Source organism: Halomonas ventosae, assembly GCF_004361885.1.
GTDB lineage: Bacteria > Pseudomonadota > Gammaproteobacteria > Pseudomonadales > Halomonadaceae > Halomonas > Halomonas ventosae_C.
Map to the genome: position 1 here is coordinate 112,289 of NZ_SNWH01000006.1, position 82,385 is coordinate 194,673.

Genomic DNA, 82,385 nt, shown 5'->3' on the forward strand with positions numbered 1-82,385 from the left:
AGAACGCGGGGCAGGTCGAGGGGGCCTATATCGCCAATGATCGCGCTGCGGCAGAGGATGCCTCCGCCGCCTCGGAACTGGATAACGGCGATGCTCGCTGGTACCTTGACTATCGCCATGCGGGCCGTTTCGACGCCCGTACCCGCTACCAGTTGCGCTACGGGGCCGCCAGCGACGGGCGCTACTTCGACGACTTCGGACGCACCATCGGCGAGGGCGACATCGGCAGCTTGCCGAGGCTGGCCCAGCTCGACCACCGCGGTGACCGCTGGCAACTGCAGGCTAAGGCCCAGGGTTATCAGAAGCTCGACGACCCGCTGCTCGAGCGCGACAAGCCCTTCTACCGCCTGCCGAGCCTGACCGCCAACGCCAACTGGGCAGAGGACAGTGGCCTCTACCAGCAGTGGCGCTCCAATGTTACCTACTTCTGGCGTGACGTGACGGCCAACGAGCAAGGCATCTATGAGGTCGGGGGGCGGCGCCAGCAGATCCCCATTGCCGAGGCGGCTAACGGCACTCGACTGCATCTCGCCCCGGCTATGGGTTGGCGTTTCGACGCGAGCTGGGGCCACTTCGAGCCCCGCCTCGAATGGCTCGCCACCGCCTACCAGCTTGACTACGGCGATCGCCAGACCGCGCGCGACGAGTCTCTCACCCGCAGCGTGCCAGTGGGCAGCCTCGATGCCGGCCTGGAATTCGAGCGCGAACTCGAGCTGGATGGCCACGGCTACCGCCAGACCCTGGAGCCGCGGGTCAACTACGCCTATGTTCCGGCCCGCGACCAGAGTGAGTTTCCCGACTTCGATACCGCCGAGCAGGCCTTTTCCTGGAACCAACTCTGGTCGCCCCACCGTTTCAGCGGCAGCGACCGAGTGGGCGATCTCAATCGCGTCTCCGTCGGGCTCGAATCACGATTGCTGGCCGATGCCACCGGCCGCGAGCGGCTCTCGCTGGGGCTGGGGCAGGCCTACTACCTGGAGGATCGCACCATCGACATGGCGGGCGACCCGGATACCCTGCCGGATCCCGAGACCCGCGACATGGACTACTATCGGGCGACGCGCGATCGCTCGCCGCTGGTCACCCGGGCCGACTGGCAGATCACCGACCACTGGCAAACGCGCTGGCAATGGCTCTACGACGACCGTCGTGAGCGGACCGAGAACACCTCGCTGGCCCTGCAGTATCGCGCCCCTGCCGGTCACGTGTTGAACCTCGGCTACCGCTGGCAACTCGAAGGCTTCGATCCGTCCCTGGAGGACGAGGACGCCATCAACTACAACCGTGAGGAGATCGACGTCTCGTTTGCCTGGAAGGCCAGCCGCCGCCTGGACCTGATCGGACGGTTGCTCTACGACAATACCAACAGCCGTGCCCTGGATCAGTTGGCGGGTATCCAGTGGAACGACTGCTGTTATGGTCTGCAGCTGGTCTGGCGCGAATGGATCGACGACAACGACACCGCCAACACCATTCAGGACGACCTCACCGACCGCGGGGTATTCCTGCGCTTCGTGCTCAAGGGGTTGGGCGGCGTCGGCGGCAAGGCCGACAGCTACTTCTCTGAGGCGGTGCCGGGCTATCGTCCCGCCGCTCTCGGCCTGCCCTGAACATTCGATAATGACGAGAGGAAAGACAGACATGCGCAGTCGACGTATCGCCACCCTGGCGCTGGCCCTGTGTCTGGCCACCCTGCCGCTGGCGGGACAGGCCCAGGACGCCGGCGCCTCGGACTCCCGGCAGGTAGAGCGCCAGCCGCTGGAGCGCCAGCCGCTGGATCGCATCGTCGCGGTGGTCAATGACAGTGCCATCATGCACAGCGAGCTCGAGGAGCGGGTCGACCAGACACGCGCCCAGATCGCTCGCCAGTCGCAGCAGGGCGTGCCCCCTGAAGACGTGCTGCGCCAGCAGGTGCTGGATCGCATGATCGTCGAGGAGATCCAACTGCAGCTGGCCCGTGATGCCAACCTGAGCGTTGACGACACCGAGCTCAATCGCCAGGTACGGGCTATCGCCGAGAGCAACGGCATGACACTGGATCAGTTCGCCGATGCCCTCGAGGCCGACGGCCTCTCGCTGGCCGTGGTCCGCGACCAAGTACGCCGTGAACTGCTGATGCGCCAGCTCCAGCAGCGCCAGGTTGCCAGCCGCGTCAGCATCTCCGAGCGAGAGGTGGATCGCTTCATGGCCCAGCAGGGCGTCAGCCGCGAGCAGGCTCGCCAGGCGCTTTTTCAGCGCAAGGTCAATGCCGAGATGGAAGCGTGGATCCAGGAGATTCGCAGCCGCGCTTTCATCGACAATCGCCTCGCGGAGCGCTGATGGCGACGGCTAACATTCCGCTGCTGGCCCTGACCTGTGGCGAACCGGCGGGCATCGGGCCGGAGCTCGCAGTGATGCTGGTCGCCGACGAAGTGCCGTCGGCACGGCTGGTGGCGGTGGGCGACCCGGCGCTGCTGGCCGAGCGTGCTGCGCTGCTCGGCCGCCGGGTGGAGGTCCGCGTGCTGACGCCCGACGAGCCTGTACCGGCACCGCGGCGCGGCGTGCTGCCGGTATGGCCGGTGGCGCTGCGGGCCCCCTCACAGCCTGGCCGGCTCGAGCCGGCCAATGCCGGCCATGTGCTCGAAACTCTGGACGTGGCGATCGCTGCGTGTCTCTCCGGTCACGCCGCCGGCATGGTCACCACCCCCTTGCACAAGGGCGTGATCCTCGATGCCGGCCATGTCGGCTTCACCGGCCACACCGAGTACCTGCGCGATGCCTGCGGGATGAAGGAGGTGGTGATGATGCTCGCCACCGATAGCGCCCTGCATGCCCGCGGGCCGGGCATGTTGGCCCTGAGGGTGGCGCTGGCCACTACCCACCTGCCGCTGCGCGAGGTGGCCGACGCCATCACTGCGCCCCGGCTCGAACGCCTGCTGCGCATCCTTTACGCCGACCTGCAGCGCTGGTTCGGCGTGGTGGCACCGCGTATCGCCGTGTGCGGCCTCAATCCCCATGCTGGGGAGGGCGGCCACCTGGGCCGCGAGGAGCTGGACGTGATCATTCCCACCCTGGAGGGCCTGCGTGCCGAGGGGCTGGCCCTTGATGGCCCCCTGCCCGCCGATACCCTGTTCACTCCGCGCCACCTCGAGGGCGTCGATGCGGTGCTGGCCATGTACCATGACCAGGGCCTGCCGGTGCTGAAGTATGCCGGCTTCGGCCGCGCCGCCAATATCACCCTGGGGTTGCCGCTGGTGCGCACTTCGGTGGATCACGGCACCGCCCTTGACCTGGCCGGCACGGGGCGCGCCGATCTCGGCAGCCTGCGGGTGGCGGTGGCGCTGGCCGCCCAGATGGCTGGACGTTCCACTACGACACCTGCGTGAGGGACGCTGGGGGCAAGCCGAAGAGGAGGTCCTACGCCATGGATGGCGTCGGTAGCGTACAAGGATGTATTTACAGCGCCTCATCGCAGGTTTGCCACCAGATCAGTGCCGATTTTCGCCGAAATCGCATACAAGTTTAAGACAGAAGGACACCCCTGAATGGCATCTCCCTCCCCGGTTCACCGGGCCCGCAAGCGCTTCGGCCAGAACTTCCTGCGCGACCCTGGCATCATCTCGCGCATCGTGCGCGCCATCGGGCCCCGTCCCGGTGACCGGCTGGTGGAGATCGGCCCCGGCCAGGGGGCGCTGACCGAGCCGCTGCTCGAGGCGGCCGGTGGCCATCTCGAGGTGATCGAGCTCGACCGCGACCTGATTCCCGGGCTGCGGGTGCAGTTCTTCGACAAGCCCGGTTTGGTCATCCACGAGGGCGACGCCCTCAAGGTGAACTTCCGGGCCCTGAGGGGCGAAGGGGCGGCGCTGCGGGTGGTGGGCAACCTGCCCTACAATATCTCCACGCCGCTGATCGTCCACCTGCTGGCAGCCGGCGATGACGTGGCCGACATGCACTTCATGCTGCAAAAGGAGGTGGTCGAGCGCCTGGCCGCCGTCCCGGGCGGCCCCGAGTGGGGGCGGCTCTCGATGATGGCGCAATATCACTGCCAGGTCGACGCGCTGTTCACGGTGCCGCCGGAGGCCTTCGTGCCGCGCCCCAAGGTAGCGTCGGCGATCGTGCGCCTCACGCCCCATGCTACGCTGCCGCATGCGGCCCGCGATGAGTCGCTGCTCTTCGACCTGGTGCGCCAGGCCTTCGGCCAGCGCCGCAAGACCCTGCGCAACAACCTCAAGGGGCGCATCGACACCGTGGCCCTCGAGGCGCTGGGCATCGACCCGGGGCGGCGACCCCAGACACTGTGCATCGAGGAATTCGTGCGTATCGCCAACCACCTGGCCGCGGCCGGGCAAGGAGATGCCTCATGACCCTGACCATGCCAGAGGGGCTCGCCCCGGCCATCCGCGTCGACGTGGCACCGGCCTTTCGCCGTGACGAGTCCGCCCCCGACCAACGACGCTTCGTCTTCAGCTATACCGTGACGGTACACAATGGCTCTTCGCACAGCGTACAGTTGCTTGCCCGCTACTGGAGGATCACCCAGGGCAGCGGCAAGGTGCAGGAGGTGCGTGGCAAGGGCGTGGTGGGCCAGCAACCGCTGATCGGCCCCGGCCAGACCTTCCGCTACACCAGCCGGGCGATCCTCGACGGCCCGGTGGGGGTGATGGAAGGGGCCTACACCTGCGTCGACCCTGCCAGTCAGCGCCTCTTCGAGGTGGCCGTCGCCCCCTTTCGGCTGGCCGGGCCCAATCAGGTGCATTGACCCGCGAACCGATCCTGTCCAACCGATTTCGAGGAGCCGCGATGACCACCTATGCCATTGGCGATCTGCAGGGCTGCCACGATGAGTTCGTCGCCCTGCTTGACAAGCTCGACTTCGACCCGCGTCGCGACCACCTGTGGCTGGCCGGCGACCTGGTCAATCGTGGCCCCGGCTCGCTTGCCTGCCTGCGCGAGGTGATGGCGCTAGGCGAGGCCGCCACCGCCGTGCTTGGCAACCATGACCTGCACCTGCTGGCGGTGGCGCGCGGCGCGGCCCGGGAGAAGCCCAAGGACACCCTCTCGGCGATCTTTGCCGCCCCCGACCGCGAGCGCCTGCTCGACTGGCTGCAGTCGCGCCCGTTGCTGGTGCGCCGGCGCTCAAGGGAGCAGGGCGATATCGTCATGACCCACGCCGGCCTGCTGCCGCAATGGTCGGTAGATCTGGCCGAGGAGCTGGCTGGCGAGGCCGAGACGCGCCTTGCCAGCGAACACTCCGGTGCCTTCCTCGAGCAGATGTATGGCAACCAGCCGGCCTGCTGGCGCGACGACCTCGACGGCATCGACCGCCTGCGGGGGATTATCAATGTCTTCACCCGTATGCGCTTCATCGATGCCGCGGGGTGTCTTGACTTTGCTGCCAAGGAGGGGCTCGACAGCGCCCCGGCGGGTTTCGCCCCCTGGTTCCAGTTCCCCCGTGACGACGATCCCTGGTTGCTGTTCGGCCACTGGGCCGCGCTGCAGGGCGAGACGCCGGCCAGCCGAGTGCGCGCCGAGGCGTTGGACACGGGGTGCGTGTGGGGCAACCGCCTGACCGCCCTGGACCTTGCGAGCGGCAGACGCACCAGCGTGCCGAGCCGCCAGTGCTGATCCGCTCACTTCATGATGACCACGAGGCTGCCATGACGACCTTTGAGCATCTCGATATCCCGACCCTGGCTGACTGGCTCGATGCACGACGCGACCTGGCACTGGTGGATATTCGCGACCCGCAGAGCTTTGTCCAGGGTCATATCCCCGGCAGCCGCCGGCTGGACAACGCCACGGTGGACGCCTTCATCGAGCAGGCCTCGCGCGATGCGCCGCTGGTGGTGGTCTGCTACCACGGCCACTCCAGCCAGCAGGCCGCGGCCTGGCTGGCCGGCCAGGGCTTTGCCGAGGTCTACAGCCTCGACGGCGGTTTCAGCGACTGGCAGCTTCGCCATCCAGACCGGGTGGCGCACTGAGCCATGGCTGAGGTCGAGGATCCGCACCTGCAGGGGCTCGAGGTCTATCGGGTCGGTGGGGCGGTGCGCGATGCCCGGCTCGGCTGGCCGGTCAAGGACACCGACTGGGTGGTGGTGGGAAGCACGCCCGAGGAGATGAGCCGGCGCGGCTTCAAGCCGGTGGGCCGCGACTTCCCGGTCTTCCTGCATCCTGTCAGCCACGAGGAGTTCGCCCTGGCGCGCACCGAGCGCAAGTCGGGACACGGCTACACCGGCTTCGAGGTCCATGCCAGTCCCGAGGTGACGCTGGAGGAGGACCTGGCACGTCGCGACCTGACCATCAATGCCATGGCCGAGACCCCGGAAGGAACGCTGGTCGACCCCTACGGCGGCCTGGCCGACCTCAAGGCGCGCCGGCTGCGTCACGTCTCGCCGGCCTTCGTCGAGGACCCCTTGCGGGTGCTGCGCACGGCACGCTTCCTCGCTCGCTATACCGGGCTGGGATTTGTCATCGCCGAGCAGACGTGGCGGCTGATGCGCGAACTGGTGGCAAGCGGCGAGCTGGCCCATCTGGTGGCCGAGCGGGTCTGGACCGAGACCGAGAAGGCGCTCTTCGAGCCCTGGCCGGAGGTCTACTTCCAGGTTCTGCATGACTGCGGCGCCCTGGCGGTGCTGATGCCGGCGCTGGCGGCCGACCCGACGGCCCTCGACACAGCCCTCGGGCGCCTGCATTGCCTACCGGAGGACATCGAGGCCGAGTCACAAGCCCGCTGGCGCTGGGCACGGCTGGTGGAGCACTTGGATGATGCCGACCGCGATGCTCTGGCCGAACGGCTGCGCTTGCCCCGCGCTCATCGCGAGCTGGCTCGCCACACGGCCCGCACCCGCACCCTGCTGGCGCGGGTGGCGAGCCATGGCCTGGATGGGGCCAAGGTGATGGCCTGGCTCGACGCTATCGATGCCTGGCGTCGCAGTGATCGGGTGGCGCCGCTGATCAGCCTGGTGAGCTTGGCGGCTCCGCTGCTGGCCGCAGATCTGGCCCTGGCCTGGCGCATGGCCCAACAGGTGTTGCCCCAGACGCTGGTGGCCGAGGGCTATCGGGGGCGCGAACTGGGCGAGGAACTGGCGCGGCGGCGCTGGGAGGTCATCGAGGGGGTGCTCGCCGGGCCCGAGGGGAGGGCCTGAGGCTCACTCCGCCGCGGAGATATGGCGGCCCTGCCAGACGAACGCAACCGGCCAGAGGCGCTGCTGGCCAGCCTCGAATTCGCCCCAGTGGTCGCGGTAGCACCTGCCGGTGAGCGGGTGATGGGCCGTGGGAAGCAGCTCGGCCAGCGGCTTTAGCACGAAGGCATGCTGGAGGATCTCGTCACGGGGCAGGTCGACGTCATCGTGGCGGCCGGTTAGCTCGCCCACGGTGAGCAGATCAATGTCCAGGGTTCGGGGGCTGAACTTGGGAACGCCCTTGCGACGACCATTAGCGAGCTCCAGCTGCTTGCACCAGGCCTGCAACTCGCCTACGGATCGGTTGCTGTCGAAGGCCACCACCAGGTTGTAGAAGTTGCGTCCATCCTCGAAGCCCACTGGCTCGCTCTCGAAAACCCGCGAGATGGCAAGCGGGCCGAAGGTCTCGTCCAGGGCATCGAGGCAGGCCCGCACATGACGCTCGCGCTCGATGTTGCTGCCGATGCTGACGGTGATCCGGGCCATCAGGTGTCTCCCTTCCACTGGCCGCGTTCGATCGAGACACCCACCGCGGCGGCGGCAGGCACAGCCCCGGGCTTGCGCACGGTGAGGCGCAACCAGACAATGTCGAAATCTTCACGCAGGGTCTCAGCCAGGCGCTCGGCGAAGGTTTCCACCAGGGCGACGTCGTGCTCATCGGCGAAGGCCTGGATGCGAGCGCTGATGGTGGCGTAGTCCAGGGTCCGGGCGATATCGTCATCGGCTGCGGCGGCACGGATGTCGGTGCCCAGCATCAGGTCGAGGCGTAGCTTCTGGGTAAGGGTGCGCTCCCAGTCGTAGACGCCGATCACGGTGTCCACCTCGAGCGCTTCGATCAGCACAAGATCCATCGGGGCTCCCCGGGCCATGAGTGGTCGTGGACCGGGCGAGTGGCCGGGTCCGCCTCAGGCGCCTGATTGTACGCCAGCCAGATGGCAGGTGACAGCGACCTGTCGTGTATCGGCCATGGCTGGCAGAATCAGCGTTTCACCTCACAGGAGGCCGCCCGTGAAGGCGCCACTTGAGCTCGTTTTGTCGCTGATGGCGATCGGTTACCTGAGCGGTACCTGGCTCGGTGCGCTGACGGTGTGCCGGCTGGCGGGGGCGAGCGATCCGCGGCAGACCGGTTCCTGCAATCCGGGCTTCTCCAACGTCCTGCGTCTGCACGGGCGTCGCCTGGCCCTGGCCACCCTGGCGGTGGACGTGGTCAAGGGCATGCCGGTGCTGTGGCTGGCCATGAGGCTCGGTTTGACGCCTTGGGAACTGGGACTGGTGGGGCTGGGCGTGCTGCTGGGCCACAGCTACCCGGCCTGGCATCGCTTCCGGGGCGGCAAGGGCGTGGCCAGTGCCTTCGGCGTGATGCTGATACTCACGCCCTGGGTGGCGCTGTGCTGTGCCGTGCTGTGGATGCTGCTGGCCTGGCACATGCGCACGGCGGCCATCGCCTCCCTGGCTAGTGCCGCCATGGCGCCGCTGGCCAGCCTGTGGCTGGCACCGGAGTTCACCGGTGTGGTGATCGTCTTCACCCTGCTGGTGCTCGGGCGTCATGTGCTCAATATCCAGCGTCTTGGCAGGGGTGACGAGCCACCCCTGTAAAGCTGTAAGCGATAAGCTCTAAGCGGTAAGAAAAAAACCTGGCTTACGGCTCCCGAAGGGTATCCATCGGCCAGCGAGGTACCGCCTTCATGATGCCGGTCTCGTCGTGTTCGCCGGCCAGCAACCGCTGGGCACCGAGATACGCAATCATCGCCCCGTTGTCGGTGCAGAAGCGCCCGCGAGGGTAGAAAGCCCGGGCGTCGCGCTTGGCGCACTCCCGCTCCAGGCGTTCGCGCAACCGCACATTGGCGCTCACCCCGCCGGCCACTACCAGCCGCTTGAGGTCGGTGGCGTCCAGCGCGCGGCGACATTTGATCACCAGGGTATCGACTACCGCCTCCTCGAAGGCGCGGGCCACGTCGGCACGGGCCTGGTTATCGAGGCTGCCGGCCTGCTCGAGGTGGCGGATGGCGGTCAGGGTGTGGGTCTTGAGCCCCGAGAAGCTGAAGTCGAGCCCCGGACGGTCGGTCATCGGCCGCGGAAAGCGCAGACGCCCGGGGTCGCCGGCCTCGGCCAGCTTCGCCACCTGGGGGCCCCCGGGGTAATCGAGGCCCAGCATCTTGGCCGCCTTGTCGAAGGCCTCGCCGGCGGCGTCGTCCACCGATTCGCCGAGCAGGCGATACCGGCCCAGGCCACGCACCTCGACCAGCTGGGTATGCCCCCCGGAGACCAGCAGGGCGACGAAGGGGAAGTCGGGGGGGGCGTCTTCCAGCATGGGGGCCAGCAGGTGGCCCTCCATGTGGTGGACACCAAGCACCGGAATTCCCAGCGCTCGTGCCATGCCATGGGCGGTGCTGGCTCCCACCATCAGCGCGCCGACCAGTCCTGGGCCAGCAGTGTAGGCGATGGCATCCAGCTTGCTGCGTGCCAGGCCGGCCGCGTCCAGCACCTGCTGGATCAACGGCAGCAAGCGGCGCGTGTGGTCGCGGGAGGCGAGCTCCGGGACCACGCCACCGTACTCGGCGTGCATGGCGATCTGGCTGTAGAGGGCGTCGGCCACGAGGCCGCGCCCGGTGTCGAAGAGGGCGACGCCAGTCTCGTCGCAGGAGGTCTCGATGCCCAGTACGCGCATGATGATGGCTCGGTGTTGCGTGAAAGGCGGTATTCTACGCTTTTTGCCCTGCAGGCACAGGGCGGACGCCGGGCGGAAACGATTTGCACGCCTTTGCTGGGGCGACTATAATACTGTCCGCTGCAAGACTGGGTCGTGCATCCAGGAGTGGCTTTCCGCTTTCACGCATCGTTCCGGTTCGCCTGGCGATTCCGGTGACCCTTGCGTGATGGCGAGTGGTCCTCGCAAGGTGTGCGTACAAACCGAACTCAAGTTACCCAAGGTAGGTGAGTGCTTAATGCCTTCTGTCAAAGTACGTGATAACGAGCCGTTTGACGTCGCGCTGCGTCGCTTCAAGCGTTCCTGTGAAAAAGCCGGTGTTCTCTCGGAAGTGCGTCGTCGCGAGCAGTACGAGAAGCCCACCGCGGAACGCAAGCGTAAGGCGGCAGCTGCCGTCAAGCGTCATGCCAAGAAGCTTCAGCGTGAGCGCAAGCGTTTCGAACGGCTCTATTGATCCGTACGCGAGGCGGTAGGGGCATTCAGCCCCTGTCGTTTCAAGAGGGATGCCAAGCGGCCGCCTAACGGTGGCCGCTTGTTTTTCGGCGTCTTTCCCGTCTCCCTCTCCCATCCTCCTCTCACGTCATCAGCAGGGTGTCCGCATGGCCGGCCAGATTCCCCAGCGCTTCATCGATGACCTCCTCGCTCGCGTGGACGTGGTGGAGGTGGTTGGCGAGCGGGTGACGCTGAAGAAGGCCGGACGTAACCACTCGGGCCTGTGTCCCTTCCATCAGGAGAAATCGCCCTCGTTCACCGTCAGTGCCGACAAGCAGTTCTATCACTGCTTCGGTTGCGGCGCCCACGGTAATGCCCTGCGCTTCCTGATGGAGTACGACAAGTTGCGCTTTCCTGAGGCCGTGGAGCAGCTTGCCGCGCGACTGGGCATGGAGGTGCCCCGCGAGGGCGCCGACGACCCACGTGCTCAGGCCCATGAGCGCAAGCGCAAGGAGGGGGTCAACCTGCTCGAACTTGCGGGGAGCTACTATCGCGAGCGGTTGAAGATGCCCGAAGGTGAGGGCGCGCGGCGCTACCTGGCCGCGCGCGGGCTGTCGCCCGAGGTACAGCAGGCCTTCGCCATCGGCTATGCCCCGGCCGGCTGGGAGGCGCTCAAGGGCCACCTCGCGGAGCGCGGCATCAGTGAGGCGGTGCAGATTGAGTATGGCCTGCTGGTGCATCGTGAGGAGAGCGGACGGACCTATGACCGCTTCCGCGACCGGGTGATGTTCCCGATCCGCGATATCCGCGGGCGGACCATTGCCTTCGGCGGGCGGGTGCTGGGCGATGCCAAGCCCAAATACCTCAATTCACCCGAGACGCCGGTATTCCACAAGGGGCGCGAGCTCTACGGCCTCTTTGAGGCCCGGCAGGCCAACTCGCGACTCGAGCGGCTAGTGATCGTCGAGGGCTACATGGACGTGGTGGCGCTGGCCCAGTTCGGCATCCGCAACGCCGTGGCGACCCTTGGCACCTCCACCAGCGAGGAGCATCTGGGACGGCTGTTCCGGATGGTCGGCGAGGTGGTGTTCTGCTTCGACGGCGACCAGGCCGGTCGCCAAGCGGCCGCCCGGGCACTACAGGCGGTGCTGCCGCAGATGATCGACGGTCGCCAGGCACGTTTCATGTTCCTGCCCGAGGGGGAAGACCCCGACAGCCTGGTGCGCCGAGAGGGGTCGGGGGCCTTCGCGGATCGCATCACTTGCGCCAGCCCCCTGTCGGAATTCCTGTTCGATCACGCCGCCGAGGGCCGCGACCTGGCAACGATCGAGTCGCGTGAACGCTTTGCCAGTCAGGTGCTCTCGGCGATTGGCAAGCTACCGGAAGGGGTGCTCAAATCGCTGCTGCTGACGGAGCTCTCACGGCGCACCGGCGTCGCTCAGTCGCGCTTCGAAGCGTTGGTCGCGCCAGGCGATGTTCCCGAGGCTGAGCCTGCCCGCGCTGCGCGGTCTGAGCGTGACACCGTACCGCGCACCAGGCCGTCGCGAGGCGGCGGCTCGTCGGGTGGGGCGTTAAGCCTGATGGGGCGGGTGCTGCAGTTGCTGGTTCACGAGCCGCGGCTGGTGTCGCGTTTGCCCGAAGGGGGTGACTGGTATCCCATGCAGGACCCGGAGGCTCAGCTGTGCCACGAGGTGGAGCGACTGTTGCGAGCCGGGCGCTACCGCAGCGCCCAGGTGCTGCTGGCGCACTTCCACGGCACGCCGGAGGGCGAGCGGTTGACCGAGCTGGCGCGACGCGAGCTGCTCATCCCCTCGGAAGCGCGGGCCGCCGAGCTGGACGGGTTGGTCGAACACTTCCGGCGCTACCGTCTCAAACCGTCGCACCAGGAGGAAGTCGACGCCTTGCTGTCAAAGCAGCAGCGGGGCGAGCGACTCTCGCAGGAGGAGCGCCAGCACCTCATGGAGCTGCTCACCGAGCTCAAGGGGTGAGCCAGGCTCAAGCGCCCGCCTGGCGATGGGGAAGAAACTGGCGGCGGGGTTGATTTCTCTCCTACGATCACCACATAGAGCATTTAGATAGGTGCCTGCATACAGGGTAACCTGACAACCTAACACACCTGAATGACCGCGCAAATACATCGAGCTGGCAGAAATGGGGTTTCACCCGCTATACTGTTCGACTTATTGAGTTTTTTACCGCCTCAGTGCTTCAGGTGCTTCATTCTTCTTCGTCGAGATAGGATTTCTATGGCTGGAAATGCGCAGCAGCAGTCACGTCTGAAGGAGTTGATCGCGCGCGGCAAGGAACAGGGCTTCCTGACCTATGCCGAGGTCAACGACCACCTTCCAGAGGATATCGCCGATCCGGATCAGGTGGAAGATATCATCGGCATGATCAACGACATGGGCATCAGTGTCGTCGAGGAAGCCCCCGATGAAGACACCCTGATGATGTCGGATCATTCCACCGACGAGTCGGCCGCCGAAGAGGCCGTCGCCGCGCTTGCCGCCGTGGAGAGCGACGTCGGTCGCACTACCGATCCCGTGCGCATGTACATGCGCGAGATGGGCACGGTGGAGCTGCTGACTCGTGAGGGCGAGATCGAGATCGCCAAGCGCATCGAGGAGGGCACCCGTGAGGTGATGTCGGCGCTGGCTTACCTGCCCGGTGCCGTGGACTCCATCCTCGACGCCTATGATGCCACCCAGGACGAGGAGGCACCTGGACGCCTCTCGGATCTCTTTTCGGGCTTTATCGATCCCGACGAAGGGATTCCCGGCGTGGCCGAGGCGGAGGTGCCCGAGGAGGAGCACGATGGCGAGTCCGAGGGCGATGCCGACGAGGAGGCTGAAGCCGAGGAGGAGACGACCGGCGGTCCTGATCCCGAGGAAGCCCGGGCTCGCTTCGAGCAGATCCGTGAGCAGAATGCAGCCGCACAGGCCGCCATCGAGGCCCATGGGCGCGCTTCCAGGGAGGCTCAGGAGGAGCTGGCGCGTCTTGCCCAGCTGTTCTCGCCGATCAAGCTGGTGCCCAAGCACTTCGAGCGTTTGGTAGGGCAGGTGCGTATCAGCGTCGAGCAGATACGCACCCAGGAAAAGGCCATCATGCAGCTGTGCGTGAAGAAGGCAAAGATACCGCGCAAGACTTTCATCAAGGCCTTCCCGGGCAGCGAGTCGAATCCCCAGTGGCTCGACGAGTTCATTGCCAACCATCCTAAGTACGCGGCACGTCTGACGCCGCTGCGCGGCGACATCCAGCGTGCCCAGCGCAAGATCGCCTTCGAGGAGGAGATGCTCCAGCTGCCGGTGACCGAGATCAAGGAGATCAACCGCCGGCTATCCATTGGCGAGGCCAAGGCGCGGCGTGCCAAGAAGGAGATGGTTGAAGCCAACCTGCGGCTGGTGATTTCCATCGCCAAGAAGTACACCAACCGTGGCCTGCAGTTCCTGGACTTGATCCAGGAAGGCAATATCGGCTTGATGAAGGCGGTGGACAAGTTCGAGTATCGGCGTGGTTACAAGTTTTCCACTTACGCCACCTGGTGGATTCGTCAGGCGATCACCCGCTCGATCGCCGATCAGGCGCGGACCATTCGGATTCCGGTACACATGATTGAGACCATCAATAAGCTCAATCGCGTCTCCCGCCAGATGCTCCAGGAGATGGGGCGCGAGCCGACCCCGGAAGAGCTCGGCGAGCGTCTCGAGATGCCCGAGGACAAGGTGCGCAAGGTACTCAAGATCGCCAAGGAGCCGATCTCCATGGAGACGCCTATTGGCGACGATGACGATTCGCACCTCGGTGATTTCATTGAGGACGGCACCCTCCTGCTGCCCATCGATTCGGCGACCAGCGAGGGACTGATCGAGGCCACCCGCAACGTGCTCGGTGGCCTCACCGCCCGTGAGGCCAAGGTGCTGCGCATGCGCTTCGGTATCGACATGAACACCGACCATACCCTCGAGGAGGTCGGCAAGCAGTTCGATGTCACCCGTGAACGGATCCGCCAGATCGAGGCCAAGGCGCTGCGCAAGCTGCGCCACCCCAGCCGCTCCGAGCCGCTGCGCTCCTTCCTCGACGAGTAAGCATCACCGGGCATTTATTGCACCTTTGCTGAACGACAAGCCCCGCAGGCAGCGCCTGCGGGGCTTGTCGCCTTTTGGAGCATGGCGCGTGTGGCTTTACGTCGACAGTGCGCCGACGGCGCGGCGCGCCTCCTCGACGATCCAGTCGTGCACGGCGGCCACTCGTCGATCGTCCCGGGCACCCGAAGCATGCACGATGCCGTAGTGCATACCGGTGGGCACCCGCTGCGCGAAGGGAGCGATCAACATACCGCTCTCCAGCTCGCCGCGGATCAGCGTCTGGCGGGCGATGGCGACCCCCATGCCGGCGATGGCTGCCTCCATGGTCAGGTGGTGGCGGTTGAAGGTATAGCCCCGGTGCAGGTTGAGGGGTGGCGCCTCGATGGCCTCGAGGTAGCGCTCCCATTCGGCATGCTCGTGGCTACCTCGCCAGGCGGTGACATCGTGCAGCAGCGGGTACCAGGCCAGGTCGGCGGGATGGCGAAGGGGAGGGCGGCTGCGCAGCAGGGTCGGGGCGCATACCGGGAAGATGTGCTCCTCCATCAGCGGGGTGATGGAGAGTCCCGGGACGTGGCCGTCGTTGAGGTCGAGGGCCAGGTCGAAGTCACCGTCACTCAGCGAGAGGCTGCTGTCCTCGGCACAGCACATGCAGCTCGATATCGGGAAAGCGCGCCTGCAGTCGCGGCAGGCGAGGCATTAGCCACTTGTGCAGAAAGGAAGGCACCGAGCGCAGCCGGATCACCCCGCTCATCACCCCGCTGCGCAGCCGCCGCACCTCCAGGCCCACGGCCTGGTAGGCCTCGTCCACCACCGCCGCCAGGCGGCGGCCCTCCTCTGTCAGCTCTAGTTGCCGGGGCAGGCGACGGAACAGCTTGAAGCCGAGCCGCTCCTCGAGCTGCTTGATCTGCTGGCTGACTGCCCCGGTGGTGACATGCAGCTCCTCCGCCGCCCGGGTGAAGGAGAGGTGGCGAGCGCTGATCGCGAAGACCTTCAGCCAGGCGTGAGTCTGGGCGTGCAGGAGTCGGCTCATGGTTTAGATTAACTATATCGTGGGCGAGATATTCTGGCTTGCCGCCCTGGTAATCCCGCACCAGCATAGAGCAATACCAGGTCATGGCCAGCAGCGTTCAGCCATACTGAACGCAGCGCCGCCAGACCCTTCTCGTTCACTTTACCCGCCACGCGAGGCTTCTCCCATGGCAATCAGCGTCTTCGACCTGTTCAAGATCGGCATCGGGCCCTCGAGCTCCCACACCGTAGGGCCTATGGCCGCGGCTTACGAGTTCGTCCAGGTGCTCAAACGTCGCGAGCTGCTAGATCGCGTGACGCGCCTCGAGATTCACCTGCATGGCTCGCTATCCGCCACAGGCAAGGGCCATGGCAGCGACCGCGCAGTGGTGATGGGGCTGATGGGCGAGCATCCTTCGCGCATTGACCCGTCCATGGTCGCGCCGCGCATCGAGGCACTACTCGCCACGCAGGTCCTGTCGCTGGGAGGTCATCAGGCGATCCCCTTCCACTGGAGCCGGGATCTGCAGTGGCATGACGAGAGCCTGCCCTACCATCCCAACGCCCTAACGCTTGTCGCCCACGGGCAGAAGGAGGTGCTCTATCGCAACGTCTATTACTCGGTGGGGGGCGGCTTCGTGGTCGACGAGATCCAGGCACGCTCCGGCGAGTTGGACAGCGACACCACGGCGCTGCCCTACGATTTCCACTCTGCTGCCGAGTTGATGGCGTTGTGTCGCATGTATGGCCTGCGTATCAGCGAGCTGATGTTGGAAAACGAGAAGGCCTGGCGCGGCGAGGCCGAGGTGCGCGCCGGCCTCTGGGAGATCTGGCAGGCCATGCAGGCTTGTGTACAGCGCGGACTGGCCGCCGAAGGCGTGCTGCCCGGTGGGCTGGAGGTCCGGCGCCGGGCCGCCTTGCTGCATCGACGCCTGCTGACCGTGGATGCCAGCGAGAGCGTGATCGCCTCGACCTTTTCGGCCATGGACTGGGTCAACGTCTTCGCCCTGGCCGTCAACGAGGAAAATGCCGCCGGCGGACGCATGGTCACCGCCCCCACGAATGGGGCTGCCGGGATCATCCCCGCGGTGCTGCACTATTATATGAAGTTCCAGCCGGATGCCTGCGAGCGCGAGGTGGTGGATTTCCTGCTTACCGCTGGAGCGGTGGGGATCCTGTGCAAGAAGAATGCCTCCATCTCCGGCGCGGAGGTGGGCTGCCAGGGCGAGGTTGGTTCAGCCTGCGCCATGGCCGCCGCCGGCCTCGCCGAGGTGATGGGCGGCAGCGTGGGCCAGGTCGAGAATGCCGCCGAGATCGGCCTGGAGCATAATCTGGGGCTGACCTGCGACCCGATCGGCGGGCTTGTCCAGGTGCCTTGCATCGAGCGCAACGCCATCGCCTCGGTCAAGGCCATCAATGCCGCACGCATGGCCCTGCGCGGTGACGGCGAGCACTTCGTCTCCCTGGACCACGTGATCCGCACCATGCGCGACACCGGCGCCGACATGCAGGAGAAGTACAAGGAGACCTCCCGCGGCGGGCTGGCCGTCAACGCCATCGAGTGTTGAGTGCCGCCAGGCCCTGCTTGACCTTGACCTCAGTCGAAAGAAAGGAAGTTCTGCACATCTGGCGCACCGTTCACTCGCCCTTCGGCCAGATCCTCAAGGTGATCCGCGATATCGCCCCGTGGGCGATCTTTTCGTGGGGTAGTGAGACACGCACCGCAATTCATTGTGCTCGCGGGAGGTTAACCTCAGAGGCTGAATTGCTTAAACTGTCGTCAGGCTCATCGCATACTCTAAGGAGAACGACACCATGAAGTCACGCGCCGCCGTCGCCATGGAATCTGGCAAGCCCCTGGAACTGGTCGAGATCGACGTCGAGGGCCCCAAGGCTGGCGAGGTGCTGGTGAAGCTCGCCGCCACCAGCGTCTGCCACACCGATGCCTATACCCTTTCCGGTGCCGACCCGGAGGGCAATTTTCCGGCGGTGCTGGGCCACGAGGGCGCCGGCGTCGTCCAAGAAGTGGGCGAGGGCGTCACCAGCGTCAAGCCCGGCGACCACGTCATCCCGCTCTATACTGCCGAATGCGGCAAATGCAAGTTCTGCCTCTCGGGCAAGACCAACCTGTGCAGCGCGGTGCGCGCCACCCAGGGCAAGGGCGTGATGCCGGATGGCACCTCGCGCTTCTCATTGGACGGCAAGATGCTGCATCACTACATGGGTACCTCCACTTTCAGCGAGTACACCGTGCTGCCCGAGGTGTCGCTTGCCGTGGTCTCCAAGGCGGCGCCGATGGACAAGATCTGCCTGCTGGGCTGCGGCGTGACCACCGGCATCGGCGCGGTGATGAATACCGCCAAGGTGGAGCCGGGCAGTACCGTCGCTGTCTTCGGCCTGGGCGCCATCGGTCTGGCGGTGATCCAGGGCGCGGTGATGGCCAAGGCCAGTCGCATCATCGCCATCGACGTCAACCCCGAGAAGTTCACCCTCGCCGAGCAGTTCGGTGCCACCGACTTCGTCAACCCCAAGGACTACAGCGACCCCATCCAGCAGGTGATCATCGACCTGACCGATGGCGGCGTCGATTACTCCTTCGAGTGCATCGGAAACGTCAACGTGATGCGCTCGGCGCTGGAGTGCTGCCACAAGGGTTGGGGCGAGTCGGTGATCATCGGCGTGGCCGGTGCCGGCGAGGAGATCAGCACGCGGCCGTTCCAGCTGGTCACCGGCCGGGTCTGGAAAGGCTCCGCCTTCGGCGGGGTGAAGGGGCGCACCGAGCTGCCGGGCTATGTGGAGCGTTACATGAACGGCGAGATCAACATCGACGACTTCATCACCCACGACATGCCGTTCGACAAGATCAACGAGGCCTTCGACTTGTTGCACCGTGGCGAGAGCATCCGCACCGTCCTTCACTATTGAGCCTCGAGGAATCCCATCATGACCATGAGTGAACACCTCGAACTGGTCTCCGCCAACAAGAGCTTCGGTGGCTGGCACAAGCGCTATCGTCACCTTTCTCGCGCGCTGGACTGCGAGATGACCTTCGCCATCTATCTGCCGCCCCAGGCCGAGGAAGGCCGCGTCCCCTTGCTGTGGTGGCTGTCCGGCCTGACCTGCACCGACGAGAACTTCATGCAGAAGGCCGGCGCCCACCGCGTCGCCGCCGAGCTCGGTATCGCCATCGTCTGCCCGGACACCAGCCCGCGGGGCACCGACCTGCCGGGCGAGGACGACAGCTACGACTTCGGCAGCGGGGCCGGCTTCTATGTCAATGCGATCCGCGAGCCCTGGAAGAAGCACTACCGCATGTACGATTACGTGGCCGAGGAGTTGCCTTCGGTGGTGCGCCAGCACTTCCCGGTCAACGGCCGCGAGTCGATCAGCGGCCACTCCATGGGGGGGCATGGCGCGCTGGTCATGGCCTTGCGCCGACCGGGCCACTACCGTTCGGTATCGGCCTTCGCACCGGTCGTCAACCCCAGCGAATGTCCCTGGGGGCAGAAGGCCTTCTCCGGCTACCTGGGCGAGGACCGCGGCCTCTGGACTCAGTACGATACCTGCGAGCTGGTGGCCCGCGGGGCCTCGAGCCAGCCGCTGTTCATCGACCAGGGGGAGGACGACGACTTCCTCGAGGAGCAGCTCTGTCCCGAGCGGCTCGAGGCGGTCTGCGCCGAGCACGACCATCCACTGACCCTGCGGCGCCAGCCGGGCTACGACCACAGCTATTTCTTCATCGCCACCTTCATCGAGGATCATCTGCGCTATCATGCCGAGCGACTGAACAAGCGCTGAACGGACACGCTATCTCGCGCCAGACCGACTGCCTCCCTGCCGGGAGGCAGTGTCGTGATACTGGCAGGCATTCACGCAGCGATAAGGAAGCCCATGGCCGAGCGAGACGCGCAATGACGGGATGGCGACGGCGAACCTGGCGGATAGTCTGGCGCAGCCTGCTGGGATTCGTGGTGGGCTCGCTGGTGCTGGTGCTGCTGTTTCGTGTGGTGCCGGTGTTCGGCTCCATGGTGATGGTGGAGCGCAAGGTCCAGTCCTGGATCGCCGGCGAGACGCTCGACATCCGCCACCAGTGGCAGCCCTGGCCGCGGCTTTCTGACCGCGCCAAGCTGGCGGTGATCGCCGCCGAGGATCAGCGCTTCCCGCGACATCATGGCTTCGACCTCGCCGAGATGCGCCGCGCCTGGGAGGCCAGTCGCAACGGCGGGCGCCTGCGCGGGGCCAGCACCATCAGCCAGCAGACCGCCAAGAACCTCTTCCTGTGGAGCGGGCGCAGCTGGCTGCGCAAGGGACTCGAGGCCTGGTTCACGCTGTTGATCGAGGCGCTGTGGCCCAAGCAGCGCATTCTCGAGGTCTACCTCAATATCGTCGAGTGGGACAGCGGGGTGTTCGGCCTCGAGGCCGCCTCACGCCACTATTTCGGTGTTTCCGCGGCGCAGCTCACGGAGGTCCAGGCCAGCCGCCTGGCGGCGATCCTGCCCGACCCCCGCGGACGTGATGCCGCGCGCCCGGGCCCGCTGGTGGAGCGTCGCAGCGCCTGGGTCCGCCAGCAGATGCACAACCTCGGCGGCACCGCCTATCTCGAACGCCTCTGAGGGCCGCTTCTCACCACCAGCACCACGCCCGCGATGGCGATCGCCATGCCGGCGAGCGATACGGGCGGCAGGCGCTCGTCGAACAGCCACCACGCCTCCAGCGCGGTAACCGGCGGCACCAGGTAGAAGAGGCTGGCCACCCGGGAGGCCTCCCCGCGTTTGATCAGCGCCATCAGCAACAGGATGGCGGAGATCGAGAGCACCAGCACCAGCCAGGCGAGGGTCAGCAGGAAGGTGGGCGCCCATTCGATCTGTCGGGTCTCGAACAGCAGGGCACCCAGGCCCAGCAGGATGCCTGCGCCCAGATACTGCACCACGGTGCCGGAGAGCAGCGGCATGCCGGTGCAGAAGCGCTTCTGGTAGAGGGTGCCCAGCGAGATGCCGACCAAGGCCACCAGGATGCTGGCCAATGCGCCGAGGCCGAAGCCCTGGAACAGCGTCTCGCCCGGGTCCAGCTTGCCACCCAGCACCATGGCGATGCCGGCGAGTCCCATGACCAGCCCCAGCCACTGCAGGCGTGACAGCCGTTCGTCCAGCAGCGGGCCGGCGAGCGCGGCGGTCAGCAGTGGCTGCAGCCCCACCAGCAGGGCGGCCAGGCCCGCGGGCATGCCTTGATAGATGCTATAGAAGACTCCGCCCAGATAGGCACCGTGGACCAGCAGGCCGGATACCGCGATATGCCCCCACAAACGAGGACCCTGTGGCCAGCGACCGTGCAGCAGCATGACCAGCGGGATCAGCAGGGCCAGGGTCAGCACGAAGCGTACGAACAGGAAGGTGAAGGGCTCGGCATGGGGCAGGCCGAACTTGGCGCCGATGAAGCCGGTGCTCCACAGCGCCACGAAGAGGATGGGCATGGCGACTCGCCAGGCTTGGCGGTGACGTTCCGATGTCATGACGACGGCTTCCAAGTGTCAGTGGGTGTGGGCATCATCGCGGTCAGTGTCACGGGATGCCACTCTCGCGGCTCGTGCTTTGGTCGTAGAGTCGGCTCCGGCGGAAAATTGGTCAGACCATTATTTTATTCGTTTATACAAGGTCTTGTCTCTCAATTATCGTAGGCCAGTGCCATAGTTGACGAAGGCTTGCGTTGAAAGTCGCTATTGGCCGGAAGAGCCATTTTCGCTAGGTTTCGTCATGGAAGACGTTTCCAGATTTTTCTCCAGAAACATGGAAATCTTCCCTGAGGCCCACACGGACAGCGGGTCGGGCGTGCCGGCCGGTTACCTTTCATGCGTTGGCCATGCGTTGGCACGCGAGATGGCATAGGGAAGACACGACGAAGATCCCGTTGTACCTGCTCATGAGGGCGGGTTCGCTACCCAACCAGGAGACCATGCCATGCAAGACGACAAGCAGCCGTCAAGCATTTCTTCCGTCGACAACGACAACACCAACGTCCTGAAGGAGTTCCAGACTCCGAGCCGGCGCAACTTCCTGAAAGCCGCCGCCGTCGGTTCGGCGGCAGCCGTGGCGGCGCCCTGGATCGGTAACGCCCAGGCCCAGGACGGCATCCGCATCCGCATGCAGTCCTCCTGGCAGCCGGGCACCACGGGCTACAAGATCTTCGAGGAGTGGGCTGCCGGCGTCGCCGAGTCAACGGGGGGTGAGGTGCGCATCGAGCCGTTCCCGTCAGGTGCCGTGGCCGGGGCCTTCGAGGTTGCCGATGCGGTACGCAACGGCGTGCTCGATGGCCAGAACTGGTTCACCGTCTACTGGCCCGGCAAGATGCCGGCTGGGGTGTTCCTCACCGCCTATCCGATGGGGTTGTCGATGCCGCATCAGTGGGACATGATGTTCGGCGCCTATGGCGGGTTCGGCATCGCCAAGGATCTCTACCGCAAGCAGGGCCAGGAATTGCTGGGCTATGTCCACCATGACATGAACCTGATCCACTCCAAGAAGCCGCTGCGCAGCTTCGATGACTTCAATGGCATCAAGCTGCGCATGCCGGGCGGTATCGTCGCCGAGACCTTCGCCTCCATCGGCGCCCAGACCACCCTGCTGCCAGGCTCCGAGGTCTATCCGGCGCTGGAGAAGGGAACCATCGACGCGGCCGACTACACCGGTGCAGCGGTCAACTACGAGCTGGGCTTCTGGCAGGTGGCCGATTACATCATCCTGGGGCCGCCCTCCACACCTTGCCTGCACCAGGCCGTCGACCTGATGGACATCGCCGTGAACCGTCGTGTCTTCGAGCGCATGTCACCGCAGACCCAGGATCTCATGCACGACCTGGTGGCGGCCTATTCTCGCGAGCATTATGCGGCGATCCAGAAGGCCAACGCCGAAGCCTGGCCGAAGTATCGCGAGAAGGGCGTGGAGATCATTCACCTCTCTGAAGACGACGCCAGTCGTTTCCGCGATGCCGCCATCCCGCTGTGGTTCAAGTGGGCCAACAAGGATCCGGATGCCTCGCGGCTGTTCAAGGCGCACTTGGATACCATGATGGATCCGGCCGTGGCACTGGTCACCGACGAGGACATCAAGGACTTCAAGCTCAACGTCTGATCTACCTGCTCTACTAAGCCGGGTGTTGTGGGCCAAGGGCCGCAACACCCGGTTTGGGTAAGGAAACCACTACTGATCCCGCATCCCCTCGACTCGATGATCCGTAACCATCGCCAGCAGGTGATGGTATCGCGGAGGAGTGTCCATGAATCTTGATATCAATTTTGTCCTGCCGCACTGGCTCTACTGGTCGGTGCTGCTTGTGTTGCCGCTGGTGGTGATGTTCTTTGTCGACCGCAGTTTCCGTCGTGGCGGCACTATCGACGGCGGTGATACCGCCGAGGTGCCTGCCGGCGAGGAGGTCGCGGTCGCTTATCAGCCGCCCGGTAACCTCTTCACGGTCATCGTCGACCGCCTATCAGGGTTTTCCGGCCGCTATGTAGCCTACTGGGCGCTGATTGCCCCCTTCGCCTTCGCCTACGAAGTGCTGGTGCGCTATGCCTTCAACTCGCCGACCAACTGGGTTCATGAGTCGATGACCCTGATGTTCGGCATGCAGTATTTGGTGGCCGGGGCCTATGCCCTGCGCGAGGGGGGGCATGTGCGCGTGGATATCCTCTACTCGCGTGCCCGGCCGCTCAACAAAGCGGCGCTGGATCTGGTCACCTCGATCTTCTTCTTCATCTTCACTATCGCCTTGCTGGTGACCGGCTGGAAGTTCTTCTCCCAGTCGGTGAGCGATGCGTACTTCTTTGGCTCCAGTTACGCCAATGAGACCTCCTTCACCGAGTGGGCCATCGAGTTCTATCCGGTGAAGTTCATGCTCTTCTTCGGCGCGCTGCTGCTGCTGCTGCAGGGCTTCGGCCAGCTGGTGCGTGATGTCCAGGCGTATCGTTACCACTGGCGACTGCACGACGGTACCCGGACCTTTGCCCGGGTGCTGCTGATCATCGCTGGGTTGCTGGCGGCCTGGACGCTGTTCGAAATGATCAATGTCGCGGTGACCGATTACGACAGCCTGGCGGGCAGCCTCGAGAACAGCCTCAGTTCCGTGGGTATCGGTGCCCTGACCCTGGTGATGTTCGGCTCGCTGATGGTGGTGCTGGTGGCGGGCCTGCCGCTGGCCTTCGTCACCGGCGGCCTGGGGGTGGTCTTTCTCTACCTGGTCGGCGATCAGGCGATGCTCAACCTGATGCCCTCGCGCATCTTTCCGATGATGACCAACTACCAGCTCTCGGCCATCCCGCTGTTCATCTTCATGGCCTCGGTGCTGGAGAAGGCGGGAATCATCGAGGAGCTGTTCGACGTCGTCTACAAGTGGATGGGCGGCCTCAAGGCGGGGCTGGCCATCGCCACTGTCATCGCCTCCACGCTGCTGGCCGCCATGGTCGGTGTTATCGGGGCGGCGGTGGTGACCATGGGTCTGATCGCCCTGCCGGCGATGCTCAAGCGCCACTATGACCCGGAGATCGCCATCGGCTCGATCATGGCCGGCGGCACCCTGGGTATCCTGATCCCGCCTTCGATACTCGCCATCATCTACGGCGTCATCGCCCAGCAGTCGGTGGGTGAGCTCTACCTTGGCTCGCTGATTCCCGGCCTGCTACTGGCCTTCATGTACGGCTTTTATTGCTGGATGCGTGGCACCCTGAACACCAAGATGGCGCCGCCGATGCCGGTCGAGGATCGGGTCGACATGAAGGAGAAGCTGCGCCTGCTGCGCAACATGCTGGCGCCCATCGTGCTGGTGATCCTGGTGCTGGGCATCATCTTCACCGGCATCGCCACCCCGGTGGAGGCCGCTGGCATCGGCACCTTCGGCGCCCTGGTGGTGGCCGCGATGCACAAGCGCCTCACCTGGCCCAACCTGCATGCTGCTTGCATGACCACCCTGGTCGCCTCGGCGATGGTGATGTGGATCATTTTCGGCGCGAGCATCTTCGTTGGCTTCTATATCCTGCAGGGCGGCCAGACCTTCGTCCAGGAGCTGATCTCCGGCGCGGGCCTTGGCTCCTATGCGGTGTTGGCGTTGATGATGGTACTGCTGGTGGCGCTGGGCATGTTCCTCGACTGGGTGGGGATCCTGCTGCTGGCGGTGCCGATCTTCGTGCCGCTAATCAAGGGACTCTCCTTCGACGGTGTGTTCGGCCTGCCCGGGGTCGACCCGACTGATGTCTCGCTATGGTTCGGTGTCATCTACCTGGTCAACATGCAGATGTCCTTCCTCAGTCCGCCGTTCGGCTATGCGCTCTTCTACATCAAGGGGGTCTGTCCGCCGCATATCACCATGGCGCAGATTTTCCGCTCCTCCTTCCCCTTCCTGGGCATCCAAGCACTGGGGCTGCTGCTGGTGATACTTTTCCCGGCGCTGGTGACCTGGCTACCCAACCTCGCCTATGGTTGACACCCGGCGCATTAACCGTTGAGGTAAGAAAGGCGCTCCCCGCGGGGAGCGCCTTTCTTACAACCCGTTACAACACACCGTGAACTCGCCGTGATGCGGGGCGTCACAAGACAACCCATTCATGACGCAACACCCTGGAGGTATTCAATGCAACGAATGACCGCGCTGTTTTCGGCTGCGTTTCTCGCTCTCGGCCTCGCCGCCACCCAGGCACAGGCCCAGCAGAACTCTGCCACCGATACGAAACAGTCGCAGGCCACTGCGCCGACTCAGGACTTCTCCGACCAGCAGTTGCAGCAGTTCGCTGATGCTGCCCAGGAGATTGCCGTGATCTCCCAGGAGTACACCCAGCAGCTGCAAGCGGCCGAAGGCAAGCAGGCACAGCAGCAAGTCCGCATGGAAGCCAACGACAAGATGGTCAAGGCTGTCGAGAACAGCGGTCTCGAGGTGGATACCTTTAACGCCATCGGTCAGGCCATCCAGCAGGATCCGGAATTGATGCAGCGCGTTCAGGAGATGGCCAAGTCCAGCACCGCCAGCGGCGATCAGAACTCTTAACCCGCGCTTTTGCGCCTGCCGCCACATTGTCGGCTACCCAGAGGCCACCCCGTGGACGCCACGGTGTGGCCTTGTTGGTTGCATGGTCGGCATGAATGCCCTCCAGCCGGTTGCCCAAGGCGTGCCCACGCGCCGCTTTACAGTGCCGACCGGCCCTTCCAGACTGGTCTTCACCACCGCGCGGAGTCATGGACATGGATGTGGAACTGCTAGAGATCCGTCAGCACCTGGGGCGCTTCCCACCTTTCGAAGGGCTCTCCGACGAACTGCTCGACGAGGTAGCCGGCAGCGTGGAGGTGGCCTACTTCAAGGCTGGAACCGATATTCTGGTGCTCGATCAGGAAGTCCACGACCTGTGCTACATTCGCAGCGGCGCGGTGGAGGTCTACCGTCGCGGGGGCGAGCTCTACAATCGACTGGTCGAGGGCGACATCTTCGGCCACTTCAGCCTGCTGCGGAATCACCGTGCTCGCTTTCCTGCCCGGGCCATGGAAGACAGCCTGATCTACTTCATTCCCGAGTCCACCTTCAAGCGGCTCTGCGAGGCCGACGACCACTTCGCCGACTTTGTCGAGCTTGAGCGGCCGCGGCTCGAGTCCGCGGTGGAGCAGCACAAGAAACATAACGACATGATGATCACCCGGGTGCGCAAGCTACTGACCCGATACCCGATGATGGTCGAGGCGAGCACTTCGATTCAGGAGGCTGCCCGCCAGATTACGGATTCCGGTGCCTCGGCGGTCCTAGTGCTCGACGCCCCCGGCGACAATCCTCGCTACACCTTTCGCGATAGTCAGGATCGCTACTGGCAGGTGCAGGGCATCCTGACTGACAGCGATTTTCGTCGCGTGGTAGCCGAGGGACGGGCGCCGGATACACCGGTGGGAGAGGTCATCGGGCTGCGCCTGATCGCCATTCAGTCCGAGGAATCGGTGCATGAGGCGATGCTCTGCATGCTGCGCCACAATATCCATCACTTGCCGGTGATGCATCGCCGCCATCCCGTGGGTATCGTGCATCTCTCCGATATCATCCGCTACGAGACCGGCAGTAGCCTCTATCTGGTGAGTAACATCTTCCACCAGTCGAGTGTCGAGGGCCTGGCTCGCTTGGCGCCGGACGTGCATGCCGCTTTTACGCGCATGGTCGAGGAGGGCGCCGATTCGCGCATGATAGGCAGCGCGCTCTCCACCATCGGGCGCAGCTTCACGCGTCGGCTGCTGGAGCTGGCCGAGGATGAGCTGGGCCCACCGCCGGTGGCCTACTGCTTCATGGCCTTGGGCTCGATGGCCCGCAACGAGCAGTCCATCGTTACCGACCAGGACAATGCCCTGGTGCTTGCCGACGATTTCGATCCAGCACGTCACGATGACTACTTCCTGACGTTGGCGCAGCGCGTCAGCGATGGCCTGGATGCCTGCGGTTACCCCTATTGCAAGGGCGACATCATGGCCACCAACACCCGCTGGCGCCAGCCGCTGGCGGTCTGGAAGCAGTATTTCCGCGACTGGATCGACCACCCTTCACCGGAGCGTTTACTGCATAGCTCGATCTTCTTCGATCTGGACGCCGTGTATGGCGAGAACCCCTTCATCGAGCAGCTCCAGGATCTGGTGGCCAGCCGGGCACCAAAGGCCCCGCTGTTCCTGGCTGCTATGGGACGCAACGTCCTCAACCGTACGCCGCCACTGGGCTTCTTCCGCACCTTCGTCATGGAGAAGGACGGCAAGCACAACAACTCCATCAATCTCAAACGCCGCGGCACCGCGCCCTTGACGGACCTGATCCGCGTGCATGCCCTGGCCTGTGGATCGCGGGCCCAGAACAGCTTTGCGCGGCTCGACGACATTGACCGCACCCAACTGCTAGCGCCAGGCGTGAGCCAGAAGCTTCGCTATGCCCTCGAGTTCCTATCGATGTCACGAATCCGCCATCATGCGTTCGATATCCAGCACGAGCGAACACCGGACAACAACATCGAGCCGGAGAGCGTCAGCGACAGCGAGCGTCACAACCTCAAGGAGGCGTTCCAGGTGCTGAGCAATGCCCAGAAGTTCCTCAAGTTCCGCTATCCCATGCCGTCGCGAACGAGGTCGCGCTAAGGTGGCCCTGATGCGCCTGAGTCCGCGCGCCTCTGTGCCGACCCCGGGCTGGCCGGAATACCTGGCCGGTCGCGCCGACACAGCTAGGGACGCGCGCCTGGCGCGCTTTTTCGCCACCGGCCTGCCCGATCCCGAAACACCTATCGGCGAGGCACCGATGGCGGCTCTGGACATGGAGACCACCGGCCTGGACGAGCGGCGTCATGCCATCGTTAGCATCGGTGTGGTGCCCTTTACCCTGAAGCGCATCGCCTTGTCACGACGCCGTTACTGGGTCGTGCGACCACCGCGACCGCTCAACGAGACCTCGGTGACCTTCCACCACATCACCCACAGTGATATTGCCCAAGCCCCGGATCTTGAGGAGATTCTCGACGAGTTGCTCGAGGCCCTGGCAGGACGCCTGGTGGTAGTCCACTATCGCCACATCGAGCGGCCCTTCCTGGATGCGGCGGTGAAGGCGCGGATTGGCGAGAGTCTGCTATTTCCGGTCATCGATACCATGTCGTTGGAGGCGCGCATTCAACGTCAGTCTCTGCTGGCCCGCTTTAAGCGCTGGATCGGCAGGCCGCCGGCGTCCATCCGCCTCTACGATAGTCGTGCACGTTACGGCCTGCCGGTATATGCGGGGCACCATGCGCTGATCGATGCGCTGGCCACTGCCGAGCTGCTGCAGGCCCAGGTGGCTTGCCACTACAGCACCACGACGCCAGTGAGGGCACTCTGGAGCTGATCCCTCCGGCAAGACACGAAAATGATAAAGGCGACCCGCGGGTCGCCTTTATCGTGTTGTTGCCGAATGCCACTGTGGCATGTCGAACTTACTTGGCTTTCGGCTCGCTCATCAGCCCCTTGACGATGGCATAGCAACCCACCAGCAATACCAGGGTGAAGGGCAGACCGGTGGTCAGGGCTGCCGTCTGCAGGGCGCCGAGACCGCCGCCGAGCAGCAACGCGATGGCGATGGCACCCTCGATCAGCGCCTAGAAGATACGCTGTGGTTTGGGCGCATCGACCTTGCCGCCAGCTGTGATGGAGTCGATTACCAGCGAGCCGGAGTCCGACGAGGTGACGAAGAACACGATCACCAGCACGATACCGACGAAGGAGGTGATGGCGGTGAGCGGCAAGTGCTCGAGCATGGTGAACAGCTGCAGCTCGAGGGCCGCGTCTTGCACTTCGGTAATGCCCTGATTGACCACCTGATCGATGGCAGTGGTGCCGAAGGCGGTCATCCATACCACCGAAGCCAGCGAAGGCACCAGTAGCACGGCGATCAGGAACTCGCGCACCGTGCGCCCGCGGCTGACCCGGGCGATGAACATGCCGACGAAGGGCGACCAAGCGATCCACCAGGCCCAGTAGAAGGCCGTCCAGCCTTGGCTGAAATTGGCATCCTCACGGTCGAAGGGCATGGAGAGCGCTGGCAGATTCTTCACGTAACCTACCAGGTTCTCGAACACCCCGGTGGCGATCAGCAGTGTCGGGCCCACGGCAATGACGAACACCAGCAGCAGCAGGGCGAGTCCCATGTTGAGCTGGGAGAGGCGTTGTACCCCTTTGTCCACGCCGAGCAGGATCGATCCCAGCGCTACCGCGGTGATGCCCATGATCAGCAGTACCAGGGTGACGTTGTTGTCGGGGATGCCGAACAGGTAGTTGAGGCCCGCGGAGGCTTGGGTGGCGCCGAGGCCAAGCGAGGTTGCCAGGCCGAACAGGGTGGCAAAGACCGCCAGGATATCGATCAGATGGCCGGGCCAACCCCAGATACGCTCACCCAGAATCGGGTAGAAGATCGAGCGCATGGTCAGCGGCAAACCCTTGTTGAAGGCGAAGATCGCCAGCGACAGGCCGACGATGGCATAGGCGCCCCACGGGTGCAGCCCCCAGTGGAAGATGGTGGCTGCCATGCTCAACGAGATGGCGGCCTGGGTGTTGCCTTCGGCACCGCCCAGTGGTGCCCAGTCGGTGCGCACGCCGTTCTCCATGGTGACGCCATTCAGGGCAGTACCGAAATGCGTCAGGGGCTCCGATACCCCGTAGAACATCAAACCGATGCCCATGCCCGCGGCAAACAGCATGGCAAACCAGCCCAAATAGCTGAAGCTGGGTTTGGCATTGGCGCCGCCGATACGCACCTTGCCCATCGGTGTGAAGATCAACACGATCGCCAGGATCACGAAGACGTTGGCGCTGAGCAGGAAGACCCAGCTCAGGTTGTCGGTGAGAAAGCTGAACATGCTGCTGAAGATCGGCTCCACCTGCTCCTGGAGGGCCAAGGTGATGATCACGAAGAACAGAATCAGCAGCGAGGAGATGATGAAGACCTTGCCGTGCAGGTCCACATTGATCCCCAAGGGTGAAGCAGTGATGTTGTCCTGGCCGATCACGTAATCGGTATCGATCAGGTTGGCTGCGCCCTCCGGCGCCGGTATCCCTTCGGAACCTGTGTTATCCGGCGCCTGAGGCTTGTCGTCATTGGGGTGGTTGGCCACAAGACGTCTCCCTTGCAGTTTGCGATAGTCGATCTCTGGACGTGGTTACTGGCCGGCTCCCGGGCGCACCAGGAACACCGAGGCCTGGGTATGCGTTGCCACCTTGCCGCCATGCGATGGCATGATCGCATCCACATGCTTGGGGGGATGGGTCGGCATGACCACCAGGTCGGCCCCCACCTCGTCGATGGCCTTGATGAGGGTGTCGTCGAGATCGGCGATGGGATCCGGGCTGACGATGGTCTTGCTGCTGACTGGCTGGCCATGGATGTCGCCGCGTTTCTTGGCGAAGGCCTCGAGTTTCTGCGCAAACTCCTCCGGCGTGCGTGCCACGCTCCCTGGGGTGCTGGCGGTCACGCCGACATAGCACACCTCTGCCTGGTAGTGCTTCGCCAGGTCCGCTGCCGCCTGTAGCGAGGGTTCGATCAATTCGAGGTGTGCCAGGTCCACTGGCACCATGATCTTTTTGAACATGCCTGTTATCTCCTTGCTGGCCACGAAGGTCCGGTAAGTCTGTTCAGTGTGGCCGTTGCGCGCCACCTTGCCAGGCGGCGATTCAACGCGCCACCCTGCAGCTCGAGGCCATGGTACCCATCCTCGCCGTGGATTGCAGTGTACCTGCTCAGTGTCGGGCGACTCCTGTGTTGGCCGACCGTATTGGCCACATCAGCGTTTGTCACCAACGACAAGGGGAGGTCCCCTGCGGTGCCTCCCCTTGCGCATGATGCGGTCAGCCTCGCCGCATTGACGAAGCCTGGTCTTGCTCAGGATTCGGGCAGCCATTCCTGGACCAGGTCCTGGTTCTCTTCGACCCATTGCTTGGCGTTCTCGTAGGGGTCGGCGTCATTCGACTGGTTCATCAGCATGACTTCGCCCATCTGTTCCGGCGTCCAATGGAAGGCATCCAGGATGGCGTAGGCCTCCGGCATGTCTTCCTCGAGACCCTCGCGGACGATGGTGTGAATTTGCTCTGCGCCACCGTAGACGTTCTTCGGGTCCTTGAGGTACTTGAGGTCCCAGCGGGCGAACATCCAGTGTGGTGTCCAGCCGGTAACCACGACGTCTTCTTGGTTCTTGATGGCGCTGGACAGGGCCGCCGTCATGGTGGCGCCGCTGCCACTCTGGAGTTTCATCTCATCGAGATCGTAGGCGTCGATGACGTTCTCGGTGAGGCTCATGATCCCGGCACCCGGGTCGATACCGATGATCGTGCCATCGAAGGCGTCGGCGTTCTCGTCGATCTCGGCGATCGAGTCGATGTCAGTGTAGGCGGGAACGACCAGACCCAGCTTGGTGCCATTCAGGTTGGGACCCAGGTCGACGACCTGGTCGCCCACGCGCTCCATATAATCGGCATGGGTGGTAGGCAGCCAGGCGGCGACGATGGCGTCGGCATCGCCGGTGGCCACGGCTTGCCACATGGCGGCGGCGGAGAGAGAGGTCATGTCGACCTCGTAACCGGCTTGCTCGAGCACTGCGCGCACCACGTTGGTGGAGGCGACCTCGGAGGACCATTCAACGTAGGCCAGATGCACACTGCCCTTGTCCTGGGCCTGGGCGGCGCCAGCGGTGAGCGCAGTGCCGGCGGCCATGGCCAGTCCGGCGAGACGGATGCGGCGGTTCAGTGGATGCTTTTTCATCGTGTTCCCCTTCTTGTGGCAATCGATCGTTCACTTTGAAGCTGCCCCGCGGCGAATTCAAGGGGCTTCGAGGATCAGGTTTTGCGCCCCTTGCGCAGTGACTGGGTTACGCGGTCGAGCAGCATGGCGAGTATCACCACGGCGATACCGGCTTCGAAGCCGTCGCCCGGGCGCAGGCGCTGGATGGCACGCCATACTTCGCTGCCCAGCCCATCGGCGCCGATCATCGCGGCGATCACCACCATGGAGAGTGCCAGCATGATGGTCTGGTTGATACCCGCCATCACCGTGGGCAGCGACAGCGGCAGCTGAACCTTGAAGAGTTTCTGGGCACGATTGGCGCCATAGGCATCGGCGGCCTCGATCAGCTCTACCGGCACCTGGCGGATGCCCAGCGTGGTAAAGCGGATCGCCGGCGGCATGGAGAAGATCACCGTGGCGAAGATCGCCGACACCGAGCCGATACCGAAGAAGGGAATCGCCGGAATCAGGTAGACGAAGGCCGGCATGGTCTGCATGAAGTCGAGCACCGGCATGATCGTGCGGTAGAGTCGCTCCGAGAGCGCCGCGGCGATGCCCACCGGAAGCGCGATCACCACCGCCACGAAGGTGGCGATCACCACCAGGGTGAGGGTCTCGATCATCGGCTCCCACAGCCCCAGGTTCCAGATCAGCGCCAGGCCCAGCGCCGCGCCGATGCCCAGGCGAAGGTTCGCCACCCACCAGCACAGCCCGACGATGATCGCCAGCAGGCCCCACTCGGGGAGCCACATCAGCGCATCGTTGAGCCCGTCGATGCCGGTCTGGGTCACTCGCGAGATGCCGCGGGTGACCATGGAGTAATTGCTGGTCAGCCAGTCGAGGCCAGCCTCGATCCACTGGCCTAGCGGTATGCGCGGAACTTCGATAGCCATCATGCGTCTCCTGCGGCGGCCAGGGTCTCGGGGTCGTGTTGTTTTTCACCCACCTGTTTTTCACCCACCTGGGCGGGTTCGGCCGCCCGGGCCAGCTCATCGAGGACGGCGCCCTTGACCACTACCCCCAGCAGCTTGCGATTGTCGTCCACTACGGCGATGGGAAAGCTCTTCTCGCTGAACATGGCGAAGAGGTTGTGCAGCGGTTCGTCAGGCCCCACGGCGCGGAAGTCCTGGGTCATGATGTCTCGAATGCTCTCCTTGCCCTGCTTCACGGCCTGTTCCACGGCATCCACCTCGACGAGGCCATGCAGCGTGCGGTCGCGGCTGGTGACATAGATGGAGTCGATACCGCTCTCGCTCATCTTGCGCAGGGTGGTGCGTGGGCCGTCATCCTCGCGGGCGGTGGCGCGCACCGGCCGCATGGCATGCCGGGCGGTGAGGATCCTGGACATGTCCACGCCCTCGATGAAACGTGCCACATAGTCGTCTGCGGGATGGGTGAGGATATCCTCTGGCGTGCCGATTTGGACGATCTCGCCATCCTTGAGCAGGATGATGCGGTCGCCGATGTTGATCGCCTCGTCAAGGTCGTGGGTAATGAATACCGTGGTCTTCTGCATGCGGTTTTGCAGTTCCAGCAGCTCCTGCTGCATGTCGCCGCGGATCAGTGGATCCAGCGCCGAGAAGGCTTCATCCATCAGTAGTACAGTGGAATCGTTGGCCAGCGCCCTGGCCAGCCCTACGCGTTGCTGCATGCCGCCTGAGAGCTGGTTGGGGTAGGCATCCTCCCAGCCGTCAAGGCCGACCTGATGCAGGGCATTGCGCGCCACCCGGGCGCGTTCCTGCTTGTCCACGCCGCGTATCTCGAGGCCGAACTCGGCATTCTGCTGCACCGTGCGATGGGGAAAGAGCGCGAAATTCTGAAACACCATGGAGAAGTGCCGACGCCGGCACTCGAGCAGTGCCTTGTCGTCCAGCTCGGGGATGTTCTCGCCGTCGATGACGATCTCGCCTTCGGTGGGCTCGATCAGACGATTGAGGCAGCGGATCAGGGTTGACTTGCCCGAGCCGGACAGCCCCATGATCACCAGCAATTCGCCTTCGTAGACATCGAAGTCGATATTCGACAGGCCCAGCGTCTGGCCAGTCTTGTCGAGGATCTCGGGCCGCTTCAGGCCCTGGTTGCGCAGCTCGAGCGCCTTCTTCGGCTGGTTGCCGAAGACCTTGCTCAGGTTGCGGACCCGAATCTTGACGTTTCGGTTCTCGTTCATTGGCTCTGCCTTTTCATCGGCTCCCCGCACCCGGCAGGAAGCGCCTAAGGGTCAGTCTCGTGACGTAAAAACGACGTCATGATGCCAAGCTGTTGCGTTGACAGCGGCATCAGGTGACGGTGAAGTGACGCCTACCCTAAAGGTTTTTGAACGGCCATTCAAATTAAACAGAGGGCGTGGCAAGGCCTGCAGAATGACGCATGGCTGCCCCACTGTCGACGCCCTTTGTTTGGGACGAGAGTGTTCTCCGCGAGAGGCCAGCTTTAGGTTACCGTCGGGATTGCGCTGGGAGCGAGGGGGCCAGGCGAGTCATGGGTCCGCTGGGCTTGGCGATGCAGTGCCAGGTCAAGGCGCTCTACCAGCCCGGCGAGCAGAACCTGATGGCGCTCGCTCAGCGAGGGTTGGCGCTGAACAGCAGCTACCAGTGCCTCGCCGGCACACTGCACCTCTCCAGATGGTCGCCCTTGGGCGCTGTCGGCATAGGCGCCGGCCAGGGCCGTGATAAAGGCCCGCTTGGCACGCTGCAGATTCGTGTCGGGCAGGTCATCGAGCCACCGGCGCACCTGTAGGCAGGCATAGCCGATGTCCAGCCCCGTCAGGCCCAGCGTCAACAGATGTCGCTGGTCACCGGGCAGCACGTCGTCAAGCTTGGCCAGGTGCAGCAGGCGGTCGGCCATGCCGCCGACGAAGCGCGTCTCCGCCTCATGAATGGGCGGCTGCGTCAAGTGGCGCAGATCCCTGACGATGGCGCTGACCAGGCGCCGCTTGCGCAGGATGGCGCCCGGGCCTGGCAGCAGCCGAAAGCCCATCACCACTGTGCCCATCCCGATCATCAAGGCGATGGCGCGGTTAATGAAGCTGTCAAACGAAAAGTCCATGCCGTTTCCGGGCATGGTCAGCAGAATGTTGCCGATGGTGAAGGCCAGGCAGTAGGCCATCAGCCTCGGGTTGGCGGCGCCCAGCAGGCCGAGGAATAGCGGGGTGAGCAAGATCATCGCCAGCATCGGGAAGCCGCTGGCCTGGGCGAGCAGCACATGGCCGAACAGCAAGGCACTGGGAATCGCCGCCAGCATGCCCTTGGCGAACATCATGCACAGCACGACCGGGTTGTCGCGGCTGGCGAAGAAGGCCGAAAACAGGGTGCCAAGCAGCATGGCCACCTGGCCGTTGTTCCAGCTGGTAGCCAGCCAGAAGGCGGCTAGCCCACTGAAGATCAGCCCGGCGCGCAGGGCGTTGAGCGCGGCGACCAGGTGGTCGCGGTGCCAGGCCAGGGCAACGTCGCGCAGCTGCTTGCCTTGGGGCTGGGAGATCGCGTCGCGGGCATCGAGCATCACCAGGGCATGGCCCAGCGCCTCGCGCATGCCCAGCAAGCAGCGCTGCTCGAGCGGCGATAGCGTCTCGTCGGGGCACGCCAGGGCGCGATAGCGAAGCGCATGCAGGCGGCGATGGGCCGGGGTAACGCCACTGACCTCGGCGGCGTGGCGAAAGCCTTCGGCGATCTCGTCGGCCAGGGCGCGAAGCGACGGGCCGAGCCGGTCGCCCTGATGATGCAGCAGCTGCTGCAAGGCATACAGGATGGCCATCAGCCGCAGAGTGCGGCGGGTCAGCACGTGGCTGGCGCGGATCCGTCCCGTCCCTTCGGGACTCTCATAGCGGGCGGCTTGACTGTCGCCCTCGAGCTGGGTGAGAGGCTCCAGGCTGCCGGTCAAGGTGGCCTGCAGGGCTGCCAGGTCGGTGCTGTCGGTGAGGCGCAGTGCAGCATGGCCGAAGGCCTGGTTGACCACCGCGTCGGCCTGGCGGCCCAGAAGGTCGCCGACCTTGACTGGCCACAGCAGCGAGCTGACCAGGGTGGCGCACACCGCGCCCAGGGCCAGTTCCGAGAGTCGTGCGACGGCGATGGCGAAGATGCCGCCGGGCTGACTGGCACCAATCACCACGATCAGCATGGCGGTGACGGCGCCCATGATGCAGCCATAGGCGGCATTGTTGCGCAACAGTGAGCTGCCGTAGGTGCATAACATGATCCACACCGTGAGGCTCGCCAGTGCTGGTATGGGCGCCTGGGCGAACATCCCCATGATGGCAATACCGGCGCCGCAGCCCGCCAGGGTGCCAATGATCTGGCTCAGCCCTTTCTCGACCACCATGCCGCTCATCGGGCGGATCTGCAGGAAGGCCGCCGAGATCAGCGCCCAGTAGGGGCGCTCCAGATCACACCACAGGGCCGCATAGAGCGCCAACAGCATGGCCAGGGTCGCCTTGATGGCGAACCGCACGGCGTCGCCATCGGGCGTCAGATAGGCGTGATACCACGGCGACATCCGCGATTACTCCTCTGACTCGATGTAGACAGAGGCGGTCATGCCGGCACTCAGGGAAATGTTCTCGGGAATCTCGTCGAGCGCGATGCGCACCGGGATGCGCTGGGCCAGGCGCACCCAGCTGAAGGTAGGCTCCACCTGGGGTAGCAGCTGGGAATTGGGCGCGGCGTTGGGGTTGGCGATGGCGTGGTCGATGCTCTGGACGTGGCCGCTGAGCTCGGTATTGCCGCTCATCAGGGTGACGCGTGCTGGGTCGCCGATGTGGATGCGCGGCAACTTGGTTTCCTCGAAATAGCCGGTGACGGAGTAGGAATTCGCCTTGACCAGTGCCATTGCCGGCGTACCGGCATTGACGTAGTTGCCTTCACTGAGTTGCAGGTTCAGCACATGACCCGCCGCGGGTGCTTCTACCGTGGTGCGCTCGAGATCGAGGCGTGCGCGCTCTAGTTCGCTGCGTGCCTGGGTGAGACGCGCAAGGGCCACCTGGCTGTCGATTTGGGCCGTCTCCTGGTTTTCGGCGCTGATCGCCTGGCGGCTTAGGCGTGCACGGCGCGAGGCCTCGTGCTGGCGCTGTTCGAGCTCGGCCTCGCGCTGGGCGACCACCGCCTGCGCCTGGTTGACCGCCGCCTGGTAGCGCTGGCGATCGATCTGAAACAAGAGCTCGCCCGCCTCGACACGCTGATTGTCCTCTACCGGCAGCGAGACCACGCGACCGGAAACGTCCGGGGCAAGTGTAATGATCTCGGCGCGGACGCGGCCATCGCGGGTCCAGGGGGTATACAGATAGTAATGCCACAGCCATAGACCGGCGGCGAGGGCCAGGGCGACAATGACCAGAGTGACCAGGCTGCGAAGCAGGGTTGACATATTCAAGACGTCCCGGCGGCCAGGGAAGTGAGGTAGGCAACGGCGGCGGTGCAGATCACCATCAAGGCCGTGTCGAACCAGGCCTCGAACCATAGACGGTTGGCGCCCAGCAGTCGGTAGAGCATGGCGCGAATCAGCAAAGTGGCGCAAAACCCGATCAGCACGTACAGCAGCATGGGCGAGAGGTAAATGCCGCCGACGGCGATTTCGCGAGGTACCATGCGCGTTCCTTAAAGAAGGATGACGCTACATTCTAGCAACTGCCGCGACACGGTGCATGATGGCGTGCAGCCACCGAGCCCCTACATCAGGATCGCCAGCAGGATCGGCAGATAGACCAGCGACAACAGGGTCGAGCAGAACACCAGGCTCGCCACATATTCTGGTTCACGCTGCGCCTGCTGGGCGAACAGATAGGTGAACACCGCCACCGGCATGCTCATCTGCAGCACCAGGATCGTCAGCGCCAGGGACGGAAGGTCCAGCAGGGTGCCGATGCCCCAGGCGACGCCGGCGGCGACCGGGATGCGCAGCAGGCTAAAGCCGATGCCGGATCCGAGGTTGCGTACCTCGATGCTGGCCAGCGAAACGCCCAGGGTGATCAGCATCAGCGGTACCGTGAAGCCTGAGATCAGATCGACACTGTTGGCCAGCCACCGGGGCAGCTGGATCCCGGTGAGCAGCAGCCCCAGGGCGATGAGGATGGCATAGACCACCGGCGTCTTGGCCAGTGACTTGAACGGGTTACCGCGGCTTGCCAGGACAGTGCCCAGGGTGAACTGGAAGAGTGCCACCGTGACCATGACGGTGATGCCGTACACGAAACCGGTGCTACCGAAGGCGTAAAGCACCACCGGCAGGCCCATGTTGCCGGTGTTGGGGTACATGGTGGGGGCCAGCAGCACTCGCCAATCCTTGCCCAATAGCCGAGCCAGCAGCAAGGCCACGGCGGCCATGGCGATAAGCACCACCGCCGTGGCCAGCATGGTGCGACCGAAGCTGCCGGCATCGATCTCGGCATCGGCGAGCGAGGCTATGACCAGGGCCGGGGTGCCGATGTTGAACACCAGTCGCGTGACGAAGGCTACCGGGAACTCATGACCAAGGCGGACCCAGCCAAAGCCGAGCCCCGCGCCGGTGAGCACGGGCGCCATCACGGCGAAGAGTTCGACCAGCATCGGCGGCATCCTTGGGTAGCGCTGTGAACGGAGCACGTATTGTCGTGAAGGTGGCCCCCTGGAGGCAACGCCAGGGGGCCATTCAGCAAAAAGCCCGGTCGTTGCCCGGGCTTGACGAATCATGAGCGGGCCGAAAGGTCACTCGGCGGAGCGGCCGGCGGCCTTGCGGGCGCTTTCGCCAACGCTCTCCAGTGCCTGGCCGATGCGGTCCAGGGCCCGTGAGGCGCCTTCCTGGGTGGTCTCCCAGGCACTGGCGGCGCCCTCCTTGGTCTGCTCCCAGGCTTGCTGCGCGCCTTGTCGGGCATTATCCCACCAGTCATTGGTGTACTGAGGCTGCTGCGTGATCTGCTCCTTGCTGAGGTCGACATTCACCCGGTACGTGATCTGCTCGAGGTTATTGCCATCCTGAGTCGCAACGGTGAACTTGCCGGCTTCGATGACGAATTGCTGTTCGCCCTTGAGGTCAAGCAGGTTGCCGGTGTCGATGACCAGGGCGCGGACCCGCATGTCGTTGTCGAGCAGGATGTCCTCGACATCGCCGATCTGCTCGCTGCCGGAGGTGGCGTAGACATCGGCATCGATCAGTTTGTTGGCCGAATAGAGGCCTTGAGGCTCGGCCATGGCGCTGCCGGAGACAGCCAGGCCCCCGGCCAGCAGCGCGCCTATCACAGCATGCTGGGCGGGGTTCAGTGGCTTGCGTTGTGTCATGCGTTCACTCCTTGTGAGCGGTGAGGGTCCGTAGGATCGATGGCGCCAGTTGACGCCTTCCCCACTTAGTCTGGGCGGTGGGCGACGAGTTCAATGCCGGTCCGCTCATCGGTGCCTGAGGCTCGATCGAAAAGCTGATATCGCCCAGCACGAGGCCACCGCCCGGCGGTCGCTCTGGGGAATTGGCGATGACGCTCCTAGCGGTTTCCGGCGCAGGTTTCAGCGTAGTAGGGTGAGGCATTCGACAATCCGGAGGACAGCGACATGGTGAGTGCCAGTATCCTGCAGCAGGGAACCCTTCACTGCTTTCCCGCCGGCCTCAAGGATGCCCAGGGGCGGCTGGTCAACGCCGAGGTCTCGGCGGTGGCCTTCGATGGTGAGCGCCTGTTGCTGGCCAGCGACAAGCCGATTCCCGGAGAGCAGCGTTCGGCGGTATTCGCCGTGCCCCTCACCCCCGAAGGGCCCGACGACACCCGGCTGAGCTACTTCACCCAGCCGCTGATCAAGCAGGCTGAAAAGTACGAGGACTTCGCCCTGACCGCCGATGGCCGCCATGTGCTGGCAACCACCGGCTTCGACCGCATCGACGACGAGAGCCACGCCCTCAATGACTATAATCACCTGCTGATCTGGCCGCTGGGCGAGCCGGACCGGGTGCAGGTGGTGGACCCGGACCCCCGCGACGGCGTGGCGGGCTCGCTGGCGTTGCGCGACAAGCTCAATGCCGTCATCGGTTTTCCCTACTACAAGATCGAGGGGCTCGCCGCAATTCCCGGCGAGCGGGGCGATGGCCTGCTGCTGTTCGGTGTGCGCGAGCAGGGCCAGGCCCATGACGACTTTGTCTACGTGAGCCGGGTAGTGGGGGCCCACTACGAAATCAGCGAGAGCGGTAACCTGGTGTTTATCGATACGCTGCGCGAGCACTATGCCTTCGAGCCGGGTGATGAGCCGGCGGTACGCTTCGACTGCGGCCTCTCGAGCCTTGAGTACGACCCCTACCATGGGCGGCTCTACCTGCTAAACAGCTTCGAAGTGGAGGAGGCCAACGAGGAGCGTATCGGTGGCTACCTGTGGGAGATCAGCCTGACGGATTTCCGAGCCGGAAGACGTCCGACCCTGGTCACCACGCCGGCGGGCCTGCCGCTGGAATTCGAGCACAAGGCGGAAGGACTGGCGGTACTGGACCATGATCGGCTGTTCGTCGCCTACGACAATGACCGTCATCTAGGCCTGGGAAGTGTCGACGAACGCGACGAGCGCCATGCCTGCGAGGCGCCCTACACGGTGCTCAGCATCTCCGCGATCTAACCATTCCTTGCCTCAGCAGGGAAAGGGCAAGAGGGGAAGCTCGCTGCGCTCGATCTCCCGCGGGACAGGCCACGGCCTGGGGAGCACGGCCGGGGGAGGAAGTGTCGCGGCGGGAGATTCAGCCAGCCGAGGGCGGCCGGCTATGGTCACCTCCATCGCCATTCGCTATGATACGGCGGCGCCGCTCGGCGCCATCCGCTGCAAGGGCCTATAGCTCAGTTGGTTAGAGCAGGGGACTCATAATCCCTTGGTCGCAGGTTCGAGTCCTGCTGGGCCCACCACTTACTACCTCACCAGCCTTCAGACGACCAGAAACCGAATTGATGTGGTGCCGCATCGCGTGACCTTCTCGGCCTTTCCGGCCGCTTCGTGGCCACCCCCTCGCTGTGTATGATGGTCGGTACTCATCACCATCAGCACCAAGAACGCGGGGAAGCATCGTGAACACGGAAAGTCACTTCCAGACGGCCGCCTTCATCTGGGCTCTCGCCGACCTGCTGCGCGGCGACTTCAAGCAGTCCCAGTACGGCCGCATCATCCTGCCCTTTACCCTGCTGCGGCGCCTGGAGTGCGTGCTGGAGCCCACCAAGGCCTCGGTGCTGACCGCCGCTGGCGAACATCAGGCCAAGCCCGAGGCGGTGCGTGAGAAGCTGCTGCTGCGCGCGGCGGAGCAGCCGTTCTTCAACGCCTCGAAGCTGACCCTGGGCACGCTCTCCGACACCCACACCGCCGACGACCTGATGAGCTACGTGCAGTCGTTCAGCCAGGACGCCCGGGAGATCTTCAAGCACTTCGAGTTCGAGAGCTTCGTCCAGCAGCTGAGTGCCAACAACCTGCTCTACCAGGTGGTGCAGCGCTTCGCCGCCCTCGACATAAGCCCGCAGCGCCTGACCAACTATGGCATGGGCCTGGTCTTCGAGGAGCTGATCCGCAAGTTCGCGGAGAGCTCCAACGAGACGGCGGGGGAGCACTTCACCCCGCGCGACATCGTCCACCTGACCACGTCGCTGGTGCTCACCGGCCAGGACGACAAGCTGCGCCCCCACGGCATCGTCACCGTCTACGACCCCACCGCGGGTACCGGCGGCTTCCTCTCCGAGAGCGATGAATACATTCAGCAGGTCAGCCGCGACGTGACCGTCTCGCTGCACGGCCAGGAGCTCAACCCCGAGTCCTACGCCATCTGCAAGGCCGACATGCTGATCAAGGGCCAGGGCGTGGACCAGGTGAAGCTCGGCAACACCCTCTCCGACGACCAGCTCCCCGGCGAGCACTTCGACTTCATGCTCTCCAACCCGCCCTTCGGCGTGGAGTGGAAGAAGGTCCAGAAGGCGATCACCGACGAGCACAACCAGAAAGGTTATGAGGGCTGCTTCGGCCCCGGCCTGCCGCGGGTCTCCGACGGCTCGCTGCTGTTCCTGATGCACCTGGTGAGCAAGATGCGCGCCCGCCAGGAGGGCGGCTCGCGTATCGGCATCATCCTCAACGGCTCGCCGCTGTTCACCGGAGGCGCCGGCAGCGGGGAGTCCGAGATTCGCCGCTACCTGCTGCAGCACGACCTGGTGGAGGCCATCGTCGGTCTGCCCACCGACCTGTTCTACAACACCGGCATCGCCACCTACGTGTGGATCCTCTCCAACCACAAGCCCGCCGAGCGTCGTGGCCGGGTGCAGCTGATCAACGCCACCGGCCGGGCCAGCAAGATGCACAAGTCGCTGGGCAGCAAGCGCCAGTTCGTCGCCGACCGCGACATCGAGGAGATCGTGCGCCTCTACGGCGCCTGCCAGGAGAGCGAGGAGAGCAAGCGCTTCCCGGTGGATGCTTTCGGCTACCGCCGTATCACCGTGGAGCGACCGCTGCGCCTCAACTTCCAGGCCAGCCCCGAGCGTCTGGCCAAGCTCGATGACGAGAAACCGCTCCAGAAGCTGGAGGAGGGCGAGCGCGAGGCGATCAAGGCCGCCTGCGCCACCCTGGGCCCGGAGCAGGTCTTCACCAACCGTGACGCCTTCACCAAGGTACTGAAGGCCGCACTCAAGACGACAGGCCTCAAGCTCGGCGCACCGGTACAGAAGGCCATTCTCAACGCCTTCTCGGAGCGCGATCCCGAGGCGGACATCTGCCTCGACAAGAAGGGCAACCCTGAGCCCGACACCGGCCTGCGCGACAACGAGAACGTGCCGCTGGACGAGTCGGTGTTCGACTACTTCGAGCGCGAGGTGAAACCCCACGTGCCCGATGCCTGGATCGACGAGGAGAAGCGCGACGAGCTGGACGGCCGCATCGGCATCGTCGGCTTCGAGATTCCCTTCAACCGGCACTTCTATCAGTTCACGCCGCCGCGCCCCCTGGAGGAGATCGACGCCGACCTCAAGGCCTGCACCGACCGGATCAAGCAGATGATCGAGGGGCTGTCGGCATGACGTTCCCGAAATACCCTGAGTACAAGGTCTCCGGCGTCGAGTGGCTGGGCGAGGTGCCGGCGCATTGGAGCCTGTGCCGCTTCAAGCAGGTCTTTCAAGAGCGTGTAGGACGATCCCGAGATGGCAGCGGTGAACTTCTGTCAGTGTCTGCTTATTGGGGAGTCCGGCCGCGATCTGAGTCACGAGAAGAAGGTGAGCATCTGAGTCGAGCTGACTCGCTGGAAGGTTACAAGCTATGCGAAGCTGGTGACCTTGTCATGAACATCATGCTGGCCTGGAATCGTGGGTTGGGGTTCGCATGGCAGAACGGTATTGTAAGCCCTGCCTATAGCGTTTTTTCTGTCGTAGATGGATCCGAGCCTAAGTTTCTTGATTACCTCGTTCGTTCAGACGAATACACTCGTTATTACAAAGCCTTTTCTGCAGGTGTGATTGACTCCCGTCTCCGACTGTATCCAGAAGTATTTGGCCGGCTAACCTGTGCTCTGCCTAACTATGATGAACAGGCTCATATCGCTACCTTCCTCGACCACGAAACCTCGCGCATCGACGCCTTGGTGGAGGAGCAGCAGCGACTGATCGAACTGCTCAAGGAGAAGCGCCAGGCGGTGATCTCCCATGCCGTCACCAAGGGGCTGGATCCTGATGTGCCGATGAAGGACTCCGGGGTGGAGTGGCTTGGCGAAGTGCCGGCGCATTGGGAGGTTAAGCCTCTACGACACCTCGGAGAATGTCAGAATGGGATCAACATAGGTGCCGATGCTTTTGGGTCTGGGTTTCCTTTCGTAAGTTATGGTGATGTTTACAAGAATGAGGTTTTGCCGACAAATCCAAAGGGCCTCGTGCAGTCATCCAGGGAAGATCGTGAAAGATACTCAATAAAAAAAGGTGATGTTCTTTTTACAAGAACATTAGAGATGGTAGAAGAGATTGGGTTTAGTTCGACTTGCTTCCAAGATATTCCCTCTGCGACTTTCGCTGGATTCTTGATAAGGTTTAGGCCTGACGAAGGAGTATTGTCGCCCAGTTTCTCTAGATACTTTTTTGGCAGTCAAAGGCTCAGGGAGTTCTTTGTAAAAGAAATGGAGATTGTGACTCGTGCTTCACTTGGGCAGGATTTGCTGAAAAGGATGAGTGTGCCAATCGCTCCTATTCAAGAGCAGGTTAGAACAGCGCAGCACTTGGATGCCATAACGCAGAAAATTGACTCATTGCTGGATCAGGCACGTGCTGCAATAAAACTACTAGCAGAACGCCGCTCCGCCCTGATCTCCGCCGCCGTCACCGGCAAGATCGATGTGCGTGGCTGGCAGCCCCTGGCAGGCTCATCGGTCACCGCTGACACCACACAATCGGAGATGGTATGACGCAAGGACGCAGCATCCGGCTCTTCCTGGTGGACGGCACGCCCAACGGCCTGCTCACCGCCGAGATCATGAACTGGACCGGCCACGTGCTCACCGGGCCGCGCAGCAAGCTCAGCGAGCTGGTCCAGCGCCCGGAGTGCGGCCGCACCGGGATCTACTTCCTGGTCGGCCCGGATCCCGACAATAGCCTGCGCCCGCTGGTCTACATCGGCGAGAGCGACGACGTCGGCACCCGACTCAAGCAGCATAACCGACCCGAAGCTGTTTCAGGTTCTGGGGGCGGCAAGGATTTCTGGGAGAAGGTTTGCCTGGTCACCAGCAAGGACCAGAACCTCACCAAGGCCCATGTGAAATACCTGGAGAGCCTGCTGATCCAGAACGCCAGCCAGGTGGGCCGTTGCAAGTTGATCAACGGCACTGCACACGAGTACATCAACCTGCCCGAGTCGGACCGCGCCGATATGGCGTTCTTCATGGAACAGATCCGTACCGTGCTACCGGTGCTCGGGCTCGATTTCCTCCGCGAGACCTCCCGTCCTTCGCGGGAGCCCGCAGCAGCTCCGGCTGCCGAGCCCGAGGTATCGCCTCTCTTCACCCTGGAGGTGCCACGCCACGGCATCCGCGCCACCGGCCAGGAGATCGACGGCGAGTTCTATGTCTTCAAGGGATCCTTGGCTCGGGGCAGCTGGGTCGGCACCGAGCGCGGTTACCAGAGCCTCTATAACCAGTTCTGCGAGGACGGAGTGCTGGTAGAAAGCGATGGCACCCGCGTCTTCAACGAGGACCAGAGCTTCAGCAGCCCCAGCGCTGCCGCCGCGGTGGTCTCCGGCCGTAGTGCCAACGGACGGACATCTTGGAAAGCCGAGGGCAGCGGCTTGACCTATGGCGAGTGGCAGGATCGGCAGGTAAGTGCAGCTGTGACGATGCCGACGGCAATCGGCCATGAATAAGCTACAACAGCATCGTAATGACGGCACAAGAAGGTATTTCCACAACTGGAGCAGCTATAATGGCAGAGCATGAGAACGGATCTCCGGTCTGCTGGATAGTCGCTGGGCCCAACGGTGCCGGCAAGACGACATTCGCCTTCAACTATCTGCCGCAAGTGGCCCGCTGTACGCGCTTTATCAACGCTGACTTGATCGCGGCTGGTCTGTCCCCTTTCGCTCCTGAACGCAACCTGGTGACAGCCAGTCGAATCTTCTTGAATGAGATCGAGGAGGCTATTGACGAACGACAAGATTTTGCTTTCGAAACCACGCTGTCCGGCCGTGGATGCTCGCGACTGGTAAAGCGATTGCTTTCCGATGGATGGAGAGTCGAACTGGTATACCTCGCACTACCATCAGTCGAGATGTCCCGCCTTCGCGTTGCCGAGCGGGTTTCTCATGGTGGGCATAACATTGCGCTTAAGGACATTCAGCGCCGCTTCCCGCGAAGCTTGAATAATTTACTGACCCTTTATGCACCCCTTGTCAGTCGCGCACGTTGTCTTATGAATGACCGGGATCAGCCGGAACCTGTGTTCGAACAACGCGGCCGATACCGGCAAATTTTCAATAGTTTCCTGTTTGATTCACTGTCCCAGGAGGCAATATCATGACTCAACTTCCACCGGATACGCAGGAAATGCTCGATAGCCTTCGCACGGCAGTGGCTGACACATTGGAGCGCAAGCGGCGCCTTGGCCAGTATGCCGTTTTCTGGCAGGACGGAAAGCCCGTCTTCATCGGCGAGGATGCCCCTCGTTACCCTGATGACGACGAGGTCTCGACACAAGCCGATGATCACCATGGCCAATGAACCCTGCATTCGCCGATCGGTTGTGCCGGATGTTATTGATAGCTAACCGGTCTGACGGAGCTTCCCCATGTGCGGTCGCTTCGCCCTCTACAGTGACTTCCCCACCCTGGCGGCTTCTCTCAAGCTGCCGCTGGCTGAAGGCGAGCTGACGCCTCGCTACAACGTGGCGCCGGGTACCTGGATCCCCGCCGTGCGCAGGCGCGATGAGGACTCCTCCCACTGTCAAACTAGTTGGTGTTTCAACGGTTCTAGACTCTGAACCGTGTGGGCGTGACGAGGTTCCGAGAAGATTCTCGACGCCTTCGCCTTCTACTACCGCAAGGCCGAGCTGACCGATGTCTCCGATCTCAACATCTTCTATGACCTCCAGCCGAGCCTGGAGCCAGCGGCATCTACCCCTGGCTTGGGGTGGAGAGCTTTGCCGATCTTGTCGTCAAGCTGTGATCGCGCCCGTGCCTGGCGACCAGGCACGGGCATGGGGGGTTACAGGCCCAAGGCAGAGGAGGTGGAGCGGCGCGGGTCGGCACCGCCGTAGAACATGCCGTCCCTGATCGTGATCGACTGGGCGGCCCCCATGGCAGGTTGCAGGCTGATGGTATGGCCGCGCTCCTTGAGCAACTCGAGCGTATCGGGGCTGAAGCCGGCCTCGATGCGAATCTCGTCGGGAAGCCATTGGTGATGCATACGGGGCGCGCTGACTGCGGATTGGATGTTCATGTCGTGGTCGATGACATTCATCAGTACCTGCAGGGTGGTGGTGATGATGCGCGAGCCGCCGGGACTGCCGGTGATGAGGAAGTTCTTGCCGTCACGCTTGACGATGGTGGGTGTCATTGACGAGAGCATGCGCTTGCCGGGTTCGACCTTGTTGGCCTCACCCCCTATCAAGCCATAGGCGTTGGGCACGCCGGGCTTGGCGGAAAAGTCGTCCATCTCGTTGTTGAGCAGAAAGCCGGCGCCCTTGACCACGATGCCGGAGCCATAGCTGAAGTTGATGGTGTAGGTGTTGGAGACCGCCAGGCCATTTCCGTCGGCGATGGAGAAGTGGGTGGTCTCGTTGGACTCGTAGTCAGAGGGGTTGCCGGGCGCAATCTCGCTGCTGGGAGTGGCCCGGTCGCCGATCTGGCTGCGCAGCTCCGCGGCATAGGCCTCGGAGGTGAGGCCCGCCAGGGGAACGTCGACAAAGTCGGTGTCGCCGAGGAACTCCGAGCGGTCGGCGTAGGCACGCTTCATCGCCTCGGCCATCAGATGCATGCTTTCCGCGGAGCCGAAACCCAGCTCACTGATGGGATACGCCTCGAGAATGTTGAGTATCTGCACGATATGCACGCCGCCGGAAGAGGGCGGGCTCATCGCATAGATATCGTAGCCCCGGTAGGTGCCATGGCTCGGCTCACGAATCACCGGCGCATAGTTCGCCATGTCCTCCAGGCTGATCAGGCCGTCGTGACGCTGCATTTCTGCGACGATCATCTGCGCCGTTTTTCCCTCGTAGAACTCGCGCGCTCCCTGCGCAGCGATGCGCTTGAGGGTGTCGGCGAGAGCCGGCTGGCGGAAGGTCTCGCCTACCTCGTAGGCACTGCCGTCCTCCTTGAAGAACTTGGCCATGCTGGCATCCCAGGCCTCGAAGCGCTCTCGGGTGTCCTGCAGGCCCTGGACGAAGCGCGCAGGTACCGCAAAGCCCTCTTCGGCCAGCTGAATGGCAGGCGCCAGCGCGTCGGCCAGGCTCATGGTACCGTATTGCTCCAATGCCAAGGCCAGGCCGGCGACGGTACCCGGAACGCCCGCGGCAAGGTGGGTAAAGCGTGAGCGCTGGGGCACGGCATCGCCGCTCTCATCCTGAAACATGGTCTCGAAGGCGGCGGCAGGTGCGGTCTCACGGTAGTCGATGGCGATCACCTCGCCGCTGTTCTCATCGGAGATCAGCATGAAGCCGCCGCCGCCGATATTGCCCGAGCGAGGCTGGGTCACCGCCAGGGTAAAACCGGCGACCACGGCGGCATCCACCGCGTTGCCGCCGTTGGCGAGCACATCACGGGCCACCTGCGAGGCAAGAAAATGACTGGTGGCGACCATGCCACTAGGGCTCTGCTGGGGATGGAAACGCTCGCCCTCGAGGATGGCTTGCTGGGCGAGCAGCGTGGGCGTCACCAGTAGGCCGCCGATGACAAGAACCGCGGCGAGCGCTTTACGGGCGTGTCGGCTATCAAACGTAGTGGTCATGCTTTGTTGTCCTTTGTTGTTGCGCAGGGTTGTTGCGCAGGCGCGCGGCCGTCTCGGCATCGAAAAGCGTGTCGTCGCTACGCCCCAGGATCGCCTCGGTGACAAGGGCCTTGTGTAGAGAGGCCACGAGGCCGCTGTGGTCGTGTCAGGCATCCAGGCGGCTGGCCACGGCATCCAGGAAGCCCTGCATGTCGACGACGGTTTCGGAGGCGGGGTCGGTGGTCTTGCCCTTGAGATCGCCGGTGATGATGCCGTCGGCGACGGTATCGATCAGTGCGGCCTTGAGGCGGGTGGCATAGTCGATCAGGGGCGCGTTGTCCTCACGCTCGCCAAGGGTCTCCAGGGCGTTGGCCACGGCGAAGATCAGCGCCGAGGAGTTGAAGTGCGCCTCCTGGCCATCGCTCTCCAGGTACGTCAGGTAGAGATCATGGGCGGTGCCGTGGGGTGCCTCGAAGAGCATGGTGCCGCTCTTGCTCTCGATGATCGAGCTGGCGGTGGCCAGGCTGCCGCCGAGAGCGGCGGAGATGTCCGAGAAGATGTCGCCGTCGAGGTTCTGCGCCGGATAGAGGGCGTTGCGCGGCGGGTCGGTGATCATCTTGATCAGCTGGCTGGAGGGTCGCATGATCATGAACGACGGCGGCGGGGTGTCGGCCTGGGCCAGCTCGCGGCGCACATCCGTGATGACGGTACTGAACACCTCGTCATAATCCATGTACTCGCGCTTGAGGCCGAAGTAGACCTCCTTCTGTTTGCGCGAGGCGTCGCGGAACACCTGGGTGACCCAGTCCTTGATGGCCTCGTGGTCGTTGGACATCAGCAGGATGGGGTCGCCCTGCTTGACGTGGCGGGCGTGCTTCTCGTCGCCGTCGACGATCACCTTGAGGATGCCGTCCTCCACGGCGGGGGCGTTGTAGCTGCCGTACTGGTCGCCGCCGCCGGCGCTCATCCGCGACAGCGAGACGTGCGCCTTGCGGGTGGGGATGCCGTGCACCTTGAGCTGCTCGACCAGCTTGTAGAGCTTGCGCCCGGTGGTGTTGTCCGGCACGCCCCACAGCGCCCGCTGGGGCGGGTTGGCGACGATGCGCGCGGCCTGGGCGTCGATCAGCTCATAGTGGTAGGCGAGTCCCGATGCCTCGACCTGGGCTCGATAGTGTTTATCGTAGATGCCCTCGATGGCGGCGCGCATCACGCCGTCGTAGCCGGCGATCACGGTGTCCTTGAGGCCCAGGTAGATATCGCGCTTCTCGTCGATGGCGCGCTGGAAGAAGCGGTGCGCCCAGGCCTTGATCGCGTCGATGTCGTTGGTGGCGAGCAGCCAGGGGTCGCCCTTCTTGACCTCGCGGCGGTGCAGTTCCACCGGATCACCGCTGGCGCCCACGAACATCAGCTTGACGATGCCGGTGGCGGAGGAGAGCTCGTTGTAGCTGTCCTTGCTGCCGCCGGTCGCCATGGTGTCGACCTCGATGTCGCGACCGATCCACTCGGGCTTGTTGAACTGCAGGTTGCGGAACTGGATGTCCTCGCGGGTGATGTTGCCGCCGATGCCCTTGCGGATGGCGCCATTGGGGGATTTGGTGGCCAGCGGGTGCAAGGTGGTGCCATCGAGCTCGGGATGGGCCGCCAGCAGCTCGCCCAGCTGGGCGCGGTTGACCGTCATGCCGGCGTTCTTCACACCCACCCCGTGGCGCTTGAGCGCCTCGATGGCATCGATCACCGCCTGGCCGTTGGTGACCAGGCGATTCTCCGCGGTCAGGTCGATCTCCACCAGCTCGATGTCAAGCCTGGAGGTCACGAAGGTGTCGAGGATCCGCTCGAAGGCCACCTGCGCCATCTCGTCGCCGTGCAGGATGACCAGGGGGGCTGTCACGTTGATCTTGCTGCTCATCACTTTTCCCTTGTTGAGACGATGTAAACCGCTGCGATGATCGAATGCGCACAGGGTACGCCTGCCGCGGATTCGGCGCCATGTGCTCGGGCTGGCGGTCAGTGCCCCTCGGGGTCGGTGGCCCAGCGTTCGTCCGGATGCACCTCGTTGGCGGGCAGTACCGGGTCGTAGCCCTCGGCGCGCAGCGCGGCGATCAATTCGCGGGTGTGATCGCCGCCCAGGGTCTCGAGGGTGGCCTCGACCTCGGTGGCGCGCAGCGAGAGGTCGGTGAAGGTACGCTGGTGGGCGATCTGGATGACGTTGGCGCGCAGCGCGCCAAGCAGGCGGGTGAGCTCGGCCAGCGAGCCGGGCACGTCGGGGATGCCGACGCGCACCCGCACGATGCGCCCGGAGCGCACCAGGCCGCGCTGGATCACCGAGGAGAGCGCCAGCATGTCGATGTTGCCGCCGCACAGCACCAGCCCCACCTTGCGGCCGCGGTAGCGCGCCGGGTCGGTAAGCAGGGCGGCGAGTCCCGCGGCGCCGGCACCCTCGGCCACCGTCTTCTCGATCTCCAGCAGCATCAGGATGGCGCGCTCGAGCTCGGGCTCGTCCACCAGCACGATATCGTTGACCAGTTCGCGCACGATCTCGCGGGTCAACATGCCCGGCTGCTTCACGGCGATGCCTTCGGCCAGGCTGGCCAGGCCGCAGTGGATGGGCTCATTGGCCAGTGCCTGCTTCATGGCGGGAAAGCGCTGGGTCTGCACGCCGATTACCTCGATCTCGGGCTTTAGCGCCTTGGCCGCCACGGCATTGCCGCTGATCAGCCCGCCGCCGCCGACGGGGATCACCAGGCAGTCGAGGTCGGGGACCTCCTCGAGCATCTCCAGGGCGATGGTGCCCTGGCCGGCGATGATTCGCTCGTCGTCGTAAGGATGCACGAAGACCAGATTGCGCTCCTTGGCCAGACGCCGGGCATGAAGTCCAGCCTCGTCGACCCCGTTGCCCTGCAGATGGACCTCGGCGCCGAGGTGGCGGGTGTTGCGTACCTTGAGGTTGGGGGTGTGGCGAGGCATGACGATGGTGGCATGGATGCCCAGCCGCTTGGCGTGATAGGCCACCGCCTGGGCATGGTTACCCGCCGACATGGCGATCACGCCCCGGGCGCGCTCCTCGGGGCTGAGCGAGAGCAGGTGATTGAGGGCGCCGCGCTCCTTGAAGGAGGCGGTGAACTGGTGGTTCTCGAACTTGATGTAGAGCTCGCAGCCAGTGAGCCGCGAGAGGGTGGTGGAGGGCAGGCAGGCGGTGCGCTCCACGCTGCCCTGCAGGCGGGCGGCGGCCTGTCGGACGTCGTCGAGGGTCACGCTCATGGGCGGGTCGTCTCCGATGAGGGGCGCGGGTGGGGATCGCGGGTGTCTTGCCGGGCGGGCAGGCGCGCTGCCAGGGCGAACACGTGGGGGTCGTCGACGCCGAGCTCGCCCAGGGCTTGGGCCAGGTTGACCAGGTAGTCGCGGTTGGGGCCGCTGGGGCCGTGGGCCATGGCGATCTGCTCGGCGATGGCCTCCAGCGGGGCCTCGCCGAGAAAGGCAGCGTTGTCTTCGGTGGCAAGGTACACCAGCCCCTCGGCGCTCGGCGGCCGGGCATCATCGTCGAAGTGCAGGCGGATCACCTCGCGCAGGTAACCGTTCTTCTCGCGCACGTCGAGTGGGCCGAGCACCTCGGGGGTGATGCGGTAGGCCATGCCGTGGCAGGTCGCCCCGGGTTCGCGCACCAGGGTGACCACCCGGCCCGGCGCCTCGGGGGTGCCGCGGTGGTCGTGGGAGCCCTGCCAGAAGCGGCGCGCCCAGCCCTGGATATGCGCCGGGCGGCGCTCGAGGAAGGGGAAGTCGGCCTTCCAGATCAGCGAGCCGTAGCCGAACAGCCAGATCTCGTCGTGGCCGTCGAAGTGGGTCATCTGTCGGTTGCGGTGGGTCGTGTCGAGAGTCATCCCTGAATGATGCGTCGGCCGGTGGCGAATGTCGACGGCCGCCGGGCGGGTGAGCCGATAAGCCCTCAGCCGACGAGTTGCCAGGGTGAGGTGTCGTCACTGCGCTGCAGGAAGGGGCGGTCTCCCTTGATGGTCACACGCTCGCCGCGCCGCACCTGGCCGGCATAGTCGAAGATGGCGCGATGTTGAGTGCAGCGGTTATCCCATAGGACCACTGTGTTGGGTGCCCAGTGTACGCGTACCTGGAACTCCGGTGTCTCCTGGTGGCGATAGAGAAATTCCAGCAGGGCCTGACTTTCGGCATGCCCCAGCTCGACGATCTCACGGGTGAATCCGCGGTTGACGAATAGGCTCTTGCGGCCCGTTTCCGGATGCGTGCGAACCACCGGATGCACCGCCTCCGGGTAGGGCTTGTCACTTGGCACGCCGAATCGGCTGCGATCCTGGGCGGGCTGGTTGCCGTAATATAGCCGGTAGGTGGCTTCTCCCGAGTGCACCGCTGTCAGCCCTTCCAGGAAAGCCTGCATGGCGGGGGATAGTGCGTCATAGGCGGCATAACCGCTGGCAAACAGGGTGTCGCCGCCCACATCGGGTACCTCATGAAGGTAGAGGATGCTGCCCAGCGGCGGCTGTGCATCGCAGGAGACATCGGAGTGCCAGTGCCCGCCATTGACGGCCTGTTTACCCGAGCGAATGGCCTTGGGATCGTTGGAAGAATTCTGCCCAGCCTCGATAGGGAATATCTCCGGGTAGCCTTCGGGCCCCTTGGCCATGGGGTGAATATGCAAGTCACCGAAACGCCGACCCAGGGCGATATGCTGATCGCGGCTGAGTTGCTGGTCGCGCAGGACCAGTACCTGATGGTCGAGGAAGAGTGCATGCAGCGTTTCGACGTCATGGTCATCGAGGTGTGCCAGGTCGAGTCCGCTGATTTCGGCGCCGATATGGCCGCTCAACTTTGTCACGCTGATGCCTTGTGTCGTCATGGAACATCTCCTGAGTAGACGGTGAATGTCGGCCTATCCAAGCAGCCAAAACGACATCCAGGCCAATCACGATTCCTGCTATGGGTTTTACGAAATACATATCCGCACTGCAGTGAAAAATACTTCACTGGCTGAGTGATTTGCTCAGTAAAACAACTCATTGGCGGGCTCTTCAGGCGAGGGGCAAGGTGAGTGTTTCGACAATCACGGACACAGATGGAGAGCCCCATGTCGCTGACAACATTCCGATACGCCGGCCTGACTCTGCTAGCCTTGGCCGCCACCGGCGGCACCCAGGACGCAGAGGCGAGCGAACGTATTCGCATCGCCGAACAGTTTGGGATTGCCTACCTGCCGCTGCAGGTCATTCAAGACCAAGAGCTGATCCAGAAGTATGCCGAAGACGCCGGTCTCGACGTCGACGTCGAGTGGCGGCGCCTTTCCGGCGGTGCCGCCGTCAATGATGCGCTGCTCTCCGGCAGCATCGATATCGCCAGTGCCGGTGTGGGCCCGCTGCTCATCGCCTGGGACCGCACCCGAGGCAACCTCGATGTCAAGGCCATCGCCGCCTTGGGTCATGCCCCCAACTTCCTGCTGACCCGTGACCCGGAAGTGCAATCGATCGAGGACTTCGGCCCTGAGGATCGCATCGCCCTGCCGGCGGTGGGCGTCTCGGTGCAGGCGCGTTTCCTTCAGTATGCCGCCGCCAATACCTTCGGCGCGGAGGAATACGACGTATTGGATCGTCAAACACTGTCGCTCCCCCATCCCGATGCGACGGCGGCGCTGATCTCCGGGGGCACCGAGATCACCGGTTACTTCTCCAGCATTCCCTATCAGTATCAGGCACTGAAGCATGAAGGTATCCACAAGGTGACCGACTCCTACGAGATCCTCGGCGGCCCCATCACGCCAGTGCTGGTCTATGCCACCGATCGCTTCCGCACGGACAACCCTGAACTCTATGAAGTGTTTCGTGCCGCCCTGGAAGAGGCCAGCGAGATCATCGAGGCCGATCGTGACGCCGCCGTGGATGCATTCCTGCGCGTCACCGGCTCTGGGTTGGATCGCGACTTCCTCTCTGGGCTGGTTAATGACCCGCAGATCGATTTCACGTTGGTGCCTGACAACACCTATTCGCTGGCGGAGTTCCTATACCAGGTGGGGGCCATCGAGCATCGCCCCGAGAGCTGGCAGGACTACTTCTTCGATGAGGCACACGCCTGGGAGGGAAGCTGATGACGAGCCTGACCGCGCTGCGCAAGCAGGAGACCCCACGGCACACGGCAATGCCACCCTTGCCAGCTACGCCGCGCCTGGCGGTGGATGGCGTGACGCTGGAGTACCGCACGCCCCGCCAGGTGGTGAAGGCCACCCAGCGGGTCAGCTTCGACGTTCAGGAGGGGGACCGTTTCGTGCTGCTGGGCCCCTCGGGGTGTGGCAAGTCGACCCTGCTCAAGGCGGTGGCGGGTTTCCTCTCCCCGGCAGAGGGAGAGATCCGGCTCGATGGTCAGCAGGTGGTCGGTCCAGGCCCCGACCGCCTGGTGGTCTTCCAGGAGTTCGATCAGCTGCCACCCTGGAAGACGGTCAAGCAGAACGTCATGTTCCCGCTTTTGGCCTCGCGCACCCTGGGGCGCCGAGAAGCGGAGCATCGTGCCCTGGTGACGCTGGAGAAGGTGGGTCTCGACGCCTTCGCCGATGCCTATCCCCATACCCTTTCCGGGGGCATGAAGCAGCGGGTGGCCATCGCACGGGCCCTGGCCATGCAGCCACGCATTCTGCTGATGGACGAGCCCTTCGCGGCGCTGGATGCCCTGACGCGTCGCAAGATGCAGGAGGAGTTGCTGACCCTCTGGAAGGAGGTTGGCTTCACCCTGCTGTTCGTTACCCACTCCATCGAGGAGGCACAAATCGTGGGCAACCGGGTGTTGCTGCTCTCACCTCACCCGGGCCGAGTACGTGCCGAACTGGGCTGCGAGGCGGATAGCCTGTCGAACCTCGGGAGTGCGTCCACCAAGTCCCGTACCCAGCAGATCCATCAGTTGCTGTTCGAGCACGAGGGACGACCATGAGTGAACCTCGGCCCTATCGCTACGCCACCCACCTGGCCTGCCCGCGCTGCAAAGCGATCCCGGCGCCATGGGGGCCAAGCGCATCAACCGCAATGCCGGGGCGGCCCGGCCGCTCTACGCCGCTCGCGCCGCCATCATGCGCCCCGCCAGCCGCGCACTCGGGCTTGTTCCTGTTGGCCCCCGAAGAGGATCTGGCGAAACATCACGCACCGCATGGGAGAGCCTTATGACTCTGCATACTCTGAGCGTCGACCGATTCCAACGGGCCGACCGAGTTCACGAATTACCGCCGGTCGAAGCCAGCGAACTGGCGGTGTCGCGTCCGCTCTGGCAGCGAGCTTGGGATCTGGGCGTGGTGAGGAAGCTGACGATCCTGCTGGCCCTGGTCGGGTTGTGGGAGCTGGCCGCCCGCTATCAGGCCAACCCACTGCTGCTGCCCGGTGCCAGCGATACCGCCACCGCCCTGTGGCAGGGCCTGGCCTCCGGCACCTTGATCCAACGCAGCGCGGTGTCGCTGTCGGTGCTGCTCAAGGGCTACGCTCTGGGTACGGTGCTGGCATTGGCCCTCACGACCCTGGCGGTATCTACCCGCCTGGGGCGCGACCTGCTAAGCAGCCTGACGTCCATGTTCAGCCCGCTGCCGGCCATCGCCCTGTTGCCCCTGGCGCTGCTGTGGTTCGGCCTCGGCGAGGCCAGCCTGGTATTCGTGCTGGTGCACTCGGTGCTGTGGGCCATGGCGGTGAACATCCACCAGGGCTTCCAGGGCGTTTCCGAAACGCTGCGGATGGCGGGTCGCAACTACGGCCTGCGCGGCCTGCGCTATGTGGCCCATATCCTGATCCCCGCCGCGCTGCCGGCCCTGTTGGCTGGATTGCGCATCGGTTGGGCCTTCGCCTGGCGCACCCTGATCGCCGCCGAGCTGGTGTTTGGCGCCTCATCCGGGGAGGGCGGGCTCGGCTGGTATATCTTCCAGAACCGCAACGAACTCTATACCGACAATGTCTTCGCCGGGCTGGTGGTGGTAATCCTGATCGGCCTGCTGGTGGAGAACCTGATTTTCAATACCCTGGAACGCATCACCGTCAAGCGCTGGGGCATGGTGCGCTGAGCGCCTGCTAGCTGCCAAGGTGTTCCTCAAGTGACCGAGGCGCGCCACCCTGACTTCACTTGCGAGACATGTCACCATGCCCCTGACCCGAGTGATCGACTATTTCAATACCCATCTTGATGCTTTCAACCCACAAGCCAGCCTGCGCCGGCATGCTCGATTCCGCTATGAGAACAATCAGGTGTCGGCCGATGTGGCGGGCAAGCACGTACGGCCACGCCAGCAGCCCATTCTGACGCTTGCCGGGCTCACGCCGGTGGCCCATGAGAGCCGCATTCAACTCATTGACCCGCACGGCGTTCGTGAGACGACGGACCCGCTCTATTTCTTCTCCTGGGATCGCGAGGATGTGATTTTCCTCGACCGCTTGCTGCGCGTGCTGCATGCGCTGCACCATCTCTCACGCCATGGCGTCGATGCCGCGCCGCTGGTGGTCGACGTTCACTGGCGCCATCTCCAGGCCGTGGAGGCCTCCCACGGAGCGGTCTTCGAGGCGCTGCTGGCGCGTCTTGGCTTGCACCCCCGGCAGGCGGTGCTGCGCCTGAGTGCCCTGCGCCTGCTCAGCGACGCTCATGCCCGGGAGGCCGCCGAGAGTTTCCAGCGTCACGGCTATCCGCTGCTGGCTCAGGGTGTCCCGGTGGATGCACCACCGACCGCCTGGCGCCTGCTGAGTGAATCAGGGGTAAGGTGGGTGACGCCGGAACCCCACGCTCTGCGCCTGGCACGCCAGGGGCGCGAGCACTGGCCTCGGCTCACTCAGTGGAACCGCGAGGCGCATGCCGCCGGTATGACCGTCTGGTGGCCGGGCCTCGACACGCCAGGAGATCTTGGTATCGTCACACAGCTCGAGCCGACGCTGGTCAGCGGTGACCTACTGAGTCAAATGCAACCCTATCAATGGGAATGAAGCGGAGTCAGGCCAGGCGCCGCAGGCCAAAGCACCTGCAGTGCCAATTCGTTGAAGTAGCGAGTAGATTCCACAATGCCGATAACCGGACAATGTGTTGAGGTGGCGACGTTAATGTCAAGATGCACAGCTGCTGAATGTTCATGCAGAACACCCCAAAACAGAAATGCTTATGGGAATATAATGTATGCCTCTATTACTTAAAAGCATTAGTGGCGACATCCACATCATCTCCCGACGAAGTCGACGAGGGACACCTTAAATTTGAATTCACCACTGTAATGTCACCGTTTCTTGCTTATGACCAGTATCTCACTGGTCGGCCTGATCAGCACTTAGTGCCCAGCCCGAATTACAGGGGCCACTCCAAAACCTGAATTCCTGGAGTTAAATTCCCAGGAGTTAGTTGTGGGGAATTAGCGGTTCCTCGATTACTGATAATCATATGAAATATTCTTGTTTAATCGACCGGCGCGAGGCTCCTATTATCGTGGAATCATCCCGTCGTTATCGAGTACGCCATGTACCAGGCTTTCGGTTTAAAAAGCGCATTTCTTGTGGCACCTCAAAATCCATTCTGTGGGTTCCTGTGCCGTGGTGGTACCAGTGATCACAAGGATGGCTGGGGAATCGCCTATTACGCCGATGGTGACCATCAGCTTAATGTCGAGAAAACCAGCGCCTTCAATTGTCGCAATGCTCGTTCCTTTCTTGACCGTGACATTGTCACTCGCAATCTGATACTGGCCCCGGCAAGCCGGTGAGCCAATGAAGGCTCGGCTTGTGGATTGCAATCAGTGGCTCGACGACACGGTCTATACCGGTACTCCCTTGGTGATGGTGGCAACCCAGCCGATTACCGAAGGTCATGAATGGCAGCGATTCGAAAAAAACGAACTGGCTGTTTTTGTAGGCGGATCTCGATATCGCGATGAGTCAGACATTTCGCTGATGGATGGATTTGATCTAATTCAATAAATGTCGTGGTTGAACCGTGGATGTCTGCCGAGCGAGATGTCCTTCTTGCCGCGTGCTGAGTAGATTATATTCGCCATCAGCCATGGTCACTGAGCAATTTTTCCCGACAATTCCTTGGGCTTGACCATGCGATGTCAAAACAAAGCTTGAGCACTAGCCCCCGCACGCACTCTCAAAATTCTCATTTATTTTCAACCGATTGACATCTTTCAAGCCGGCACCGACGTCATCATTAGGACATGGAAGGGCCCGGGGATGATCATCGCCGCCGCAAAGTGTCTGTGCTTACTGCTTTAGCCAATGCCAATGTGGTATGGCGCTTGCATTATAATGGATTATCCGTCGCCGGTATCGGCTAAATGTGCTGTGGCTGTTCATTGAATAAAGGATGGTAGTGCGGAATTTTTAATATGGTTAGCGGAGATAACCATTTAGTCTGATAAGTGATGAGCGATAGGATAAAGGTCTCATCAAGCGCAAAGGTATTGTTTGCTCAAGAGGCCATCACTATGAAAAAAGTAACCACCTATGACGTCACAACAAGAGGCGTCACCAAGGCGCTAAATGGCAACAATGCACGCCTTCGTCAGCTGGGGCAGGCGCTGACCCGCGCCGGTAATGTTTGCCTGGGTCGGTATGGGGCGCTGGTCGCCTTCTTTGGCCTGTGGCAACTGGCGAGTTCGCTGGACTGGCTCAACGTCGCGGTGATACCGCCTCTCGATAGGATCGTGGTGGCGCTCTACAACGCGGTCTTGCATGGCACCTTGATGGACGATATAGGCATTAGCCTGCAGCGCTCTGGCATCGCCTTTGGCGCCTCGGTGCTGATTGCCATTCCGCTGGGGCTGGTCATGGGCAGTTTTCGTGCCATCGAGCAGAGCCTCGACCCGATCCTGCAGCTCTTTCGCCAGACCTCGGCACTGGCCGTCTACCCGGTCTTCATCCTGCTGATGGGGCTCGGCGAGGCCTCCAAGATTTTCGTCATCTTCTGGGCCTCGGTCTTTCCGCTCTTGATGAACACTATCACCGGCGTGCAGCAGGCCGATTCCAAGCTGATCGAGATGGTGCGTGTATTTGGTGCTTCCCGCTTCGAGGTGTTTCGCCGCGTCGTGGTGCCCAGCGCCATTCCTTCCATCTTCGTTGGCCTGCGCCTGAGCGCGACGTCGACGCTGCTGCTGCTGGTTGCCGCCGAGATGATTGGGGCCAACCGAGGCATCGGCTTCCAGGTGATGAACGCTCAATACAACTTTCAGATCCCGCTGATGTTTGCCGCCATTTTTCTGCTGGCCGGGCTTGGCCTGCTGGCCAACTACTTGCTGGTAGCGCTCCAGAAACGTCTCTGCCGCTGGGAGAATGATGGCAGCACCTGATTCGAATGTTTCGCCAATCAACGACTTCAATGACGAAGAGGAACTTATTGATGAAAAAACGAACCATCAAGAAACGCGCATTGGTTACAACTACGCTGCTGTTGCTGGCAGGACAGGCCGTGGCGACCAGTCAGGCGCTGGCCGCGGACGAAGCGGCCAGCGAGCCGGTAACCATCCGCTATCTCAGTAGCCGTGGTCAGATTTCGATACCAGAAATAGCGCAAGCGAAGGGTTGGCTCGAGGAGAAAGGCGTGACGCTCGAGTCCGAGGGATTCAGCCAGGGCGGGCCGGAGAGTCTGTTCGCCATGGCGTCTGGGTCGATCGACATTGCCGGTGCGGCTACCTCTGCGACAATTAACGCCATCGCCAATGGAGCGGATAACGTCGGCATCATGGCTTCCAGCGGTGTCAACGAGGAGGTCAATAGCCGCTTCTATGTGCTTGAGAATAGCCCCATCAAACAGCCCTCAGACCTGATCGGCAAGACTATCGCGGTCAATACTCTGGGCGCGCATCTGGATTATGTGGTGCGCGAGTATCTGCGGCAAAACGACATTCCCTATAACGCGGTGCGCCTGGTGACGGTGCCGGGTCCGCAGCTCGGGCAGACCCTGCGCTCCGGCCAGGTCGATGTCGCTGCCGTCGGCGCTTGGCAAACCGTGTTTGCCGGTCAACTCGAAGAGGGAGGTGGGGTACGCTCGCTGTTCAGCGACTACGAGTTATTGGGTGATATCACGCTGAGCCCTTACTCCATGGAACGCGACTTCGTCGAGCAGCACCCCGAGGCGGTGCGAGCGCTGGTGACCCAGTCCGGGCGTGCTGCCAACTGGGTGCGCGACAACCCGGAGAAGGCGCGATCACTGATCGCCGAGCTGCTGGCCAAGCGTAACGAAAATGCTCAGCTGGCGGAGCACTGGGCCGGCTTTGGTGTGCGCGACAGTGCTCAGCTCAGCGAGCACGATGTGCAGTACTGGCTGGATGTGCTCGAGCGGGAAGGGACACTGACCGCAGGGCAACTGTCGGTCGGTGATGTGGTGACCAATGCCTACAACGACGCCGCCAGCATCGAGTTGGGCGGGGGAGTCGAACAATGACGGCCATAGCCAAGGGCTTGAGCGTGGGCCACATCAGCAAGTCGTTCACGCTCAAAGATAGCCACCTGGAGGTACTCAGCAACATCGATCTGGAGATTGCTGCCGGTGAGTTCGTGGCCATCATCGGCGCCAGCGGCTCGGGCAAGACCACGCTCTTGAGGATTCTGGCGGGTCTCGAACAGGCGGACAGCGGCACGATTCATCTGAATGGCCAGTCGATTCAGGGAGTCGGGTCAGAGCGCGCCATGGTCTTCCAGGAACCTCGCCTGTTGCCCTGGCTCACGGTGGAGGCCAATGTCGCCCTGGGGCTTGAGCTGATTGGCGAAAATAGCACTCAAGCGCTGGAGAAGGCGCGTCACTATCTCGATATCGTCGGCTTGACGGCGTTCTACAACGCCTACCCCCGCCAGCTCTCCGGCGGCATGGCCCAGCGAGTGGGGATCGCTCGGGGGCTGGCCATCTCCCCGGAAATTCTGTTGCTCGACGAGCCGCTGGGTGCGTTGGATGCGATGAAGAAGATTCGCATGCAGCAGGAACTCGAGCGCATCTGGCGCGAGCAGGCTATCACCATGGTGATGGTGACGCACGACATTGAGGAGGCGGTCTACCTGGCGGATCGCATCGTCATTCTCTCCAGCGACCAAACAGCCACGCTTCAGGTCATGAACATAGACCTCCCGCGGCCACGCCAGCGCAGCGACAGCCAGTTCGTCGCCTACCGCGAGGCGCTGCTCAAGACCTTTCACCTCAACGATACTCGACATACGACTACCGCAACGGAGAGTACGCCATGAGTCAGACTGCCACCGCTGACGTCTCAGCCTCGATAGATGCATCAACACCCGCGGGTGCCTTGTCCGCTGCGCGCCATGACCAGCCGCTGACCATCACGCCCACGGACGGCGCGCTCGGCGCCGTGGTGATGGGCATCGACCTGACACAGCCGTTATCACCGACTCACTATCTGCAACTCAAGCAGGCGTGGCTCGAGCACCATATCCTAATCTTCAAGGGGCAGCGCTTGACCGACGAGCAACTGCTCGACTTCACGACCTACTTCGGCGACGTCTTCCATCCACCCGGCCATATTCCGGTGCTGGCCACAAACGAGCAGGGCTTAACCCCGGACATCGTCAAGGTCTCCAACGTCAAGGGCGGTTACACCGGCAATGGTGAACTCTCCGCCCACGTGGATCACCAATGGACACCACGCCCCTCCAAAGCCTCGGCGCTCTATGCCCGCCAGATTCCCTCGACCGGCGGTGACACTTATTGGTACAACCTCAATCTCGCCTGGGAAACGCTCGATTCACACATCCGTCAGTCAATCGCCGGGCTTTCGCTGATCACCTACAACCCCTTTCTCAACCGCGATTCGTCCCGCCCCGGCTATCGTGTGCCGGACAATCCGCCCAAGGGCGAGGCGCACCCTCACCCGCTGGTCACCACCCACCCGGAGTCGGGCAACAAGCAGCTGTTTTTGGGTGAGGCGACCGAAGTCGAGATTCCCGAGCTGGACTATGCGTCGGGCAAGGCGCTGATCGAGAAGTTGCGCGCTCACCTCTACATCCCGACCCATCGCTACGAGCACCGTTGGGAAGTGGGCGACGTGGTGCTGTGGGACAACCGCGCCACCGCCCACTACCGCTCCGCTTTCGACGAACGGGAAATTCGTGACATGCGGCGGGTTAGCCTGGCGGGCGGGCGTCCCTTGTAGGGTCACAAGCCTTTTCCTGACGATGAGGCAAGCAGCGATGTCACAAATACTGCGCAGTGTTCAACATTCGCAAGGCTGCGTTGCTGCTGGCTCATGTCGCTGTGTCACGACTTTTCCCGGAAGTGGCCATACTTTCAACTCACAACTCATGGAGGCAATAATGAGTGTTGTGCTGATTGCCGGTAGCCCCGGAAGTGTGTCGCGGACCTCCGCGCTCATCACATTCATCGATGGGCTGCTGCAGGCCCGGGGCATCAAGACCGAGGTTTTCAACGTCAATGATTTTGACGGCAATGCGGTGTTCTTCGCCGATGTATCGGCACCACAGATCGTGCGTTACCGTGAGGCGATTGCCAAGGCGGACGCGGTGATCTTGGCAACCCCCGTTTATCAGGCCTCATTTTCGGGAGCTATCAAGCTGTTGCTCGACCTGGTACCCGAGCGGGGCTTGAAAGGGAAGCTGGTGCTGCCCCTGGCCAATGGCGGGTCGGATAACCATCTGCTGGTCATCGATTACGCCTTGAAGCCGGTCTTGTCGGCGCTGGGGGCCAGCAACGTGCTCGGTGGCGTCTACGTCAACGCCAAGCAATTGACCCTCGAAGAGGGCCAGGCGTACCGGGTCGGTGGCGATGCGAGGGCCAGGATCCAGCGCGCTCTCGATGAGCTGCTGGAAGCCCTGCCGCTGGTGATCGGGGCCAATGAGCGGAACCATTCCGGGGTCGCCTACGCTTGATCCTTTTTCCTTCATGCAAGGCCCTTGAAAAAACACCCCGACAACAGAGAGTCGGGGGGCTTCCCAACGTTGCCTAAGGTGTTCGCGATGAAGTCCGATACCTATCTAGCCCATCCCATCGAGCCCCAGCGTGTCTGGGCCTGTATGTTGCCTCTGGATGGCTCCTTTTTCTGGCTGCTGTGCTGAGCCTCGACGCTGGATCCAGGCGAGGGCCTCAAGGCCGGTCGCGGGAGCCAAGACGCCATTCCATACCCAAAGGAACTCTTCATGTCCCGCCCCAACTTCCTGGTCATCGTGGCCGACGATCTCGGTTTTTCCGATATCGGTGCCTTTGGCGGAGAGGTCCGTACGCCGAATCTGGACCGTCTTGCCTACGAGGGGCTACGCCTTGCGGACTTTCATGCCGCCTCTGCCTGCTCCCCCACGCGCGCCATGCTGATGACCGGTACCGATCACCATATCGCCGGCATTGGTTCCATGGCAGAAGTATTGCCGCCGGCGGTCGCCGGGCAGCCCGGTTATGAAGGCTATCTGAATCAGCGGGTCGTCACGGTGCCGGAGCTGCTGCGCGATGCGGGCTACGCCACCCTCATGGCGGGCAAATGGCACCTGGGCGATCGCGCCGCTGCTCGTCCCCGCGCCCGCGGGTTCGAGCGTTCCTTTGCCCTGCTGCCGGGCGCTGCCAATCATTACGGGTTCGAGCCGGCCCTGTCCATGGAGCGGCGCCCTGGGCTGCTGCGCAGCACGATGGGTATGTACTGCGAAGACGATGCGTTGTTAACGGAATTACCCGATGGGTTCTACTCATCCGACTATTTCACCGACAAGCTGTTGAGCTACCTGGATGAGTCGCAAGTGGACGAGCGGCCCTTCTTTGCGTATCTGCCTTTTTCTGCACCGCACTGGCCCTTGCAGGCACCGCAGGAGATCATCGCCCGGTATCGCGGGCGTTACGATAAGGGTCCTGAGGTGCTGCGTCAGGAGCGCCTGGCGGCACTGAAGCGGCTAGGCCTGGTGCCCGTAGGCGCCGACGCCCACCCCGTGGTTGCCAACGAGGCCGAGTGGGACGCGTTGACACGAGAGCAGCGTCAGCGCTCTGCGCGGGCCATGGAGGTCTATGCCGCCATGGTCGAACGGATGGACTGGAATATTGGGCGGGTTATCGAGCATCTGCGTGAAAACGGACAGCTGGAGAACACGGTGGTGGTGTTTCTCTCCGACAATGGTGCCGAGGGCGCGCTTCTGGAAGCCTACCCACAGTTCGGGCCGAACCTCGAGGAGGTGATTGCCGAGTATTACGACAATCGTCTGGACAATATCGGCAACGCCAACTCCTACGTCTGGTACGGGCCGCGTTGGGCGCAAGCGTCCACGGCGCCGTCACGACTCCGCAAGGCCTTTACGAGTCAGGGCGGCATCCGGGTGCCCGCGATACTGCGTTACGGTGGCCTGGCGCGACAGCATCAGATCAGTCACGCCTTCGGCACTGTGATGGATATCGTGCCGACCTTGCTGGAGCTGGCCGGTATTCATCATCCGGGCCGGGTGTACAAGGGGCGGGCCATCAATCCGGTACGCGGACGTTCCTGGCTGGGGTATCTGCAGCAGGCGCGGGAGAGTGTTCACGACGTGGATAGCGTGACCGGCTGGGAGCTTTTCGGGCGCAAGGGACTGCGCAAGGACAAATGGAAGCTCGTCTACCTGCCGGCGCCGACCGGCCCGTTGGCAGCTCTATGACCTGGAGGTGGATCCTGGCGAAGTGAACGATCTGGCAACGCACTATCCGGAAAAAACCGAGGAACTCCTGGCGGATTGGGCACAGTACGTGGAAGAGACCGGGGTCATCGAGTTCGAACGCCAGGGCACCGTGTTTGGCGAAATCGTTTAGCGTCGCTCGGGGGGTTCATGGGAAAACCTGATTACGCATAAGGCTCAGCCATCTTCAGGAACCGGTATGGCATCGGCGGTGTTCGGGCGGCTACCGTGAGAAAGCGCGGGATCATGGCCTTGAGGTCATAGCGCCGATTGAAGCGATACTCGAACTCGGCCAGGTAGCGCGGGGCATGCTGCCCGCGGATGGCATGGTAGGTACCGGTGATCGCGTTTTTGACGTTACCGAGCAGCGTGTTGACCCAGTTGAATTCGGGGTTCGCCACGCTGGCACGCCCACCGCCGGTGATATGGCGCACATGAACGTAGGAAGTCGTTTCGAAGGCTCGAAAGCATCCGAGGCCGTCGCTGATCACCTGACTACCCGGTGCAATGGCCTGTTGAGCATAACGACGCATCTCGGACAGGGTAAAGCCGTTCACACGGCGCAGCTGAACACGCTGCGGATGGCCGTCTTCATCGGTTTGCACGGCGGCGACAAAGGGGAACTTATGCTCAGCGCCGCGCCCGCGCTTTCCCGGCCGCTCACCGCCCAGGTAGGCGTCATCGATCTCGATACGCCCGGAGAGCCTTTCTCCCTGGTTGCGCTCGTGCATGACCTGCAGCAGCTTGTGCTTGAGCTTCCAGGCGGTGTTGTAGGCAACGCCAAGTTCACGGGACAGTTGCAGCGCTGAGATGCCGCTCTTGCGCTGGGTCAGCAGATAAATGGCGAGAAACCAGGTGGTCAGCGGCAGATGCGTTGCATGGAAAATGGTACCGGCAGTCAGCGAGGTCTGATGATGGCAGCGATGGCACTGGTAGAGCCCCCGCGACAGCTGGCAACCGGTGGTGTTGCCGCAGTCGGGGCAAACGAACCCCTTGGGCCAACGATTCCGATAGAGCGCCGCCCGACACTGCGCTTCTGTGCCGTACTGCTCGAGGAAGGCCGGCAGCGACAGGCCGGGCTGAAACTGGATCGGGTTGCGTGCCATGACGTCACCTCCTCTACTGGATATAACCTCAGTATAGGACAAGCTGGCGGAATGGTGGCTGATCAACATGAGTAATCAGGTGGGAAAATGCGGTGCGGTCAGGTAAAAAGATCTTGCAGGGAAATATTCTGGCCAGATCAGATCGGACACATTGTCAAACCGCAGCTGCCAATTCAATCCCTCGGCGTCTGGTAGCCCAGGGTTGATTGGAGCCGGCAGCTGTTGTACTACATCTCGATGTAGTCGACCACGTGCCGCCTGTCGGCTCGCATACCGCTGGCCCGCCAGCCACTGGCTTTTCAGTGAGCCGAAGAAGCGCTCCATGACGGCGTTGTCCCAGCAGTTTCCCCTTACGACTCATCAAAGCTTGGAAGCCATGCCGGGCCATCGTGTCGCAGCTCTCATGCGACGCGTGTTGGCAGCCGCGATCGCTGTGATGGATCAGCCCTCTGTCGGCCTGCCAGCGACCTACGGCCATGTCCAAGGCGTCCAGGACCAACTGCGTGCGCATTTGATCGGCCATCGCCGAGCCCACCAACTGCCGATCGTGGAGGCCAAGCACCGTCGCCAGATAGAGCCACCCTTCCAGCGTCCAGATCGCCGCGATATCGGCCACCCAGGTCCGATTCGGTGCCGCCACCATGAGCTGGCGGTTCAGCAGGTTGGGCGCCACCAGACTGTGCTAACTGTCGGTCGTATGGCGCCAGCGGCGCCGCTGACGTGCCTCGACACCGGCTTCCCGCATTAGGCTGCGGGCCTGGTACTGGCCGACGTCGTAGCCTCGGCGTCGCAGTTCTCAGGCCATGCAGCGGCTGCCATAGCTGCCACGTTTCTGGCGATGAATCTCTCTGACTTCGTGGAGCAGGACCTAACGCTGGTCATCAGGGCCACGTCGTCGCCAGGCATAGAAACCACTCCGGCTGACCTGCATGACTCGACACAACACGGCCACAGGATAGGTGGCCTTCTCCGACTCGATGAACTGATATCTCGGTTCGACTCTTTGGTGAAGAAGACCGCCTTGAATTCATCGGATAACCGACGTCGAGTCTTCTTGGTCATGAACACCTCCACTACCTCCATCATGAAGCTTATCAGTGTGTCCGCTCCAATTGGACCACTTCACATTAGCGCGGCTTGGTGCTATTGGCCACGACCTCGCCTCGCTGCTCCGTTCGAGCTTTGTCGATAATGGGCGGGGTGTGATCCTTGGGCAGCAGCGGCAGCACTTTCTCCCCGAAGTGGTAGGCCTCCTCCAGATGGGGGTAGCCGGATAGAATGAAGGTGTCAATGCCGATTGCCATGTACTCAAGGATACGCTGCGCCACTGTCTCGGGGCTGCCGACCAGGGCTGTGCCGGCACCGCCGCGCACTAGACCCACCCCGGCCCAGAGGTTGGGGCTGATCTCGAGCTGGTCGCGGCGGCCGCCGTGCAGGGCGGCCATGCGCCGCTGGCCTTCGGAGTCCATACGCGACATCGTGGATTGGGCCGCGGCAATGGTCTCGTCATCGAGATGCTCGATGAGTTTCTCCGCCGCTGCCCACGCCTCGGTATCGGTATCGCGCACGATGACATGCAGGCGGATGCCGAAGGTCAGCGTTCGATTCGCCTGGTCGGCGGCTTTCTTGACGGTGGCGAGCTTTTCCGCCACCTGGGCGGGCGGCTCGCCCCAGGTGAGGTATTTGTCCACCGTCTCGGCGGCGACGTCGATGCCCGCCGCGGACGAGCCGCCAAAATAGAGCGGCGGATGCGGTGTTTGGGCGGGCAGGTATATCAACTCGCTCTCCTCCACGCGCAGGTGGTTACCGGCGTAGCTCACTTGCTTGCCTGCCAGCAGGTCTCGGTAAATGGCGAGGAATTCGCGGGTCACCTCATAGCGCTGGTCGTGGGGTAGGAAAACGCCATCACCGCGGTTCTCGACCGGGTCGCCGCCGGTGACCACATTGATCAGCAAGCGACCGTTGGAAATGCGATCCAGGGTAGTGGTCATCCGGGCCGCCGCGGTGGGTGATTGCAGTCCCGGACGCACGGCCACCAGAAAGCGCAGCCGCTCGGTGACGGGCACCAGCGCCGAGGCAATGATCCAAGCATCCTCGCAACTGCGGCCCGTCGGTAGCAGTACTCCAAAGAAGCCGAGTTGATCCGCCGCCTGGGCTACCTGGCGCAGGTAGCCCAGGTTGACCTCGCGACTTCCCTGTGTGGTACCCAAATGGTGGCCATCGCCGTGGGTGGGCAAGAACCAGAGGAACTTGCCGGCGTTAGCGGGCGTAGCGGTCGAGTCGGTGGGCGACGAGTCTGTCATGGCATGCTCCTGACGTTACCGAAAGTTTGGTCAAGACTCGATGGTAGCAACGCCGCCAACGAGGGCTTAAATGGTTAAACCGAGAAAGCTTATTCGACCTTGTCAAGTTTCAGGCCTCGGGTGATCGACGACTACCCGGTGGCATGCAACAAAAGGTCGCTGTAGCCTTGGCCAGCGATCCAGAGTTTCTGCTGTTTGAAGCCCCCTCGGACGCCTTTACCCGTGAACCGTCCCGACTTTCTCGGATGGTCACGACTCAGCCTCCTTTCCTTGGACAACGCTCTGGATGCTCTGCTATCCCGAATTCCAGTAGGTTCCGCACGGCTTTATTACTTATACTGATAAGCAGTCCAGTTTTTATTGTTTCAAACGTAAAGTCAGGTCAGGCAGCCTTGTCACCAGCATTCATCTTGTCGGCCCGAACGAACAGAAGGGCCGGCCTTTTTAGTCAGGGAGTCTGATCATGAAACAGCTTACCCGTATCGGGGCATTGGCCGGTATCGCCGCAGCTCTGGCAACCACGACAGTTCAGGCGGAAGAAGCCACCGTCCGCGTCTCTGGCGGATGGGCGGTGTACCCCCTGATGGTGGTCTGGGCAGACAAGTACGCCGATGTACGCGACGACGTCGAAATCAAGGTTGCAGGCGGCGGCACTGGCAAGGGTGTATCCGATGTGCTCAATGGTCAGGTCGATATCGGCATGATGGGCCGGGACCCGCACGAAAAAGAAATCGAACAGGGCCTGTTTCCAACAGCTGTAGCCAAGGATTCCGTCGTCGGCACCATCCACAAAGACAACCCGGTATTCGATGAAATTCAGGCACAAGGCCTCTCGGAAGGAGATTTTGAGGCGATCTTCACTAAAAAGATCACCCACTGGGGTGAGGTTGTTGGGAAAGATCTCGATAACGACAAAATTGTCGTTTATGGCCGCTCCGACGCCTCCGGCGCTGCAAAAACCTGGTACAAGTTTTTCAGCAAGGCGTCCCAGGGAGAATTTCAGAACATAGCCGATGCCAATTTCAATGGCGATCAGCCCCTGGCGGCGGCTGTGGGTAAGGAGCCCAATGCCATCGGCTTCAACAATCTGAACTACGCCTACAACATTGAAACGGGTGACTTCGCGGGCAACGTCCGTCCGATACCGCTGGATCTGAACGACAACAATGTCGTTGACCCGGAAGAGTCGTTCTATCAGGACCGCCGGACTTTTCTTGATGCGGTTGCCGAAGGTCGCTACCCGTCACCTCCGGCCCGGCAGGTCTATCTGGCGGGCAAGGGGCCGTACACGGGCGAAGTCAAAAAGTTTGTTCTCTGGACGCTGACCGAGGGGCAGAAATATGTCGGTGAGAATGGTTATGTCCAGTTAACGAATAAAACGATTGACGCTCAACGCCGTTACGTTGAAGGCGACATTGAAGCGACCGACCGGTAACGCCGTGCCATCCCGCTTTCAACGAGGTACCCGATGACAACATTAACCAGGCGCGTCATCATCGACAACAGTGCCAAGGCAGCGATCCAGGTTATTACCTGGGCCGCGATAGCGCTCTTTGTGGCCATTCTGTTGACTCTGGCAGGGAAATCCCTGCCAGTGCTGGGGGAGCATTCGCTGGCCGATCTCCTTTTCAGCGGTACCTGGGACCCGGAGGCGGGCTCTTTCGGGTTTCTTCCGGCAATCGTTGGAACCCTGCTGGTGATGCTGGTGTCCATGACCCTGGCCGTTCCGGTGGCGATTCTGGCGTCTCTCTATATCGCCGAATACGCCAGGGGCAAGGTTCAAACCTGGCTTTCGGCGGCGGTAGACATGCTGGCGGCGATCCCGTCAGTGATTTTCGGCCTGTTTGGTTTGTTGCTCGTGGTGCCTTTTGTGGACGATTTCCTGGCCCCCCTGTTGGGCGCCGAGACCACAGGCCTGGGCATCATGACCGCTGGCCTGGTGGTTGCGACGATGACCTTGCCCATCATTATTTCCATGTCGGTGGAGTCACTGAGGGCCCTGCCCGACAGCCTGCGGGAGTCAGCATTGTCTCTGGGTGAAACCCGAAGCGGTGTCGCCACGAACATTCTGTTGCGCGCTGCCGGGCCCGGTATCATTTCGGCGGTACTGCTCGGTCTGGGGCGGGCTTTTGAGGCGTCCATTGCAGTTGCCATGGTCATCGGCGGCAAGAACGTGATTCCCAGCTCCCTGTTCGATGCCGGCCAGACCTTACCGAGCCTGATCGTTAATACCTTTGGGGAACTGATGTCGCTGCCTATTACCCAGTCGGCGTTGATCTTCGCTGCGCTGGTGCTGTTCCTTGTGGTCACTTTCTTCAACATTATGGCCACCCTGGTGCGTGGCCATTTCGAGAAGCACTGGAAGTACCAATGAACCGGTATACCAAACAAACCCTGGTCGAGTCTCTGATCCGCCTGAGCATGGCGCTGGTGGTGGGCGTGCTGGCGCTGATTATCGGCATGACCCTGTACAAGGGCGGCCTGGTTCTGTGGAACCAGCCCGAGGTCGTGATCACGGCGCCCGGGCCAATGTACCTGCTCGGGGGCAGCGGTGGTTTTCTGCACGCCATTCTCGGCAGTTTTGCCATCGTCCTGCCGGCGACGCTGATCGCCACCCTGCTGGCTCTGGCCGTCGCCATGTATCTTCAAACCGACTACTGCAGTGAGCGCTTTGCCCGGGCCGTCAATCTTCTGCTGTATGTGCTGTGGGGTACGCCGGCCATCGTGTACGGCGTATTCGTGCTGACACTGCTGATTGTCATGGAGGCCCGTGCCAGTCTGCTGGCCGCCCTGGTGGCGGTGACGCTGCTCCAGTTCCCTATCATTGCCCGCTTCATGGATGAGGCTCTGCGCTCGGTGGCGGCCAACCTCAAGGAATCCGGTTACTCGCTGGGCCTGACCCGACTGGAAACCATGAAGATCACGCTCAAAGCTGCACTGCCCGGGCTCACCGCCGGGGTGATTATGGGGTTCGCCCGCGGGTTGGGCGACGGTGCGGCGGTGCTATTCACGGCGGGCGGCGGGATTAACATGCCCAATGAGCTGGACGACTCCGCGACCACCTTGCCCATACTGATTTTCCAGCAGGCGTCCTCACCCTACCCAAGTGTGCGGGATGACGCCTTTGCGGCGGCCTTTGTGCTGATGATGCTCGTGCTAGGGCTCATCGTGGTGTCAAAGCTGATCGCAAACCATTTTTCACGTTACACACAGGATCACTGACCATGTCTGATAACGCTGCCATACGCACTGAAAACCTGAACCTGTTTTACACTGGCGGGCATGCAAGTCAGGCACTGAAAGACATCAATATCGCATTTCCGGCAAACCGCCTGACGACGATTATCGGCCCTTCCGGCTGCGGTAAGTCATCGCTGCTGAAGTCGCTGAACCGTCTGCATGATATCCACCAGAATACCCGGATCGAAGGTGAGGTTTATCTGGGCGGTGAACCCGTTTACCAGAGCCGCCGCCCTGTGCCGGATATTCGTAGCCGCATCGGTTATGTTTCCCAGAAACCCACGGCGCTGCCCATGTCTATCTACCGGAATGTGGCCTACGGGCCTCGCATTCACCGGTCCCTGGGCAAGGCTGAACTGGACGATCTGGTGGAAACATACCTGCGCAAGGTGAACCTCTGGAACGAGGTCAAGGATCGCCTGCACAGCCCGGCGGCACAACTATCGGTAGGCCAGATTCAGCGCCTGAGCCTGGCCCGGTCACTTGCTGTTGAGCCGGAGGTTCTCTTGTGCGACGAAGTGACCTCGGCGCTGGATCCGATCTCCGCCCAGAAGGTGGAAGAGACACTGCTCCAGCTGAAGGAAGATTACACCATCATCATGGTGACCCACCTGATGCACCAGGTTGAGCGGTTGGCGGACCATGTGGTGTTTGTCTATCTGGGGGAAGTCGTTGAAGCCGGCGAAGCGCGAACACTGCTTAATCATCCCGGCAAGGAAGCAACCCGCCGATTTGTGTCCGGGCATGCCATGCCCGATGTTGCCCTGCGGGCAACCGCCTGACCGAGAATCGCCTGATGACATCTTCCTCGCCAGAGGATGCTTCCCGTAGCTCGCCCCTGGCGACCTCAGGACAAGCCCAGAACGCCTTTGGCCATAACATCACCTTTGCCGAGGCCGTGCGTGTTTGGTTGCGGGTTGCAATGTTGAGCTTCGGTGGCCCGGCGGGCCAGATTGCCGTAATGCATCGGATTCTGGTGGATGAGAAACAATGGGTCAGCGAGAGCCGGTTTCTGCACGCGCTCAACTATTGCATGGTGCTACCCGGGCCGGAAGCGCAGCAACTGGCCACCTATCTGGGTTGGTTACTGCACGGTGTGAAAGGCGGGCTGGTGGCCGGCACCCTGTTCGTGCTGCCCGGCTTTGTGGCGATTCTGGGCCTGAGCCTGCTGTACGCTGGCTTTCAGGAAGCTTCTCTGGTTCAGGCACTGTTCTTCGGCATCAAGGCAGCGGTGCTGGCGGTGGTCATCCAGGCGGTGGTTCGCATCGCCCAGCGGGCACTGAAAAACCGGGTCATGGTCACTCTGGCGGCGCTGGCCTTCGTTGCCATCTTCTTTTTTGCCGTGCCCTTCCCCCTTGTCATTGCAACGGCCGCACTGGTGGGATTGATTGGCCGCCACCTGGACCCGAAGCGATTTGTGGTGATCAAAGGCCATACCACGCCGGCAGAGGGCGAGCGCGCCATTGATGCAATGATGGCGAACGGCACTGGCCATCACACCGAGGCAAGCCGCGGGCGCACACTGAAAGTGCTCGGGATTTGGCTGCCCCTATGGTTTGTGCCTCTGATAGCGCTGGCCCTCTCGCTGGGCATGGACAATGTATTCACCCAGATCGGTCTGTTCTTCAGCAAGCTGGCCGTGGTGACCTTCGGGGGTGCCTATTCAGTGTTGGCCTATATGGCGCAAGAGGCGGTCCAGAATCATGGCTGGTTGGCCCCTGGTGAAATGCTCGATGGTCTGGGTATGGCGGAATCCACACCCGGGCCACTGATTCAGGTGGTGCAGTTTGTCGGGTTTATGGGCGCCTTCCGGGATTCCGGTGGACTGGACCCGTTTACCGCCGGCGTTCTGGCTTCGATATTGGCCACCTGGGTCACCTTCATACCCTGTTTCCTCTGGATTTTTCTCGGTGCGCCTTACGTGGAGAAACTGCGGGGCAACCAGGCCGTCAGCGCCGCGCTGTCAGCCGTTACCGCAGCTGTGGTCGGGGTCATGCTGAACCTGGCCATCTGGTTTGCGGTGCACGTAGCTTTTGCTGAGGTGCAGACGTCGAAAGCCTGGGGCATTCAATGGCTAGCCCCGCAATGGGACAGTGTCCAGCTCGCCAGCGTGGTTCTGGCGCTGGGCGCGTTCGTCGCCATTCTTCGGTTCAAAATCGGCATGCTGCCGGTGCTATTCACCAGCGCCCTGCTGGGTATGCTGTGGCATTGGTTATAAAGGTGGCGCTCCGGGTTCTGATGACCGGCCGGAAACAGCTCAGGGCGTACCCCCTGAGCACTGTCTCGCTTAAGAATAGGACGTCGGTGTGGGTACTTTCTATAGTGGACTCCGAAATTCCTACCAGGCACCAAGGGAGATCGAAGAATCGCGGAAGCAGCTTAATAAAAGAGTCCGATACGACTTGGCCAGAACATCGCGACTTCATGTAGAACAGCCACTCCGGGGTTTCGCTCAGGTTAGTGGCTGATCCTTGTTTTGCTGGACAGAGGCCTGGGACACCCGGCTTTCCGTCGGTACACTGCGAGTAAGCCAGACATTACCGCCAATCACCGATCTCCGGCCGATGGTAATGCGGCCCAGTATCGTGGCGCCCGCGTAGATCACCACGTCGTCTTCGACGATAGGATGGCGGGGCTCGCCTTTGGTCAAGACGCCGGTCTCGTCTTCGTTGAACCGCACCGCACCGAGTGTCACATTCTGGTAAATGCGTACACGGTTACCCAGAATGGCGGTTTCGCCGACGACCACGCCGGTGCCGTGGTCTATGAAAAACGAGCGCCCGATGGTGGCACCGGGGTGAATATCGATACCGGTCGCCGAATGGGCTTTCTCGGCAATGATTCGCGCGATCATCGGCAGGCCGGCCCGATAGAAACCATGGGCGATTCGGTGATGGATAATGGCCTGGACGCCGGGATAGGAAATCAGCACCTCGTCCACGCAGGTCGCCGCGGGGTCGCCATGGTAAGCGGCGAGCACGTCGTCATCCAGTTGCCGCCGCAGTGCCGGCAACTGTGCCAGCAGCTTGCTGACCTGACCGCTGGCCTGATCCCTCAGGTCGACCAGTTGCTGCTGATCCCGGTCAAGATACTGGAGTTCCAGCGCCACCTGGCTGATAAGTTCCCGTTCCACGTTGCCCAGCATGTAGGCCACGAATTGATCTTCCCGCTCTTTCGTCAAATCCGAAGGGCCCAGGCGCATGGGAAACAGGATAGCGCAGAGGGCATCAACCGTTTGATGAACGGCCTGATGTGATGGCAGCTCACGGCTGCCCAAATCCACTTCCCGGCCCTGGCGCTGCCGCCAGTCATGACGGGCCAGGCGCAATTCATATGTGATTTTATCGATAAGACGCTTACCGGATGGCAAAGACTCTCTCCTTAAATGGCGTGACTCTGGCTTAGCACCCATTTTTTACGCATAGGCTTCGTCAAAAAGTTCAAATTTTTGGTGTTTATGCCCAATAACTTCAAGCGCTCTCGTCAGTTCGGGTGAATTCGGTCATCCGAGCGCGTTAACCCTGACTGGGTCAGACGTGGCGCTTTCGGGATTAGGTCATACCCATCCATCAATGCAACATAAGATTCTTCATCATAGCGTGATCCGCCTACAAAGACGGCCAGCTCGTTCTTTCCGAATTGATGCCAGTCATGGCCATCGGTGATCGGTTGGGTGGCCACCATTACAAGGGGAGCACCAGCATAGACGGTGTCGTCGAGCCAAAGGTCGCAATCCACCAGCCGGGCGCACCTCGGCTCATCGGTCTGCCGGGTCCAGTAGAGATCAGTGCTGCCATGGACAAACATCATATCGCCAATGGTCAGCAGGAAATTAAAGGTGCCGTGGGTGGCAATATCAGCGGCAAGGCGGCGAATTTCGCCCGCCAAAGCATCAAGCTCGGGGCGGGTATCACCAAAGGTAGCCACCAGTTCAGACAGCAATAGGCCGAACGCGGCTTCACTGTCGGTATCACCATTGGGTTCGAAGCGCGCATCCAACGTCGGCTGGAAATCGTGCAGATCACCGTTATGGGAAAACACCCAGTCATAACCCCACAGCTTGCGGCTGAAGGGGTGGCTGTTGACCAGTTCCACCGGACCGAAGGTAGCCTTTCGGACATGGGCGATCAAATTGCGGGTGAGAATTTCTCGGTCCAGAAACGCCTGGGCCTTGCGGCAATTGAAGGCACTGGTTTTCTGGACATTCAGGTGATGGGTGCCATCGGCGTAATAGGCAATTCCCCATCCATCCTTGTGATCACCGGTACCACCACCACGGCACAGGAAGCCACGCAAAGGTTCTTGCGGGGAAACCGGACGGGCGCTGTTTAAACCGAAGATCTGGCACATGGCTCACTCGGATATAATGAATTATGTCTTCAACACTAGAGAGGTGAAACGGGTAAATTAACCAATAAAAACTTATATCTATATCAAAATTCCGGAGATACAGAAACAACTGCACGCGCGCTCCGATCAACGCTTATACTGGACCCTGAAATCAAGACACTGGTTTAAGCTATCGCCTGGCCGATTTCGAAGGGATCGAAGATGTCGAATCAGAAACGGAACACCCACTCCCCGGATCTCAAGGCCAAGGTGGCCCTGGAGGCAGTCCGAGGGCTGAAGACGGCCAACGAGATCGGGCAGGACTACGGCGTTCATCAGTGCAGGTCAGTCAGTGGAAGAAAGTCCTGTTCGAGGATTCCTCGATGCTGTTGAAGAAGCAGCGGGGTGCCAAGCCGAAGACCGAATTCCAGTCGGATGGGAAGCTCTACAGCGAGATCGGACGGCTGAAGATGGAGCTTGACTGGCTCAAAAAAGTCCGGGATCAACCTGCCATGACGCGTCACAGTTGGCCCGATCCTTCGGACAAGGTGCCACTGGTCCGGCAGTGCCTGCTGGCAGGTGTTTATAGAGCGACAATCAAGATGAGAGTCACGCGACAATCAAGATGAGAAAGCCGAGACCTTCGGTTGTCGACGTCGGGAGGGCGTAGCCCGAGCGACGTCGACAAGGGAAGGACGGCGGGATCAGCATGGACGGCCGAGGTCGTGCGTTTGACAACATCTTCGTCGAACGTCTGTTGCGGACGCTCAAGTAGGAGGAAATCTATCTGAAGGGCTACGCATCGGTCGTCAAGCTGACCGTGGGGCTGACGGAGTACTTTCCGTTCTACAACGAAGAGCGGCCCCAACAGTCACTGGGGCACCGGACACCCGGCGAGGTCTACTAGATCGGCCTGGGTGGCGGTGCATCCATACCCGACCACTTCAGTGGCCGAGAGACTGCATCGAAGAGGGACGAAACAGGGCAGCGCTGTGCAGCTGCGAATTTGGCCAAGGCATTAGCTTAAATCCAGGTGATTTCTGTCTTGACCATGGAGTTCACTATACTTGGGAGATCGAGGGAACAGTGTGACAGTCTGTGATCTGAAAATAAACAGTGTCACAGTCTGTAATCTGAAAATAAGCAATAGCGGTAAGTTGCTGGAAAGTCTGCAACGTAAGGCTTATCGTAGATCAGACTACTGACCGGACAAACGAAGTCATTTTGATATAAATATCAGATATGTGGGTAAGGATATTTTTCTTTCGATGTCAGCAATCGTTTATTAACATGGCTGATAAGAACATCAATAAATATTGGTTCTATGCCTGGGCAGTGGCCTCTAAGCTTTGTATCAAAGCTCGGACATTTCGGGCAGACACCAAAGGAGCGAAGCTGCTATGACCATTGTTCAGTTGGCAACCAAAACGACCAGGGAGGCTGACTCCAGCGCCCCTCTGCTGTCGGACGACTTTCCCCACGCCCAGAGTGTTCCACCAAACGAGGCCTGGCAGTGGATCCAGTCCCGGAACTCCGTGCTCGTGGATGTTCGAACGGCGGAGGAGCGGGAATTCGTTGGCTATGTTCCGGACAGTCTGCACGTACCCTGGGCCATGGGAACGGCTCTGAACCGTAATCCGCGGTTCGTGCGTGAGCTTGAGGCCAAGGCAGGCAAGACCACCTCCATTCTGTTGCTGTGCCGAAGCGGCAAACGCTCCGCCCTGGCACTGGAAGCCGCACTTGCAGCGGGCTTTGAACAAGTCGCCAATATTCACGAAGGGTTCGAGGGCGATCTGAACCCTCATGGCCAGAGGGGTCACCACAATGGGTGGCGCTTCCATGGTTTGCCATGGCGGCAGGGCTGAGGCTTTGTTAGTTGATGCGACAAGCAGACCCCGTAAAAAAGAGTCTTGACTGACTTTTTCTCAGACTGACTATTTCCCGAATGGACTAAGAGGCCTGTTCCATGGCAAAGATTCCAACGCCACCGCCGACACTGAGCGATCAATCCGCCAGAAAACTTTCGAATACCACTAAAACCACGGCACAATACTCGATCATCTCCCCCCGCTGGCTGACTCACCTTTTGCAGTGGTCGCCTGTTTAGGCCGGGGTTTACCGCGTCAACAAGGTACGTAATCCGGTCGATATCCGCACCGCCTGTTCGGTGACTGATGATGGTCACTTGCCCGATTCCTTTGTGGATTATGAAGACGAGCCCAGGGAATACTGGCTTCGCCAGGTGGCGACCAAGCTCAATATCCATACCCGTGTCTCCGATCTTTACTCAAGCCCCCATGACCAGATCAAGGAGCAACTGCGGCTGATTATAGAAACCGTCAAGGAGCGCCAGGAAAGCGAACTGATCAATAACCCGGATTACGGGTTGCTTGCCAACGTCGCCGACTCCCAGCATGTATTACCGCTATCCGGCGCACCGACGCCGGACGATCTGGACGAACTGCTCGTCAAAGTATGGAAAGAGCCCGGTTTTTTTCTGGCGCACCCGCTTGCCATTGCCGCCTTTGGTCGCGAGTGCACTCGTCGTGGTGTGCCGCCCGCAACCGTGAGCCTGTTTGGTTCCCAGTTCATCACCTGGCGAGGCGTTCCGTTGATTCCGTCGGACAAGGTCCCGGTTGCCGACGGCAAGACGAAGATCCTGTTGCTGCGCATCGGTGAAAAGCGGCAGGGCGTGGTGGGGCTGTTCCAGCCGGGTCTGCCGGGCGAACAAAACCCCGGACTCTCTGTGCGCCTGATGGGTATCGATGATCATGCCATCGCATCCTATCTGATTTCCCTGTATTGCTCCCTGGCCATTCTCACGGACGATGCCGTGGCGGTTCTGGAGGACGTGGAGGTTAACAAGTTCCACGACTACCCGGACACTTATAAAAAATGAACTCGCAAAAAATAAGCCCGGCGAATTTGAGCAATCAGCAAATGGATAGGTCATCCGATGAGCAACGACTTCCAGCAACTACCCGATCTGGAAAGCCTGAATGAACTGGCAAATGAACTGTTTCGCCAGCCACCCGATGCAGACCAGCCAGGATCGGAGCCGGGGTTGCCGAATTACAGTTCGCCGCCAGCACCTGGCGGCTTGCCGGCGACCGGTTTCCTGAATCAACTGCCACAGGCCACGTCACTGCCTGAGACGCCGCCGTTTAAAGCGTCTGCGCCTGCGGTGGCCGAAGTACTGCCGGTGCCCTCGGTGGTAACGCCACGAGTGGCACCCGTGCAGGCCCAGACGCCCGACATTCATGGGCTTCAAAGTACAGTAACGCCCATGCTTCCTGATGGAGGCGGGTTGGCTGCGGGTGTTCCGGAAGCTTACGCGGCCCACCCTTCGCTCCAGCCGGATACTGTGGATTTGGGTGGCGATCTGGGTCGCATTCGCGACCGCGGCCAAAGTGATGAGGCCGAGGCTTACGTGCCGGGCGGCAGCCATTACTACTTCATGGACGATCCTGCCCCGGAGACGGGGCTGGATGCTTCCTCGCCGGAAAACGGTGCGACCGCTGCCGCTGAAGGGCAGCCGGGTGCGCCCTACTATTTTTTACAGTCCCAACCCCAGCCCCAGCCCCAGCCAAAGACGCCCAAACTCGCCAAGGCCCCGGAGCCATCCCGGGGGCCGGTAGCTCACGAAGGGTTTGACGTGCAGGCGCTGCGGCGTGATTTTCCAATCCTTGCAACCCGCGTGAACGGCGGGCGCCCCCTGGTGTGGCTGGATAACGCCGCAACCACTCATAAGCCGCGTTCGGTGATTGAGCGGTTGTCGCATTTTTACGAACACGAAAATTCGAACATCCATCGCGCCGCCCATGAATTGGCGGCCCGGGCAACGGATGCCTACGAGTCCGCGCGGAAGAAAGTTGCGGATTTTCTGGGCGCGGGCTCAACCGAAGAAATCGTTTTTGTGCGCGGCACCACTGAGGGTATCAACCTGGTCGCCCAGACCTGGGGTAAGCTGGCCGTTGGCGAGGGAGATGAGATTGTCCTGTCGCACCTGGAGCATCACGCCAACATCGTGCCTTGGCAGATGCTGGCGGCGGAGAAAGGCGCCCGGATACGGGTTATTCCAGTCGATGATCGCGGCCAGGTCCGGCTGGACGAGTTTCAGAAGTTGCTGAACAGCCGCACCCGGATCGTCGCGGTGACCCAGGTCTCCAATGCGCTGGGCACCGTCGTGCCCGTCAAGGACATCATTGATATCGCCCACCGGGCGGGTGCGCGGGTTCTTGTGGATGGGGCCCAGTCGGTTTCCCACATCCCGGTCAACGTCCAGCAACTGGATGCGGATTTCTTCGTGTTTTCCGGCCACAAAATATTTGGTCCCACGGGCATTGGCGTGGTTTACGGCAAGCGTGACCTGCTGGAACAGATGCCACCCTACCAGGGCGGCGGCAACATGATCGCCGATGTGACCTTCGACAAGACCACCTATCATCAACCCCCCACGCGCTTTGAGGCCGGCACCGGCAACATCGCAGACGCGGTGGGCCTGGGAGCCGCACTGGATTATGTGCAACGGATTGGTCTGGCGAACATCGCCCGCTACGAACATGAATTGCTCGAATACGGCATTGTAAGCCTGCTGACCGTGCCGGGGTTGAGGCTGGTCGGCACCGCCGCAGACAAGACCAGTGTCATGAGTTTCGTACTCGATGGTTTCACTACCGAAGAGGTAGGGCAGGCCCTGAGTGAAGAAGGCATTGCCGTACGCTCCGGGCACCACTGTGCGCAGCCCATATTGCGGCGTTACGGACTGGAAACGACGGTTCGCCCAAGCATCGCCTTCTACAATACTCATGAGGAACTCGATTTTCTGACGAAGGTACTGAAACGCCTGGTGGGCAAACGGGGATACTGAAGCCTTTGGAGCTAAGTCGTACACAGTCTGAGGCAAATCAAGAGCCAACTCACTATCCGATTTTTGATCAGTATTTTTTCTGAACAGGTGAACGAAACCATGACACAGTGGTATCAGGACAACGCAGAATCCATCGGCCATACGCCGCTTATCCTTTTGAATCGAATCACCGACAGGGCACCGGCCACCGTGCTGGCGAAGATCGAAGGGCGGAATCCCGCCTACTCGGTCAAGTGCCGCATTGGCTCGGCCCTGATCTGGGATGCGGAGAAACGTGGCCTGCTCGGTCCGGGCAGGGAACTGGTCGAGCCCACCAGCGGCAATACCGGTATCGCGCTCGCCTTCGTTGCTGCAGCCAGGGGCATTCCGCTGACGCTGACCATGCCCGAGACCATGAGCATTGAACGTCGCAAACTGCTGGTCGCCTACGGTGCAAAGCTGGTTCTGACTGAAGGGGCCAAGGGGATGGGCGGCGCCATCGCGAAGGCGGAGGAGATCGCCGCATCGGATCCCGACAAATACGTGCTGCTGCAGCAATTCAAGAACCCGGCCAATCCGGCCATCCACGAAACGACCACCGGGGCGGAAATCTGGAAAGATACCGATGGTGCCATCGACATCTTTGTCTCCGGTGTCGGCACCGGCGGCACCATCACCGGCGTGTCGCGCTTTATCAAGCACACTCAGGGCAAGGCGATCCAGTCGGTGGCGGTCGAACCCACGGCCAGTCCAGTACTGAGCCAGACCCGCGCCGGCGAGGAGATCAAGTCCGGTCCGCACAAGATTCAGGGCATCGGTGCCGGCTTCGTGCCACAGGTGCTGGATCTGTCGCTGGTTGATAGCATCGAGCAGGTTAGCAACGAGGATGCGGTGCTCTATGCCCGCCGCCTGGCGCGTGAGGAGGGAATCCTGTCGGGCCTCTCCAGCGGCGCAGCTGTTGCTTCAGCGGTGCGCCTGGCACACAAACCGGACAACGAGGGCAAGACCATCGTGGTGGTGCTGCCGGATTCGGGCGAACGCTACCTGAGCTCGGTGCTGTTCGAAGGACTGTTTGATGATGCGGGGCTGGTTCAATAACCGTAACACGCATAGGTAAGGGGGCGGGTGCCACCCCTTACGTGGAGACTGAGGTCGTTACAAGAATTTTCAGCTTTGGTGCGTCCAAAGCCGATAAAGTTTTCTCGCCAGGGCATCGAGACTGAACCCGATCAGGCCAATGACCAGAATTGCGGCCATCAACTCATCGTAGGCAAGCCGGTCGCGGGTATCGAGGATGAAATACCCCAGACCGGCGCTGACCCCCAGCATTTCAGCCTTCAATATCAATGATTTTAATGCTGACGAATATAGTGGACCCCACGGTCAAGACAGAATTTGCCTGAGTTTAAGCTAATACCTCGGCCATGTTCGCAGCTGCACAGCGCTGCCCTGTTTCTTCGTTCTGCGATGTCGCCCTTCGGCCACTGAAATGATCGGGTATGGATGCCCCGCCACCCAAGCCGCTCAGGTAGACCTCGTCGGGTGTCCGGTACCCCAGGGACTGGTGGGGCCGCTCCGCGTTGTAGAACGGAAAGTACTCCGTCAGCCCGACGGTCAGCTCGCCGACCGAGGCGTAGCCCTTCAGATAGATGTCCTCGTACTTGAGCGTCCGCCACAGCCGTTCGACGAAGATGTTGTCAAACGCACGACCTCGGCCGTCCATGCTGATCGCGACGCCAGTAAAGTGGACCCCACGGTCAAGACAGAATTTGCCTGAGTTTAAGCTAATGCCTCGGCCATGTTCGCAGCGGCACAGCGCTGCCCTGTTGCTTCGTTCTGCGATGTAGCCCCTCGGCCCCCGAAGTGATCGGGTATGGAGGCACCACCACCCACGCCGCTCAGGTAGACCTCATCGGGTGCTCGGTAACCCATGGACTGGTGGGGTC

75 protein-coding genes, 1 tRNA gene and 4 pseudogenes (1 of these 80 cut by a window edge) are annotated in these 82,385 nt (G+C 62.4%); 52 read left to right on the top strand and 28 right to left on the bottom strand.

The features are described from left to right. From DFO68_RS06835 to DFO68_RS06870, 8 genes are all read left to right on the top strand, one after another. On the top strand, window positions 1-1,610 hold the 3' portion of the coding sequence (locus DFO68_RS06835) for an LPS-assembly protein LptD (protein WP_133482920.1). The gene continues 871 nt to the left of window position 1, outside the view; 1,610 of the gene's 2,481 nt are visible here — the last part of the coding sequence; the start codon falls outside the window, past its left edge; its stop codon occupies window positions 1,608-1,610. A 31-nt stretch (window positions 1,611-1,641) separates the two neighbouring features. After that, entirely contained in the window at window positions 1,642-2,319 is a 678-nt protein-coding gene (locus DFO68_RS06840) for a SurA N-terminal domain-containing protein (RefSeq protein WP_133482921.1), read from the top strand. Next, complete coding sequence (gene pdxA, locus DFO68_RS06845; RefSeq protein ID WP_133482922.1) at window positions 2,319-3,365, top strand: 4-hydroxythreonine-4-phosphate dehydrogenase PdxA; 1,047 nt, start codon at window positions 2,319-2,321, stop codon at window positions 3,363-3,365. The genes DFO68_RS06840 and pdxA overlap by 1 nt, the downstream gene beginning before the upstream one ends. A gap of 159 nt (window positions 3,366-3,524) precedes the next feature. Next, window positions 3,525-4,343 carry a 16S rRNA (adenine(1518)-N(6)/adenine(1519)-N(6))-dimethyltransferase RsmA gene (rsmA, locus tag DFO68_RS06850; RefSeq protein ID WP_133482923.1) on the top strand — a complete coding sequence of 273 codons (819 nt, stop codon included), beginning with the start codon at window positions 3,525-3,527 and terminating at the stop codon, window positions 4,341-4,343. Continuing rightward, entirely contained in the window at window positions 4,340-4,738 is a 399-nt protein-coding gene (gene apaG / locus DFO68_RS06855; protein WP_243726452.1) for a Co2+/Mg2+ efflux protein ApaG, read from the top strand. The genes rsmA and apaG overlap by 4 nt, the downstream gene beginning before the upstream one ends. 41 nt (window positions 4,739-4,779) lie before the next feature. Next, window positions 4,780-5,604: a symmetrical bis(5'-nucleosyl)-tetraphosphatase gene (locus DFO68_RS06860; RefSeq protein WP_133482924.1), complete on the top strand. Its 825-nt coding sequence runs from the start codon at window positions 4,780-4,782 to the stop codon at window positions 5,602-5,604. A 32-nt stretch (window positions 5,605-5,636) separates the two neighbouring features. Next, window positions 5,637-5,960, top strand: coding sequence for a thiosulfate sulfurtransferase GlpE (glpE, locus tag DFO68_RS06865; RefSeq protein WP_133482925.1), 324 nt, complete (start codon window positions 5,637-5,639; stop codon window positions 5,958-5,960). 3 nt (window positions 5,961-5,963) lie between these two features. Then, window positions 5,964-7,124 (top strand): polynucleotide adenylyltransferase, encoded by a 1,161-nt coding sequence (locus DFO68_RS06870; RefSeq protein WP_133482926.1) that lies wholly within the window; start codon window positions 5,964-5,966, stop codon window positions 7,122-7,124. A 3-nt stretch (window positions 7,125-7,127) separates the two neighbouring features. Here the strand turns inward: DFO68_RS06870 and folK are convergent, their stop codons facing one another. Further along, window positions 7,128-7,646 carry a 2-amino-4-hydroxy-6-hydroxymethyldihydropteridine diphosphokinase gene (gene folK / locus DFO68_RS06875; RefSeq protein WP_133482927.1) on the bottom strand — a complete coding sequence of 173 codons (519 nt, stop codon included), beginning with the start codon at window positions 7,644-7,646 and terminating at the stop codon, window positions 7,128-7,130. After that, on the bottom strand, window positions 7,646-8,011 hold the full coding sequence (folB, locus tag DFO68_RS06880) for a dihydroneopterin aldolase (RefSeq protein WP_133482928.1): 366 nt from the start codon (window positions 8,009-8,011) through the stop codon (window positions 7,646-7,648). Before folB ends, folK begins: the two co-directional genes overlap by 1 nt. 181 nt (window positions 8,012-8,192) lie before the next feature. Between folB and plsY the strand changes: the two genes are divergently transcribed. Then, window positions 8,193-8,756 (top strand): glycerol-3-phosphate 1-O-acyltransferase PlsY, encoded by a 564-nt coding sequence (gene plsY, locus DFO68_RS06885; RefSeq protein ID WP_133482992.1) that lies wholly within the window; start codon window positions 8,193-8,195, stop codon window positions 8,754-8,756. A gap of 43 nt (window positions 8,757-8,799) precedes the next feature. Here plsY and tsaD read toward each other — a convergent pair whose 3' ends face one another. Then, entirely contained in the window at window positions 8,800-9,828 is a 1,029-nt protein-coding gene (gene tsaD / locus DFO68_RS06890; protein ID WP_133482929.1) for a tRNA (adenosine(37)-N6)-threonylcarbamoyltransferase complex transferase subunit TsaD, read from the bottom strand. Between the two features lie 277 nt (window positions 9,829-10,105). On the opposite strand from tsaD, the gene rpsU reads away from it, so the two are divergent. The 3 genes from rpsU to rpoD all read left to right on the top strand — a co-directional run bounded on the left by rpsU (window position 10,106) and on the right by rpoD (window position 14,384). Beyond that, entirely contained in the window at window positions 10,106-10,321 is a 216-nt protein-coding gene (gene rpsU / locus DFO68_RS06895) for a 30S ribosomal protein S21 (protein WP_013333229.1), read from the top strand. A 145-nt stretch (window positions 10,322-10,466) separates the two neighbouring features. Further along, on the top strand, window positions 10,467-12,287 hold the full coding sequence (gene dnaG / locus DFO68_RS06900; protein WP_133482930.1) for a DNA primase: 1,821 nt from the start codon (window positions 10,467-10,469) through the stop codon (window positions 12,285-12,287). A gap of 258 nt (window positions 12,288-12,545) precedes the next feature. After that, on the top strand, window positions 12,546-14,384 hold the full coding sequence (gene rpoD, locus DFO68_RS06905) for an RNA polymerase sigma factor RpoD (RefSeq protein WP_133482931.1): 1,839 nt from the start codon (window positions 12,546-12,548) through the stop codon (window positions 14,382-14,384). A 96-nt stretch (window positions 14,385-14,480) separates the two neighbouring features. Here the strand turns inward: rpoD and DFO68_RS15785 are convergent, their stop codons facing one another. Both DFO68_RS15785 and DFO68_RS15790 read right to left on the bottom strand, forming a co-directional pair. Further along, complete coding sequence (locus DFO68_RS15785) at window positions 14,481-15,032, bottom strand: LysR substrate-binding domain-containing protein (RefSeq protein ID WP_243726453.1); 552 nt, start codon at window positions 15,030-15,032, stop codon at window positions 14,481-14,483. Next, window positions 14,995-15,414 (bottom strand): LysR family transcriptional regulator, encoded by a 420-nt coding sequence (locus tag DFO68_RS15790; RefSeq protein ID WP_243726454.1) that lies wholly within the window; start codon window positions 15,412-15,414, stop codon window positions 14,995-14,997. Before DFO68_RS15790 ends, DFO68_RS15785 begins: the two co-directional genes overlap by 38 nt. A 166-nt stretch (window positions 15,415-15,580) precedes the next feature. Between DFO68_RS15790 and DFO68_RS06915 the strand changes: the two genes are divergently transcribed. The 4 genes from DFO68_RS06915 (at window position 15,581) to mtgA (ending at window position 20,005) form a co-directional block, all read left to right on the top strand. Next, on the top strand, window positions 15,581-16,960 hold the full coding sequence (locus DFO68_RS06915; RefSeq protein WP_133482932.1) for an L-serine ammonia-lyase: 1,380 nt from the start codon (window positions 15,581-15,583) through the stop codon (window positions 16,958-16,960). A gap of 247 nt (window positions 16,961-17,207) precedes the next feature. Next, a complete protein-coding gene (locus tag DFO68_RS06920; protein ID WP_133482933.1) occupies window positions 17,208-18,317 on the top strand; it encodes an S-(hydroxymethyl)glutathione dehydrogenase/class III alcohol dehydrogenase in 1,110 nt (369 codons plus the stop codon). 18 nt (window positions 18,318-18,335) lie between these two features. Beyond that, window positions 18,336-19,190 carry an S-formylglutathione hydrolase gene (gene fghA / locus DFO68_RS06925; protein WP_133482934.1) on the top strand — a complete coding sequence of 285 codons (855 nt, stop codon included), beginning with the start codon at window positions 18,336-18,338 and terminating at the stop codon, window positions 19,188-19,190. A gap of 113 nt (window positions 19,191-19,303) precedes the next feature. Beyond that, window positions 19,304-20,005 carry a monofunctional biosynthetic peptidoglycan transglycosylase gene (gene mtgA / locus DFO68_RS06930; protein WP_133482935.1) on the top strand — a complete coding sequence of 234 codons (702 nt, stop codon included), beginning with the start codon at window positions 19,304-19,306 and terminating at the stop codon, window positions 20,003-20,005. On the opposite strand, the gene DFO68_RS06935 is transcribed toward mtgA, so the two are convergent. Next, window positions 19,987-20,901, bottom strand: a complete 915-nt coding sequence (locus DFO68_RS06935) for a DMT family transporter (protein ID WP_133482936.1) — start codon at window positions 20,899-20,901, stop codon at window positions 19,987-19,989. The genes mtgA and DFO68_RS06935 overlap by 19 nt on opposite strands. Before the next feature lie 445 nt (window positions 20,902-21,346). Here DFO68_RS06935 and dctP point away from each other — a divergent pair, with 445 nt between their 5' ends. From dctP to DFO68_RS06960, 5 genes are all read left to right on the top strand, one after another. Then, entirely contained in the window at window positions 21,347-22,516 is a 1,170-nt protein-coding gene (gene dctP, locus DFO68_RS06940; protein ID WP_133482937.1) for a TRAP transporter substrate-binding protein DctP, read from the top strand. Window positions 22,517-22,661: 145 nt separating this feature from the next. Next, window positions 22,662-24,860 (top strand): TRAP transporter large permease subunit, encoded by a 2,199-nt coding sequence (locus tag DFO68_RS06945; RefSeq protein WP_133482938.1) that lies wholly within the window; start codon window positions 22,662-22,664, stop codon window positions 24,858-24,860. A gap of 147 nt (window positions 24,861-25,007) precedes the next feature. Then, window positions 25,008-25,418: a DUF4168 domain-containing protein gene (locus tag DFO68_RS06950; RefSeq protein ID WP_133482939.1), complete on the top strand. Its 411-nt coding sequence runs from the start codon at window positions 25,008-25,010 to the stop codon at window positions 25,416-25,418. 194 nt (window positions 25,419-25,612) lie between these two features. Further along, window positions 25,613-27,520, top strand: a complete 1,908-nt coding sequence (locus DFO68_RS06955) for a DUF294 nucleotidyltransferase-like domain-containing protein (RefSeq protein WP_133482940.1) — start codon at window positions 25,613-25,615, stop codon at window positions 27,518-27,520. Window positions 27,521-27,530: 10 nt separating this feature from the next. Further along, window positions 27,531-28,253, top strand: coding sequence for a 3'-5' exonuclease (locus DFO68_RS06960; protein ID WP_133482941.1), 723 nt, complete (start codon window positions 27,531-27,533; stop codon window positions 28,251-28,253). 88 nt (window positions 28,254-28,341) lie between these two features. On the opposite strand, the pseudogene DFO68_RS06965 reads toward DFO68_RS06960, so the two are convergent. The 10 genes and pseudogenes from DFO68_RS06965 to DFO68_RS07010 form a co-directional block, all read right to left on the bottom strand. Beyond that, window positions 28,342-30,015: pseudogene (locus tag DFO68_RS06965) on the bottom strand (BCCT family transporter). A 45-nt stretch (window positions 30,016-30,060) separates the two neighbouring features. Continuing rightward, a complete protein-coding gene (locus tag DFO68_RS06970) occupies window positions 30,061-30,489 on the bottom strand; it encodes a universal stress protein (RefSeq protein WP_133482942.1) in 429 nt (142 codons plus the stop codon). A gap of 290 nt (window positions 30,490-30,779) precedes the next feature. After that, a complete protein-coding gene (locus DFO68_RS06975; RefSeq protein ID WP_133482943.1) occupies window positions 30,780-31,655 on the bottom strand; it encodes a glycine betaine ABC transporter substrate-binding protein in 876 nt (291 codons plus the stop codon). A 74-nt stretch (window positions 31,656-31,729) separates the two neighbouring features. Beyond that, a complete protein-coding gene (locus DFO68_RS06980) occupies window positions 31,730-32,563 on the bottom strand; it encodes an ABC transporter permease (RefSeq protein WP_133482993.1) in 834 nt (277 codons plus the stop codon). A gap of 5 nt (window positions 32,564-32,568) precedes the next feature. Then, window positions 32,569-33,843 (bottom strand): quaternary amine ABC transporter ATP-binding protein, encoded by a 1,275-nt coding sequence (locus tag DFO68_RS06985; protein ID WP_133482944.1) that lies wholly within the window; start codon window positions 33,841-33,843, stop codon window positions 32,569-32,571. 263 nt (window positions 33,844-34,106) lie between these two features. Further along, window positions 34,107-36,164, bottom strand: coding sequence for an FUSC family protein (locus tag DFO68_RS06990; RefSeq protein WP_133482945.1), 2,058 nt, complete (start codon window positions 36,162-36,164; stop codon window positions 34,107-34,109). Between the two features lie 6 nt (window positions 36,165-36,170). Next, window positions 36,171-37,031, bottom strand: coding sequence for an efflux RND transporter periplasmic adaptor subunit (locus DFO68_RS06995; RefSeq protein ID WP_133482946.1), 861 nt, complete (start codon window positions 37,029-37,031; stop codon window positions 36,171-36,173). A 2-nt stretch (window positions 37,032-37,033) separates the two neighbouring features. Further along, a complete protein-coding gene (locus tag DFO68_RS07000) occupies window positions 37,034-37,252 on the bottom strand; it encodes a DUF1656 domain-containing protein (RefSeq protein WP_133482947.1) in 219 nt (72 codons plus the stop codon). A gap of 81 nt (window positions 37,253-37,333) precedes the next feature. Continuing rightward, window positions 37,334-38,209 carry an AEC family transporter gene (locus DFO68_RS07005; protein ID WP_133482948.1) on the bottom strand — a complete coding sequence of 292 codons (876 nt, stop codon included), beginning with the start codon at window positions 38,207-38,209 and terminating at the stop codon, window positions 37,334-37,336. Between the two features lie 138 nt (window positions 38,210-38,347). Continuing rightward, on the bottom strand, window positions 38,348-38,917 hold the full coding sequence (locus DFO68_RS07010) for a PRC-barrel domain-containing protein (RefSeq protein ID WP_133482949.1): 570 nt from the start codon (window positions 38,915-38,917) through the stop codon (window positions 38,348-38,350). Window positions 38,918-39,181: 264 nt separating this feature from the next. Between DFO68_RS07010 and DFO68_RS07015 the strand changes: the two genes are divergently transcribed. From DFO68_RS07015 to DFO68_RS07050, 8 genes are all read left to right on the top strand, one after another. Beyond that, window positions 39,182-40,225, top strand: coding sequence for a hypothetical protein (locus DFO68_RS07015; protein WP_133482950.1), 1,044 nt, complete (start codon window positions 39,182-39,184; stop codon window positions 40,223-40,225). 204 nt (window positions 40,226-40,429) lie between these two features. Beyond that, window positions 40,430-40,506: transfer RNA gene (locus DFO68_RS07020), tRNA-Ile, on the top strand. 159 nt (window positions 40,507-40,665) lie between these two features. Further along, window positions 40,666-42,645 carry a type I restriction-modification system subunit M gene (locus tag DFO68_RS07025; RefSeq protein WP_133482951.1) on the top strand — a complete coding sequence of 660 codons (1,980 nt, stop codon included), beginning with the start codon at window positions 40,666-40,668 and terminating at the stop codon, window positions 42,643-42,645. Window positions 42,646-42,902: 257 nt separating this feature from the next. After that, entirely contained in the window at window positions 42,903-44,012 is a 1,110-nt protein-coding gene (locus DFO68_RS07030) for a restriction endonuclease subunit S (protein ID WP_208107374.1), read from the top strand. Continuing rightward, complete coding sequence (locus DFO68_RS07035; protein ID WP_133482953.1) at window positions 44,009-44,962, top strand: GIY-YIG nuclease family protein; 954 nt, start codon at window positions 44,009-44,011, stop codon at window positions 44,960-44,962. The genes DFO68_RS07030 and DFO68_RS07035 overlap by 4 nt, the downstream gene beginning before the upstream one ends. 59 nt (window positions 44,963-45,021) lie before the next feature. Then, a complete protein-coding gene (locus DFO68_RS07040; protein ID WP_133482954.1) occupies window positions 45,022-45,615 on the top strand; it encodes a zeta toxin family protein in 594 nt (197 codons plus the stop codon). Further along, on the top strand, window positions 45,612-45,815 hold the full coding sequence (locus DFO68_RS07045; protein ID WP_133482955.1) for a hypothetical protein: 204 nt from the start codon (window positions 45,612-45,614) through the stop codon (window positions 45,813-45,815). Before DFO68_RS07040 ends, DFO68_RS07045 begins: the two co-directional genes overlap by 4 nt. A gap of 67 nt (window positions 45,816-45,882) precedes the next feature. Next, window positions 45,883-46,074 carry an SOS response-associated peptidase family protein gene (locus DFO68_RS07050; RefSeq protein ID WP_133482956.1) on the top strand — a complete coding sequence of 64 codons (192 nt, stop codon included), beginning with the start codon at window positions 45,883-45,885 and terminating at the stop codon, window positions 46,072-46,074. A 224-nt stretch (window positions 46,075-46,298) separates the two neighbouring features. On the opposite strand, the gene ggt is transcribed toward DFO68_RS07050, so the two are convergent. From ggt to DFO68_RS07075, 5 genes are all read right to left on the bottom strand, one after another. After that, window positions 46,299-48,038, bottom strand: a complete 1,740-nt coding sequence (gene ggt, locus DFO68_RS07055) for a gamma-glutamyltransferase (protein ID WP_133482957.1) — start codon at window positions 48,036-48,038, stop codon at window positions 46,299-46,301. 145 nt (window positions 48,039-48,183) lie between these two features. Further along, complete coding sequence (locus DFO68_RS07060; RefSeq protein WP_133482958.1) at window positions 48,184-49,923, bottom strand: isocitrate/isopropylmalate family dehydrogenase; 1,740 nt, start codon at window positions 49,921-49,923, stop codon at window positions 48,184-48,186. A gap of 98 nt (window positions 49,924-50,021) precedes the next feature. Further along, the gene (locus DFO68_RS07065) at window positions 50,022-51,275 is read right to left on the bottom strand and encodes a threonine ammonia-lyase (RefSeq protein WP_133482959.1); all 1,254 of its coding nucleotides are present in this window, start codon (window positions 51,273-51,275) and stop codon (window positions 50,022-50,024) included. After that, window positions 51,272-51,892, bottom strand: coding sequence for a gamma-glutamylcyclotransferase (locus DFO68_RS07070; RefSeq protein ID WP_133482960.1), 621 nt, complete (start codon window positions 51,890-51,892; stop codon window positions 51,272-51,274). Before DFO68_RS07070 ends, DFO68_RS07065 begins: the two co-directional genes overlap by 4 nt. A 65-nt stretch (window positions 51,893-51,957) precedes the next feature. Beyond that, entirely contained in the window at window positions 51,958-52,878 is a 921-nt protein-coding gene (locus DFO68_RS07075; protein WP_133482961.1) for a TauD/TfdA dioxygenase family protein, read from the bottom strand. Between the two features lie 228 nt (window positions 52,879-53,106). Here DFO68_RS07075 and DFO68_RS07080 point away from each other — a divergent pair, with 228 nt between their 5' ends. From DFO68_RS07080 to DFO68_RS15925, 13 genes are all read left to right on the top strand, one after another. Continuing rightward, window positions 53,107-54,117: an ABC transporter substrate-binding protein gene (locus DFO68_RS07080; protein ID WP_133482962.1), complete on the top strand. Its 1,011-nt coding sequence runs from the start codon at window positions 53,107-53,109 to the stop codon at window positions 54,115-54,117. Then, window positions 54,117-54,950 carry an ABC transporter ATP-binding protein gene (locus DFO68_RS07085; RefSeq protein WP_243726455.1) on the top strand — a complete coding sequence of 278 codons (834 nt, stop codon included), beginning with the start codon at window positions 54,117-54,119 and terminating at the stop codon, window positions 54,948-54,950. The genes DFO68_RS07080 and DFO68_RS07085 overlap by 1 nt, the downstream gene beginning before the upstream one ends. Before the next feature lie 226 nt (window positions 54,951-55,176). Beyond that, window positions 55,177-56,058: an ABC transporter permease gene (locus tag DFO68_RS07090; protein ID WP_133482963.1), complete on the top strand. Its 882-nt coding sequence runs from the start codon at window positions 55,177-55,179 to the stop codon at window positions 56,056-56,058. 76 nt (window positions 56,059-56,134) lie between these two features. Further along, on the top strand, window positions 56,135-56,965 hold the full coding sequence (locus DFO68_RS07095; RefSeq protein ID WP_133482964.1) for an EAL domain-containing protein: 831 nt from the start codon (window positions 56,135-56,137) through the stop codon (window positions 56,963-56,965). Window positions 56,966-57,486: 521 nt separating this feature from the next. Beyond that, window positions 57,487-57,729: a class II glutamine amidotransferase gene (locus DFO68_RS07100; protein ID WP_133482965.1), complete on the top strand. Its 243-nt coding sequence runs from the start codon at window positions 57,487-57,489 to the stop codon at window positions 57,727-57,729. 4 nt (window positions 57,730-57,733) lie between these two features. Next, window positions 57,734-57,943: a hypothetical protein gene (locus DFO68_RS07105; protein ID WP_133482966.1), complete on the top strand. Its 210-nt coding sequence runs from the start codon at window positions 57,734-57,736 to the stop codon at window positions 57,941-57,943. 509 nt (window positions 57,944-58,452) lie between these two features. Beyond that, window positions 58,453-59,313, top strand: coding sequence for an ABC transporter permease (locus tag DFO68_RS07110; RefSeq protein WP_133482967.1), 861 nt, complete (start codon window positions 58,453-58,455; stop codon window positions 59,311-59,313). Between the two features lie 50 nt (window positions 59,314-59,363). Then, on the top strand, window positions 59,364-60,407 hold the full coding sequence (locus DFO68_RS07115) for an ABC transporter substrate-binding protein (protein ID WP_133482968.1): 1,044 nt from the start codon (window positions 59,364-59,366) through the stop codon (window positions 60,405-60,407). Beyond that, on the top strand, window positions 60,404-61,201 hold the full coding sequence (locus DFO68_RS07120; protein WP_133482969.1) for an ABC transporter ATP-binding protein: 798 nt from the start codon (window positions 60,404-60,406) through the stop codon (window positions 61,199-61,201). The genes DFO68_RS07115 and DFO68_RS07120 overlap by 4 nt, the downstream gene beginning before the upstream one ends. Continuing rightward, window positions 61,198-62,124: a TauD/TfdA dioxygenase family protein gene (locus DFO68_RS07125; protein ID WP_133482970.1), complete on the top strand. Its 927-nt coding sequence runs from the start codon at window positions 61,198-61,200 to the stop codon at window positions 62,122-62,124. Before DFO68_RS07120 ends, DFO68_RS07125 begins: the two co-directional genes overlap by 4 nt. 160 nt (window positions 62,125-62,284) lie before the next feature. After that, a complete protein-coding gene (ssuE, locus tag DFO68_RS07130) occupies window positions 62,285-62,857 on the top strand; it encodes an NADPH-dependent FMN reductase (protein ID WP_166637538.1) in 573 nt (190 codons plus the stop codon). A gap of 267 nt (window positions 62,858-63,124) precedes the next feature. Continuing rightward, window positions 63,125-64,594, top strand: a complete 1,470-nt coding sequence (locus tag DFO68_RS07135; RefSeq protein ID WP_279512797.1) for an arylsulfatase — start codon at window positions 63,125-63,127, stop codon at window positions 64,592-64,594. A 22-nt stretch (window positions 64,595-64,616) separates the two neighbouring features. Beyond that, complete coding sequence (locus DFO68_RS15925) at window positions 64,617-64,745, top strand: hypothetical protein (RefSeq protein WP_279512798.1); 129 nt, start codon at window positions 64,617-64,619, stop codon at window positions 64,743-64,745. A 31-nt stretch (window positions 64,746-64,776) separates the two neighbouring features. Here DFO68_RS15925 and DFO68_RS07140 read toward each other — a convergent pair whose 3' ends face one another. The 3 genes and pseudogenes from DFO68_RS07140 to ssuD form a co-directional block, all read right to left on the bottom strand. Further along, a complete protein-coding gene (locus DFO68_RS07140) occupies window positions 64,777-65,718 on the bottom strand; it encodes an IS1595 family transposase (RefSeq protein WP_133482972.1) in 942 nt (313 codons plus the stop codon). A gap of 230 nt (window positions 65,719-65,948) precedes the next feature. Further along, window positions 65,949-66,736: pseudogene (locus tag DFO68_RS07145) on the bottom strand (IS3 family transposase); the annotation flags it as partial. Between the two features lie 109 nt (window positions 66,737-66,845). Next, window positions 66,846-68,021 carry an FMNH2-dependent alkanesulfonate monooxygenase gene (gene ssuD, locus DFO68_RS07150; protein WP_133482973.1) on the bottom strand — a complete coding sequence of 392 codons (1,176 nt, stop codon included), beginning with the start codon at window positions 68,019-68,021 and terminating at the stop codon, window positions 66,846-66,848. Between the two features lie 463 nt (window positions 68,022-68,484). Between ssuD and DFO68_RS07155 the strand changes: the two genes are divergently transcribed. From DFO68_RS07155 to chrA, 5 genes are read left to right on the top strand one after another with little or no spacing between them, the layout of a single operon-like run. Next, complete coding sequence (locus DFO68_RS07155) at window positions 68,485-69,456, top strand: substrate-binding domain-containing protein (protein ID WP_133482974.1); 972 nt, start codon at window positions 68,485-68,487, stop codon at window positions 69,454-69,456. Window positions 69,457-69,489: 33 nt separating this feature from the next. Continuing rightward, a complete protein-coding gene (pstC, locus tag DFO68_RS07160) occupies window positions 69,490-70,395 on the top strand; it encodes a phosphate ABC transporter permease subunit PstC (RefSeq protein ID WP_133482975.1) in 906 nt (301 codons plus the stop codon). Further along, window positions 70,392-71,243, top strand: a complete 852-nt coding sequence (locus tag DFO68_RS07165; RefSeq protein ID WP_133482976.1) for a PstA family ABC transporter permease — start codon at window positions 70,392-70,394, stop codon at window positions 71,241-71,243. Before pstC ends, DFO68_RS07165 begins: the two co-directional genes overlap by 4 nt. Before the next feature lie 2 nt (window positions 71,244-71,245). Further along, window positions 71,246-72,043 (top strand): phosphate ABC transporter ATP-binding protein, encoded by a 798-nt coding sequence (locus DFO68_RS07170; RefSeq protein ID WP_133482977.1) that lies wholly within the window; start codon window positions 71,246-71,248, stop codon window positions 72,041-72,043. Window positions 72,044-72,057: 14 nt separating this feature from the next. Further along, the gene (chrA, locus tag DFO68_RS07175) at window positions 72,058-73,479 is read left to right on the top strand and encodes a chromate efflux transporter (RefSeq protein ID WP_133482978.1); all 1,422 of its coding nucleotides are present in this window, start codon (window positions 72,058-72,060) and stop codon (window positions 73,477-73,479) included. Window positions 73,480-73,713: 234 nt separating this feature from the next. Here the strand turns inward: chrA and epsC are convergent, their stop codons facing one another. Both epsC and DFO68_RS07185 read right to left on the bottom strand, forming a co-directional pair. Further along, window positions 73,714-74,631 carry a serine O-acetyltransferase EpsC gene (gene epsC / locus DFO68_RS07180; protein WP_243726456.1) on the bottom strand — a complete coding sequence of 306 codons (918 nt, stop codon included), beginning with the start codon at window positions 74,629-74,631 and terminating at the stop codon, window positions 73,714-73,716. Window positions 74,632-74,744: 113 nt separating this feature from the next. After that, on the bottom strand, window positions 74,745-75,611 hold the full coding sequence (locus DFO68_RS07185) for a class II glutamine amidotransferase (RefSeq protein ID WP_133482980.1): 867 nt from the start codon (window positions 75,609-75,611) through the stop codon (window positions 74,745-74,747). 362 nt (window positions 75,612-75,973) lie between these two features. Between DFO68_RS07185 and DFO68_RS07190 the strand changes: the two genes are divergently transcribed. From DFO68_RS07190 to cysK, 5 genes and pseudogenes are all read left to right on the top strand, one after another. Continuing rightward, a complete protein-coding gene (locus tag DFO68_RS07190; protein WP_133482981.1) occupies window positions 75,974-76,219 on the top strand; it encodes a hypothetical protein in 246 nt (81 codons plus the stop codon). 771 nt (window positions 76,220-76,990) lie between these two features. Continuing rightward, window positions 76,991-77,455: a rhodanese-like domain-containing protein gene (locus tag DFO68_RS07195; protein ID WP_133482982.1), complete on the top strand. Its 465-nt coding sequence runs from the start codon at window positions 76,991-76,993 to the stop codon at window positions 77,453-77,455. A gap of 254 nt (window positions 77,456-77,709) precedes the next feature. Continuing rightward, window positions 77,710-78,489 (top strand): annotated as a pseudogene (locus DFO68_RS07200) (family 2A encapsulin nanocompartment shell protein); the annotation flags it as partial. Window positions 78,490-78,546: 57 nt separating this feature from the next. Continuing rightward, window positions 78,547-80,460 (top strand): family 2A encapsulin nanocompartment cargo protein cysteine desulfurase, encoded by a 1,914-nt coding sequence (locus DFO68_RS15930; RefSeq protein ID WP_133482983.1) that lies wholly within the window; start codon window positions 78,547-78,549, stop codon window positions 80,458-80,460. A 99-nt stretch (window positions 80,461-80,559) separates the two neighbouring features. Continuing rightward, window positions 80,560-81,537, top strand: a complete 978-nt coding sequence (cysK, locus tag DFO68_RS07210) for a cysteine synthase A (RefSeq protein ID WP_133482984.1) — start codon at window positions 80,560-80,562, stop codon at window positions 81,535-81,537. 69 nt (window positions 81,538-81,606) lie between these two features. Here the strand turns inward: cysK and DFO68_RS07215 are convergent, their stop codons facing one another. Together DFO68_RS07215 and DFO68_RS07220 are read right to left on the bottom strand one after the other, a co-directional pair. Then, on the bottom strand, window positions 81,607-81,768 hold the full coding sequence (locus DFO68_RS07215) for a hypothetical protein (protein WP_208107376.1): 162 nt from the start codon (window positions 81,766-81,768) through the stop codon (window positions 81,607-81,609). 76 nt (window positions 81,769-81,844) lie between these two features. Beyond that, window positions 81,845-82,189 (bottom strand): annotated as a pseudogene (locus tag DFO68_RS07220) (integrase core domain-containing protein); the annotation flags it as partial. Between the last annotated feature and the right edge of the window lie 196 nt (window positions 82,190-82,385).

Bases quoted from the DNA above. Each gene is read 5' to 3' on its own strand.
- DFO68_RS06840 (WP_133482921.1), top strand. From the start codon at position 1,642: ATGCGCAGTCGACGTATCGCCACCCTGGCGCTGGCCCTGTGTCTGGCC.
- pdxA (WP_133482922.1), top strand. From the start codon at position 2,319: ATGGCGACGGCTAACATTCCGCTGCTGGCCCTGACCTGTGGCGAACCG.
- rsmA (WP_133482923.1), top strand. From the start codon at position 3,525: ATGGCATCTCCCTCCCCGGTTCACCGGGCCCGCAAGCGCTTCGGCCAG.
- apaG (WP_243726452.1), top strand. From the start codon at position 4,340: ATGACCCTGACCATGCCAGAGGGGCTCGCCCCGGCCATCCGCGTCGAC.
- DFO68_RS06860 (WP_133482924.1), top strand. From the start codon at position 4,780: ATGACCACCTATGCCATTGGCGATCTGCAGGGCTGCCACGATGAGTTC.
- glpE (WP_133482925.1), top strand. From the start codon at position 5,637: ATGACGACCTTTGAGCATCTCGATATCCCGACCCTGGCTGACTGGCTC.
- DFO68_RS06870 (WP_133482926.1), top strand. From the start codon at position 5,964: ATGGCTGAGGTCGAGGATCCGCACCTGCAGGGGCTCGAGGTCTATCGG.
- folK (WP_133482927.1), bottom strand. From the start codon at position 7,646: ATGGCCCGGATCACCGTCAGCATCGGCAGCAACATCGAGCGCGAGCGT.
- folB (WP_133482928.1), bottom strand. From the start codon at position 8,011: ATGGATCTTGTGCTGATCGAAGCGCTCGAGGTGGACACCGTGATCGGC.
- tsaD (WP_133482929.1), bottom strand. From the start codon at position 9,828: ATGCGCGTACTGGGCATCGAGACCTCCTGCGACGAGACTGGCGTCGCC.
- rpsU (WP_013333229.1), top strand. From the start codon at position 10,106: ATGCCTTCTGTCAAAGTACGTGATAACGAGCCGTTTGACGTCGCGCTG.
- dnaG (WP_133482930.1), top strand. From the start codon at position 10,467: ATGGCCGGCCAGATTCCCCAGCGCTTCATCGATGACCTCCTCGCTCGC.
- rpoD (WP_133482931.1), top strand. From the start codon at position 12,546: ATGGCTGGAAATGCGCAGCAGCAGTCACGTCTGAAGGAGTTGATCGCG.
- DFO68_RS15785 (WP_243726453.1), bottom strand. From the start codon at position 15,032: ATGTGCTGTGCCGAGGACAGCAGCCTCTCGCTGAGTGACGGTGACTTC.
- DFO68_RS15790 (WP_243726454.1), bottom strand. From the start codon at position 15,414: ATGAGCCGACTCCTGCACGCCCAGACTCACGCCTGGCTGAAGGTCTTC.
- DFO68_RS06915 (WP_133482932.1), top strand. From the start codon at position 15,581: ATGGCAATCAGCGTCTTCGACCTGTTCAAGATCGGCATCGGGCCCTCG.
- DFO68_RS06920 (WP_133482933.1), top strand. From the start codon at position 17,208: ATGAAGTCACGCGCCGCCGTCGCCATGGAATCTGGCAAGCCCCTGGAA.
- fghA (WP_133482934.1), top strand. From the start codon at position 18,336: ATGACCATGAGTGAACACCTCGAACTGGTCTCCGCCAACAAGAGCTTC.
- mtgA (WP_133482935.1), top strand. From the start codon at position 19,304: ATGACGGGATGGCGACGGCGAACCTGGCGGATAGTCTGGCGCAGCCTG.
- DFO68_RS06935 (WP_133482936.1), bottom strand. From the start codon at position 20,901: ATGACATCGGAACGTCACCGCCAAGCCTGGCGAGTCGCCATGCCCATC.
- dctP (WP_133482937.1), top strand. From the start codon at position 21,347: ATGCAAGACGACAAGCAGCCGTCAAGCATTTCTTCCGTCGACAACGAC.
- DFO68_RS06945 (WP_133482938.1), top strand. From the start codon at position 22,662: ATGAATCTTGATATCAATTTTGTCCTGCCGCACTGGCTCTACTGGTCG.
- DFO68_RS06950 (WP_133482939.1), top strand. From the start codon at position 25,008: ATGCAACGAATGACCGCGCTGTTTTCGGCTGCGTTTCTCGCTCTCGGC.
- DFO68_RS06955 (WP_133482940.1), top strand. From the start codon at position 25,613: ATGGATGTGGAACTGCTAGAGATCCGTCAGCACCTGGGGCGCTTCCCA.
- DFO68_RS06960 (WP_133482941.1), top strand. From the start codon at position 27,531: ATGCGCCTGAGTCCGCGCGCCTCTGTGCCGACCCCGGGCTGGCCGGAA.
- DFO68_RS06970 (WP_133482942.1), bottom strand. From the start codon at position 30,489: ATGTTCAAAAAGATCATGGTGCCAGTGGACCTGGCACACCTCGAATTG.
- DFO68_RS06975 (WP_133482943.1), bottom strand. From the start codon at position 31,655: ATGAAAAAGCATCCACTGAACCGCCGCATCCGTCTCGCCGGACTGGCC.
- DFO68_RS06985 (WP_133482944.1), bottom strand. From the start codon at position 33,843: ATGAACGAGAACCGAAACGTCAAGATTCGGGTCCGCAACCTGAGCAAG.
- DFO68_RS06990 (WP_133482945.1), bottom strand. From the start codon at position 36,164: ATGTCGCCGTGGTATCACGCCTATCTGACGCCCGATGGCGACGCCGTG.
- DFO68_RS06995 (WP_133482946.1), bottom strand. From the start codon at position 37,031: ATGTCAACCCTGCTTCGCAGCCTGGTCACTCTGGTCATTGTCGCCCTG.
- DFO68_RS07000 (WP_133482947.1), bottom strand. From the start codon at position 37,252: ATGGTACCTCGCGAAATCGCCGTCGGCGGCATTTACCTCTCGCCCATG.
- DFO68_RS07005 (WP_133482948.1), bottom strand. From the start codon at position 38,209: ATGCTGGTCGAACTCTTCGCCGTGATGGCGCCCGTGCTCACCGGCGCG.
- DFO68_RS07010 (WP_133482949.1), bottom strand. From the start codon at position 38,917: ATGACACAACGCAAGCCACTGAACCCCGCCCAGCATGCTGTGATAGGC.
- DFO68_RS07015 (WP_133482950.1), top strand. From the start codon at position 39,182: ATGGTGAGTGCCAGTATCCTGCAGCAGGGAACCCTTCACTGCTTTCCC.
- DFO68_RS07030 (WP_208107374.1), top strand. From the start codon at position 42,903: ATGAACATCATGCTGGCCTGGAATCGTGGGTTGGGGTTCGCATGGCAG.
- DFO68_RS07035 (WP_133482953.1), top strand. From the start codon at position 44,009: ATGACGCAAGGACGCAGCATCCGGCTCTTCCTGGTGGACGGCACGCCC.
- DFO68_RS07040 (WP_133482954.1), top strand. From the start codon at position 45,022: ATGGCAGAGCATGAGAACGGATCTCCGGTCTGCTGGATAGTCGCTGGG.
- DFO68_RS07045 (WP_133482955.1), top strand. From the start codon at position 45,612: ATGACTCAACTTCCACCGGATACGCAGGAAATGCTCGATAGCCTTCGC.
- DFO68_RS07050 (WP_133482956.1), top strand. From the start codon at position 45,883: ATGTGCGGTCGCTTCGCCCTCTACAGTGACTTCCCCACCCTGGCGGCT.
- ggt (WP_133482957.1), bottom strand. From the start codon at position 48,038: ATGACCACTACGTTTGATAGCCGACACGCCCGTAAAGCGCTCGCCGCG.
- DFO68_RS07060 (WP_133482958.1), bottom strand. From the start codon at position 49,923: ATGAGCAGCAAGATCAACGTGACAGCCCCCCTGGTCATCCTGCACGGC.
- DFO68_RS07065 (WP_133482959.1), bottom strand. From the start codon at position 51,275: ATGAGCGTGACCCTCGACGACGTCCGACAGGCCGCCGCCCGCCTGCAG.
- DFO68_RS07070 (WP_133482960.1), bottom strand. From the start codon at position 51,892: ATGACTCTCGACACGACCCACCGCAACCGACAGATGACCCACTTCGAC.
- DFO68_RS07075 (WP_133482961.1), bottom strand. From the start codon at position 52,878: ATGACGACACAAGGCATCAGCGTGACAAAGTTGAGCGGCCATATCGGC.
- DFO68_RS07080 (WP_133482962.1), top strand. From the start codon at position 53,107: ATGTCGCTGACAACATTCCGATACGCCGGCCTGACTCTGCTAGCCTTG.
- DFO68_RS07085 (WP_243726455.1), top strand. From the start codon at position 54,117: ATGACGAGCCTGACCGCGCTGCGCAAGCAGGAGACCCCACGGCACACG.
- DFO68_RS07090 (WP_133482963.1), top strand. From the start codon at position 55,177: ATGACTCTGCATACTCTGAGCGTCGACCGATTCCAACGGGCCGACCGA.
- DFO68_RS07095 (WP_133482964.1), top strand. From the start codon at position 56,135: ATGCCCCTGACCCGAGTGATCGACTATTTCAATACCCATCTTGATGCT.
- DFO68_RS07100 (WP_133482965.1), top strand. From the start codon at position 57,487: ATGTACCAGGCTTTCGGTTTAAAAAGCGCATTTCTTGTGGCACCTCAA.
- DFO68_RS07105 (WP_133482966.1), top strand. From the start codon at position 57,734: ATGAAGGCTCGGCTTGTGGATTGCAATCAGTGGCTCGACGACACGGTC.
- DFO68_RS07110 (WP_133482967.1), top strand. From the start codon at position 58,453: ATGAAAAAAGTAACCACCTATGACGTCACAACAAGAGGCGTCACCAAG.
- DFO68_RS07115 (WP_133482968.1), top strand. From the start codon at position 59,364: ATGAAAAAACGAACCATCAAGAAACGCGCATTGGTTACAACTACGCTG.
- DFO68_RS07120 (WP_133482969.1), top strand. From the start codon at position 60,404: ATGACGGCCATAGCCAAGGGCTTGAGCGTGGGCCACATCAGCAAGTCG.
- DFO68_RS07125 (WP_133482970.1), top strand. From the start codon at position 61,198: ATGAGTCAGACTGCCACCGCTGACGTCTCAGCCTCGATAGATGCATCA.
- ssuE (WP_166637538.1), top strand. From the start codon at position 62,285: ATGAGTGTTGTGCTGATTGCCGGTAGCCCCGGAAGTGTGTCGCGGACC.
- DFO68_RS07135 (WP_279512797.1), top strand. From the start codon at position 63,125: ATGTCCCGCCCCAACTTCCTGGTCATCGTGGCCGACGATCTCGGTTTT.
- DFO68_RS07140 (WP_133482972.1), bottom strand. From the start codon at position 65,718: ATGGCACGCAACCCGATCCAGTTTCAGCCCGGCCTGTCGCTGCCGGCC.
- ssuD (WP_133482973.1), bottom strand. From the start codon at position 68,021: ATGACAGACTCGTCGCCCACCGACTCGACCGCTACGCCCGCTAACGCC.
- DFO68_RS07155 (WP_133482974.1), top strand. From the start codon at position 68,485: ATGAAACAGCTTACCCGTATCGGGGCATTGGCCGGTATCGCCGCAGCT.
- pstC (WP_133482975.1), top strand. From the start codon at position 69,490: ATGACAACATTAACCAGGCGCGTCATCATCGACAACAGTGCCAAGGCA.
- DFO68_RS07165 (WP_133482976.1), top strand. From the start codon at position 70,392: ATGAACCGGTATACCAAACAAACCCTGGTCGAGTCTCTGATCCGCCTG.
- DFO68_RS07170 (WP_133482977.1), top strand. From the start codon at position 71,246: ATGTCTGATAACGCTGCCATACGCACTGAAAACCTGAACCTGTTTTAC.
- chrA (WP_133482978.1), top strand. From the start codon at position 72,058: ATGACATCTTCCTCGCCAGAGGATGCTTCCCGTAGCTCGCCCCTGGCG.
- DFO68_RS07185 (WP_133482980.1), bottom strand. From the start codon at position 75,611: ATGTGCCAGATCTTCGGTTTAAACAGCGCCCGTCCGGTTTCCCCGCAA.
- DFO68_RS07190 (WP_133482981.1), top strand. From the start codon at position 75,974: ATGCTGTTGAAGAAGCAGCGGGGTGCCAAGCCGAAGACCGAATTCCAG.
- DFO68_RS07195 (WP_133482982.1), top strand. From the start codon at position 76,991: ATGACCATTGTTCAGTTGGCAACCAAAACGACCAGGGAGGCTGACTCC.
- DFO68_RS15930 (WP_133482983.1), top strand. From the start codon at position 78,547: ATGAGCAACGACTTCCAGCAACTACCCGATCTGGAAAGCCTGAATGAA.
- cysK (WP_133482984.1), top strand. From the start codon at position 80,560: ATGACACAGTGGTATCAGGACAACGCAGAATCCATCGGCCATACGCCG.
- DFO68_RS07215 (WP_208107376.1), bottom strand. From the start codon at position 81,768: ATGCTGGGGGTCAGCGCCGGTCTGGGGTATTTCATCCTCGATACCCGC.